This window comes from Kocuria dechangensis (assembly GCF_014636775.1).
GTDB lineage: Bacteria > Actinomycetota > Actinomycetes > Actinomycetales > Micrococcaceae > Kocuria > Kocuria dechangensis.
This window is the reverse complement of sequence record NZ_BMEQ01000005.1, coordinates 56,385-168,530: the sequence shown is the minus strand read 5'-3', so window position 1 is coordinate 168,530 and position 112,146 is coordinate 56,385. Positions and strand designations below refer to the sequence as shown.

At 73.8% G+C, this 112,146-nt stretch carries 104 protein-coding genes and 1 riboswitch (2 of these 105 running past the window's edge); of the genes, 62 read left to right on the top strand and 42 right to left on the bottom strand.

The window, feature by feature from the left end; all coding sequences use genetic code 11:
• Positions 1 to 1,399, top strand: partial view of a thiamine pyrophosphate-binding protein gene (locus IEW07_RS07115; RefSeq protein WP_229741626.1) — the 3' portion only. Its footprint begins 296 nt before the window's first position; 1,399 of the gene's 1,695 nt are visible here — the last part of the coding sequence; its start codon lies off the left edge, out of view; its stop codon occupies positions 1,397 to 1,399.
• Between the two features lie 19 nt (positions 1,400 to 1,418).
• On the opposite strand, the gene IEW07_RS07110 is transcribed toward IEW07_RS07115, so the two are convergent.
• The 3 genes from IEW07_RS07110 to IEW07_RS07100 all read right to left on the bottom strand — a co-directional run bounded on the left by IEW07_RS07110 (position 1,419) and on the right by IEW07_RS07100 (position 3,510).
• Positions 1,419 to 2,402 carry a cation diffusion facilitator family transporter gene (locus tag IEW07_RS07110; protein ID WP_188535669.1) on the bottom strand — a complete coding sequence of 328 codons (984 nt, stop codon included), beginning with the start codon at positions 2,400 to 2,402 and terminating at the stop codon, positions 1,419 to 1,421.
• Positions 2,399 to 2,881 (bottom strand): transporter substrate-binding domain-containing protein, encoded by a 483-nt coding sequence (locus tag IEW07_RS07105; protein ID WP_188535667.1) that lies wholly within the window; start codon positions 2,879 to 2,881, stop codon positions 2,399 to 2,401. The genes IEW07_RS07110 and IEW07_RS07105 overlap by 4 nt, the downstream gene beginning before the upstream one ends.
• A 74-nt stretch (positions 2,882 to 2,955) precedes the next feature.
• The gene (locus IEW07_RS07100) at positions 2,956 to 3,510 is read right to left on the bottom strand and encodes a hypothetical protein (RefSeq protein WP_188535665.1); all 555 of its coding nucleotides are present in this window, start codon (positions 3,508 to 3,510) and stop codon (positions 2,956 to 2,958) included.
• A 262-nt stretch (positions 3,511 to 3,772) separates the two neighbouring features.
• Between IEW07_RS07100 and IEW07_RS07095 the strand changes: the two genes are divergently transcribed.
• The 9 genes from IEW07_RS07095 to IEW07_RS07055 all read left to right on the top strand — a co-directional run bounded on the left by IEW07_RS07095 (position 3,773) and on the right by IEW07_RS07055 (position 10,658).
• A complete protein-coding gene (locus tag IEW07_RS07095) occupies positions 3,773 to 4,075 on the top strand; it encodes an urease subunit gamma (RefSeq protein WP_188535663.1) in 303 nt (100 codons plus the stop codon).
• 34 nt (positions 4,076 to 4,109) lie between these two features.
• The gene (locus IEW07_RS07090; protein WP_188535661.1) at positions 4,110 to 4,490 is read left to right on the top strand and encodes an urease subunit beta; all 381 of its coding nucleotides are present in this window, start codon (positions 4,110 to 4,112) and stop codon (positions 4,488 to 4,490) included.
• On the top strand, positions 4,487 to 6,199 hold the full coding sequence (gene ureC / locus IEW07_RS07085) for an urease subunit alpha (protein ID WP_188535659.1): 1,713 nt from the start codon (positions 4,487 to 4,489) through the stop codon (positions 6,197 to 6,199). Before IEW07_RS07090 ends, ureC begins: the two co-directional genes overlap by 4 nt.
• Positions 6,200 to 6,225: 26 nt before the next feature.
• Positions 6,226 to 6,714: an urease accessory protein UreE gene (gene ureE / locus IEW07_RS07080; RefSeq protein ID WP_188535657.1), complete on the top strand. Its 489-nt coding sequence runs from the start codon at positions 6,226 to 6,228 to the stop codon at positions 6,712 to 6,714.
• A complete protein-coding gene (locus tag IEW07_RS07075) occupies positions 6,695 to 7,405 on the top strand; it encodes an urease accessory protein UreF (RefSeq protein WP_188535656.1) in 711 nt (236 codons plus the stop codon). The genes ureE and IEW07_RS07075 overlap by 20 nt, the downstream gene beginning before the upstream one ends.
• Positions 7,406 to 7,439: 34 nt before the next feature.
• The gene (ureG, locus tag IEW07_RS07070; protein ID WP_188535653.1) at positions 7,440 to 8,093 is read left to right on the top strand and encodes an urease accessory protein UreG; all 654 of its coding nucleotides are present in this window, start codon (positions 7,440 to 7,442) and stop codon (positions 8,091 to 8,093) included.
• Positions 8,090 to 8,953 (top strand): urease accessory protein UreD, encoded by an 864-nt coding sequence (locus IEW07_RS07065; protein WP_188535652.1) that lies wholly within the window; start codon positions 8,090 to 8,092, stop codon positions 8,951 to 8,953. Before ureG ends, IEW07_RS07065 begins: the two co-directional genes overlap by 4 nt.
• A gap of 64 nt (positions 8,954 to 9,017) precedes the next feature.
• Complete coding sequence (locus IEW07_RS07060; RefSeq protein WP_188535650.1) at positions 9,018 to 9,389, top strand: DUF6841 family protein; 372 nt, start codon at positions 9,018 to 9,020, stop codon at positions 9,387 to 9,389.
• Positions 9,390 to 9,521: 132 nt separating this feature from the next.
• Positions 9,522 to 10,658 (top strand): FAD-dependent oxidoreductase, encoded by a 1,137-nt coding sequence (locus IEW07_RS07055; protein WP_188535798.1) that lies wholly within the window; start codon positions 9,522 to 9,524, stop codon positions 10,656 to 10,658.
• On the opposite strand, the gene IEW07_RS07050 is transcribed toward IEW07_RS07055, so the two are convergent.
• Positions 10,561 to 11,847, bottom strand: coding sequence for an acyltransferase family protein (locus IEW07_RS07050; protein ID WP_188535648.1), 1,287 nt, complete (start codon positions 11,845 to 11,847; stop codon positions 10,561 to 10,563). The genes IEW07_RS07055 and IEW07_RS07050 overlap by 98 nt on opposite strands.
• 260 nt (positions 11,848 to 12,107) lie before the next feature.
• Here IEW07_RS07050 and IEW07_RS07045 point away from each other — a divergent pair, with 260 nt between their 5' ends.
• From IEW07_RS07045 to IEW07_RS07020, 6 genes are all read left to right on the top strand, one after another.
• Positions 12,108 to 13,517 carry a sensor histidine kinase gene (locus IEW07_RS07045; protein WP_188535646.1) on the top strand — a complete coding sequence of 470 codons (1,410 nt, stop codon included), beginning with the start codon at positions 12,108 to 12,110 and terminating at the stop codon, positions 13,515 to 13,517.
• Complete coding sequence (locus tag IEW07_RS07040) at positions 13,517 to 14,248, top strand: response regulator transcription factor (protein ID WP_188535644.1); 732 nt, start codon at positions 13,517 to 13,519, stop codon at positions 14,246 to 14,248. Before IEW07_RS07045 ends, IEW07_RS07040 begins: the two co-directional genes overlap by 1 nt.
• Positions 14,245 to 15,147: a DUF4097 family beta strand repeat-containing protein gene (locus IEW07_RS07035; RefSeq protein ID WP_188535642.1), complete on the top strand. Its 903-nt coding sequence runs from the start codon at positions 14,245 to 14,247 to the stop codon at positions 15,145 to 15,147. The genes IEW07_RS07040 and IEW07_RS07035 overlap by 4 nt, the downstream gene beginning before the upstream one ends.
• A 68-nt stretch (positions 15,148 to 15,215) precedes the next feature.
• Positions 15,216 to 16,565, top strand: coding sequence for an MFS transporter (locus IEW07_RS07030; protein WP_188535640.1), 1,350 nt, complete (start codon positions 15,216 to 15,218; stop codon positions 16,563 to 16,565).
• A 189-nt stretch (positions 16,566 to 16,754) separates the two neighbouring features.
• Positions 16,755 to 18,512: a M20/M25/M40 family metallo-hydrolase gene (locus IEW07_RS07025; RefSeq protein WP_188535638.1), complete on the top strand. Its 1,758-nt coding sequence runs from the start codon at positions 16,755 to 16,757 to the stop codon at positions 18,510 to 18,512.
• The gene (locus IEW07_RS07020; protein ID WP_188535636.1) at positions 18,464 to 19,105 is read left to right on the top strand and encodes a hypothetical protein; all 642 of its coding nucleotides are present in this window, start codon (positions 18,464 to 18,466) and stop codon (positions 19,103 to 19,105) included. Before IEW07_RS07025 ends, IEW07_RS07020 begins: the two co-directional genes overlap by 49 nt.
• Before the next feature lie 26 nt (positions 19,106 to 19,131).
• Here IEW07_RS07020 and IEW07_RS07015 read toward each other — a convergent pair whose 3' ends face one another.
• The 3 genes from IEW07_RS07015 to IEW07_RS07005 are packed head-to-tail and all read right to left on the bottom strand — an operon-like array spanning position 19,132 to position 21,356.
• The gene (locus tag IEW07_RS07015; protein ID WP_188535634.1) at positions 19,132 to 20,163 is read right to left on the bottom strand and encodes an NAD-dependent epimerase/dehydratase family protein; all 1,032 of its coding nucleotides are present in this window, start codon (positions 20,161 to 20,163) and stop codon (positions 19,132 to 19,134) included.
• A 22-nt stretch (positions 20,164 to 20,185) separates the two neighbouring features.
• Positions 20,186 to 20,443, bottom strand: a complete 258-nt coding sequence (locus IEW07_RS07010) for a DUF3072 domain-containing protein (protein ID WP_188535632.1) — start codon at positions 20,441 to 20,443, stop codon at positions 20,186 to 20,188.
• Between the two features lie 46 nt (positions 20,444 to 20,489).
• Positions 20,490 to 21,356: an endo alpha-1,4 polygalactosaminidase gene (locus IEW07_RS07005; protein WP_308738218.1), complete on the bottom strand. Its 867-nt coding sequence runs from the start codon at positions 21,354 to 21,356 to the stop codon at positions 20,490 to 20,492.
• A gap of 162 nt (positions 21,357 to 21,518) precedes the next feature.
• Here IEW07_RS07005 and IEW07_RS07000 point away from each other — a divergent pair, with 162 nt between their 5' ends.
• From IEW07_RS07000 to IEW07_RS06985, 4 genes are all read left to right on the top strand, one after another.
• Positions 21,519 to 22,064, top strand: coding sequence for a hypothetical protein (locus IEW07_RS07000; protein ID WP_188535630.1), 546 nt, complete (start codon positions 21,519 to 21,521; stop codon positions 22,062 to 22,064).
• Positions 22,065 to 22,068: 4 nt separating this feature from the next.
• Positions 22,069 to 22,866 carry a RibD family protein gene (locus tag IEW07_RS06995; RefSeq protein WP_188535628.1) on the top strand — a complete coding sequence of 266 codons (798 nt, stop codon included), beginning with the start codon at positions 22,069 to 22,071 and terminating at the stop codon, positions 22,864 to 22,866.
• Positions 22,867 to 23,066: 200 nt separating this feature from the next.
• Positions 23,067 to 23,249, top strand: coding sequence for a hypothetical protein (locus IEW07_RS06990; RefSeq protein ID WP_188535626.1), 183 nt, complete (start codon positions 23,067 to 23,069; stop codon positions 23,247 to 23,249).
• Positions 23,250 to 23,303: 54 nt separating this feature from the next.
• Positions 23,304 to 23,771: a peroxiredoxin gene (locus IEW07_RS06985; RefSeq protein ID WP_188535624.1), complete on the top strand. Its 468-nt coding sequence runs from the start codon at positions 23,304 to 23,306 to the stop codon at positions 23,769 to 23,771.
• A 110-nt stretch (positions 23,772 to 23,881) separates the two neighbouring features.
• Here IEW07_RS06985 and IEW07_RS06980 read toward each other — a convergent pair whose 3' ends face one another.
• A complete protein-coding gene (locus tag IEW07_RS06980) occupies positions 23,882 to 24,676 on the bottom strand; it encodes an SDR family oxidoreductase (protein ID WP_188535622.1) in 795 nt (264 codons plus the stop codon).
• A 230-nt stretch (positions 24,677 to 24,906) separates the two neighbouring features.
• On the opposite strand from IEW07_RS06980, the gene uraD reads away from it, so the two are divergent.
• The 5 genes from uraD (at position 24,907) to aceE (ending at position 31,381) form a co-directional block, all read left to right on the top strand.
• A complete protein-coding gene (gene uraD, locus IEW07_RS06975) occupies positions 24,907 to 25,404 on the top strand; it encodes a 2-oxo-4-hydroxy-4-carboxy-5-ureidoimidazoline decarboxylase (RefSeq protein ID WP_188535620.1) in 498 nt (165 codons plus the stop codon).
• Complete coding sequence (gene uraH / locus IEW07_RS06970) at positions 25,401 to 25,727, top strand: hydroxyisourate hydrolase (protein ID WP_188535618.1); 327 nt, start codon at positions 25,401 to 25,403, stop codon at positions 25,725 to 25,727. The genes uraD and uraH overlap by 4 nt, the downstream gene beginning before the upstream one ends.
• Positions 25,728 to 25,800: 73 nt before the next feature.
• The gene (pucL, locus tag IEW07_RS06965) at positions 25,801 to 26,712 is read left to right on the top strand and encodes a factor-independent urate hydroxylase (protein WP_188535616.1); all 912 of its coding nucleotides are present in this window, start codon (positions 25,801 to 25,803) and stop codon (positions 26,710 to 26,712) included.
• 242 nt (positions 26,713 to 26,954) lie between these two features.
• A complete protein-coding gene (locus IEW07_RS06960; RefSeq protein ID WP_188535615.1) occupies positions 26,955 to 28,514 on the top strand; it encodes a nucleobase:cation symporter-2 family protein in 1,560 nt (519 codons plus the stop codon).
• 146 nt (positions 28,515 to 28,660) lie between these two features.
• Positions 28,661 to 31,381: a pyruvate dehydrogenase (acetyl-transferring), homodimeric type gene (aceE, locus tag IEW07_RS06955; RefSeq protein ID WP_188535613.1), complete on the top strand. Its 2,721-nt coding sequence runs from the start codon at positions 28,661 to 28,663 to the stop codon at positions 31,379 to 31,381.
• 68 nt (positions 31,382 to 31,449) lie between these two features.
• On the opposite strand, the gene IEW07_RS06950 is transcribed toward aceE, so the two are convergent.
• Positions 31,450 to 32,220, bottom strand: a complete 771-nt coding sequence (locus IEW07_RS06950; RefSeq protein WP_188535611.1) for an IclR family transcriptional regulator — start codon at positions 32,218 to 32,220, stop codon at positions 31,450 to 31,452.
• A 185-nt stretch (positions 32,221 to 32,405) separates the two neighbouring features.
• On the opposite strand from IEW07_RS06950, the gene IEW07_RS06945 reads away from it, so the two are divergent.
• From IEW07_RS06945 to allB, 9 genes are all read left to right on the top strand, one after another.
• Positions 32,406 to 33,827, top strand: a complete 1,422-nt coding sequence (locus IEW07_RS06945; protein ID WP_188535609.1) for an NAD-dependent malic enzyme — start codon at positions 32,406 to 32,408, stop codon at positions 33,825 to 33,827.
• A gap of 39 nt (positions 33,828 to 33,866) precedes the next feature.
• A complete protein-coding gene (aceB, locus tag IEW07_RS06940) occupies positions 33,867 to 35,483 on the top strand; it encodes a malate synthase A (protein ID WP_188535607.1) in 1,617 nt (538 codons plus the stop codon).
• Positions 35,480 to 36,811, top strand: a complete 1,332-nt coding sequence (locus IEW07_RS06935) for a DUF6986 family protein (RefSeq protein ID WP_188535605.1) — start codon at positions 35,480 to 35,482, stop codon at positions 36,809 to 36,811. The genes aceB and IEW07_RS06935 overlap by 4 nt, the downstream gene beginning before the upstream one ends.
• A 1-nt stretch (position 36,812) precedes the next feature.
• Positions 36,813 to 37,634 carry a bifunctional allantoicase/(S)-ureidoglycine aminohydrolase gene (locus tag IEW07_RS06930; RefSeq protein ID WP_188535603.1) on the top strand — a complete coding sequence of 274 codons (822 nt, stop codon included), beginning with the start codon at positions 36,813 to 36,815 and terminating at the stop codon, positions 37,632 to 37,634.
• 252 nt (positions 37,635 to 37,886) lie between these two features.
• Positions 37,887 to 38,681, top strand: coding sequence for a hydroxypyruvate isomerase family protein (locus IEW07_RS06925; RefSeq protein WP_188535601.1), 795 nt, complete (start codon positions 37,887 to 37,889; stop codon positions 38,679 to 38,681).
• Between the two features lie 91 nt (positions 38,682 to 38,772).
• Positions 38,773 to 39,681, top strand: a complete 909-nt coding sequence (locus IEW07_RS06920; protein ID WP_188535599.1) for a 2-hydroxy-3-oxopropionate reductase — start codon at positions 38,773 to 38,775, stop codon at positions 39,679 to 39,681.
• A 58-nt stretch (positions 39,682 to 39,739) separates the two neighbouring features.
• Complete coding sequence (gcl, locus tag IEW07_RS06915; RefSeq protein WP_188535597.1) at positions 39,740 to 41,515, top strand: glyoxylate carboligase; 1,776 nt, start codon at positions 39,740 to 39,742, stop codon at positions 41,513 to 41,515.
• Between the two features lie 80 nt (positions 41,516 to 41,595).
• Entirely contained in the window at positions 41,596 to 42,810 is a 1,215-nt protein-coding gene (locus tag IEW07_RS06910) for a glycerate kinase (RefSeq protein ID WP_188535595.1), read from the top strand.
• A 278-nt stretch (positions 42,811 to 43,088) separates the two neighbouring features.
• The gene (allB, locus tag IEW07_RS06905; protein WP_188535794.1) at positions 43,089 to 44,462 is read left to right on the top strand and encodes an allantoinase AllB; all 1,374 of its coding nucleotides are present in this window, start codon (positions 43,089 to 43,091) and stop codon (positions 44,460 to 44,462) included.
• Between the two features lie 106 nt (positions 44,463 to 44,568).
• Here the strand turns inward: allB and IEW07_RS06900 are convergent, their stop codons facing one another.
• From IEW07_RS06900 to IEW07_RS06885, 4 genes are all read right to left on the bottom strand, one after another.
• Positions 44,569 to 46,923, bottom strand: a complete 2,355-nt coding sequence (locus IEW07_RS06900) for a coiled-coil domain-containing protein (RefSeq protein ID WP_188535593.1) — start codon at positions 46,921 to 46,923, stop codon at positions 44,569 to 44,571.
• A 112-nt stretch (positions 46,924 to 47,035) separates the two neighbouring features.
• On the bottom strand, positions 47,036 to 47,707 hold the full coding sequence (locus tag IEW07_RS06895; protein WP_188535591.1) for a response regulator: 672 nt from the start codon (positions 47,705 to 47,707) through the stop codon (positions 47,036 to 47,038).
• A complete protein-coding gene (locus IEW07_RS06890; protein ID WP_188535589.1) occupies positions 47,701 to 49,137 on the bottom strand; it encodes a sensor histidine kinase in 1,437 nt (478 codons plus the stop codon). Before IEW07_RS06890 ends, IEW07_RS06895 begins: the two co-directional genes overlap by 7 nt.
• Complete coding sequence (locus IEW07_RS06885) at positions 49,035 to 50,063, bottom strand: lysylphosphatidylglycerol synthase domain-containing protein (protein WP_188535587.1); 1,029 nt, start codon at positions 50,061 to 50,063, stop codon at positions 49,035 to 49,037. Before IEW07_RS06885 ends, IEW07_RS06890 begins: the two co-directional genes overlap by 103 nt.
• 95 nt (positions 50,064 to 50,158) lie before the next feature.
• Here IEW07_RS06885 and IEW07_RS06880 point away from each other — a divergent pair, with 95 nt between their 5' ends.
• Complete coding sequence (locus IEW07_RS06880) at positions 50,159 to 50,926, top strand: CDP-alcohol phosphatidyltransferase family protein (RefSeq protein ID WP_188535585.1); 768 nt, start codon at positions 50,159 to 50,161, stop codon at positions 50,924 to 50,926.
• Here the strand turns inward: IEW07_RS06880 and IEW07_RS06875 are convergent.
• Genes IEW07_RS06875 through IEW07_RS06860 form a run of 4 tightly spaced genes read right to left on the bottom strand, consistent with a single transcriptional unit; the run spans position 50,919 to position 54,436 of the window.
• Entirely contained in the window at positions 50,919 to 51,845 is a 927-nt protein-coding gene (locus IEW07_RS06875) for a class I SAM-dependent methyltransferase (protein ID WP_188535583.1), read from the bottom strand. The two genes, IEW07_RS06880 and IEW07_RS06875, sit on opposite strands and share 8 nt — an antisense overlap.
• A gap of 2 nt (positions 51,846 to 51,847) precedes the next feature.
• Complete coding sequence (locus tag IEW07_RS06870; RefSeq protein WP_229741625.1) at positions 51,848 to 52,990, bottom strand: glycosyltransferase family 4 protein; 1,143 nt, start codon at positions 52,988 to 52,990, stop codon at positions 51,848 to 51,850.
• Positions 52,987 to 53,406 carry a 6-pyruvoyl trahydropterin synthase family protein gene (locus IEW07_RS06865; RefSeq protein ID WP_188535581.1) on the bottom strand — a complete coding sequence of 140 codons (420 nt, stop codon included), beginning with the start codon at positions 53,404 to 53,406 and terminating at the stop codon, positions 52,987 to 52,989. The genes IEW07_RS06870 and IEW07_RS06865 overlap by 4 nt, the downstream gene beginning before the upstream one ends.
• A 13-nt stretch (positions 53,407 to 53,419) precedes the next feature.
• Positions 53,420 to 54,436 (bottom strand): zinc-dependent alcohol dehydrogenase, encoded by a 1,017-nt coding sequence (locus IEW07_RS06860; protein WP_188535579.1) that lies wholly within the window; start codon positions 54,434 to 54,436, stop codon positions 53,420 to 53,422.
• A 137-nt stretch (positions 54,437 to 54,573) separates the two neighbouring features.
• Here IEW07_RS06860 and IEW07_RS06855 point away from each other — a divergent pair, with 137 nt between their 5' ends.
• Positions 54,574 to 55,107: an alpha/beta fold hydrolase gene (locus tag IEW07_RS06855; RefSeq protein ID WP_188535577.1), complete on the top strand. Its 534-nt coding sequence runs from the start codon at positions 54,574 to 54,576 to the stop codon at positions 55,105 to 55,107.
• On the opposite strand, the gene IEW07_RS06850 is transcribed toward IEW07_RS06855, so the two are convergent.
• The 4 genes from IEW07_RS06850 to IEW07_RS06835 all read right to left on the bottom strand — a co-directional run bounded on the left by IEW07_RS06850 (position 55,100) and on the right by IEW07_RS06835 (position 60,827).
• The gene (locus tag IEW07_RS06850) at positions 55,100 to 56,545 is read right to left on the bottom strand and encodes an FAD-binding oxidoreductase (protein WP_188535575.1); all 1,446 of its coding nucleotides are present in this window, start codon (positions 56,543 to 56,545) and stop codon (positions 55,100 to 55,102) included. The genes IEW07_RS06855 and IEW07_RS06850 overlap by 8 nt on opposite strands.
• Positions 56,546 to 56,627: 82 nt before the next feature.
• A complete protein-coding gene (locus IEW07_RS06845; RefSeq protein ID WP_188535573.1) occupies positions 56,628 to 58,382 on the bottom strand; it encodes a M23 family metallopeptidase in 1,755 nt (584 codons plus the stop codon).
• 316 nt (positions 58,383 to 58,698) lie between these two features.
• Positions 58,699 to 59,223 carry a mycothiol transferase gene (locus tag IEW07_RS06840; protein WP_188535571.1) on the bottom strand — a complete coding sequence of 175 codons (525 nt, stop codon included), beginning with the start codon at positions 59,221 to 59,223 and terminating at the stop codon, positions 58,699 to 58,701.
• A 47-nt stretch (positions 59,224 to 59,270) separates the two neighbouring features.
• Positions 59,271 to 60,827 carry an MFS transporter gene (locus IEW07_RS06835; RefSeq protein ID WP_188535569.1) on the bottom strand — a complete coding sequence of 519 codons (1,557 nt, stop codon included), beginning with the start codon at positions 60,825 to 60,827 and terminating at the stop codon, positions 59,271 to 59,273.
• A 123-nt stretch (positions 60,828 to 60,950) separates the two neighbouring features.
• On the opposite strand from IEW07_RS06835, the gene IEW07_RS06830 reads away from it, so the two are divergent.
• Entirely contained in the window at positions 60,951 to 61,496 is a 546-nt protein-coding gene (locus tag IEW07_RS06830; protein WP_188535567.1) for a TetR/AcrR family transcriptional regulator, read from the top strand.
• On the opposite strand, the gene IEW07_RS06825 is transcribed toward IEW07_RS06830, so the two are convergent.
• Positions 61,480 to 62,730: an FAD-dependent oxidoreductase gene (locus IEW07_RS06825; protein ID WP_188535565.1), complete on the bottom strand. Its 1,251-nt coding sequence runs from the start codon at positions 62,728 to 62,730 to the stop codon at positions 61,480 to 61,482. The genes IEW07_RS06830 and IEW07_RS06825 overlap by 17 nt on opposite strands.
• A 97-nt stretch (positions 62,731 to 62,827) precedes the next feature.
• A riboswitch (TPP riboswitch) is annotated at positions 62,828 to 62,933 on the top strand.
• Positions 62,934 to 62,982: 49 nt separating this feature from the next.
• Between IEW07_RS06825 and IEW07_RS06820 the strand changes: the two genes are divergently transcribed.
• Together IEW07_RS06820 and IEW07_RS06815 are read left to right on the top strand one after the other, a co-directional pair.
• Positions 62,983 to 63,747 carry a 3-oxoacyl-ACP reductase gene (locus IEW07_RS06820; protein WP_229741624.1) on the top strand — a complete coding sequence of 255 codons (765 nt, stop codon included), beginning with the start codon at positions 62,983 to 62,985 and terminating at the stop codon, positions 63,745 to 63,747.
• Between the two features lie 11 nt (positions 63,748 to 63,758).
• A complete protein-coding gene (locus IEW07_RS06815; RefSeq protein WP_188535561.1) occupies positions 63,759 to 65,075 on the top strand; it encodes an LLM class flavin-dependent oxidoreductase in 1,317 nt (438 codons plus the stop codon).
• A gap of 16 nt (positions 65,076 to 65,091) precedes the next feature.
• Here the strand turns inward: IEW07_RS06815 and IEW07_RS06810 are convergent, their stop codons facing one another.
• Positions 65,092 to 66,789, bottom strand: a complete 1,698-nt coding sequence (locus IEW07_RS06810; protein ID WP_188535560.1) for a RecQ family ATP-dependent DNA helicase — start codon at positions 66,787 to 66,789, stop codon at positions 65,092 to 65,094.
• An 83-nt stretch (positions 66,790 to 66,872) separates the two neighbouring features.
• Here IEW07_RS06810 and IEW07_RS06805 point away from each other — a divergent pair, with 83 nt between their 5' ends.
• Complete coding sequence (locus tag IEW07_RS06805; protein ID WP_188535558.1) at positions 66,873 to 67,616, top strand: TSUP family transporter; 744 nt, start codon at positions 66,873 to 66,875, stop codon at positions 67,614 to 67,616.
• A gap of 51 nt (positions 67,617 to 67,667) precedes the next feature.
• Here the strand turns inward: IEW07_RS06805 and IEW07_RS06800 are convergent, their stop codons facing one another.
• Together IEW07_RS06800 and IEW07_RS06795 are read right to left on the bottom strand one after the other, a co-directional pair.
• Positions 67,668 to 68,090, bottom strand: coding sequence for a ChaB family protein (locus tag IEW07_RS06800; protein ID WP_188535556.1), 423 nt, complete (start codon positions 68,088 to 68,090; stop codon positions 67,668 to 67,670).
• A gap of 27 nt (positions 68,091 to 68,117) precedes the next feature.
• Positions 68,118 to 69,020, bottom strand: a complete 903-nt coding sequence (locus tag IEW07_RS06795) for an SDR family oxidoreductase (protein ID WP_188535555.1) — start codon at positions 69,018 to 69,020, stop codon at positions 68,118 to 68,120.
• Positions 69,021 to 69,391: 371 nt separating this feature from the next.
• Between IEW07_RS06795 and IEW07_RS06790 the strand changes: the two genes are divergently transcribed.
• From IEW07_RS06790 to IEW07_RS06775, 4 genes are all read left to right on the top strand, one after another.
• Entirely contained in the window at positions 69,392 to 70,105 is a 714-nt protein-coding gene (locus IEW07_RS06790; protein ID WP_229741623.1) for a calcium-binding protein, read from the top strand.
• A gap of 90 nt (positions 70,106 to 70,195) precedes the next feature.
• The gene (gene ilvD, locus IEW07_RS06785; RefSeq protein WP_188535553.1) at positions 70,196 to 71,887 is read left to right on the top strand and encodes a dihydroxy-acid dehydratase; all 1,692 of its coding nucleotides are present in this window, start codon (positions 70,196 to 70,198) and stop codon (positions 71,885 to 71,887) included.
• Positions 71,888 to 71,914: 27 nt separating this feature from the next.
• The gene (locus IEW07_RS06780; RefSeq protein WP_188535551.1) at positions 71,915 to 72,391 is read left to right on the top strand and encodes a hypothetical protein; all 477 of its coding nucleotides are present in this window, start codon (positions 71,915 to 71,917) and stop codon (positions 72,389 to 72,391) included.
• Between the two features lie 21 nt (positions 72,392 to 72,412).
• Positions 72,413 to 74,254 (top strand): glycoside hydrolase family 15 protein, encoded by a 1,842-nt coding sequence (locus IEW07_RS06775; RefSeq protein ID WP_188535550.1) that lies wholly within the window; start codon positions 72,413 to 72,415, stop codon positions 74,252 to 74,254.
• Here IEW07_RS06775 and IEW07_RS06770 read toward each other — a convergent pair.
• Together IEW07_RS06770 and IEW07_RS06765 are read right to left on the bottom strand one after the other, a co-directional pair.
• The gene (locus tag IEW07_RS06770) at positions 74,251 to 74,679 is read right to left on the bottom strand and encodes a hypothetical protein (protein WP_188535548.1); all 429 of its coding nucleotides are present in this window, start codon (positions 74,677 to 74,679) and stop codon (positions 74,251 to 74,253) included. The genes IEW07_RS06775 and IEW07_RS06770 overlap by 4 nt on opposite strands.
• A 48-nt stretch (positions 74,680 to 74,727) precedes the next feature.
• Positions 74,728 to 75,183, bottom strand: coding sequence for an Lrp/AsnC family transcriptional regulator (locus IEW07_RS06765; RefSeq protein WP_188535546.1), 456 nt, complete (start codon positions 75,181 to 75,183; stop codon positions 74,728 to 74,730).
• A gap of 123 nt (positions 75,184 to 75,306) precedes the next feature.
• Here IEW07_RS06765 and IEW07_RS06760 point away from each other — a divergent pair, with 123 nt between their 5' ends.
• The 6 genes from IEW07_RS06760 to IEW07_RS06735 all read left to right on the top strand — a co-directional run bounded on the left by IEW07_RS06760 (position 75,307) and on the right by IEW07_RS06735 (position 83,050).
• Positions 75,307 to 76,737 (top strand): DUF6421 family protein, encoded by a 1,431-nt coding sequence (locus IEW07_RS06760; RefSeq protein ID WP_188535542.1) that lies wholly within the window; start codon positions 75,307 to 75,309, stop codon positions 76,735 to 76,737.
• Between the two features lie 3 nt (positions 76,738 to 76,740).
• On the top strand, positions 76,741 to 77,412 hold the full coding sequence (locus tag IEW07_RS06755) for an SDR family NAD(P)-dependent oxidoreductase (protein WP_188535540.1): 672 nt from the start codon (positions 76,741 to 76,743) through the stop codon (positions 77,410 to 77,412).
• Positions 77,413 to 77,420: 8 nt separating this feature from the next.
• Positions 77,421 to 78,536: a threonine aldolase family protein gene (locus IEW07_RS06750; protein WP_188535538.1), complete on the top strand. Its 1,116-nt coding sequence runs from the start codon at positions 77,421 to 77,423 to the stop codon at positions 78,534 to 78,536.
• 177 nt (positions 78,537 to 78,713) lie between these two features.
• Positions 78,714 to 80,132, top strand: coding sequence for an NAD-dependent succinate-semialdehyde dehydrogenase (locus IEW07_RS06745; protein ID WP_229741622.1), 1,419 nt, complete (start codon positions 78,714 to 78,716; stop codon positions 80,130 to 80,132).
• Between the two features lie 160 nt (positions 80,133 to 80,292).
• Entirely contained in the window at positions 80,293 to 81,789 is a 1,497-nt protein-coding gene (locus IEW07_RS06740) for an amino acid permease (protein ID WP_188535536.1), read from the top strand.
• A gap of 79 nt (positions 81,790 to 81,868) precedes the next feature.
• On the top strand, positions 81,869 to 83,050 hold the full coding sequence (locus IEW07_RS06735) for a PP2C family protein-serine/threonine phosphatase (RefSeq protein ID WP_188535534.1): 1,182 nt from the start codon (positions 81,869 to 81,871) through the stop codon (positions 83,048 to 83,050).
• Between the two features lie 81 nt (positions 83,051 to 83,131).
• Here IEW07_RS06735 and IEW07_RS06730 read toward each other — a convergent pair whose 3' ends face one another.
• The 4 genes from IEW07_RS06730 to IEW07_RS06715 all read right to left on the bottom strand — a co-directional run bounded on the left by IEW07_RS06730 (position 83,132) and on the right by IEW07_RS06715 (position 86,291).
• Positions 83,132 to 83,602 (bottom strand): Lrp/AsnC family transcriptional regulator, encoded by a 471-nt coding sequence (locus tag IEW07_RS06730; RefSeq protein WP_188535532.1) that lies wholly within the window; start codon positions 83,600 to 83,602, stop codon positions 83,132 to 83,134.
• A 266-nt stretch (positions 83,603 to 83,868) separates the two neighbouring features.
• Entirely contained in the window at positions 83,869 to 84,891 is a 1,023-nt protein-coding gene (locus IEW07_RS06725; protein ID WP_188535530.1) for a permease prefix domain 1-containing protein, read from the bottom strand.
• Between the two features lie 5 nt (positions 84,892 to 84,896).
• Positions 84,897 to 85,256 carry a PadR family transcriptional regulator gene (locus IEW07_RS06720; protein WP_188535528.1) on the bottom strand — a complete coding sequence of 120 codons (360 nt, stop codon included), beginning with the start codon at positions 85,254 to 85,256 and terminating at the stop codon, positions 84,897 to 84,899.
• A gap of 69 nt (positions 85,257 to 85,325) precedes the next feature.
• The gene (locus IEW07_RS06715) at positions 85,326 to 86,291 is read right to left on the bottom strand and encodes a GNAT family N-acetyltransferase (RefSeq protein WP_188535526.1); all 966 of its coding nucleotides are present in this window, start codon (positions 86,289 to 86,291) and stop codon (positions 85,326 to 85,328) included.
• 193 nt (positions 86,292 to 86,484) lie between these two features.
• Between IEW07_RS06715 and IEW07_RS06710 the strand changes: the two genes are divergently transcribed.
• Both IEW07_RS06710 and IEW07_RS06705 read left to right on the top strand, forming a co-directional pair.
• Positions 86,485 to 87,609, top strand: a complete 1,125-nt coding sequence (locus tag IEW07_RS06710; protein ID WP_188535524.1) for a glutamate--cysteine ligase — start codon at positions 86,485 to 86,487, stop codon at positions 87,607 to 87,609.
• A 154-nt stretch (positions 87,610 to 87,763) separates the two neighbouring features.
• Positions 87,764 to 88,615, top strand: a complete 852-nt coding sequence (locus tag IEW07_RS06705) for a S1 family peptidase (protein ID WP_188535522.1) — start codon at positions 87,764 to 87,766, stop codon at positions 88,613 to 88,615.
• Positions 88,616 to 88,684: 69 nt separating this feature from the next.
• On the opposite strand, the gene IEW07_RS06700 is transcribed toward IEW07_RS06705, so the two are convergent.
• Together IEW07_RS06700 and IEW07_RS06695 are read right to left on the bottom strand one after the other, a co-directional pair.
• Positions 88,685 to 89,476 (bottom strand): nitroreductase family protein, encoded by a 792-nt coding sequence (locus IEW07_RS06700; RefSeq protein WP_188535520.1) that lies wholly within the window; start codon positions 89,474 to 89,476, stop codon positions 88,685 to 88,687.
• A 32-nt stretch (positions 89,477 to 89,508) separates the two neighbouring features.
• Entirely contained in the window at positions 89,509 to 89,886 is a 378-nt protein-coding gene (locus IEW07_RS06695; protein ID WP_229741621.1) for a hypothetical protein, read from the bottom strand.
• A 130-nt stretch (positions 89,887 to 90,016) separates the two neighbouring features.
• Here IEW07_RS06695 and IEW07_RS06690 point away from each other — a divergent pair, with 130 nt between their 5' ends.
• The 6 genes from IEW07_RS06690 to IEW07_RS06665 all read left to right on the top strand — a co-directional run bounded on the left by IEW07_RS06690 (position 90,017) and on the right by IEW07_RS06665 (position 97,039).
• Positions 90,017 to 90,784, top strand: coding sequence for a methyltransferase domain-containing protein (locus tag IEW07_RS06690; RefSeq protein ID WP_188535518.1), 768 nt, complete (start codon positions 90,017 to 90,019; stop codon positions 90,782 to 90,784).
• 66 nt (positions 90,785 to 90,850) lie between these two features.
• Positions 90,851 to 92,065, top strand: coding sequence for an NAD-dependent epimerase/dehydratase family protein (locus IEW07_RS06685; protein ID WP_188535516.1), 1,215 nt, complete (start codon positions 90,851 to 90,853; stop codon positions 92,063 to 92,065).
• A 7-nt stretch (positions 92,066 to 92,072) separates the two neighbouring features.
• A complete protein-coding gene (locus IEW07_RS06680) occupies positions 92,073 to 93,221 on the top strand; it encodes a glycosyltransferase family 4 protein (RefSeq protein ID WP_188535514.1) in 1,149 nt (382 codons plus the stop codon).
• 119 nt (positions 93,222 to 93,340) lie between these two features.
• On the top strand, positions 93,341 to 94,750 hold the full coding sequence (locus tag IEW07_RS06675; protein WP_188535512.1) for an MBL fold metallo-hydrolase: 1,410 nt from the start codon (positions 93,341 to 93,343) through the stop codon (positions 94,748 to 94,750).
• A 433-nt stretch (positions 94,751 to 95,183) separates the two neighbouring features.
• Positions 95,184 to 96,194: a hypothetical protein gene (locus IEW07_RS20905; protein WP_229741620.1), complete on the top strand. Its 1,011-nt coding sequence runs from the start codon at positions 95,184 to 95,186 to the stop codon at positions 96,192 to 96,194.
• 116 nt (positions 96,195 to 96,310) lie between these two features.
• Positions 96,311 to 97,039: a class F sortase gene (locus tag IEW07_RS06665; protein WP_188535511.1), complete on the top strand. Its 729-nt coding sequence runs from the start codon at positions 96,311 to 96,313 to the stop codon at positions 97,037 to 97,039.
• Between the two features lie 148 nt (positions 97,040 to 97,187).
• Here IEW07_RS06665 and IEW07_RS06660 read toward each other — a convergent pair whose 3' ends face one another.
• Complete coding sequence (locus IEW07_RS06660) at positions 97,188 to 98,675, bottom strand: SLC13 family permease (RefSeq protein WP_188535509.1); 1,488 nt, start codon at positions 98,673 to 98,675, stop codon at positions 97,188 to 97,190.
• Entirely contained in the window at positions 98,668 to 99,807 is a 1,140-nt protein-coding gene (locus IEW07_RS06655) for a PrpF domain-containing protein (RefSeq protein ID WP_188535507.1), read from the bottom strand. Before IEW07_RS06655 ends, IEW07_RS06660 begins: the two co-directional genes overlap by 8 nt.
• A gap of 270 nt (positions 99,808 to 100,077) precedes the next feature.
• Here IEW07_RS06655 and IEW07_RS06650 point away from each other — a divergent pair, with 270 nt between their 5' ends.
• Positions 100,078 to 100,983, top strand: a complete 906-nt coding sequence (locus IEW07_RS06650; RefSeq protein ID WP_371870214.1) for a LysR family transcriptional regulator — start codon at positions 100,078 to 100,080, stop codon at positions 100,981 to 100,983.
• Here the strand turns inward: IEW07_RS06650 and rlmC are convergent.
• On the bottom strand, positions 100,980 to 102,104 hold the full coding sequence (gene rlmC / locus IEW07_RS06645) for a 23S rRNA (uracil(747)-C(5))-methyltransferase RlmC (RefSeq protein WP_188535503.1): 1,125 nt from the start codon (positions 102,102 to 102,104) through the stop codon (positions 100,980 to 100,982). The two genes, IEW07_RS06650 and rlmC, sit on opposite strands and share 4 nt — an antisense overlap.
• A 213-nt stretch (positions 102,105 to 102,317) precedes the next feature.
• Here rlmC and IEW07_RS06640 point away from each other — a divergent pair, with 213 nt between their 5' ends.
• Positions 102,318 to 102,608 carry a hypothetical protein gene (locus IEW07_RS06640; RefSeq protein WP_188535501.1) on the top strand — a complete coding sequence of 97 codons (291 nt, stop codon included), beginning with the start codon at positions 102,318 to 102,320 and terminating at the stop codon, positions 102,606 to 102,608.
• Between the two features lie 118 nt (positions 102,609 to 102,726).
• Positions 102,727 to 103,461 (top strand): GAF and ANTAR domain-containing protein, encoded by a 735-nt coding sequence (locus IEW07_RS06635; protein WP_188535499.1) that lies wholly within the window; start codon positions 102,727 to 102,729, stop codon positions 103,459 to 103,461.
• A 17-nt stretch (positions 103,462 to 103,478) separates the two neighbouring features.
• Here IEW07_RS06635 and IEW07_RS06630 read toward each other — a convergent pair whose 3' ends face one another.
• The 5 genes from IEW07_RS06630 to IEW07_RS06610 all read right to left on the bottom strand — a co-directional run bounded on the left by IEW07_RS06630 (position 103,479) and on the right by IEW07_RS06610 (position 110,219).
• Positions 103,479 to 104,633 (bottom strand): FUSC family protein, encoded by a 1,155-nt coding sequence (locus IEW07_RS06630; protein WP_188535497.1) that lies wholly within the window; start codon positions 104,631 to 104,633, stop codon positions 103,479 to 103,481.
• A gap of 59 nt (positions 104,634 to 104,692) precedes the next feature.
• A complete protein-coding gene (locus tag IEW07_RS06625; RefSeq protein ID WP_188535495.1) occupies positions 104,693 to 106,459 on the bottom strand; it encodes a dipeptide ABC transporter ATP-binding protein in 1,767 nt (588 codons plus the stop codon).
• Between the two features lie 13 nt (positions 106,460 to 106,472).
• The gene (locus IEW07_RS06620) at positions 106,473 to 107,435 is read right to left on the bottom strand and encodes an ABC transporter permease (RefSeq protein ID WP_188535494.1); all 963 of its coding nucleotides are present in this window, start codon (positions 107,433 to 107,435) and stop codon (positions 106,473 to 106,475) included.
• A complete protein-coding gene (locus IEW07_RS06615) occupies positions 107,432 to 108,436 on the bottom strand; it encodes an ABC transporter permease (protein WP_188535492.1) in 1,005 nt (334 codons plus the stop codon). Before IEW07_RS06615 ends, IEW07_RS06620 begins: the two co-directional genes overlap by 4 nt.
• Positions 108,437 to 108,527: 91 nt before the next feature.
• Positions 108,528 to 110,219, bottom strand: coding sequence for an ABC transporter substrate-binding protein (locus tag IEW07_RS06610; RefSeq protein WP_188535490.1), 1,692 nt, complete (start codon positions 110,217 to 110,219; stop codon positions 108,528 to 108,530).
• 274 nt (positions 110,220 to 110,493) lie between these two features.
• On the opposite strand from IEW07_RS06610, the gene IEW07_RS06605 reads away from it, so the two are divergent.
• Positions 110,494 to 110,796: a DUF6480 family protein gene (locus IEW07_RS06605; RefSeq protein ID WP_229741619.1), complete on the top strand. Its 303-nt coding sequence runs from the start codon at positions 110,494 to 110,496 to the stop codon at positions 110,794 to 110,796.
• Between the two features lie 34 nt (positions 110,797 to 110,830).
• Here the strand turns inward: IEW07_RS06605 and IEW07_RS06600 are convergent, their stop codons facing one another.
• Positions 110,831 to 112,146 carry the 3' portion of a phenylacetate--CoA ligase family protein gene (locus tag IEW07_RS06600; RefSeq protein WP_229741618.1) on the bottom strand. It continues 88 nt past the right edge of the window, so the window shows 1,316 of its 1,404 coding nt (coding positions 89–1,404); its start codon lies off the right edge, out of view; it ends in the stop codon at positions 110,831 to 110,833.

Below are 112,146 nucleotides of genomic sequence, written 5' to 3'. Positions count from 1 at the left end.
CCAGGTCTCCGGGCTGCCGGGGGTCGTGATCACCACCTCCGGCCCGGGCCTGCTGAACTCCCTCTCCGGGGCGGCCACCGCCTACGCCGAGTCCCGGCCCATGATCCTGCTCTCGCCGGGCCGGCCGCTGGGCCAGGACTTCCGGGACATCGGGTCGCTGCACGAGACGAAGAACCCGTCGGCGGCCGTCGACGCGATCGTGGGGCGCAGCCGCCGCGTCACCAGCGGCGCGGAGGCCGTCACGATGGTCCACGACGCCTTCCGGGACTTCACCCACTCGCGGCCCCGGCCGGTGCACATCGAGATCCCCCTGGACGTCCTCGAGGCGGAGCTGGAGTGCACCGACCGGCAGGTGGCCCCGCGGCCGCTGGGCGCCCCGCAGCCGGCGCCGGCCGACGACGTGCGCCGCGCCGCCGAGGTCCTGCGCGCCGCCCGCCGCCCCGTGATCCTGGCGGGCGGCGGCTCGCTGCCCGCCGGGGAGCGGCTGCTCGAGCTCGCCGAGCTGCTCGAGGCCCCGGTGATCACCACGACCAACGGCAAGGGGGCCATCCCGGAGCGGCACCGGCTCTCCCTCGGGGCGGACCTGCGGCTGTCCACCGCCCACGAGTTCCTGCGCTCGGCCGACGCCCTGCTGGTGGTCGGCTCCAAGGTGGGCGAGGCCGAGCTGTGGGGCGGGGACGTCACCCCCGCCGGGCCGATCGTGCGCATGGACATCATGCGGGACCAGATGCTGTGCAACCTCGACCCGGACATCGAGCTGCCGGGCAACTCCGCGGCCGTCGTGCCGCAGCTGATCGAGGCCCTCGGCCACCTGGAGCCGCGCGAGCCGCGGGACCTCGCCGAGGTCTTCGCCCGGATGGACGACGAGGCCCGCCGCTGGGCCCCCGACCTCGCCGCCCTCAACGAGGCGATCATGGCCGTGGTGCCCGAGGACACGATCATCGGCGGGGACTCCTCGCAGGTCACCTACATGGGCTCGACGACGTTCTTCCGCGCCCGGCTCCCCCACTCCCTGCTGTACATGGGGACCTACGCGACGCTGGGCTACGGGCTGCCCGCCTCGATCGGGGCGAAGCTCGCGGCCCCGGAGCGGCCCGTGCTGTGCCTGGTGGGCGACGGCGCGCTGATGTTCTCGATCCAGGAGCTCATGACGGCCGTGGAGCTCGGGCTGGACCTGCCGATCGTCTGCGTGGACAACGGCGGCTACGGCGAGATCCGGCAGAACATGGCGGACCGGGGCATCGACCCCCTCGCCGTGGACCTGCGGCAGCCGGACTGGCCGGCGCTCGCGGAGGCGTTCGGCGCCGTCGGGCTCGAGGCCACCCGGGAGACCCTCGCCGAGAAGGTGACCGAGGCGCTCGCCGTGAAGGGGCCCAGCCTGGTCCACCTGCGGATCTGAGCCCCGCCGAGGGGTCGCGTCAGCGCGGGACCTGGTCCTCCGGGAGCTCCGCCACGGGGGCGAGCACGACGTCCTCGATCTTCCAGTCCAGGTCCGCGCAGCGCTTCCGGGCGGCCGCGAGCTGCTCCAGCGTCGGGACGACGCCCTCGGCGGGGACCACGAAGCCCTCCACGTGGAAGACGTGGCCCTCGTCCCGGACCCGGACGCCGGCGTCGCGCACCCAGGGCAGCTGGCGCAGCACCGTCTCCAGCTGGCCGACGAGGGGGTGCGGGGCGGCGTCGTCGTAGGTGGTGGGACGGAAGTCCACGAGGTCGGCCACGGCCCCCTTGAGGTTCGTGGCCCCGTCCTTGAGGATCGACGCGGAGACCACGAGGGCCGCCACGGCGTCCGCCCACCACAGGCCCAGGCCGATGCCCAGTACGCCCGCGACCGTGGCGAGGCCGGTCATCCAGTCGGCCTTGTTCATGTCCGCGTCGGCGTAGAGCACCTTGTCGTGCAGCTCCTCGGCCAGCTTCAGCTTCATCCGGCCGAGGACCACCGGCGGGACGCTGGTGAGCGTCATCGCCACCACCATCAGCCAGCCGGACCACACCGGCACACCGAACAGGCTGGTGACACCGATCGGGGGCCGCTCCCCCGTGAGCAGCCCGGAGCCCGAGTCGACCACCAGGACAGCACCCATCGCCAGGAGCGCGACCGCCGCCACGAGGTGGCCCACGCCCACGGAGCGGTGGTAGCCGTAGGGGTGGCGCGGCGTCGGGCGCCGGCCGGCGATGCGGACCGCCACGAGGAAGGCGAGAGGCGGCAGGAACGAGAGCGAGTCCTCGATCCAGGCGACCTTCATCGCCTGGGACTGCCCGGCGACGAGCGCCACGACGGTCACGGTCACGGCGAGCACCCCGACGGTGATCCACTCCAGGCGCACCGCGCGGGCCAGGGTGCGCGCCTGGCCGTCGGTGAGCTCCGTCGACCCGAACCGTGCCTTCGTCCCGGTCGGCGTCATCGCCCCTCCTCCCGTTCCACCAGGAACGTCTCGAGCTCGGTGAGGAAGCCGTTCTCCCCCGGCCGGGTGGCCAGCACGATCTTCTCGGTGCGGCCGTCCCACGTCTCGATCTCCGTGTGCGGGCGGGTGAGGGCGGCGTGCTTCTCCCAGGGGGACGTGTCGGTGAGGCCCGCGACGACGACGTCGAGGTCGCCGCCCTCCAGCGAGCGGATCAGGTGGCTCTCGCTGCCGGGGTACCACACCACATCGGCGTCGACGCGCTCCGCGAAGTCCTCCACGAGCTCGACCTCGAGGCCGGCGGAGCGCCCGCTGTCGTCGACCTCCGCCCAGGGCGGGCTCTCGGAGATCCCCACGCGCAGCTCGCCGTCGCGGACCCGGTCGAGCGTGCCCTCCGGGTCCTTGGGGAACCCGGAGCTGCACCCCGTGAGCAGCAGCGCCGCCAGTACGCCCCCCACCAGGCGGCCGCCTCCGAATGCCATGGACACCATCCTCCTGACCTGCCCCGATGCCGGACGGCAGGGCGACGCTAAGGGTACTGCGGGTCAGCTCCACTCTACAGAGTCCCCGAGGGGGAGAGCTCGGCCTCGTACAGGCCCAGGTAGGCCCAGCCCCGGTGGGCGGGAGCGGTCAGCGGGGGCAGCACCGCCAGGGGCAGCACCGCGACGAGCCAGGGCGCGGCGCCGGGGAACAGGGCCGACAGCGCCCACACCACGACGACACAGGCGGGCACGATGAGCACGAGCGCCCCGAGCTGCTCCGCCGCCCCCACCGCGCACACCCGGCGCCAGGCGACGTCCCCGGGCAGGCGCCCCTCGCGCACGGCCTGCCCGACCCTCCTGGTGACGACCGGGCGGTCCCGGGGTGCGGCCAACGCCGGCCGGCGCCGCCGCAGCGGGAAGGAGATCACGAGGACGAGGACGAGGAACAGGCTCACGGTGCTCAGCGCGAACCCCTTCAGGCCGAGCGTCACCTCCGCGGTCCAGTAGACGGCCGTGAAGCCGATCGCCGTCGCCGCCCCCAGGCCCGCGGCCTCGCGGAGGAGACGGTGCCGCCGCGGGAGGGGACGCTCGCCGTGGACCAGGACAGGCGGCTCCGCCGAGACGGTCATGGCACCTCCTCGAGCACGCCGATGGCGGACTCCTACCACGATACGACCGTGGAGTGGAGGCATGACCATCAGTGCTGTCGCTCTTTTCACCGGGTGGATCGGTCCCGGGGTCGCCCACCCCGGGACGTGGACACCGCCCACGCCGTCCGGCAGCCGGCACGCGCGCGAAACACCGGGTGAACCTGCCTGTAACACGGGCTCCATACGGTGGCGGGAAGCGGCGAGCGCCCCGCCGCCGCAGCCGCAGTCCCCGAGGAGAGCCGTGCACCTGACACCCCGCGAGCAGGAGAAGCTGCTGGTCGTCGTGGCCGGCGACCTGGCCCGGCGCCGCCGGGAGCGGGGCCTGAGGCTCAACCACCCGGAGGCCGTCGCGCTCATCACCGCCGAGCTGCTCGAGGGCGCCCGGGACGGGCGCACCGTCGCCGAGCTCATGTCCTGGGGCTCCACGATCCTCACCCGCGAGGACGTCATGGAGGGCGTGCCCGAGATGATCCACTCGGTGCAGGTGGAGGCGACGTTCCCGGACGGCACCAAGCTCGTCACCGTCCACGACCCCGTCCGCTAGCCCGCCCCGCCGGCCCGCCCGCGAAGGAGCAGCCATGATCCCCGGAGAGTACGTCCTGCGGCCCGAGCCCGTGGTGATCAACACCGGCCGCCCCACCGTGGAGCTCGACGTGGTCAACCGCGGCGACCGCCCCGTGCAGGTGGGCTCCCACTTCCACTTCCCCGAGGCCAACGCGGGCCTCGAGTTCGACCGCGCCGCCGCCCGCGGGTTCCGCCTGGACATCCCCGCCGGCACCGCGGTGCGCTTCGAGCCCGGCGACCGCAAGCGGGTCCAGCTCGTGGCGCTGGCCGGGCGCCGCGAGGTGCACGGGCTCGGCAACCGGGTCGACGGCCCCCTCGACCCGGTCGCCCCCGGCGCCACCGGGAGCGCCCCAGAGCCGGCCGGGGAGCCGGCCACGGAAGATGGGCAGGCATGAGCCACGAGATGTCCCGCGCCCAGTACACGAGCCTGTACGGGCCCACGACCGGCGACCTGGTGCGCCTGGCCGACACCGAGCTGTTCCTCGAGGTCGAGGAGGACCTCACCGTGCCCGGCGAGGAGGTCGTCTTCGGCGGCGGCAAGGTGGTCCGGGACGGCATGGGCCACAACGGCCGGCTGACCCGGGACGACGGCGTGGTGGACACCGTGATCACGAACGTGATGGTCCTGGACCACTCCGGGATCTACAAGGCGGACGTCGGCATCCGCGACGGGCGGATCAGCGGGATCGGCAAGGCCGGCAACCCCGACATCATGGACGGCGTGACGATCCTCGTCGGGGCCTCGACCGAGGTGATCGCCGGCGAGCGCCGGATCCTCACCGCCGGCGGCGTCGACTCCCACATCCACTTCATCGGCGCCGACCAGATCGGCACCGCCCTGTCCTCCGGGATCACCACGATGATCGGCGGCGGGACGGGCCCGGCCGAGGGCTCCAACGCCACCACGATCACCCCCGGCGCGTGGCACCTCGCCCGGATGTTCCAGGCCCTGGACGACTACCCCATGAACTTCGGGCTGCTCGGCAAGGGCCACGCGTCCTCGCCCGAGCCCCTCGCGGAGCAGATCCGGGCCGGGGCCGTGGGCCTGAAGGTCCACGAGGACTGGGGCGCCACCACCTCCGCCATCGACACCGCCCTGCGCGTCGCCGACGAGCACGACGTCCAGGTCGCCATCCACACCGACACCCTCAACGAGTGCGGCTTCCTGGAGGACACCGTGGCCGCCATCGCGGGACGCGTGATCCACACGTTCCACACCGAGGGCGCCGGCGGCGGGCACGCCCCGGACATCATCCGCATCGCGGCGCTGCCCCACGTCCTGCCCTCCTCGACGAACCCCACGCTGCCGTTCACCCGGAACACGGCCGAGGAGCACCTGGACATGCTCATGGTCTGCCACCACCTCAACCCGGACATCCCGGAGGACGTGGCCTTCGCCGACTCCCGGATCCGGCCCGAGACGATCGCCGCCGAGGACGTCCTGCACGACCTCGGGGTGTTCTCCATGACCTCCTCGGACTCCCAGGCCATGGGCCGCGTGGGCGAGGTGGTGCTGCGCACCTGGCAGCTCGCCGACCAGATGAAGCGGCGCACCGGCCCCCTGCCCGGGGAGACCGGGCGCGGGGACAACGCCCGGCTGCGGCGCTACGTCGCGAAGTACACGATCAACCCCGCGATCGCCCACGGGGTGGCCGACGTCGTGGGCTCCGTGGAGACCGGCAAGCTCGCGGACCTCGTGCTGTGGGACCCCGTGTTCTTCGGGGTGAAGCCCCACGCCGTGCTCAAGGGCGGGCAGATCGTGCACTCGGTCATGGGCGACCCCAACGCCTCGATCCCCACCCCGCAGCCGCAGCTGATGCGGGACGCGTTCGGCGCCAAGGGCGCCGCCCCGCACGCCAACTCCGTCACCTTCATGTCCCGGGCCGCCGTCGAGGCCGGCGTGGGCGAGCGCCTGGGCCTGCGCAAGCGGGTGCTGCCCGTGGGCGGGATCCGCGGCCTGTCCAAGAAGGACATGCGGCACAACGACGCCACCCCGCGGATCGACGTGGACCCGCAGACCTACGAGGTCCGGGTGGACGGCGAGCTCGTCACGTGCGAGCCCGCCGAGGTGCTGGCCATGGCCCAGCGCTACTTCCTGTTCTGATCCCCGCCCCGAGAGGACCCTCCCCCGTGATCGTCGAATCCGTCCTCGGCAACCTGGCCGAGCTCACCGAGCAGGAGCGCTCCGGACTGCACCTGGAGCGGATCGCCCTCTCCGGGCCCGAGCTGCGCAGGCGCGTCCAGCGGGTCGTGACCGACCACGGCACCGAGGTGGGCATCCGCCTGGCCGAGCGGCGCGAGCTCCGGGACGGGGACATCCTGCACCGGGAGGGCCGCAACGCCGTGGTCGTCTCCACCCTGCCCACCGACGTCCTGGTCGTCGCGCCCGCCACGATCGAGCAGATGGGCTTCGTGGCCCACTCCCTGGGCAACCGCCACCTGCCCGCCCAGTTCCTCGGCCCCGGCGCCGAGTTCGAAGGACTCCCGGGCCACGACGGCGTCATGGTGCTGCAGTACGACCACACCGCCGAGGCCTACCTCCGGGAGGCGGGGGTGCGCTTCGCGCGCGTCGAGCGGCAGATGGAGGTCCCCTTCCGCCATGCCGAGCACACCCACTGAGCGCCCCGCCGCGGGCACCGCCGGGCTGCTCGCCGTCCTGCAGCTGTGCGACTCCGCGCTGCCCACCGGGGCCTTCGCCCACTCGCTGGGGCTCGAGACCTACGTCGACGACGGGACGGTGGCCGACGAGGCCGGCTTCCTCGCGTGGATCCGGCACTGCCTGCACCACCAGGTGGTCCCCGCCGAGGGCTGGGCGGTCCGCGCGGTCGCCACGGCGGCCTCCGACGACGACGTGTGGCGCGTCGACGACCTGCTGCACGCCCAGGCGCTGCCCGTCCAGGTGCGGGACGCCGCCGCCGCGATGGGCCGCCGGACGGCCGAGATCGGCGCAGAGAACTTCCCCTCCCCGCGCCTGCTCGCCTACGCCGAGCGCCTGCGCACGGGCAGCAGCCGCGGCAGCCCCGCGGTGGCCTTCGCCATCGTCGGCGCGGACCACGGCGTGGACTGGGAGCAGCTGGCCGGGGCGTACCTCTTCTCGACCGTCACCTCCCTGACCCAGAACGCCGTTCGGGGCATCCCGATCGGCCAGAGCGCCGGCCAGCGGGTCCTGCGCGCCCTGCACGCGGACGTCGCCCGCGGCGTCGAGCGGATCGGCCGGATGACGGCCGACGAGTTCGGGGCGACCAGCCCCGGGCTCGAGATCGCCCAGATGCGCCACGCCTGGCAGCGGGCACGCATGTTCATGTCCTGACCGCCCCACCACCCCACCGACCCAGGAGCACTCCATGACCACCGTCCCCCCCGTCCCCGCCGCACCGACCGGCCGCGGCCCCGTGCGCATCGGCGTCGGCGGCCCCGTGGGCGCCGGAAAGACCCAGCTCGTGGAGCGGGTGACGCGCGCGCTGATCGACGAGGTGTCGATGGCCGCGATCACCAACGACATCTACACGATCGAGGACGCCAGGATCCTGGCCCGCAACGGCGTGCTGCCCCTGGACCGGATCGTGGGCATCGAGACCGGCGGCTGCCCGCACACCGCGATCCGCGAGGACACCTCGATGAACGAGGCCGCGATCCAGAGGCTGTGCGCCGAGCACCCGGACCTGCAGATCGTGTTCGTCGAGTCCGGCGGGGACAACCTCTCCGCCACGTTCAGCCCGGAGCTGGTCGACTTCTCCATCTACGTCATCGACGTGGCCCAGGGCGAGAAGATCCCCCGCAAGGCCGGCCAGGGCATGATCAAGTCCGACCTCTTCGTGATCAACAAGATCGATCTCGCCCCGCACGTCGGCGCGGACCTCGGCGTCATGGCCGCCGACTCGGCGGTCTTCCGCAAGGACCTGCCGTTCTGCTTCACCAACCTCCGGACCGACCAGGGCCTGGGGACGATCCTCGACTGGATCCGGCACGACGTCCTGATGCTGGACATGGTGCCGTGACCGCCGCCGCGCCCGCCGCAGCGGGCGCCGCCGCGCCCACGGGCCGGCTCGAGCTGGCCCTGGCGCCCCGCGGCGGGCGCACCGTGGCCGTGCACCAGTTCCACTCCGGGGCCCTGCGCGTGCTGAGGCCGCACCACCTGGACGGGTCCGGGCAGCCGTGCTTCGTCGTCGTCAACCCCGGGGGCGGCTACCTGGGCGGTGACCGGTACGAGCTGGACGTCACGGTGGCCGCCGGGGGCACCGCTCTGGTCACCACCCAGTCCGCGACCAAGGTCTACCGCACCCCGGGCGCACCCGCCCGGCAGGACGTCCGGCTCGTGCTGGGCCCCGGCGCGGTCCTCGAGTACCTCCCGGACCAGCTCATCGCCTACCAGGACGCCGACTACGTCCAGCGGACCACCGTGGAGATGGACCCGACGGCGTGCCTGGTGGTGGGCGAGGTGGTCACCCCCGGGTGGGCGCCCGACGGGACCCCCTTCCGGTACCGCGGCGTGGTGCTGCGCACCGAGGTCCTGATGGACGGGCGCACCGTGGTGCTGGACAACCTGTGGCTGCGGCCCGGCGAGGACGACGTCGCCGCCCTCGGCTTCCTGGAGGGCCGCTCCCACCTCGGGTCCCTGCTGGTCGTGGACCCGCGCGTGGACCGGGCGCTGGTCGACCGCGTCCACGACCTGCTGGCCGCCGCCGAGGACCGGGTGCCGGGGCTGCGCTGCGGGGTCTCCGGGCTGCCGGCGCCCGGTCTCGCCGTGCGGGCCCTGGGGCCCGGCTCGGACGAGCTGACGGAGCTGCTGCTCGACGTCTCCGCGCTGCTGCGGGCGCAGTGGACGGGACAGCCCCGGGTCGCGCTGCGCAAGTACTAGCACCGCTCACGACATCCTCCGGCAGGGGCTGTGGACGGGCCCGCCCCGGACGTAGGGTGGCGCCATGACGGACACCGGCGGCGGGACCCGCGAGAAGGTGGAGCAGTTCTTCGACCGCTACGCGGACGCCCTGCTGGCCCGCGACGCGACGGCGATCGCACGGATGTACGCGGTCCCCTCGCTCGTGCTCTTCCCGGGGCAGCCGGTCCTCGTCACCGACGCGCGGCAGACCGAGGAGTTCTTCGCCTCGGCCTGGGACCAGTACGAGGGGGTCGACGCCGTGGCGAAGCAGCTCGAGCTCATGGGCGAGGCGCCGGGCAGCGTCTGGGCCGACGTCACCTGGTCCTGGGGCGGCCGGGCGCAGGAGCGCTTCTGCTACCAGCTCGTCGAGCAGGACGGGGAGTACCGGATCGCGGTGCTCACCCCCATGGTGTGACGGCTGGTGTGACGGCCCCGCAGCTGACCGCCCGCCGTGCGGCGCCTCCGCGTCCCGGCGCGGAATAGCCGGGGCCGCGGCACCGTTCCCTCCTTTGTTGATGCATCATTAAAAACAGCGGTGGAGGTCGTCGTGCTGGAGGTCGTCGTGATCGGTGCGGGTCAGGCGGGGCTGTCCGCGGCCTACCACCTGGGCCGCCGAGGGCTGGTGCCGGAGGAGGACTTCGTGGTCCTGGACGCCAACCCCGGCCCCGGCGGGGCATGGCGGCACCGCTGGCCCTCGCTGACCCTGGGCGCCGCGCACGGCATCCACGACCTGCCCGGCCTGCCCCTGGGGACCCCGGACCCCGCCGAGCCGGCGTCCGCCGTCGTCGCCCGCTACTACGGCGAGCACGAGCGCCGCTTCGGCCTGCCGGTGCACCGGCCCGTCGCCGTGCGCGAGGTGCGCTCCCTCTCCGCCGGCGGGCCGCTCGAGGTCGTCACGGACCGCGGCCGGTGGCGGACCCGGCTGGTGATCAGTGCCACGGGCACGTGGGACCGCCCGTACTGGCCGTACTACCCGGGCCGGGAGAGCTTCCGCGGCCGCCGGCTGCACACCCACGACTTCCGCTCCGCCGAGGAGTTCCGGGGCCGGCACGTGGTGGTCGTGGGCGGCGGGACCTCGGCCGTGCAGTTCCTGCTCCAGCTGCACGAGGCCGGGGCCACGACGACCTGGTCCACCCGGCGCCCGCCGTCCTTCACGGACCGGGAGTTCGACCCCGAGTGGGGACGGGACGTCGAGCGCCGCGTGGGCGAGCGGACCCGCGCGGGGCTGCCTCCGGCCAGCGTCGTGTCCGTCACCGGGCTGCCGCTGACGGCGCAGTACCGGGCGGGGATCGAGGCGGGGATCCTTGTCTCCGCGGGACCGCTGGAGGCGGTGCTGCCGGACGGCGTGCGGCTCGCCGACGGCCGCGAGGTCCGGGCCGACGCGATCCTGTGGGCCACCGGCTTCCGGGCGTCCCTGGACCACCTGGCCCCGCTGCGGCTGCGCGAGCCGGGCGGCGGCATCCGGACGGACGGGGTGCGGGTGCTCAAGGACCCGCGCGTGCTGCTCGTCGGCTACGGCGCCTCCGCCTCGACCGTCGGCGCCACCCGGGCGGGACGGGCGGCCGCGCTCGCCGCGGTGCGGACGCTCAGGGGCCGGCCGGACGACCGCGCCCCAGCAGCGTCACCGCCGCCGTGGTCAGCACCGCTCCCGAGAGGATCAGCTCCGGCGAGAGCCACCAGATGATCTGCAGGAACGGCGGGAGGAAGCCCAGCACCACGGCGAGCGCGACCGCCGGCGCCGAGGGCGCCCCGTGGCCCGGCGGCAGCGCCGTGGGCACCCGTTCGGCCCGGACCAGGGGCACGCTCAGCACCCCGAGCACGAGGACGACGACGCCGCCCAGCGGCACCCGCCAGCCCCACCACGCCGCCGAGCCGGGCTCGGGGTCGGGGCCGCCGAGCAGGAACCACGCGGCCGCCACCACGACGATCACGGGCAGGTGCCACAGGTAGATCGTCATGGCGCGGCTGCCCACGAGCCAGGCCACGACCTGCGCCGGGCGGGTGCTCATGAGCCGCGCGAGAGCGGGAGCGGCCACCTGCAGCAGGCACGCCTGGGCGATCCCCAGCAGCACCATGCAGACGGTGGCGGGATTGAGGTTGGTCAGCATGTCGGGGGCGTAGCCGCCCGTGGCGACGAGCACCCCCAGGAGGGCGTAGCACCCGGCCGCCGCGGCGAGCAGCGAGCGGACGGACCGGCGGGCGAACCACTGGTCGGCGCGGAGGAAGCCCAGCTGCTGCACCAACGGCCACACGAGGACGAGGTTGAGCAGCCCGATCCAGGCGGCCCCGGTGGTGATCCGGAGGACGTCCACCACCACGACCCCCGCGAGCAGCGCCCCCGCCGTGGCCCAGGGGGCGCGCGCGTGCCATCCCGCCGTCAACGGCAGCAGCGCCTGGCAGGCCAGGTAGGCGGCGAGGAACCACAGCGGCATGCCCACGCCCTGCACCACCACCAGCAGCAGGTCGGAGGGCGCGCCGACCGCGAGGGCGACCGCGCAGCCGAGCGCCAGGACGAGCCACAGCACCGCGGCGGGCTCCAGCAGCCGCAGGGCCCGCGCGCGCACCCACCCGGCGGCGCTCCCGCCCCGGGCGGCGTGCCGCCGCCAGGACAGCACGGACGCGTGCCCGCCCGCCACGAAGAACAGCGGCATCACCTGCAGGATCCAGCTGGCCCACCAGTACCAGGGCTGGAGGGTGGGGACCATGACGGTGGTGGGCCCCCCGGTGACCGGGTCGGCCGTCACGGTGACCATGAGCAGGTGGACCAGCACCACCGCGAGCAGGCAGCCGGTCCGGGCGGCGTCGACCGCAGGGTCCCGCCCGTCGTGCGCCGCCGCGGACCCGGGGCGGGCCTGGCGCAGCGCCTCAGCCACGCCCGGGCCGGCCGGTCGTGGCGGACCTCCGGGCCGCCGCGTGCCCCTCCACCGCTCCTGCTGTCATCGTGGGCTCCTCGCCGCGTCGCCGCTCCTGCCCACAGCATAGGCACCGGGACACGATTGCAGAAGTGAATTCCAGGCGTCGCGGCGGCAAGCCGGCCGGAGCGACCGACGCGACGGGCCTGCGGATATCCGCAGCCGTAACAGGTGGAGAACGTGGCAGTCCCGAGGACCGCCGCGACCGTAGCGTGAGAGCCATGAGCACACCGCACGACACCCGTCCCCTGCCGCCCGCCCCGTGGAGCGGCCCCCAGGGCCCCGGTCCCTCCGACGACGCGGCCCGCCGCGGCGGCGCGGGCTCCCGCCCGGCCGCGCCTCCGCCCGGGCCCGGCGGCTTCCGCGAGTGGGGACCGTGGTCCCCGAAGACCCTGTTCTTCGGCGCGACCGACCTCGTGGTCGACGCCGCCCTGGGCACCCTGTGGCTGACCGCCCTGGTCTCGCTGGTCACCGCCGGCTTCGCCTCGATCCCCGTCCTGATCGGGGTGCTGCTGCTCGTGGCCGCGGTCTACGCGGTCCGCGGCATCGAGTGGGTGGAGCGCCGCCGCACGCAGGCCGCTTTCGGGCTGCACCTGCCGGCCCCGCACCGGCGCCGCTCGCCCCGCCCGGACGGGTGGCGGTACCTGCACCAGCTGTGGCTGGACGTCTCCGACGCCGCCTTCTGGACGGGTCTGCTCCACCTGCTCCTGACCACCGCGCTGGGGTGGGTGGTCGTGAGCGCCCTGGCCGGCACCGGCGCCGCCGTCGCGCTGGCCTTCGCCCCGCTGTACGCGGCGGAGAACAACCCGGTGTGGCCGGTGGACCTGCTCGGCACCTGGCCGGACTGGGCCGTGGTCCTCGCGGGCATCACCCTGGCGCTGCTCGGCCTGCTGGTCGTGGTGCTGTGCACCGCCGCGCACCGGGGGCTGTCCCGGCTGCTGCTGCGGGTGGACGAGGCGGCGGAGCTGCGCCGTCGTGCCGCTGAGGCCGCCGCCGCCCGGGAGACCGCGGTCCGGGGAGCGCGCACGGAGCGCTCCCGGATCGAGCGGGACCTGCACGACGGGGTCCAGCCCCAGCTCGTGGCCGTGGCGATGAACCTGTCGATGGCCCAGCGCCGGATCGACGACGACCCCGCCGGCGCCAAGGAGCTCATCGGGGAGGCCCACGCCACCACGAAGGCCGCCATCGCCGAGCTGCGCCGCCTTGCCCGCGGCTTCCACCCCGCCGTGCTGGAGGACCGGGGCCTCGACGCCGCCCTGTCCGCCGTCGCAGCCCAGTCGCCCGTCCCGGTGGCCGTGGACGTGCGCGTGCCGCGGCTGGCCCCGGAGACCGAAGCGGCCGTGTACTTCGCGGTGGCCGAGGGCCTGGGCAACGCCGTCAAGCACGCGGGGGCCTCCGCGATCTCCCTCCGGGTGGCCCTCGAGCACGACGCCGTGACGGGCGCCTCCCGGGTGGTCGCCCGGATCGCCGACGACGGCCGCGGCGGCGCCGTGGTCGTCCCCGGCGGCGGGCTGTCCGGGATCGCGGACCGGGTCCGCTCCGCGGGGGGCCGGTTCTTCCTCGACTCGCCCGCCGGCGGGCCCACCGAGCTGACGGTCGAGCTGCCCGTCGCCGCGGGAGGTGCCTCCTGATGCGCATCGTCATCGCCGAGGACGCCGTCCTGCTGCGCGCCGGGCTGGTGCGCCTGCTCACCGAGGCCGGGCACGACGTGGTCGCGGACGTCGACACCGCGGAGGCCCTGCTGCGGGCGGTCGAGGAGCACGAGCCGGACTTCGCGCTCGTGGACGTGCGGCTCCCGCCGACGTTCACGGACGAGGGCATCCGCGCGGCCGTCCTGATCCGCTCGCAGCACCCGGACGTCGCGGTGCTGGTGCTCTCGCAGTACGTCGAGGAGCGCTACGCCTCCGAGCTGATCGAGACCCGCCGGGACGGGCTGGGCTACCTGCTCAAGGACCGCGTGGCGGACGTCGACCAGTTCCTCGAGTCCGTCGAGACCGTGGGCGCCGGCGGCACCGTCCTGGACCCGGAGGTCGTCTCGCAGCTGCTCGTGCGCTCCCGGCACCGCCGCGAGCTGGACCAGCTCTCGCCCCGGGAGCACGAGGTGCTCGGCCTCATGGCCCAGGGCCTGTCCAACGCCTCGATCGCCGCCAACCTCTTCCTCACGGAGTCCTCGGTGGAGAAGCACATCCGCTCCGTGTTCACCAAGCTCGGCCTCGCCTCCGAGGACGGCGGCAACCGCCGCGTCCGCGCGGTCCTGCGCTACCTCGGCTACCCCGACCCGGGGCCCGGCCACCGACCGTCCACGCCCGGGGGCCGCCGCACGACCCCGACGACCCCCACGAACCAGGAGTTCCGGCCATGACCACCTCTCCGACCCCAGACCCCCGCCCCGCCGCCCCGGACACCCCGGGCGAGGCCGAGCGCACCGCCTGGCTCGTCCCCACCGCCGTGCTCGGCAGCCTGGGCGCCCTCCTGCTCCTGGGCGGGGGCGGGGCCGCGATGGCCGCCTCCCTGTCCGTCCAGCAGCACCGGGTGGAGACGACCGTGACCGACCCCGTGGACACCGTGGTGGTCGACGGCCACTCGGCCGTGGTCGAGGTCGTCACCGCCGACGTCCCGGACCTCCGGGTCGAGGCCGTGTACGCCGGGATCGGCCTGGACCGCGCCCCGCAGCCCCGAGTGCAGGACGGCCGCCTGACGATCGACGCCGTCCCCTCCGGCGACTGGCCCGGGACGGGCGGGGGCATGCACGTCACCGTCACCGTCCCCGCCGGCGACGACCCCGCGGACCTGCAGCTCACCAGCGACGCCGGGACGCTGAGCGCGGAGGGCGACTTCGGGGACGTCGTCCTGCGGACCGACGCCGGCGTCGTGGAGATGAGCGGCACCGCCCGCAGCCTCTCGGCGACCTCGGAGGTCGGCACCGTCGTGCTCTCAGGGGCACGGGTCGTCGAGGACCTGGACGTGCACACCGAGGTCGGCTCCACCGAGCTGCGCCTCCTCGGGGACGCGCCGCGGCGGACGTCCGTGACCACCCGCACGGGCTCGATCGAGGCCGTGCTGCCGGACGCCCGGTACTGGACGCCGGCGGTGGCCGACGAGGCCGACCGGGACCCCGAGGAGCTCACGGCCGCCACGGTGTGCGCCGGGGTGCCGGAGGACCGCCCGTGCCTGTACGTCTCCGCCGCCACAGGCTCCGAGGACGTCACCTACTCCCGGACCGCGCAGGAGGGGCCGGGCGGCAGCGGCCGGGACGGCTAGACTGGGAGCGCTGTCCGGGTCGGGCGCACCGGGAGGGGGGACGGTGCGCACTTCCCTCGAGGACGCCCATGAACTCCCGCACCACCGCTTCCCACGCCGCAGTCCGCCCCGCCGCGGGGCACGCCGCCACGGGGCGCGCCGCCGCTGAGCACACCACGGCCGCGCGGCCCGCGGCCGGCCGCCGGACGACGCCGTCGTCCGGCGGTCGCTACGCCCGGCTCCCCCAGCTCGCCGGCCGCGGCTTCCTGCCGATCGCGTTCCTCGCCCGCCTCCCCCTGGCCATGGTCACCGTCGGTGCGCTGACCCTCGCCACGTCCGTCACCGGCTCCTACGCCGCGGGCGGGCTGGCCGCCGGGGCGGTCGGGGTCGGCTCGGCCCTCGGCGGGCCGCTGATGGGCCACCTCGCCGACCGCGCGGGCCAGCGGCCCGTGCTGCTGGTCTCCGCCCTCCTCCACGTCGTCGCCGTCGTCGCGCTGCTGCTCGCGGCCCTCGTCGGCGGCGGTGCAGAGGGTCCCTCCGTGCCGCCGGTCGTCGCGGCGGCCCTGCTCGTGGGCACCACCTGCCCGCAGGTCGGCCCGCTCGCGCGGGTGCGCTGGCGCGGCCTGACCGGCGGGGACCGCCGGGAGCTGGACACGGCCCTGTCCTACGAGTCCACGGCGGACGAGCTGACCTTCGTGCTCGGCCCCGCCCTCGTGGGACTGCTGGCCTCGTTCGTCGCCCCGTGGGCGCCCTTCGCCCTCGCGGCGGCGCTGACGCTGAGCACGGTGTGGGCGTTCGCCGTCCACCCCACCCACCGCGCGGCGCCGGCCACCACCCGGCAGGCCCGGCGGACGGCGGCCCGCTCCACCGGCCGGGAGCGGATGCTGGTCCTCGTGCCCGTGCTCGGCATGGTCGCGATGGGCACCTTCTTCGGCGCCGTGCAGAACGGGCTCAGCGCGTTCGGCGGCAGCTTCGGGGCGCAGAGCGCCGCGGGGCTGCTCTACGCCGTGCTGGGCATCAGCTCCGCGGCGGCGGCCCTGTCGGTGGCCTGGTGGCCGCAGCGCTTCCGGCCCGCCGCCCGGTGGGTCGCGGGCGCCGCCGCCATGACCGCGCTGAGCCTGCTGCTCCTCCTCCCGGACGGGATCGCGCCGATGCTGCTCGTCCTGCTGCTGGCCGGGATCCCCGTGGGGCCCGTCATGGTCACGATCTACACGATCGGCGGGGACGCGGCCCGGCCCGAGCGGCTGGGCACCGTGATGACCCTGCTGGCCAGCGGCGTGGTCCTCGGCACCGCGCTGGGCGCCACGCTGGCCGGCGCTCTGGCGGAGACGGCCGGGCACCGGGGCGCGTTCGCCGCGGCCGTGGCCGCGGGCCTCGCCATGGTCCTGGTCAGCGCGGCGGGGGCGCTCCTGGGGCGCAAGGAGCCCACCGCCGGCTGAGCGTCCCGGACGTCCTGTGACGGACGGACCGGTGCCCGGGACAACGATGCGGTCACCGTCCCGCAGTGCCCGTCCGCTCCCGGCGGACGCCGCCTAACATGGGCCGCAGACCGGTCCCCCGACCGGGGCGGGGGACGATGCCCTGGCCCACCGGACCGTCGACCCAGCGGGAACGGGGGTGCAACGCCCATGACGACGCACGGTCCGGCGGAGGACTCGGGCACCGCGGGGAGCGCGCCGCGCTTCCCGCGGCACGGCGATGCCGTGACGGTGCTCCTCCTGACCCTCGTGTCGGTGCTCTCCGTGCTGGCGCTGGGGCCGGTCCGGGCCCGGGGACCGGACTCCCCGCCCCAGGAGTTCAGCGCGGCCCGCGCCCTCTCCCACGTGGAGGCGCTGGCCGAGGCGCCACGGCCGGTGGGCTCGGCCGGGCACGCCCGGGCGCGCGAGCACCTCGTCGGCCTGCTCCAGGACCGGGGCTGGCAGGTGGAGGTCCAGGAGAGCGTGGGGGTCACCGACTTCTGGGAGCCCGGCACGCAACCGGTCGCCGCGGTGCGCAACGTCGTGGCCACGAGACCGGGTGCCGATCCCACCGGGACGGTGCTGCTCGCCGCCCACTACGACACGGTGGCGGCGTCCCCCGGTGCCGCGGACGACGGGCTGGGACTCGCTGTGGTGCTCGAGACTGCGCGTGCGCTGACCGCCACCGGAACCGGGCCCCCGCGCAACGACGTCGTCCTCCTGTTCACCGACGCGGAGGAGCCGGGGATGCTCGGGGCGGAGGCGTTCGTGCGGGAGCGCGCCGCTCGGCTGGGGCCGACCGTGGTGCTCAACCACGAGGCGGGCGGGGTCACCGGAGTGCCCTTCACCTTCCGGACGACGTCCCCGAACCGGGTTCTGCTGGAGGCGCTGGCCGACGCGCCCGGGGCGCTCGCGGACTCCTCCAGCGAGGCCGCCTTCGACGCCATGTCGCTCGGCAGCGACTTCACCCATTTCTCGGCGGCCGGCCTGCACGCCTACGACACCGCGATCGCGGCGGGAGGCGCCTACTACCACAGCCCGCTGGACCGCCCCGAGCACCTCGGTGCCGACGCTCTGCAGCACATGGGTGCCGTCAGCACGGCTCTGGCCCGCCGGTTCGCCGGAGCCGACCTCTCGGGGACGGGGCGAGCCGGAGAGGATCTGGTGACCACGCTGCCAGGAGGCCTGCTCCGCTATCCCGCGGCGGCGGAGCTGCCCCTCGCCGTCGCGGTGCTCACCATCGCGACGACGCTCGTCGGGCTCCGACGGCGTCGTCGCGAACTGGCCGTGGGCCGCGCTGCCGGCTGGGCGGGCGCAGCGGTGCTGGCCGTGGCCACGGCGGGGGCCGCCGGTGCGGGGGTGTGGCGGGCGGTCCTCCTCGTGGACCCGGGCCAGGCCTCGTCCGTGCTGGGGGAGCCCTACCGCCCGCTGGCCTACCAGGCGTCCGTCCTGCTGGCAGGTCTGACCGCAGCAGTGCTGCCGTACGCTCTCCGGCGGCCCGGCGGCGGCTCCGTCTCCGGCGCTCCGGCCGCCGGGGCGCTGCTGGTGGTGGCCGGCGGCGGAGTCCTGCTCGCCGCGCTGCTGCCCGGGACCTCCGGTGCCGTGGTGCTCCCGGCACTGCCGGTCGTGGTCTGCGCGGTGGCCGCCGAGCTGCTGCCCGGGCGGTGGCGGACGGCCCGCCGCCTGCTGGTGAGGACCGGGGTGCTGGCCGCCGCTGCGGTGCTCGCTCCGGGACTGTGGTGGGGCTTCGACCTCGGAGTGGGGACCGGCGGACCGGCCGCCGCCGCATTCCTGGCGCTGCTCGTGCTGCTGACGCTGCCGGCGCTGGGACCCCGACCGCCCTCCCGCCGGTCCCTGCGGGAGCGCACCGCCTCCCTGCCGTGCTCCTGCTCCTCGCCACCGGTGCCGCGGCCGGAGGACTCGCCCTGAACCGGGAGGGGGTCACTCCGCCGCGTCAGGAACAGCTGCTCTGGTCGCTCGACGCCGACACCGGCGAGGCCCGGTGGGCGTCCTGGGACGAGCCCCGCTCGAGGTGGGCCGCCGAGCTCCTGTCCGCGCCGCCGGCCCCGCTGGAGAGCCACTTCCCCGCTGCGGGCCGTCCGCTCCCTCACGGCGCCGCGCCCTCGGCGGAGCTGGCCTCCCCCGAGGTCGAGGTGGTGACGGACGGCCGGCGGAACGGCGACCGCGAACTCGTCCTGCGCCTGCGCTCCGCACGGGGGGCCCCTGCGGTGGGCCTGTGGGTGGGCGGGGACGGGACGACGGTGCGGGCGGCGACGGTCGAGGGCCGGGAACTTCCCCGCAACGGGAGGCACGGGGTGTGGGAGTTCGGATTCCTGTTCGAGAGCGCACCGGAGGAGGGGGTCGAGGTCCGGCTGCTGCTGGAGCAGGGCCCGGAGCCCCTGGTGCTGCGGGTCGCGGACCGCACCGACGACCTCACGGCGGTTCCGGGCTTCGTCCCGCCGCCCCACGGACGGGTGGTGGTGACCCCGGAGGTCTGGGTGACCCGCTCCGTCACGCCGTGACCGGTCGCGTCTGCTCGGGCGGGGTGTCAGAGGAGCGGCGACCTGTTCCGGTGCGCCGCGTTGCCCAGGCCCTCGGGCCGGTCGAAGCTGTCCACGAGCTGCCGGAGGGTCTCGAGCGAGTCGACCGTCTCGGACCACCCCGTGACCTCGCGGATCCGGGTGGTGTCCATGATCGGGCAGGCGTCCGCCAGGTCGATCCACCCGGGGTCGGTGGGCTGCAGCCGCAGCCGGTAGGTGATCGCCACCAGCGCCCGGAGCAGGGCCGGGGGCACGGGCAGGACTCGCCGGGCGCCGAGCACCTGGGCGACACCGTCCGGGCCGAGCACGGGCTCGGCCGCGACGTTGAACACGCCCCCGGCCCGCTGGGCGATCACCCGCCAGTAGGCGTCGGCGACGTCGTCGGTGTGCAGGGTCTGGAACAGGAACTTCTCGGGGAACGGCAGCACGGGCAGCCGCAGGCGGGCGATCAGGCGCCGGGGCACGAGGGCGCCGAAGAAGTAGTCCGCGATCTCCGGCGCGGCCTCCGCCTGGAACAGGAACCCCGGTCGCAGCCGCGTCACGAGGACGTCGGGGTGGGCCGCCTCGAACCGGTCGAGGACCGTCTCCGCCTCGGCCTTCTGCACGTTGTAGTGGGAGGAGTCCACGCCGCCGATCGGCCAGGACTCGTCGACGGCGCGGTCCTTCGGCCCGCGGCCGTAGGCGCCCAGGGACGAGGCGTAGACGAAGTGCGGCACACCGGCCAGCACGGCGGCGTCCAGCGCGTGGACCAGGCCGTCGACGTTCGTCGCGTGCATCGTGGCGAAGTCACGGTTGGGCCGGATCAGCCACACGAGGTCGACGACGGCGTCCGCCCCGCGGAGGATCTCCGCGAGCTGCGGGACGGAGTCCTTGTCCGCGACGTCGACGGTGTGCCACTCCACGCCGTCGTACGGCTCGCCCTCGCGGTCGGGGCCCACGCGGGAGACACCGACGATCTGCTCGGCCTCCGGCGCCCGGTGGAGGCGCCGGAGGAGGGCGGTGCCCACGTTGCCCGTGGCTCCCAGGACGACGATCTTCACGATGGCTCCCTCCCGGCCGGACCTACTGGTCCTGGACCCGGTCGCTCTTTCCCTGCAGGCGGTCGATGTGCTTGGAGGCCTCGGCCTTGGTGAGGTCGGCGGGCAGCTCCTCCCCCGCCTCGCGGGCCAGGGTGTCGAGATAGCTGCGCTGCGCCGCGGTCATCGGCTCGTCGCCGGTGGCCCACTCGTCGGGGTCGCGGTCGAGTCCGCCGCCGGGCTCGGGGGTCGGTGCCCCGAGGGTCTCGCCGGAGCCGGAGTCGCTGTTCGTGTGCTCGCTCATGCGCCCATGATAGTCATATCGCTTATGATCGTCCCCCGCCGGATCCTCAGCAGCTCCGGTAGACGTGCTCCGGCTCGTCCTCGGGCACGAGGTCGCGGTCCCGCACGATCGTGCTCTCGGGGGTCGAGCCGCGGGCGCAGACGTCCTCGGGGCTGCCCCGCAGGTCGTCGGTGTACTCGATGTTGAGCACGTGCTCGCCGTAGACCTCGGCGAAGTCCTCGCACTCGTCCCAGCGGTCGCACTCCTCGGTCACGGCGAAGTCGTAGCCGATCTCGTCCCGGCCGCGCTCCGCGAGCTCGGCGGTGTTCTTCTGCGCGGCCGCCAGGCCCTCCTCGTGGGCCTCGGCCACGAGGAGGGTGGCGAACTCGACGGCGTCGTCGAGATCCAGCCGGCCCTCGGAGCGGCTGTAGGAGTCGAGGTTGTCGAACTCCACCGCCTGGTAGCCCGCCTCGGCGCAGCGGGCGACCGCCTCGGCCTGGCGGCCTGTGACGGCCTCCCGCTTGGCGGCCGTGGAGATGTCGAGGATGTGCTCGTCGGGCCAGTTCGGGTCCACGAGCGGGGCGCCCGACTCGTCGCGCAGCACCAGGTCCGCGGGCCAGTCGGCCCCGGGCTGGGTCTGGAAGCCGTTGACGTAGCAGACCGAGTAGGCGCCCGGGACCGGGTCGGCCGTGCTGTCGCGCACGACCACGCCCACGCCCGGCGGCGGGTCGTAGGCGCCGCCGAGCTGGTAGTCGAAGGCGGCGCCCGCCGGGGGCAGGGCCACGCCCTCCGGCGCGGACGGGGCACGCGTGGGAGTCCCCGTCGTGGCCGACGGCGGCTCGTCCGGGGACTCGTCCGAGCACGCGGAGGCCCCCAGCCCGATCAGCACGGCGAGGGCCACCGCGGAACCGCCCCGCCGGCGGCGAATCATCATGGTCTTCACTTCAGCACAACCCGGTCGCGTCCGGGGAATACGACGGACTGTGTCCCGCGGGTGCGCCGCCTCCGAACGGTCCCGTGCCTGCCGCGGACCGGACCGAGTGCGTAGGCTGAGGGACCAACGAGCCGCGCGAGGACCGCACCGGAGGAGAAGCAGATGAGCGACCAGCCACAGCACAGCACCGACGACGCCGGGGTCCCGGCGGGCGCCGCGGTCCAGGCCGACAAGCTCCAGGCGTACATGCTGGGCCACTACATGGGTGCCCTGTCCGGGATCCGGCTGTTCGACGAGGCCCGCCGCACCTGGTCGGGGACCCCGTACGAGGGCCAGTTCGCCGCGTTCGTGGAGGACATCCAGAACGACATCGAGCACCTCGAGGCGATGCTCGACCGCCTCGGCGCCACCCGCCGCCAGGTCGTCAGGACGCTGGGCACGGTCACGGGCGTCGCCTCCCGGCTCAACCCGCTGAGCCGGATCCGGGAGCGCGCCGGGATCGCCGCCCACGGCGAGCTCGAGATGCTGCAGTCCCTCGTGGTGGCCAAGCGCAGCATGTGGGTCACCCTCCTGGAGCTGGCGCCCGCCGAGCCCCGGCTGGACGCCGAAGAGCTGCGGAAGCTGGAGGCCGACGCCGCCGACCAGTACGACCGGCTGCGCACCATCGCCCGCCGGACGGCGCGGGACCGCTTCCTCGCCCGGGCCTGACCGCATGGAGGAGTCCGCTCCCGAGCCCGCGCCCGGAGCCACCTCCGGAACCCCCTCCGACGACGCCGCGGCGGCGGCGGCGTGGGAGGACCTCCTGGCCGGCCGTGTCCCGCGGGACCCGGCCGCGGGGCTGGCCGAGCGCTACGCCCCGCTCGTGGCCCACCGGGGGCCCCTGGTGATCGCGCAGCTGGGGCAGAGCCTGGACGGGTTCATCGCCTCGCGCACCGGCCACGCCCAGTTCGTCACCGGCGACGAGGACCGGGAGCACCTGCACCGGCTGCGCGCGCTGGTCGACGCCGTGGTCGTGGGGGCGGGCACCGTCGCGGCCGACGACTGCCGGCTGACCGTCCGCGCCGTGCCCGGGCCCCACCCCGCACGGGTGCTGCTGGACCCCTCCGCCCGCATCCCACCCGGCTCGGCCGTTCTCACGGACGGCGCCGCGCAGACCCTGTGGGTCGTGGGCGAGGGCGCGGCCGTGCCCGCGGACCTGGCCCCGCACGTCGCCGTCGTGCGCCTGCCCGCCGCCGGGCGGGACCTCGCGCCCGAGGACGTGCTGGCCGCGCTCGCCGCGCGGGGGCTGGAGCGGGTGCTCGTGGAGGGCGGCGGGCGCACCGTCTCCCGCTTCCTCGCCGCCGGCACGCTCCACCGGCTCTACCTGACCACCGCGCCCATGCTCATCGGCGACGGGATCCCGGGGATCCGCTTCCGCGGCGCCGACCACCTCTCCGGGGCCCTGCGGGCGCCGGTGCGCCGCTTCGTGCTGGGCGAGGACCTCTGCACCGAGCTCACGTTCCGCGCCTGATCCCTCCGGATCCCTCCTGAGGCCCCGCCCCGCGCGGAGCCCTGTGCCGGACGCCTCCTTCCTCCGGCCCCTGCGGGACCATGCCCCCGCGGCACAGCCGCGCCCGCCCGGGCGAGATCACCCTTGACCGCGCCCAGACCTCCGATTATGTTTCGTATGACGGAATCAATATTCCGCATTACGAATTCGAAGGAGTCCCCATGAACGCCAGCCCGGCCTCCGCCGCCCACGCGTCCTTCTTCAGCTACACCGGCGCGGACTGCGACCCTGAGCTCAGCCTCCGCCCGCACGCCGAGCACCGCGCCGGCCCCCTGTGGATGCTCGCGGTGTCCTCCGCCGTCCTCGGGGCAGCGGTGGGACGCCTCTCGGCCCGGCGCCCGTAGCCCCCGATCCCGTTCCCGCGGGCCCGCGCGCCCGCCGACCCCTCCAGGAGTGCCATGACCCACCAGATCCAGCCCGGCCGTCCCGCCCCCGACTTCACGCTCACCGATCACGAGGGCCGCCCGGTGCGCCTCTCCGACCTCCGCGGGCGGAAGGTGATCGTCTACTTCTACCCGAAGGCGTTCACGCCGGGATGCACGTCCGAGGCGTGCGACTTCCGGGACAACCTCGGATCCCTCGAGCGCCTGGGCTGCACGGTGCTCGGGATCTCGGGGGACGACCCCGAGACGCTGCACCGCTTCGCGGCGGAGCACCACCTCCCCTACCGCCTGCTCTCCGACCCGGGGTCGGAGACCGCCCGCGCGTGGGGCGCCTGGGGCGAGAAGACCGTCGGCGGCGAGCTCCGGACCGGCCCGCTGCGCTCGACCTTCGTCGTCGACGAGGCCGGCACCATGGTCTCGGCCGAGCTGGACGTGCAGGCCGAGGGCCACGTCGCCGGCCTCCGGGAGCGCCTCGCGGCCTGACGCCGGCACCGGCCCGCCCTCCGGGCACCCGCAGGGCACCCGCGGAGCAGGGGCTCCCGGCGCCCTCGGCGCCGGGAGCCCCTGCGCACCTCTTCGTGCCGGCGGGCCCGTCAGCCCCGGCCGGCGAAGGGCATCCCGGCCGCAGTGAGCACGAGCGAGTTGACCGTGGCGGACGCCGGCAGCTCGGCCATCATGAGCACCGCCCGGCCGACCTCCTCGACCGGGAAGCTCGGCTCGGAGCGCATCGTGCCGTCGGCCTGCAGCGCCCCCGCGTCCGTGCCCAGTCCCGCCAGCAGCTCCGTGGCCGCGTTGCCGATGTCGATCTGCCCGCAGGTGATGCCGTACGGCCTCCCGTCCAGGTCCAGGGACTTGGTGAGCCCGGTGACCGCGTGCTTGCTCGCGGTGTACGCGGCCGACAGCGGCCGCGGCGAGTGCGCCGAGATCGAGCCGTTGTTGATGATCCGCCCGCCCCGCGGCGACTGCCGCTTCATGAGGCGGAAGGCCTCCGCCGAGCACAGGAAGGCGCCGGTCAGGTTGACCTGGAGGGTGGCCTCCCAGTCCGCGGGGTCGATCTCGTCCACCTCGCCCCGGGGCCCGAAGGTGCCCGCGTTGTTGAACAGCAGGTCCACCCGCCCCGCGAGCCGTTCGACGTCCCGGAACGCCGCGGCGACGCTCCGCGCGTCGGCCACGTCCATGGGCACCACGTGGGCTCGCGGCGCTCCGGCCGCGGTCTCCTCCAGCGCCTCCCGCCGGCGCCCGGCCAGCACCACCTCCCACCCCGCGGCCAGGAGCGCGCGGGACACGGCCCGGCCGATCCCGGATCCGGCGCCGGTCACGACCGCCACCTTCCCCCGCCCGGCGTCCTCCCCGGCGCCGCCCTGCTCCTGCTCCTGCTCTCCGGTCATCCGCACCCGCTCCTCGCTCCGGCAGCCCCTCCTGCCCGCCCCCGCACCGCCGGCGCCTGCCGAGAAGTGCTCCTCGCGAAGGAAGTGCTCCTTGTAAAGGAAGTGCTCCTTGTAAAGAGGGGGAAACAGTCGGGTGAAACCATTGACTTGACATCTGTGATGCACTTCACTGTACCTAGTGAAATTACTTTTTCACATAGTGGAATGATGAAAGGATGAGGTCGCCGCCCATGCATCTCACCGAGTTCAACGCCCTCCCCCGGACCCGCGCGACCGACGCCGTCCGCCCGGCCCTCGACATCCCCCGCTGGCTCGAGGCGGTCGTCGACGCCCGCCCCTACTGGCACCACGAGGCCCTGCTCGGGGCCGCCCGCAGCGCGGCGAAGCCCTTCACCCAGGAGGAGATCGACCGGGCCCTGGCCCACCACCCCCGGATCGGGGAGCGCGCGGCCGGTGACGGCAGGGAGGCGGCGCTGTCCCGGGCGGAGCAGGCCGCGGTGGACCCCACGGACACCGACGTGCAGCAGCGCCTGCGCGAGGGCAACCTCGCCTACGAGGAGAAGTTCGGCCAGGTGTTCCTGATCCGCGCCGCCGGCCGCACCCCCGAGGAGATCCTCGAGCACCTCACCGCGCGCCTGGCCCACGACCCCGGGACGGAGCGCCGGATCGTCGCCGAGCAGCTCCGCGAGATCGCGCTCCTCCGACTCGAAGGACTTGTCACCCCATGAGCTACGTCACCGCCCACGTCCTCGACTCCGTCACCGGCACGCCCGCCCGGGGCGTCGCCGTGGTCCTCGAGACCACCGACGGCACCCGCCTCGCGACCGCCGAGACCGACGACGACGGCCGCGTGCCCGAACTGGGCCCACAGACCCTGGAATCCGGCGACTACCGGATCACCTTCCGAACGGGCGAGTACTTCGCCGGCAGGAACCTGCCGACGTTCTACCCGTTCGTGACGGTGAACTTCACGGTGCAGGCGACGGAGAAGCACTACCACGTGCCCCTCCTGCTGAGCCCGTTCGCCTTTTCCACCTACCGGGGCAGTTGACCCAGGAGTTGACGGCACCGCCCGTCTTCGACCGCCCCACCAGTAGAAACCTTCTTCGCCAAGGAGCAGCGTCATGACCGACGTCATCACCCAGACCGCCGCGGACACCGTCGTGCTGGGGGCCAACCAGTACGGCAAGGCCGAGAACCACGTCGTGCGCGTCAACCGCGACACGGACCGCCACGAGATCCGCGACCTCGTCGTCACCTCGCAGCTGCGCGGCGACCTCGAGGCCGTGCACACCCAGGGCGACAACGCCCACTGCGTGCCCACCGACACGCAGAAGAACACCGTGTTCGCCTTCGCCCAGCAGTACGGCATCGAGTCCCCCGAGGTGCTGCTGCTCAAGCTCTCCGACCACTTCACGGGCGAGTTCGAGTGGATCACCGGCGGGCGCTGGGCCGCGCAGGAGTACGCCTGGAACCGCATCGACGACCACGACCACTGCTTCGTGCAGAAGAAGGACGAGGTCCGCACCGCGGTGGTGGTCGCCGACGGCGACTCGCGGACGGTCATCTCCGGGTTCAAGGACCTGACGGTCCTGAAGACCACCCGGTCCGGGTTCACGGGCTACCCGAAGGACAAGTACACGACCCTCCCCGAGACGGAGGACCGGATCATGTCCACCGACGTCGCGACGCGCTGGCGCTACAACACCACCGACGTCGACTACGACGCCGTCTACGAGGACGTCAAGAGGATCATCCTCACCAAGTTCACCGACCACTACTCCCGGGCCCTGCAGGAGACGCTCTACCTCATGGGCAAGGCCGTGATCGAGGCGCACCCGGAGATCGACGAGATCAAGTTCTCCTGCCCCAACAAGCACCACTTCGTCTACGACCTCGGCTTCTGCGACCTGCCGAACCACAACGAGACCCACTGGGCGGCCGACCGCCCGTACGGCCTCATCGAGGCGACGATCCAGCGCAAGGGCGCCACGGCGAACGACCAGGCCTGGATGGGCATCGCCGGCTTCTGCTGAGCCGCGCCACCCGGCACCGCCGACGGCGGCGCCACCGGGGTCCGTCGTCGCCGTCCGCGCACGACGACGACGGGCCCCTCGCCACACCCTCCTGCGGGCGGGGCACACGCTCCCGCCCGCCCGGCGCCCCTGCCGCGCCCACCGCGCACCGCGCGCGTCTCTCCCCCTCCTCGCTCCGCCCCGGTCCCGCGCCGACGCCGGCACCGGGCCTCTCCCGTCACCAGGATCCCTAGGAGAACACCATGGCCAGGTCACGCACCGCCGAGCCGCCCACCACCACCCGCGCCCGTCCGGAGGACGAGTACCTCGGAGTGGGCAGCAGCTTCGGCTACGGGCTGCAGCACGTGCTCACCATGTACGGCGGCATCATCGCGCCACCGCTCATCATCGGGGGCGTCGCCGGAGTCACCCCGCAGGAGCAGGGGCTGCTCATCGCGGCCTGTCTCTTCGTGGGCGGCCTCGCGACGATCCTGCAGTCCTTCGGCATCAAGTTCTTCGGCTCGCAGCTGCCCCTCGTCCAGGGCACCTCCTTCGCGTCCGTGGCCACGATGACCGCCATCGCCCAGGGCGACGGCGGGATCCAGGCCGTCTTCGGCGCCGTGATCGCCTCGGCGGTCCTCGGTTTCCTCATCACGCCCTTCTTCGCCGGCATCGTGCGCTTCTTCCCGCCGGTCGTCACCGGCGTGGTGATCACCGCGATCGGCCTGACCCTGTTCCCGGTGGCCGCCCGCTGGGCCATGGGCGGCAGCGCCCAGTCCCCCGAGTACGGCTCGGTGGGCAACCTGGGGCTGGCCGGGGCGACCCTGCTGATCATCCTGCTGCTGTCCAAGGTGGGCAGCGCCACCATCTCCCGGCTGTCCATCCTCATCGGGCTCGTGCTGGGCACGGTGCTCGCGGCGGTCCTCGGCAAGGCCGACTTCAGCCAGGTGCTCAACGGCAGCATCTTCGCGTTCCCGGAGCCGCTGGCCTTCGGCCCCCCGGTCTTCGAGGTCGCCGCGATCCTCTCCATGTTCATCGTGGTGCTGGTGATCCTCACCGAGACCACGGCGGACATCATCGCCGTCGGCGAGATCGTGGACACCGAGGTCGACAAGAAGCGCATCGGCGACGGCCTGCGCGCCGACATGGCGGCCTCCGCGATCGCCCCCATCTTCAACGGCTTCACCCAGAGCGCCTTCGCCCAGAACGTGGGGCTCGTGGCGATCACCGGCGTCAAGAGCCGCTTCGTGGTCACCGCCGGCGGCGTCATCCTGGTCGTCCTCGGGCTGCTGCCCGTCCTGGGCCGGGTCGTCGCCGCGGTCCCCCCGCCCGTGCTGGGTGGTGCGGGCATCGTGCTCTTCGGCAGCGTGGCCGCCTCCGGCATCCGGACCCTGGCGAAGGTGGACTACCAGAACGGCGCCAACCTGATCATCGTGGCCACCTCCATCGGCTTCGGCATGCTGCCGATCGCGGTCCCCGAGATCTACGCGAACTTCCCCGGCTGGTTCGAGACCATCTTCCACTCGGGCATCAGCTCCGCGGCCGTGATGGCCGTCCTGCTGAACCTGCTCTACAACGAGTTCCGCGCCGGCAACCCGCCGCGGGGCACGGGCTCGGTCTTCGCCAACGCCCCCGTGCGCGCCGTGCGCTACGAGAGCCTGGAGCACCTGCAGGACCACCTGCAGGAGGGCGACACCGTCAAGAACGGCCAGCTCGTGGACTGCGACGGCAACCCGGTCCCCGTGATCACCGCCGCCGGCGAGATCGTCGACACCCGGATCTGCAGGTCCCCGGACGGCGCCGGCGGCTCGTCCTCGCACTGACGCACCGGCACCGAGCCACCGCCGGCCTCCTGCGGCGCCGGGGATCCCGGCGCCGCAGGAGCGCCCACCGGACATGCTCCTGCTCCACCCACGGCTGCCCATGCCCACCTGCCCACTGAGAAAGAGTTGACGTGAACCCTGATCCAATGGTTGAAACCCGCCACCGGCCGGCCCCCGGTCTCCCGCTCAGCACACCGGGGCAGACCGCGGAGTGGCCGGGTTCGTTCGAGGACCTCATCGAGAAGCAGGTGAGGGAGCGGACGCAGTACCTCCTGCAGTCGTCGGCGCCGCGGCCCGGAGCCGGCGGCGCGGGCGTCCCGACGGTCACCACGGACTACGTGAACACGATCCCCGCCGACCGGGAGCCGGAGCTCCCCGGTGACGAGGAGATCGAGCGCACCTACCGCCGCTGGCTGCGCTGGAACGCCGCCGTGCTGGTGCACCGGGCCCAGCGCCCCGGGATCGGGGTGGGCGGGCACATCTCCACCTACGCCGGCGCCGCGACGCTGTACGAGGTCGGCTTCAACCACTTCTTCCGCGGCCCGGATCACCCCGGCGGCGGGGACCAGGTCTTCTTCCAGGGCCACGCCTCCCCGGGGATGTACGCCCGCGCCTACCTGGAGGGACGGCTCACCGAGGAGCAGCTGGACGGCTTCCGGCAGGAGAAGTCCAGGGGCGGCAACGGCCTCCCGTCCTACCCGCACCCCCGCTCCATGCCCGGGTTCTGGCAGTTCCCCACGGTGTCGATGGGACTGGGACCCATGAACGCGATCCACCAGGCCCAGTTCAACCGCTACCTGCACCACCGCGGGATCAAGGACACCTCCGACCAGCAGGTCTGGGCGTTCCTGGGCGACGGCGAGATGGACGAGCCGGAGTCGAGGGGCCTCCTGCAGCTGGCCGCCAACGAGAAGCTCGACAACCTGAACTTCGTCATCAACTGCAACCTCCAGCGCCTGGACGGGCCGGTGCGCGGCAACGGCAAGATCGTCCAGGAGCTCGAGGCCTTCTTCCGCGGCGCCGGCTGGAACGTCGTCAAGGTCCTCTGGGGCCGCGAGTGGGACCCCCTGCTGGCCGCCGACACGGACGGCGAGCTCGTGCGGATCATGAACGAGACCCTCGACGGGGACTACCAGACCTTCAAGGCGGAGTCCGGCGGGTTCGTCCGCGACCACTTCTTCGGCCGCTCCACCGCGACCAAGGAGCTCGTCGCGGGCATGACCGACGACGAGATCTGGGCCCTCAAGCGCGGCGGCCACGACTACCGGAAGGTCTACGCCGCCTACAGGGCGGCCACCGAGTTCCGGGGCAGGCCCACGGTGGTGCTCGCGATGACGGTGAAGGGCTACGGGCTGGGAGCCTCCTTCGAGGCGCGCAACGCGACCCACCAGATGAAGAAGCTCACGCTGGAGGACCTCAAGACCTTCCGGGACCACCTGCGCATCCCCATCCCCGACGAGCGGATCGAGGCCGATCCCTACAACGCCCCCTACTACCACCCGGGCGACGACGCCCCGGAGATCCAGTACCTGCGCCGGCGGCGCGCGGCCCTGGGCGGAGGCCTGCCCACGCGCCGGTCCCGGCACGCTCCCGTGGCCCTGCCCGACGACGCCGTCTGGCGGTCGGCGAAGAAGGGCTCGGGCAAGCAGATGGCGGCCACCACCATGGCCTTCGTGCGCGTCCTGAGGGATCTCATGCGGAGCAAGGACTTCGGCCACCGGATCGTGCCGATCGTCCCGGACGAGGCCCGGACCTTCGGCATGGACTCGTTCTTCCCCACGGCGAAGATCTACAACCCCAACGGGCAGAACTACCTCTCCGTGGACCGCGAGCTGATGCTGGCCTACAAGGAGTCCCCGCAGGGCGTCCTGCTCCACCCGGGCATCAACGAGGCCGGTGCCACCGCCGCGTTCACGGCCGCGGGCACCTCCTACGCCACCCACGGCGAGCCGATGGTCCCGGTCTACATCTTCTACTCGATGTTCGGCTTCCAGCGCACCGGCGACTCCTTCTGGGCCGCCGCCGACCAGATGGCCCGCGGCTTCGTCATCGGCGCCACCGCCGGGCGCACCACCCTGACCGGCGAGGGCCTCCAGCACGCCGACGGCCACTCCCCGGTGCTGGCGGGCACGAACCCGGCCGTGCGCAGCTACGACCCGGCCTACGGCTACGAGATCGCCCACATCGTCCGGCACGGGCTCGAGCAGATGTACGGCCCGGACTCACCGGACCCGGACGTCATGTACTACCTGACGGTCTACAACGAGCCCTACCACCAGCCGGCCGAGCCGGAGGACGTCGACGTCGAGGGGATCGTGCGCGGCATCCACCGCATCAGCCGCTCCGGATTCCCGGGCCCCAAGGTCCAGCTGCTGGGCTCGGGGGTGTCCGTGCCGTGGGCCCTGCAGGCCCAGCAGCTGCTGGCCGAGGACTGGGGGGTCTCCGCCGACGTGTGGTCGGTGACCTCCTGGAACGAGCTGCGCCGCGACGGCCTGGCCGCCGAGCGGGAGGCGTTCCGCAACCCGGCAGCACCGCGCCGCATCCCCTTCGTGGCCCGGCAGCTCGCCGGCGCGGAGGGGCCCGTGATCGCCTCCACCGACTTCGTCTCGGACCTGCCGGACAAGATCCGCCAGTACCTGCCGAACGACTTCGCCACCCTGGGCGCCGACGGCTTCGGCTTCTCCGACACCCGCGCGGCGGCACGGCGATGGTTCACGATCGACGTGCACTCCATCGTGGTGCGGGCCCTGCAGATGCTGGCCGAGCGCGGGGAGGTGGACGCCGACGCGCCGGGCCGGGCCATCGAGCGGTACCGGCTCCACGACGTCAACGCCGGCACCACCGGCAACGCCGGCGGCGACGCCTGAGCCGGGGCCGGACCGGACGACCGCGCCCGCCGGCCCTCCGGGGCGGGGCGGGCGCGCTCGCCCCGCGCTCAGCTCCTGGCCGGCCTCAGCTCGGCGGCGATCGCCTCGGCGGCCTTCCGCAGCAGGGGCACGGCACGACGGCCGAAGTCCTCGTCCACGCGGGAGACCGGGCCGGAGACGGAGATGGCCGTGGGGGTCGGGGCCCCCGGGACCGCCATCGAGAAGCAGCGCACGCCGATCTCCTGCTCCTCGTCGTCGATCGCGTAGCCGCGCTCCCGGATCCGCTCGAGGTCCGCGAACAGCTCCTCCGGGGTGCCGAGGCTCTTCTCCGTGGGAGTGGGCATGCCGGCCGCGGCGACGATCGACCGCACCTGCTCGTCCGGCAGCGTCGCGAGGATGGCCTTGCCCACCCCGGTGTTGTGCGTGGGAGCGCGGCGGCCGACCTCGGTGAACATCCGCATGGACCGGCTGGACTGGGACTGGGCGATGTAGACGACCTGCTGGCCGTCGAGGACGGCCATGTTCGCCGACTCCCCGAGCTGCGCCACGAGCCCGTCGAGCATCGGCCGGGCCGAGGAGCCGAACTGGCGGCCGGCGGCCTCGCCCAGGAGGATCAGGCGCGGCCCGAGCGCGTAGTTGCGGTTGGGGAGCTGGCGGACGTATCCCGACGGGACCAGGGTGCGCAGCAGCCGGTGGATCGTGGGCAGCGGCAGGTTCGCCGCCGCGGAGAGCTCGCTCAGCGACATCTCCCCGCCGGACGCCGTGATCACCTCGAGGAGCTCGAACACCCGCTCCACCGATTGCACCCCGCCGGACGCCGTTCGTGCGGTCGTGGTCATGCGTTCTCCCCTCGGTACGGCCCGTCCACCGGGCGCGGCGGGTCCGGCGGGCCGGCGGGAGAGTTCGTGACGAGCGTCACGGGGAACCCTTGCCAACCCCAGCAGGCTCCCATAATATCCATAATACGAAATTTTCATTCCACGATACGACTGAAACAGTCGATTCACCGACCCTTGGAGGCACCATGGCCACGCCCAGTCCCGGATACTCGATGATCCTCCGCGTGGAGGCGCCCGCGGGCGCCACCGTCACCAGCGAGCTGACCGCCGCCGCCGCGACGGCCGGCGCCGCCGTGACGGCCCTCGACATCGTCGAGTCGCACCCCCGCCACGTCGTCGTCGACGTCAGCTGCAACGTCTCGGACGCCTCCCACCGCGACGAGGTGCGGGACGCCCTCGACGCGCTCGAGGGCGTGACGGTGCGCAAGATCAGCGACCGCACCTTCCTCATCCACCTCGGGGGCAAGATCGAGGTCACCCCGCGCGTGTCCCTGCGCAACCGCGACGACCTCTCCCGCGCCTACACCCCCGGCGTCGCCCGCGTGTGCACCGCCATCGCAGAGAACCCCGCCGACGCCCGGCGGCTCACCATCAAGCGCAACACCGTCGCGGTGGTCACCGACGGGACCGCGGTGCTCGGCCTCGGCGACATCGGCCCCGCGGCGGCCCTTCCCGTCATGGAGGGCAAGGCGGCGCTCTTCAAGGCCTTCGGGGGCGTCGACGCCTGGCCCGTGTGCCTCGACACCAAGGACACCGACGAGATCGTGCGCATCGTCAAGGCCATGGCCCCCGTCTACGGCGGGATCAACCTCGAGGACATCGCCGCACCCCGCTGCTTCGAGATCGAGGCCCGGCTGCGCGAGGAGCTCGACATCCCGGTCTTCCACGACGACCAGCACGGCACGGCCATCGTGGCCCTCGCCGCCCTGCTCAACGCCCTGCGCGTGGTGGACAAGCGCCTCGAGGACGTCCGGATCGTCGTCTCCGGGGTGGGCGCCGCGGGCCACGCCATCATCCAGCTGCTCAAGGCCCACGGCGCCGGGGACATCGTGGCGTGCTCGCGCACCGGCGCGATCCACCGGGGCGAGTCCTACGCGGACGCCCACCGGCAGTGGATCGCCGAGAACACGAACGAGCGCGCCTTCTCCGGCAGCCTCAAGGAGGCCATGGCGGGCGCCGACGTCTTCATCGGCGTCTCCGCCCCGGACCTGCTCGACGAGGCGGACGTGGCCGCCATGAACGACCGCGCGGTGGTCTTCGCCATGGCCAACCCCGATCCGGAGATCGAGCCGGGCATCGCCGCGGAGCACGCCGAGGTGGTCGCCACCGGCCGCTCGGACTTCCCGAACCAGATCAACAACGTCCTCGCGTTCCCGGGGCTGTTCCGCGGCCTCCTCGACGCCGGCGCCACGGACATCACCACCGGGATGCTCGTGGCCGCGGCCCGCGCCATCGCCGGCTGCGTGGCCGAGGACCAGCTCAACGCCAGCTACATCGTGCCGAGCGTCTTCGACCCGGCCGTGGCCCCCGCCGTCGCGGAGGCCGTGCGGCAGACCGCCGAGGCGGCCGGTGCCACGGCGGAGACCGGCGCCCCGGCGACCGCCTGAGCACCCACCCCACCCGCTACCCGCCACCAGGAGGAACCCATGACCACCACCAGCACCGTCGAGCACACCCTCCCGCAGGGCCTCGAGCGCGCCGGCGAGATCCTCACCGACGAGGCCCTCGCGTTCGTCGCCGAGCTGCACCGCCGCTTCGCGCCGCGCCGAGCCGAGCTCCTCGGGGCCCGCGAGGAGAGCCGCCGGAGGGCCGCGTCCACCGGCACCCTCGACTTCCTGCCCGAGACCCGGGAGATCCGCGAGAGCGAGTGGAAGGTCGCCCCGGCGCCCCCCGCCCTGCAGGACCGCCGCGTGGAGATGACCGGCCCCGCCTCGCCCGCGAAGATGGCGATCAACGCCCTCAACTCCGGGGCGAAGGTGTGGCTCGCCGACCTCGAGGACGCCTCGAGCCCCACCTGGTACAACCAGGTGGACGGCATCCTCAACCTGCGCGACGCCGCCCGGGGAACCCTCAGCCACACCTCCCCCGACGGCAGGAGCTACACCCTGCGCCAGGACGCGCCGCTGGCCGTGGTGGTCACCCGCCCCCGCGGCTGGCACCTGCCCGAGCACAACGTGACCGTGGACGGGCAGCCCGCCTCGGGCTCGCTCGTGGACTTCGGCCTGCACTTCTTCCACACCGCGAAGCTGCTGCTGGCCAACGGCCACGGCCCGTACTACTACCTGCCGAAGCTGGAGTCCCACCTCGAGGCACGGCTGTGGAACGACGTGTTCAGCTTCGCCGAGGAGCACCTCGGGATCGAGCACGGCACGATCCGGGCGACCGTGCTCATCGAGACCATCCCCGCGGCGTTCCAGATGGAGGAGATCCTCTGGGAGCTGCGCGAGCACGCCTCCGGCCTCAACGCCGGGCGCTGGGACTACCTGTTCAGCATCATCAAGTACTTCCGGGACGCGGGCGAGAAGTTCGTCCTGGCGGACCGCTCCACCATCACCATGACGGCGCCGCTGATGCGCGCCTACACCGAGCTGCTGGTGCGGACCTGCCACCGCCGCGGGGCCTTCGCGATGGGCGGCATGGCCGCCGTCATCCCCAACCGCCGCCAGCCCGAGATCACCGAGGCCGCCTTCGAGAAGGTGCGCGCCGACAAGACGCGCGAGGCCACCGACGGCTTCGACGGCTCCTGGGTGGCCCACCCGGACCTCGTGGCCACCTGCCGGGAGGTCTTCGACGGGGTGCTGGGCGAGAAGCCCAACCAGGTGGACCGCCTGCGCGAGGAGGTGCAGGTGAGCGCCGAGCAGCTGCTCGACGTCCCCAGCGCCGGGACCGTGCGCACCCAGAAGGAGCTCGCGCTCAACCTCTACGTGGCCGTCCGCTACACCGCCGTGTGGCTGTCCGGCAACGGGGCCGTGGCCATCCACAACCTCATGGAGGACGCCGCCACCGCCGAGATCTCCCGCTCCCAGGTGTGGCAGCAGATCAGGAACGGCGTGGTCTACGACGACACCGGCGCCACGGCGACCCGTGAGCTCGTCGCACAGGAGCTGGAGCGGCAGAAGGAGGTGCTGCGCGAGGAGCTGGACGCGGAGTTCTACGAGCGGCACGTCGAGCCCGCCGCGGCCCTGATCGCCGACCTCGTGCTCGGCGAGGAGTACGTCGACTTCCTGACCCTGCCCGCCTACGACGTCGTCCAGGGCCGGTGAGCGCCGTGGAGGGCGTCCTCGGCCGCGAGTTCGAGGCCGTCGCCGCACAGCGGCTGGCGGCGACCGACGCGCACCTCGAGCGCTCCTACACGGGGGACCCGGGAACCCGCCAGCCCGTCCACACGGTCTACGTCCCCGGTGACGCCTTCCACCCGGAGCTGCCCCGGGAGTGGGGCCGGCGCGCCCTCGAGGCCCTCGCGCCCCAGGGCGTGCGGGGTCTCGCGTCCGCGGTGGCCCCCGCGGGCCTGGACGAGTCGCTGCTCGGCGCCGTGGCCGGAGCGGTCGAGCGCAAGCTCGCCGAGGAGCCGATCGAGGACCTGCGCGTCGACTTCGAGGACGGCTTCGGGGACCGGGGGGACGACGTCGAGGACGAGTTCGTCCTCCGCGCCGCCCACGGCGTCGCCCGGGCCGTCCGGGAGGGCACCGCGCCCCCCTTCGTCGGCATCCGCTTCAAGTGCTTCGAGGCCCCCACGAGGGCCCGCGGGCTGCGGACCCTCGACCTGTTCCTGAGCACCCTGGTGCGCGAGGGCGGGCTGCGGGAGGCGGGGCACAGCGAGGACGGCCTGCCCCGCGGCCTCGTCCTGACCCTGCCCAAGGTCAGCGCCGTCGAGCAGGTCCAGGTGATGGCCGAGGCCTGCGAGCGCCTCGAGGACGGCCTCGGCCTGCCGGCCGGACGGCTCCGGTTCGAGGTGCAGATGGAGACCGCGCCCCTCATCCTCGGTGCCGACGGGCGCTCGCCGATCCCCCGGATCATCCACGAGACCGGCGGGCGGGTCGAGGCCCTGCACTACGGGACCTACGACTACTCGGACTCCCTGCAGATCGCCGCGCACCACCAGTCCATGGAGCACCCGGCGGCCGACCACGCCAAGGCCGTCATGCAGGTGGCCGCGGCGGGCACCGGGGTGCGGCTGTCCGACGGGTCCACGAACATCCTGCCCACCGGGGACGCGGAGCAGCGGCGCACGGCGTGGGCGCTGCACGCCCGCCTGGTCCGGCGCTCGCTCGAGCGCGGCTTCTACCAGGGCTGGGACCTGCACCCCGCGCAGCTGCCCACACGGTTCCTCGCCACGTACTTCTTCTACCGCGAGGGCTTCGCCGCGGCGGCGCTGCGGCTGCGGAACTATGTGCACGGCATCGAGTCGGAGATCATGGACGAGCCGGCCACGGCCCGCGCCCTGGCCCGCTTCGTCCACCGCGGCGTGCTCTGCGGCGCGGTCTCCCCGGCCGAGCTGGAGGAGGCGGCGGGCATCGGCGAGCACGACCTGTTCGCCCTCGCCCACCCCAAGGCCGCCGTCCCTGCCCCCTCGACCCCCGGAGACGCCTGAGATGACCGATCGCACCTACTACGCCCCGCACGGCGGCCATCCGCCGCAGACGGACCTGCTGACGGACCGGGCGATGTTCACGGAGGCCTACGCGGTGATCCCGCGCGGGACCATGCGGGACATCGTGACCAGCCGGCTGCCGTTCTGGGACGGCACCCGGGTCTGGGTGCTCGCCCGGCCCCTGTCGGGCTTCGCGGAGACGTTCTCGCAGTACGTCATGGAGGTCGGCCCCGGCGGCGGCAGCGACCGCCCCGAGACCGAGTCGGGCGTCGAGGGCGTCCTGTTCCTCATGGAGGGCGCCCTCACCCTGGTGGTCGACGACGAGGAGCACGAGCTCGGGCCCGGCGGCTACGCGTTCCTCCCGCCGGAGTGCCGGTGGACGGTGCGCAACCACGGCGACGAGCCCGCGCGCTTCCACTGGATCCGCAAGGCCTACGAGTACGTGCAGGGCGTCGAGGTGCCCGAGCCGTTCGTGACGAACGAGCGGCAGGTGGAGCCCACCGCCATGCCCGGCACCGACGGCAAGTGGGCGACCACGCGGTTCGTGGACCCCGACGACGTGCGGCACGACATGCACGTGACGATCGTGACCTTCGAGCCGGGCGCGGTGATCCCCTTCGCCGAGACCCACGTCATGGAGCACGGGCTCTACGTGCTGGAGGGCAAGGCCGTCTACCGGCTGAACCAGGACTGGGTCGAGGTGGAGGCCGGCGACTTCATGTGGCTGCGGGCCTTCTGCCCCCAGGCCTGCTACGCCGGCGGCCCCGGCCGCTTCCGCTACCTCCTCTACAAGGACGTCAACCGGCAGATGAAGCTGCGCTGACGCGGCGGCTCCCCCGCCGCGCCCACAGGACCCCGCACCGCCTCCCACCGCCTCGGTGGGAGGCGGTGCGGGGTCCTTCTCCGTCCCGGGACGGCAGGGCGGAGAGCCGGGCCGTCACCCCCCTCCATGAAACACAGATTTCAACCAGACGTTGACGTGAATCACATCCGCCCGTAGCATTTTCGTAGAACAGAAGATCACTTCCACCATACGAAACCCAATGAGCTCGCCGCTCCCGTCCCGGAGGACCCGATGTCGTACACCGTGAACTGCTCCATCCTCTTCACCGACCTCCCGCTGCTCGAGCGTCCCGCCGCCGCGAAGGCCGCCGGCTTCGACGCCGTCGAGTTCTGGTGGCCGTTCGCCGGGTCCGTGCCCGCGGACCGCGACGTCGACGCCTTCGTGGCGGCGCTCCAGGACGCGGGGGTGCAGCTGAGCGGGCTGAACTTCGACGCCGGGGACATGCCCGCCGGCGACCGCGGCCTCGTGTCGTGGCCGGCGCGTTCGCAGGAGTTCGCCGACAACCTCGACGTGGTCGCCGGCATCGGCGAGCGCACCGGGTGCCGCGCCTTCAACGCCCTGTACGGCAACCGCCAGGAGGGCGTGAGCCCGTCGGCCCAGGACGAGCTGGGGGTCGAGAACCTGGCCCGGGCCGGCCGTGCCGTGGCGCGCATCGGCGGGACCGTGCTGCTGGAGCCCGTCTCGGGCGCCCCCGCCTACCCGCTGAGGACGGCCCAGGACGCCCTGGACGTCATCGCGAGGGTCACCGCGGCCGGTGCGGACAACGTCAGGATGCTCGCCGACCTCTACCACCTGGCGGTCAACGGCGACGACGTCGACGCCGTGATCGAGGCGCACGCCGCCGAGTTCGGGCACATCCAGATCGCCGACGCCCCGGGGCGCCACGAGCCGGGCACCGGCGAGCTGCCCCTGCAGCGCTGGATCGCCCGCAGCCGGGAGCTCGGCTACACCGGGTACGTGGGCCTGGAGTACAAGGCCTCCCAGGAGGATCCCTTCGCCTGGCTCTCCCCGGTGGCCACCGCGTGACCACCGCGGGGCCACCGCGGGGACCGTCTCCCCCACCACGACCGCACCACGACCGCAGCACGCCCGCCCGCAGCACAGTGAGGACAGCACCATGACCACCACCCCGAGCACCGCCACCCGCAACGTCACCGTCATCGGCCTCGGCATCATGGGCCTGCCCATGGCGAGGAACCTCGTCACGGCCGGGCACCACGTGGTCGGCTTCAACCGCTCGCAGGACAGGATCGACCAGCTCCGGCAGGCCGGCGGCGCCGGCGCCCCCGACGTCGCGCAGGCCGTGCGGGACGCCGACGTCGTCATCACGATGGTGCCGGACTCCCCCGACGTGGAGGGCGTGGTGACCGGCCCGGACGGCGTGTTCGAGAACGCCCGGCAGGGCACCCTCTGGATCGACGCGAGCTCCATCCGGCCCGACGTCGCCGCCCGCCTGGCCGAGCAGGCCCGCGCGAAGGGGCTGCGACCGCTGGACGCCCCCGTCTCCGGCGGCGAGCAGGGCGCGATCGACGCCGCCCTGTCCATCATGGTCGGCGGCGAGGCCGAGGACTTCGAGGCCGCCCGCCCGGTGCTCGAGGCCGTCGGGAGGACCGTCGTGCACGTGGGCCCGTCCGGATCCGGGCAGACCGTCAAGGCCGCCAACCAGCTGATCGTGGCCGGCAACATCCAGCTGCTCGCCGAGGCCGTCGTCTTCCTCGAGGCCTACGGCGTGGACACCGACGCGGCGCTGAAGGTCCTCGGCGGAGGCCTTGCCGGGTCCAAGGTCCTCGACCAGAAGGGCCGGAAGATGCTGGACCGCGACTTCGACCCCGGCTTCCGGCTCCAGCTGCACCACAAGGACATGGGCATCGTCACCTCCGCGGCCCGCGAGGCCGGCGTGGCGGTGCCGCTCGGGGCCCTCGTCGCCCAGCTCGTCGGCATCACCGTCAACCGCGGCGACGGCGGCCTGGACCACTCCGGGCTGTTCAAGCTCGTCGAGGAGCTCTCCGGCCGCGCCGGCCGCTAGCCCTCTCCCCGCTCTGCACCTCCCGACCCGCACGGGTCCCGCTTCCAAGGAGTTCATCATGGCCAGAATGCGCACGGTCGACGCCATCGTCGCCATCCTCGAGAAGGAGGGCGCCACCGAGGCCTTCGGCCTGCCCGGCGCCGCCATCAACCCCCTCTACTCCGCGATGCGCGCCCACGGCGGCGTCCGCCACACCCTCGCCCGCCACGTCGAGGGCGCCTCGCACATGGCCGACGGCTTCACCCGTTCCGCCCCCGGCAACATCGGCGTGTGCATCGGCACCTCCGGGCCCGCCGGCACGGACATGATCACCGGCCTGTACGCCGCCGCCGCGGACTCCGTCCCCATCCTGTGCATCACCGGCCAGGCCCCGGTGGCCAAGCTGCACAAGGAGGACTTCCAGGCCGTGGACATCTCCGCGATCGCCGCGCCGGTCACCAAGCTGGCGATGACCGTCCTGGAGCCCGGCCAGGTTCCCGGGGCCTTCCAGAAGGCCTTCCACGAGATGCGCTCCGGCCGCCCCGGCCCGGTGCTGCTGGACCTGCCCCTGGACGTGCAGCTGGCCGAGATCGAGTTCGACATCGACGTGTACGAGCCCCTGCGGCCGGCCCGCCCCGCAGCGACGCGCGCCCAGGCGGAGAAGGCCCTCGACATGATGTTCGCCGCCCGGCGGCCCCTCCTCGTGGCCGGCGGGGGCATCATCAACGCCGACGCCTCGGAGAAGCTCGTGGAGCTCGCCGAGCTGCTGGACGTCCCGGTGGTCCCCACGCTGATGGGCTGGGGCGCCATCCCCGACGACCACCCCCTGATGGCGGGCATGGTGGGTCTGCAGACCTCCCACCGCTACGGCAATGCGACGTTCCTGGAGTCCGACTTCGTGATGGGCATCGGCAACCGGTGGGCCAACCGGCACACCGGCGGGCTCGACACCTACACCGCCGGGCGCAAGTTCGTGCACATCGACATCGAGCCCACCCAGATCGGGCGCGTGTTCTCCCCGGACCTGGGCATCGTCTCCGACGCGGGCGCCGCGCTGGAGGTCCTGCTGGAGGCGGCCCGCGAGCGCAAGGCGCAGGGGACGGTGCCCGGCTGGGGCCAGTGGGCCGACGACTGCGCCCGCCGCAAGGGCACCATGCAGCGCAAGACCCACTTCACCGAGGTGCCGATCAAGCCCCAGCGCGTGTACGAGGAGATGAACTCCGCCTTCGGCAAGGACGTCACCTACGTCTCCACCATCGGGCTCTCCCAGATCGCCGGCGGCCAGTTCCTGCACGTCTACGGCCCCCGGCAGTGGATCAACGCCGGCCAGGCCGGTCCGCTGGGCTGGACCGGGCCGGCCGCGCTCGGCGTGGTGCGCGGCAAGCCCGGGCAGACCGTCGTGGCCCTCTCCGGGGACTACGACTTCCAGTTCATGGTCGAGGAGCTGGCCGTGGGCGCCCAGTTCAACCTGCCCTACATCCACGTGGTGGTGAACAACTCCTACCTGGGCCTCATCCGCCAGTCCCAGCGCGGCTTCGGGATGGAGCAGAACGTCTCCCTGGCGTTCGAGAACATCAACTCCCCCGAGACCAACGGGTACGGCGTGGACCACCTCAAGGTGGTCGAGGGCCTCGGCTGCAAGGCGGTGCGGGTGACCGATCCGGAGAAGCTGCAGGAGTCGTTCGCCGAGGCGCACGAGCTGCTGGAGCGGTTCCGGGTGCCCGTGGTCGTGGAGGTCGTCCTCGAGAAGGTCACCAACATCTCCATGGGCACGGAGCTCGACAACGTGGTCGAGTTCGAGGAACTGGCCGAGCGCGGGGAGGACGCCCCCACCGCGATCGCCCTGCTCGACTAGGCCGCCGGCCGCGGCACCACAGGACCCCGCGCCGCAGGACACCGCACCGCAGGACACCGCACCAGGACAGGAGGACGGACGTGCGCATCGTCGTCGCCCCGGACAAGTTCAAGGGCTCTCTCGAGGCCCCCGACGTGGCCGCCCGCCTCGGGGCGGGCATCCGCTCGGTGGACCCGACGGCCGAGGTCGTCGCCGTCCCGGTGGCCGACGGCGGGGAGGGCACCCTCGAGGCCGCCGTGGGCGCTGGGTTCACCCCCTGCCCCGCCACCGTGACCGGTCCCGACGGCGCGCCGGTGGAGGCGGAGTTCGCCCTCCGGGGCCGGACGGCGGTGGTCGAGATGGCCCTCGCCTCCGGGCTCGCGGCGCTCCCGGCGGGCGAGGACGGCGATCCCGTCCTCGACGCCACGGGCGCCACGAGCCGCGGCACCGGGGAGCTCGTCCGGGCCGCCCTCGACGCCGGGGCCGACCGCGTGGTCATCGGCGTGGGCGGCAGCGCCTGCACCGACGGCGGGGCCGGCCTGCTGCAGGGCCTCGGCGCCCGGCTGCTCGACGCCGAGGACCGGGAGCTCGGCCACGGCGGCGGCGCGCTGGCCCGCCTCGCCCGCGTGGACCTCTCCGGGCTGGACCCCCGCCTGGCGGCCACCGAGGTCGTGCTCGCCGCCGACGTGGACCACCCCCTGCTGGGCGAGCGCGGCGCCGCCGCGGTGTTCGGCCCCCAGAAGGGGGCCACGCCCGCGCAGGTCGCCGAGCTCGACGCCGCGCTGACCGTCCTGCGGGACCGGCTCGCCGACGCCCTCGGCCCCGGGGCCCGCCGCGCGGCGGAGGCCCCCGGCGCCGGCGCGGCGGGCGGCGTGGGCTACGCGGCGCTCGCCGTCCTCGGCGCGCGCCGCCGGCCCGGCGTCGACGTGGTGCTGGAGTTCGTGCGGCTGCGCGAGCGGCTCGCCGGGGCCGACCTCGTGGTGACCGGCGAGGGAAGCCTCGACGAGCAGTCCCTCGGCGGGAAGACCCCGGTGGGCGTGCTCGTCGCGGCGCGCGCCGCGGGCGTCCCCGCGGTGGCCGTGTGCGGGCGGACTACGCTGGAGCCGCGGGTCCTGCACGACGCCGGCTTCGTCAGCACCTACGCCCTGACCGACCTCGAGCCCGACGCCCGCACGTGCATGCTCGAGGCCGGGCGACTGCTCGAGCAGGTGGGCGCGCAGCTCGCCCGCGACCTCCCCGCGCTGCTCGGCGGCGCGGGCACCCCCGACCACGCGGCGGCCGGCCACGGCGCCCAGCACCGAGAGGACTCCCCGTGACGGAGCAGAAGACCCCTGCCGGCCAGGACGGCCCGGACCGCGAGCGGACCGAGCGGGACTCCGCCCCCTGCGGGGCGCCGGCCCCGGCCGAGATCGCCCAGGAGGACCCGGCCCGCTCGGCGACGAAGCCGGAGACGGCGCATCAGGCCTTCGAGGCCGAGCAGGCCCACCAGCGCGGGGTCAGCGAGAACGTCAACGACCCCGAGCGCGTCCGCCGGCTCATCGCCGAGTACAAGCAGGAGCACGGGCTCCCGGACGACGCCGTCGAGGCTCCGCACATGGGGGCGGACGAGCACGGCGCCTTCGCCGGCGACCACCGGGAGTTCGACCTGGTGGTCCGCGGGAAGAACGTCTCCTGCGGCGATCATTTCGCCCCCCGGGAGATCGGGGTGCGCGACGGGCGGATCGTGGCCGTCGAGCCCCTCGGCGCCGGCCTGACCGGCCGCGAGGTCGTGGAGCTCGCCGACGACGAGACCGTGCTGCCCGGCCTGGTCGACACCCACGTGCACGTCAACGAGCCCGGCCGCACCGAGTGGGAGGGCTTCGCCTCCGCGACCCGCGCCGCCGCGGCCGGCGGGGTCACCACGGTCCTGGACATGCCGCTGAACTCGGTGCCGGCCACGGTGAACGTGCCGGCCCTCGAGTACAAACGGCTCTTCGCCCAGCACAACGTCTTCGTGGACGTCGGCTTCTGGGGCGGCGCGATCCCCGGCAACAAGCCCGACCTGCGGGAGCTGCACGACGACGGCGTCTTCGGCTTCAAGTGCTTCCTGCTGCACTCCGGCGTGGACGAGTTCCCCCACCTGGAGGCGGACGAGATGGAGGAGGACCTCGCCGAGATCAAGACGTTCGACTCCCTGCTGATCGTGCACGCCGAGGACTCCCGGGCCATCGACCGCGCGCCGCACCCCGAGGGCGACGTGTACGCGAACTTCCTGGCCTCCCGCCCGCGCGGGGCGGAGAACCTCGCCGTCGCCGAGGTCATCGAGCGCACCCGCTGGACCGGCGCCCGCTCCCACATCCTGCACCTGTCCTCCTCGGACGCCCTGCCCATGCTCGCCACCGCCAAGCGCGACGGCCTGGACATCACGGTCGAGACCTGCCCGCACTACCTCACCCTCCTCGCCGAGGAGGTGCCCAACGGCGCCACCGCCTTCAAGTGCTGCCCGCCCGTGCGGGAGGTCGGCAACCGGGAGCTGCTGTGGGAGGGCCTGCTCGACGGGACGATCGACTTCATCGTCTCGGACCACTCCCCCTCGACGCTGGACCTCAAGGACCTCGAGAACGGGGACTTCGGGGTGGCTTGGGGCGGGGTGTCCTCCCTGCAGCTGGGGCTGTCCCTGATCTGGACGGAGGCGCGCCGCCGCGGGATCGGCCTGGAGCGGGTCGTCGAGTGGATGTCCACCCGGCCCGCCCAGCGGGCCGGCCTGCGCTCCAAGGGCAAGCTGGCCCTGGGCTACGACGCGGACCTGGTGGTCTTCGCGGCCGACGACGCCTTCGTGGTCGACGCCGGGAAGCTGCACCACAAGAACCCGATCACCCCCTACCAGGGCAAGGCGCTGTCCGGGACGGTCCGCCGCACGTTCCTGCGCGGGGTGCCGGTGGACTTCACCACCCCGCGGGGCCGGCTGCTCCGCCGCGGGGAGTGCTAGAACCGGCGGTCCCCGGCGGGACCGGGACGGGCCCCGGATCGTCCGATCCGGAGCCCGTCCCCGGTCGGCGGCACGGCACCCGCTCACCGGTGCCGCCGACGACGGCTCAGGCGACGCAGCCGCCGAGGGCGATCGTGCTGTCGATGGCCTTGATCTGCTGCTGCAGGGCGCCGAGCTGGTCCTCGAGCTTGTTCACGACCGCCGCCTGGGCGCTGATCGCGTCCTTGTTCTGCTTCTTGACCGCCTGCAGCTCGGCGAGCTTCTTCTGCGCCGCGGTGACCTCGCCGTCCAGCGTCGTCACCTGGGTCTGCAGTGTCTTCAGCTGGGACTCCGCGGCGGAGATCTCGCCGTTGACCTTGTTCAGCTGATCCAGCAGCGGAGCGACACGGCCCTGCAGGGTCAGGACCTCGGCCTCCTTCGCGGCGATCCGGGTGTTCAGGGCGGTCACCTCCGCCACAAGGGCGTCCATCTCGGTGTTGAGCGCGGTGATCTCGTCCTGCTTGACGGCCACCGACCTGGCGGCGTCGTCCGCGGCGGCCTGCAGCGCCGGCAGGTCCCCCTGCAGCGTCGCGAGCTCGGCCTTCTGGGCCGCGACGGCCGCGTCCGCGGCCTCGAGGTCCTTCGTGGCCTCCGCCAGTTCGCCCTGCAGCCCGGTCAGCACCGTCTTCTGCTCGGCGATCCTCTGCTGGGCGGCCTCGGCCCCGTCGGTGAGCCCGGGCAGGGCGGCCTCGAGATCGGCGAGGAGCTTCTCCTGTTCGGCGACCTCGGCATCGGCGGCGGTGACGGCCTCCTGCAGCGCCGGGAGCGAGCCCTCCAAAGCGCTCAGCCGCGCCTGCCCGGCCGTTACCGCCGTGTTCGCCTCGGCCACGGCGGTCCGGAGCGCGGGCAGCTTTCCTTGCAGGGCAGTGACCTCGGTCTGCTTCGTGGCCACCGCGGTGTTGGCCGCGGTCAGCGAGGCCTGCAGCGGGGCGACCTGCTGCTGCAGGGCCGCGCTCTCCTGCTGCTTGGCCGTGAGCTGCTGGGACAGGGTGCTCACCTGGCTCTGCAGGGTGGTCAGGTCCCCCTGCAGCCCGGAGATCTGCGTGCTCTTGTCGCTGATCTGGGTGTTGACCGTCTGCAGCTCGGCCTTGTAGGCGTCGATCTGCCTCTGTCGCTCCGCCTTCACGGTCGGGCTGCCGCCCCTGATGGCCTCCAGGTCGGCAATCTGCTTCTCCAGCTCTGCCTTCCGGGTCTGCAGCGTCTTCAGCTCCTCCTGGGCCTTGGTGAGCTCGGCCTGCTTGGCCGTGATTTGCGCGGTCGCTGCCTCGAGGTCGTTCTGGATCTCGAGGATCTCCGCGCCGACCGCGGCGATCTTCGCCTGGTTCGCAGCGGCGGCGTCCGCAGCAGCCTTCGCTGTGGCCCCCAGCGCGGCCAGCTCACGCTCGGCCGCGGCGACCTGCTCCTGCTGGGCGGCCAGCGCGTCGGCGGCGGTCTTCGCGGCGTCCTGCAGCGCGGTCAGCTCGCCCTGGGTCCGGGTGATTTCCGTCTGCTGCGCGGCCAGAGCGTCTGCGGCAGTCCTCGCGTCGTTCTGCGCCACGGCCAGGGCCGCCTTCGCCTCGGTGATCCTCGACTGCTGGGCCTCGAGGTCGGCCTGGGCCGCGGTGCCGGCGCCCTCCAGTCGCTTCAGCTCCTCCTCGGCCGCGGCGACACGGTCCGTGGCGGTGCTGACAGCAGCACCGGCCTTCGCCGCGGTGTCCTCCAGCGTGGTCAGCCGGCCCTGGGTGGCGTCGATCTGCTCGTTCTTCGCGGCGACGGCGGCAGCGGCCGTCGTGGCGGCGTCCTGCAGGGTCGCCAGTTCCGTCCCGGCGGCGTCGATCTGCTGCTGCTTGGCGGCGGCGTCCGTCGTCGCCCCGGCGGTCTGCTCCTTGAGGCCGTCGATCACCTGCTGTGCGGCCTTCAGGTCCGCCTCCACAGGGGCCAGCTTCTCCTGCAGATTGCTCTGCTGCGTCTGCAGTTCTGCGAGGGCCTTCTCGGCGGCGGCCACGGCGTCAGCGGTCTCGGTGCGCTCGGTGGTCAGCGCGGCCATCTCGTCCTCGGCGGCCTGGATGTCGGTGGCCAGCTGCGCGTCCTTGGCATCGACGTCGGCGATGGCCTTCTGTTCCGCGGTGATCTTCGCCGTGAGCTCCTCGGCCTTCTTCGCCAGCGCCGCCTTCTCGGCCTGGAGCGTGGCGATCTGGTCCGCGTTCTTCTTGGCGGCCGCCTTCAGCAGGTTCTGCTGCACCGTGCCGCGATGGGCGGTCTGGTTGACCACGCCGGTGCAGATCCCGCTGCTCGAGGTGGCCGACACCGGTGCCGCCTGCGCCGGGCCGGCCAGGACGGCCCCGCCGAGCACGGCGGAGACCGCCAGGACCGCGACCGCACGGCCGGACGCCCACCCGAACGAGCGGTCTGACGGCGCGACAAAATGATGTGACACAGACATGGTTCTCCCCCAAATTTCTCGACCGTCCCCCCACGGGCCGGCCCCACCACGAGTCTGCATGTTTCTGAACGCAAACGGAGATTGCGAAGCGTTCAAATATGTAAACGCACCGTCACCCGGCGTCGCCGGGAAGGGGTTCGTCCTCCCTCAGCACGCGGAACGCGCTCTCGCGGTCCTTGACCCGGAGCTTGCGCAGGACGGCCGAGACGTGGACCCGGACCGTCGTCGGGGAGACGAACAGCTTGTTGGCCGCCTCCTCGGTGGAACGCCCCTGTGCGAGGAGCTCCATGACCTCCCACTCGCGCGGGCTCAGCCTGGCCGCGGCCTCGGACTTCCGCCGGAGGACCCGCCGGCCGGGCGCCCGGAACTCCTGCAGCACGCGCGTGACGAGCGCCGGGGACATGGCCGCCTCCCCGGCGAGCACCCCGCGCAGGGCGTCCGGCAGGACCGCCGGGTCGGTGCTCTTGAGCAGATAGCCCGCCGCGCCCGCCCGCAGGGAGTCGAAGAGGTCCTCGTCGTCGCCGGACTGCGTGAGCATCACGACCGCGGTCTGCGGCAGGGTCCGGCTGATCCGCTCGGCGGCCCGGATCCCGTTGCCCGGCATGTGGATGTCGAGCAGCGCCACGTCGGGCCGGTGCTCGGCGGTGAGACGCACGGCGTCGTCGGCTCCGGCGGCCTCGGCGCAGACCTCGCATCCGCCCTCCTCCAGCGCCTCCCGGATCCTCGCGCGGATCCGGGCGTGGTCGTCCGCCATCACGACCCTGAGCCGGTCCTGCGCTACCACGTCACCGTCACCACGCTCCCGCCGCCCTGTTCGGAGTGCACCTCGAAGGAGCCGGGCAGGGCACGGGCCCGGTCCCGCATGCTGATCAGACCATAGCCCGCCCCGGGCCCCGTGGCGCGGGCGACGTCGAAGCCGTCGCCGTCGTCCTGGACGACCAGGCGGCGGAGACCGCCGTCCGTGGTGAGCCGCAGGCACAGCCTCGCGGCGCGGCCGTGGCGCACCGCGTTGGACACCGCCTCCCGGGTGATGCGCAGCAGGGCGTGCCGCTGGTCCGGATCCGCGCCGACGGAGTCGTCCACGTCCACCTCGAGGTGGACCCGGTACCGCTGGGCCAGCTCCCGCGCCGCGCGGTGCAGCACGAAGCCCAGCGGCTCGTCGTCGCCGTGCCCGAGGGCCTGCACCGCGGCCCGGGCCTCGTCCAGGCCGCGGTCGCAGGCGGCGAGGATGCGTGCCCTGGGCGGGGCGTCCGTCGGCAGGGCATGGCCCTCCATCCGGATCAGCGAGAGCTCCTGGACCACGCCGTCGTGCAGCTCGCGCGCCAGCCGGCGCCGGTCCTCCAGCACCGCCGCCCGGAAGTGCGCGTCCCAGTACTGCTCGATCTCCCGGAGCGCCCCGACCAGCAGCAGCAGGTAAAAGCCGGTCCGCAGCACGTCACCGGTGTAGAGCCAGTCGGTGTACAGCGAGGGGAACAGGACGTAGTTGACGCGGGCGCAGGCGGCCAGGGCGCAGGCCGGTCCCAGCCAGCGGAGGAGGGGATCGGCGTGCCGCGCCGCGCGCGCCGCGAAGGCGGCGGAGGCCACGAGGAAGCACAGCGCCGACAGGGCCTGCCCCGCCAGGAGCAGGGGGTGGCCGGTGAGGACCGGCTGCTGGGCGGCCAGGGCGGGACCGGCCCCCTCGAAGGCCACGGGCAGCCGGGCCCGGCCGGCCCACAGGGTCAGGGACGCCACCACGACGAGCACCAGGGGCACGCCCACCGACCACGGCCACGAGGTGGAGCGGGTGCGCCGCGCCGGGTCCACCACCGCGGCGGCCACGATGAGGGCCGCCCCCGCGACGCGGACGGTCAGGGGAAGCCAGACGTCCAGCGTCCCCTCGCGGTCCCCGTCGAGGGCCTCCGCGGCACGGCCCAGCCCCAGACCCGCCACCGCCAGGAGCACCAGTCCCTGCGCCAGCAGCAGGTCCTGGAGCCGTCCCCGGCGGAGGAGCCGGCCGTGGAGCAGGTACGCCGCGAGGAGGGCCACGCACGCGTCGACCGAGTCCAGCACCAGGTGCACGGAGGGGTTCCGGTAGCCGAACAGCACGTAGGGGCTCCACACGACCAGTCCGGTCACGGCGAGGCCGACGACCCATCCGGCGATCGTGGGCCTGACGGCTCGCCGGAGGACCGCCCCTCCGGGGCGGGTGTCCACGGACGCCGTCGAGAGCCGCATGGATCGGATTCTAGGTCCGGCGACGCGGCGCGCCCGGCTGCCCCGGCCGGGACGCGCGCCGCCGGCCGGAGCCACCGCAGCAGCACGACCGCCCCGGGCGCGGCGGAGACCAGGGCCAGCAGGCCGTAGGCCAGGGAGATCGCGAACCCCGTCTCCCCCGGCAGGCCGTGGGCCGCCGCGGCCAGCGTGGTGATCCCCTCCCGCGGCCCCCAGCCGCCCACGCCGAGCGGGACGGACATCCCGGCCAGGCCCAGCACGGAGATCCCCCACAGGTCGGCGCGCGCCGCGCCGGGAGCGGTCCGCACCGCCGCCACGAGGAACAGCCCCTGGTAGCAGGCCCAGACCAGCACGGACAGCCCCCACACGGCGGCCCGGTCCCGGGCCCGCGCCCCGCGCGTCGCGCGCCAGGCGAGGGCGCCCACCACCAGGGCCCCGGCGCCCAGCCCGACGGCCGGCCACACGCCCAGGGTGAGCGCGGGGACCACCCCGGCCGCCAGCATCACCGACGTCCCGGCCAGCCGTTCCCCCGCCACGGAGATCCCGGCCTCGGGGATGCTGTCCCCCAGGCGCCGGCGGCGCAGCACCCGCACGGCGTCCCCGGCCACGCCCCCGGGCATCAGCAGGTTGACGAGCCCCGCGGCCCAGCACTCGGCGAGAGCCTCCCCGGGGCGGATCCGCACGCCCCGGGAACGCGCGACCAGGCGCCAGCGCTGCGCCTGCGCGGCCGTGGCCGCGGACCCTGCCGCGAGCGCGAGGGCGACGGTGCCGGGCCCGAGCACCCCGAGGGCCGCGCCGATCGAGCCGGGGCCGAACGCCCGGAACAGACCGACGAGCACGCCGAGCCCGACGACCGCCTGCACCCCGGCCAGGACGATCCGGCGCCCCGGGACGGGGGCGGAGCGCGGGTCCGGCGCGGCGGGCGGCATGGCCGCAGTGTAATGGGCGGTCCTGCGCGCCCCGCCCGATTGACGCCCGCGCGCGGCCCGTCCAGGATGGGTCATCCGATCCGGAGGAGGACCCGATGGCGCTGGCCCGTCCCGCCGACCCGCGCGCGTCGGCCCGCCGGGACGGCGCCGCCGCGCTCGTCGTCACCGCGGCGGCCGTCGCCCTGGTGGGGGTCGTTGCGGGCGCGGGCGCCGTCCCGGCGCTCGTCGCCGGCGTCCTGGGCCTGGCCGTGGTCGGGGCCGTGGTCCGCAGCACCACGCACCGCCGCGCGGAGCCCTACGGCCCGGCGGACCGGGTCACGGTGGCGCGCTCCGTGCTCGTGGCCGTCGCGGCGGCGCTGCTGCCCCTGGGCCTCGCGCCCGTGCTCGGCGAGGCCGCGGCCCGTCCCTCCGCCGCCTGGTGCTGGGCGCTGTTCGCCGTGGCGCTGCCCGCGTGGCTGCTCGACGGCCTCGACGGCTGGGTCGCCCGCCGGACCGGCACCGCCACGAGCGCCGGGGCCCGGTTCGACCAGGAGGTGGACGCCGTCCTGATCCTGGTCCTCGCCGTCGCCGTGGCCGCACGGCTGGGCCTGCCCGGGGCCTGGTGGGTGCTGGTGATCGGGGCGCTGCGCTACCTCTTCCTCCTCGGCCTGCGCCTGCGGCCGGGGTGGCGCCGGCCGCTGCCGTACAGCTCCTACCGGCGGACGACCGCCGGGATCCAGGGCGGGACGCTGCTGGGCGCACTGGTCCCGCTGATCCCGCTGCCACTGGCGACCGCCGCCGTGGCGGTGGCCCTGGCCCTGCTGGTCGTCTCGTTCGGGCGGGACACCGTGTGGCTCGAACGGCGGGCGCGCGGCCTCAGCTGAGCCCGTCCCCGGCCTCGTCCCCGGTCCCGGTGCCGTCCCGGCCGCAGGGCAGGGCCAGCAGGTCCGCGTGCCCCACGGTGGCGCGCAGCCTCCCGCGGGCGCAGTCCACCAGCCGGGTCCGCAGCCAGGCGTGCGCCTCGGCGGTGAGGTCGGGGCGGTGCTCCGCGGCGGCGTCCGCCCGGTCGGCGAGGAAGCGCTCCAGCAGGGGCCGGGCCCACGGCTGCTCGGCGATCCACCACGGGGTGGGCTGCACGTCCACGGCCATCCCCTGCTCCTGCAGCGCGGCGGCGGCCAGCGCGACCGCCTCCGGGCCGGCGAGCTCGCCGCGCAGCTGGTGGTCGTCGAAGGCGCCCAGCACCGGGGCGTCGAGGTGGTGGGGCGGGTCGAGGTGCACCTCGCCGTCGACGGTGAGGGCGAACAGGGCCGGGACCCCCGCGGCGGAGAGCACGCGGGCCAGCTCCCGGATCTGGTCCCGGCTCAGCAGGTCGAGCAGCGCGGAGCACGTCACGAGCCGGCGGGGCGCCGGGTGCTCGGCCAGCACGCGCTCGAGCGACTCCACCCCGGCGTGGACGGGGACGACGTCGGCCCCCTCCTCCCGCGCGGCGGCCACGGCGTGCTCGAGCAGGCCCCGGTCGTGGTCGAGCAGCACCCACCGCTGCGGGCCGGGCAGGTGCCCGGCGAGCCAGGCCCGGTTGGCGCCGGTCCCGGCCCCGATGTCGACGACGAGGACGGGCGCGTCCTGTCCGGCCTCCTCCGGCCCCTGCCCGGCCCAGTGCCGGACGAGCCGGTCGGCCAGGGAGCGGGAGTGCTCGCGCGCGGCGGCGTCGGCGGGCTCGCGCAGGGCCAGCCAGTCCCCCGCGATGGGACGCTCGGGGACGGGGTGCTCCGCGGCGGGATGCTCGGCGACGGGACGTTCCATGGTCACAACCTCCTGGTGTCGGACGGTGGGTCGGTGTGCGGGGCGTGCGGGCCGGCGGCGGGGACGGGCGGGCGCAGCGCCGCCAGGACGTCGCGGGCGGTGTCCTCCCACGTGCGCAGCCCGGCGCGGCGGACCAGGGCGCGGCGCCGCCAGCGCTCGCGCAGGGCGGGGTCCGTGAGCCACTCGTGCAGGACGGCGGTCCAGGCCGCCGGGTCGGCGCTGTCGAGGGCGGCGCCGGCCCGGTCCCGGGCCGCGCCGGTCCCGTCCGGGGCGCCGTCGAGGGCCTCGACCGCGCCCGTGCCCGCGGGGACCACGGCGGGGATGCCGTGGGCGAGCGCCTCGGCGACGACCATCCCGTAGGTCTCGGCCGTCGAGGAGAGCACGAGCAGGTCCGTGGCCTCCCACTGCGCCTCCAGGGCCGCGCCCGTGAGGGGGCCGGTGCGGCGCACCCGGGCGGGGTCGGGGAACGCCTCGACCGCCTCCTGCAGCGTGCGGACGTACCCGGCGGGGCCGGGCGCGCCCACGAGGTCGAGCGTCCAGTCCAGGCGCACCAGCGGGGCGAGGGCCTCCAGCAGCAGCACCTGGTTCTTGAGGGGGGTCAGCGAGCCCACGCAGGACAGCCGCGGCGGGGCCGAGCCGCCCGCCACCGGGACGGGCCGTGTGCCGGGCACCGCGACGGCCGCGCCCTCGGTCCCGTAGCGCCGCCGCAGGTCCCGGGCGGCCCACGAGCTGGTGACGACCACCCCGGTCGCGGCCGCGAGCGCGGCGGCCTCCCGCCGCCCCAGCTCCTGCGCCTCGGCGGGGCCCAGCCCGGTCTCGGCCGGCAGCGGCAGGTGCAACAGGACGTGGACGGGCACCCCGCAGCGCACGGCGTCGTCGACCACCTCGGGGGCCGCGCAGCCGACCAGGCCGTCGAGCAGGACCGTCCGCCCCGGCGCGGGCTCGCCGAGCGCGGCGCGCAGGCGGGCCCTGGCGGCCGCGTCCGGGTGGGGCCAGCTCCCGGCGACGGGCACCGTGCGGGCCGCGCGGCCCAGACCGCGCAGCGCCGCCACGAGGCGGAGGTCGTAGAGGGACCCGCCGGTCGGGCGCCCGTCGTCGGGCATGACGACCTCCAGGACCCCGGCGCCGTCCCCGCACGTGCTCATCGGGCGGGGGCCGGCCCGCCGCGCTCGCTGAGCACGGGCAGCTCCAGGGTGTAGGACGCCCAGGCGTCGGGGTTCTCCCGCAGGGTCACGGTGAGCCGCTCCAGGCCGGGGACCTCCGCCGCGCCCGCGGCCAGCCGCTCGGCGATGTGCTGGGCGAGGACCTCGGTGGTGGTCAGCCGGCCCTCGAAGTCCGGGTGCTCGTCGAGGTTGCGGTAGCGCAGCCCGTCGAGCACGCCCGAGAGCAGCCGGGAGGCCACGCCGATGTCCATGACCACGCCGTGCTCGTCGAGGACGGGCCGCGCCCACGTGGTCTCGACCGCGTAGGTGGCCCCGTGCAGGTGCTGGGCGGGGCCAAAGAAGGGGTCGGGGAGGCTGTGGGCGATCATGATGTGGTCGCGGACGGTCAGGGTGAACACGGGGCTCCTCGGGTCAGGGGGTCGGTCGGTCGTAGGTCACCACGTGGCACAGGACGTCCGAGCGCGGCTCGGCGAGCCGGACCATCGTCCCGGGCAGCTCCTCGAAGGGCGAGGAGCCGGAGAGCAGGGCGTCGAAGCGGGGGTCGCGCAGGGCGTCGAGGGCCGTGGCGAGCCGGTCGGCGGTGGTGCGGCGGGCGCGGCGGGCGGCGGCGACGGCGCCCACCTGGCTCGCGCGGATCTGCAGCCGCCGGGCGTGGAAGTCGGCCCCGAGCGGGACGGAGGGGTCCTCGTCCCCGTACCAGGACAGCTCGATGAGCTCGCCCTCGTCGCCGAGCAGCTCGAGGCCCCGGGCGAGCCCGGCCGCGGTGGACGAGGCGTGGACGACGACGTCGCAGTCCCCCGCGGCGTCCTCCGGGACCACGTGCTCGACGCCGAGCCGCCGCGCCAGCTCCCGCCGGGACGGCTGCGGGTCCACGAGCTGGAGGCGCGCGAGGGGGAACCGGGCCAGCAGCGCGGCCGCGCACGCCCCGATCATCCCGGCGCCGACCACGGCCACCCGGTCCCCCAGGCGGGGCGCGGCCTCCCACAGGGCGTTGACGGCGGTCTCCACGGCGCCGGTCAGCACCGCGCGGTCGGAGGGGACGTCGTCGGGCACGGGGGTCACGGCGGAGGCCGGGAGGACGTAGCGGTCCTGGTGCGGGTGCAGGCTGAACACGCGCCGGCCCAGCAGCTCCTCGGGGCCCTCCTCCACCACGCCGACGGCGAGGTACCCGTACTTCACCGGGCCCGGGAACCCGCCCTCCTGGAAGGGCGCGCGCATCCGCTCGCGCACCCGCTCCGGGACCATCCCGCGGTGGACCAGCGACTCCGTGCCGCGGCTGATCCCCGAGCGCAGCGCCCGGACCACCACGTCGCCGGGCCCGGCCGGAGGCAGCGGGGCCGTCCGCAGCTCGCCCCGGCCGGGCTCCACGGTCCAGTAGGAGCGGGCCGTGCGGTCCTGGGCGGCAGGCGGCTGAGCGGCGTCGGTCATGGTCCCATTGTGTCCATCCCGCCCCGCCGGGGACAGCCGCGCCGCGCGGCGCACGGACCTTGACAGCCCGCGGGACCGGCGAGGACAGTTCTGTACCAATGGCGCACGCCGTCCCCGCCCCCGTCCCGAGGTGCCCCATGGTCCACCGGATCCTCTTCCTGCACGGCGCCGGGCCTCAGCCGGACCCCGGCGCGAACCCGGTCCTGGAGGCCGTGCGCCGGCAGTGGCCGGACGCGGACCTCATCGCCCCCGAGCTGCCCCGCCCCGAGGACCCCGACCCGCAGCTGTGGCAGGACGCCATCGGGAAAGTCATCCGGGCGATCCCGGACGAGCCCTGGGTGATCGTGGGCCACTCCCTGGGCGGGTCCGAGGCCCTGCGCTTCCTCTGCCACCGCATCCCCACCCTCCTGCAGCGGGTGATCACGGTGGCCGCGCCCGTCTGGGACGCGGCGGACCCGGAGTGGGGCCACGCCGGCTTCGCCCTGCCGCCCACCGCGGGCCGCACGCTCGCGGACCTGGAGATCTTCGTGGTCCACGCCGAGGACGACGAGGTCGTCCCACCCGCCCACGCGCACCGGCTCGGCGAGCGCCTGCCGTCGGCGCACGTGGTGATGCTGCCGCAGGGCGGGCACCTGCCCACGGAGTGGACCGGCCAGGGCCTGATCAGCTGACCGGCCCGCTCCCGGTCTCGGGCGGCGCGGGGAGCACGTTGTGGTTGAGCCGGAAGAGGTTCTCCGGGTCGTAGCGGGACTTCAGGTCCACCAGCCGCTGGTGCTTGGCCCGCCCGTAGGACCGGCGGGCGGTCTCCGCCGGGTCGAGACCGTGCTCGGCGCCGAGGAAGTTCACGTACTCGCCGTGCTCGGCGAACGGCTGCATCCGGGCGTGCACCGTCCGGGCGAACGCCGTCAGCCGCTCGTCCTCGGCGGGATCCTGCCAGAAGCCGTAGACGTTGAGCCAGAACCGCGAGGACCGGTTCGGGAACGCGGTGGCCTCCTCCGGCACCCGGCCGAAGGCGCCCTCCAGGTGGTGGATGTCGATGCCCGTGCCCGGCCACGTGATCTCCGCGGCGACGTCCACGAGGGCGTCGACGACCTCCTCGTCCAGGCGGGAGAACGACACGTTCTTCCAGTAGCCGCGCGCGCCCTTCGGGAAGACGGTGTCCATGGCGCTCTGCCACGCGGTCCACGGCGTGGCCCCGATCTCCTCCGCGTCCGGCGGGGCCTCCGCCCGCAGCCGGTCGACGAGGTCCATCCCCGCCGAGTGGTCCTGGGACGCCCACGCGAAGCCCACCATCAGCCACGGCTCGTCGCCCATCCCGAAGTCGGGCGGCAGGACCATGACCGTCACGATGGGGTTCATCTCGTCCGGCAGCCCGCGCGTCCACCGGTCGAAGGCGGTCAGCGCCTGCTTCCAGTGGGGACGGCGGTAGAACAGGTTCCCCGTGAGCACGGGGCTCGGCAGCCGGCGGGCGCGGAACGTGAAGGACGAGACCACGCCGAAGTTCCCCCCGCCGCCGCGCAGGCCCCAGAACAGGTCCTCGTTCTCCTCCTCGCTGGCGTGCAGGTGCTCCCCCGCGGCGGTGACGACGTCGGCGGAGTCCAGGTTGTCGATCGTCAGGCCGTTGCTCCGGGTCAGCCAGCCCACCCCGCCGCCGAGGGTCAGCCCGGCCACGCCCGTCATGCTGATCACGCCCACGGGCACCGCGAGCTCGTGGCGGGCGGTGGCGCGGTCGAGGTCCGCCAGGAGGGCGCCGGGCGCCACGCTCACCAGCTGGTTCGCGGGGTCGACGACGACGTCGCGCAGCCCGCCGAGGTCCAGCACCAGGCCGCCCTCGACGGTGCCGTGGCCGGCGATGTTGTGCCCGCCGCCCCGCACCGCCAGCGGCAGGCCGGTCCGCCGGGCCGTCTCCAGGACGGGCGCGATGTCCGCGACGGAGCCGGCGCGGACCACGGCACGGGGGTGCCGGTCGATCATGCCGTTCCACACCCGTCGGGCCTCGTCGTAGCCGGAGTCTCCCGGTTCGAGGAGCGTGCCGGCCAGGCGCTCCCGCAGCTCGTGCAGGACGTGGTCGACCGTGGTCCCCGGGTGCTGCTGGTCCGTGGTGTTCATCGCTCTCGCCCCCGCGCGTGAACGGACTGGTCAGGGGACCAATGCTAGTTCGCCCGGCCTCCGGGGAGGGTTCGTTGCGCGGTCACTTCTCCGTAACGCCGCTCTCTGTGACGCCGGGCCCCGGCGTCACGGCCGCGGAGGCCGCTGCCGGAGCGGCGGTGATCAGGGCCGGCACGTCCGGCTGCTCGTCCTCGGCGTTGGGCTTGCCGTCCCCGTCGCGGTCCGGGTCGACCTCGTTCAGCAGGCCGTCCCCGTCGATGTCGTCGTCCACGGCGTTGAGCTTGCCGTCGCCGTCGATGTCGTCGTCCACGTCGTTGGTCTTGCCGTCGCCGTCGATGTCGTCGTCGTCCACGTCCAGCTTGCCGTCGCCGTCGGTGTCACGGATCTCGTCCGGGATCGGCACGGGGGCCGGGGTCGGCTCCGGAGCGGTCGGCTCCGGAGTGGCCGGCTCCGGAGCGGTCGGCTCCGGAGTGGTCGGCTCCGCCGGGGCCTCGGGCGCCGGGGGCTGCACCACGGGCTCGGGCACAGCGGGGGCCGCCGGCACCGGGGCCGGGGCAGGAGTGATCGGCTCCACCGGCGCCTCGGGCGCCGGGGGCTGCACCACGGGCTCGGGCGCAGCGGGGGCCGCCGGCACCGGGGCCGGCGCAGGTGCCGCCGGCGCCTCGGGCTCCACGACGGGCTCGGGCACAGCCGGGGCCGCCGGCACCGGGGCCGGCGCAGGTGCCGCCGGCGCCTCGGGCTCCACGACGGGCTCGGGCACAGCCGGGGCCTCCGGCACCGGGGCCGGCTCGGCCTTCTCGGCCGGAGCGGCCTCCTTCTGCTCAGCCGCCTTCTGCTCCGCCTCCTTCTTCTCCGCCTCGGTTTTCTTCTTCTGCTCAGCGGCCTTCTTCTCTGCCTCGGTTTTCTTCTTCTGCTCGGCGGCCTTCTTCTCCGCCGCCTTCTTCTCCGCCGCCTTCTTCTCGGCGGCCGTCTCCTCCTGAGCCTTCTTCTCCGCGTCGGCCTTCGCGACGTCGGTCACCGCGGCGTCGTCCGCGGGGTCGGCGGTGGGCTCCTCGAGGGTGTACTTGTCGCGGGAGGCGGGGATGACCCGCGACCCGTCGATCCAGTCGAAGGACTGGGGGTCCACGGCCGCGCCGTCGACCCACGTCTCGAAGTGCAGGTGCGGGCCGGTCACGCGGATGCCGGTCTGGCCGATGGTGCCGAGCCGCTCGGACGCGACCAGCTCGTCGCCGATCTCCACCCGCACGTCCTTGAGGTGGTTGTAGGTGGTCTTGAGGCCGTCGGCGTGGGTGACCTCCACGCGGTTGCCGCCCCACACGTCCCAGAACACGTCCGTCACCACGCCGTCGAGGGCCGCGACCACGGGCAGGCCCTCGGCCGCGGAGACGTCCGTGCCGTTGTGGAACTCCCGGCCGCCGCGGTCCGGGGCGATCCGCCAGCCGAAGCGTCCGCCCTCGAGGACGGGGCCGCTGGCGGGCGCGATGATCGTGTTGACCGGCAGCTCGCCCTCGTAGAGCTGGGGCGCGCGGGGGCTGGGCCGGACCGAGGAGTTCTCGGCGCCGCGGCCGGAGCCCTCCCGCCACGCCTGGTGGCCCTCCGCGCCGTCCCGGACCGGGGAGTCGGAGCGCCGGTCGCCCTCCGGTGCGGCCGGCGGCCGCGCTCCCGTCGGCCCGGCCGCGAGGAGGCTCCATCCGTCCCGGCTGCCGGCGGTGTCCCGCTGGCCGCCGAACGCCGAGCCCTGCCCGGCCTCGAGCACCGAGGCGGGGCCCATGCCGGAGCTCACGGCCACGCTGACGGCCACGAGGGCCGAGAAGGCCGAGAAGGCGGCCACGGGCATGGACGGGCGGCGAAGGGCGTGTCGGGGAAGGCGGCGAGCGCGGTCGCGAGGCATGACGTCATACACTCCGGAAAGACGCGACGGGGGTCCCCGATCGGTGGATCGAGGTGCTGGGGACCAGCGTGATCAGCTTAAGTGAACGCCCGGTGCCCGCCCCAGGAAACGGACGTCCCCATTTCGGCGCGATGTCACATGCGGACTCAATGCATTACGAACTTTCATCGCCATCGGCCGGCGGTCCCGGCGCGGTCTCCTCGACGTCCCCGGACCGCCCCTGGACCGCCCCCGGGGCGGATCCGCCGGCCCGGCGGGGTCCTCAGTACGGCCCGGCCCAGCCGTCCTCGAGCAGCCCGCGGACGTAGGCCGCCTGGCCGAGGTGCTGCGCGGCGTCGTCGACCGTGCTGACCAGCCGCACGCCCCGCGTCACGGGCGGGTCCCAGGACCGGTCCACGATCTCGTCGAGCTGCGCGTCCGTGAGCCCGTGCACGTAGGCCACGACGCGCTCGACCACCGCGTCGAGATAGCCCCGCAGCAGCCCGGGCGAGCTGACGCGGACCCGTGCCACCTCCTCGGGGCCGTCGCCGAAGCCCATGGAGCCGCCGGGGACGTCGAGGCCGAACCGCTCGTGCCAGCCCTCCGCGGTCCACACCTCCTCGGTCCCGGCGAGGGCCGCGACCTGCGCGTCCTGCTGCCGGGCCGCGTGCCAGACCAGCCACGCGATCGAGTTGGCCCGCCCGCCCGGCATGGTGTTGAGGACCTCCGGCGGGATGCCCTCGAGGACGTGCTCGGCCACCTCGGAGGGGCGCCGGGCGGCGTCCTCGAACAGTTCCTGCGGCGTCATCCCGCGCTCCTTCCCGACCGGGCCCGGCGGGCCCTCCTCCCCCGAGACTACGTCCGCACCGGCCGGCCGCGTCCAGGACGGACGACGGCGGAGCCGGCCCGCGGCGACCGCAGCACCCGGGCGACCGCGAGCGCCGCGAGGGCCACCAGCGCGGTCATCACCAGCGCCGTCCAGTGCATGCCGGCGGTGAACGCGGCCACCGCCGCCTCCTGCACGGCGGGCCCCAGACTGCCCGCGCCCTCGGCGGCCTGCACCGCGCCGCCGAGGGTCTCGTGCGCCGTCGCGGCCGCCCCGGCGTCGAGGGCCGCGGGCAGCTCGAGGTGCCGCTGGTAGAAGGCGGTGAGCAGCCCGCCGAGGACGGCCGTGCCCAGCACCGCCCCGACCTCGTAGCCGGTCTCCGAGATCGCCGACGCCGCTCCGGCCTTCTGCGGCGGCGCGGCCGCGAGGACCAGGTCGTTGGAGAGGGTCTCCGCCAGCCCGATCCCGGCGCCCACCAGGCAGAAGGCGGCCAGGACCACCACGGGCCCGGCTGCGAGGTCCGCGAGGGCCACCACCAGGAAGCCGCCGGCCGAGAGCAGCATCCCCCCGACGATCACGGTCCGGGGCACGAGCCGCCGCACGGCCCGCACGGCCACGAACCCGGCGAGCACGGTCAGCACCAGGCCCGGGACCATGGTGAGCCCGGCGGTCATCGGGTCCAGGCCCACCACGAGCTGCAGGTACTGGGTGAGCATGAACAGGAAGCCCATCAGCCCCACGTTGCCGAGGACGTTGACGGTCACCCCGCCGGTGAAGCCGGGGTGGCGGAAGAGGTCGAGGTCCAGCATCGGGTGCTCCAGCACGGCCTGCCGCCGCACGAAGAGCAGCCCGAAGAGCACGCCGAAGGCCGCGCTGAGCAGGCCGTCGAAGAGCTCGCCGGAGGCCGTGGCCGCCTTGATGCCGTAGACCACCGGGGTCATGGTGAGCATCGCGAGCACCACCGAGGCCAGGTCCAGGGGCCCGGGCCGGGGGTCGCGGGACTCCGGGACCAGCAGCGGACCGAGGACCAGCAGGGGGACGAGCACGGGCACCGCCATGAGGAACACGGACCCCCACCAGAAGTGGTTGAGCAGGAACCCGCCCACGACCGGGCCCAGCGCCGCGCCGCCGCTGAAGCCGCCCGCCCACACCGCGATGGCGACGCGGCGCTGGCCGGGGTCCAGGAAGATGTTGCGGAGCAGGGACAGGGTGGCGGGCATGAGCATGGCCCCGAAGAGGCCCATGGCCGCCCGTCCCGCCACGAGCAGCTCCGCGGTCGGGGCGAAGGCGGACGCCGCGGAGACGGCCGCGAACCCGGTGCCCCCGACCAGGAGCAGCCTCCGGCGCCCGATCCGGTCCCCGAGACCGCCCATGGGGATCAGCAGGCCGGCCAGGACGAGGGGGTAGACGTCCACGATCCACAGCAGCTGCTCGCCGGAGGGGTGCAGCGCGCGGGAGATCGAGGGCAGGGCGAAGCTCAGCGCCGTGTTGTCCACCGACACGAGCAGGACGGGCAGCATGAGGACCGCGAGGGCGGCCCACTCGCGCGCGCCCGCCGTGGGGCGGGGAGTCAGGACTGTGGTCATGGTTCACCTCCGGGGAAGCGGATCGGGAGCGGACAGTCTGAATAACTGTACCGTCCAGACGGTACAGTTATCCGGTGCCTGACACAATGGGCGGGACGCCGACCCCAGGGAGGTCTTCCTCACATGCCGCGCCGACCCGTGGCCCGGGACAAGCTCCTGGCCGCCTTCGAGCAGATCGTCCTCGACGAGGGCGAGCGCGCCGCGACGCTCGACGCCGTGGCCGCGGCCGCCGGGGTGTCCAAGGGCGGGCTGCTCTACCACTTCCCCCACCGCCAGGGCCTCGTGGACGCCACCCTGCAGCGGCTGGACGAGCTGGTGCGCCTGGACCTCGAGGCGATGGCCGCCGCGGAGCACGGGGCGGCACGGTACTTCCTCACCACGTCCCTGTTCGAGGACAGCGAGCTGGACCGGGCGCTGATCGTGGCCTCCCGCCTGGTGCAGTCAGGGGACGAGAACGCCCGGGCCGCCCTGAAGCGCCTGGAGGAGGCCTGGTACGCGCTGATCCTCGCGGACGTGGGCGACCCGGTCGTGGCCACGGCGGTGCAGCAGATGGGCGACGGGCTCTACCACAACGCGTCGATCGGCCTCCTGCCCGGCGGCGCCGCGGACCGCCACGCGATCCTGGACTCGCTGCTCGCGGTGGTGGACCGGCTCAGCCCCCGCCCCTGACCGGCGACACCCCGGGGCCGCCGGGAGGCCGGGTCCGGACGTGCTCGGGCCGGGCGCCCAGGCCGATGAACCTTCCGGTCAGGTGCGGCAGGAAGGGCAGCGCCCGCACCAGGCCCAGCGGCAGCGGGGCCCTGGCGGCGGCCCCGCTGCGGGACGGCACGAGCCGGCGGGCGAGCACGAGCTGGAACAGCTGGGTCAGCCGCGCCGGCCACGCCCGTCGTCGTTGCACGCGGGCGAGGTCGCGGTCCCGGAGCTCCCCGCGGAGCAGGCGCGGGCCCAGGAGGTTCGCCGCGGCCACCGCGTCCTGGATCGCCAGGTTCACCCCGACCCCGCCCGCCGGGGACATGGCGTGGGCGGCGTCCCCGAGGAAGAGGACGCCCGGCCGCCACCAGCGGCGCAGCCGGTCGACCCGCACCCGCAGCAGCTTGATCTGGTCCCAGTCCTCGATCGTCGCAACCCCCTCCGCCAGGTCCGGGGCGATCCCGCGCACCTGGTCGCGGAAGGCGTCGAGCCCGCGGGCGCGCAGCTCGTCGTAGCCCCCCGCCCTGATGATCAGGGCCGCCTGCCAGTAGCCGGTGCGCGGCAGGACGACCACCGCGCCGTCCCCGGCGTTGAACAGCGGCATCCCCCGGGCCTCCCCGCGGGGCACCCGGAACCACAGGACGTCGATCCGCGAGCGGGAGGCCCGGGGCACCAGGCCCGCCGCGGCCCGGAGGGCGGAGTCCCGGCCGTCCGCGGCCAGGACGAGGTCCGCCAGCACGTGCACGGGCGCCCCGGACCCGTCGTGCGCGACGACGCCCGCGCACCGCCCGTCGTGCATAAGGAGCCCGGTGGCCTCCGTCGAGCGCAGCAGCCGGAAGGACGGCAGCTCCGCGCCCCGCGCGGCGAGGAAGTCCAGGAAGTCCCACTGGGGCATGAACGCGATGAAGGGGCACCGGACGGGCAGCCGGTCGAAGCGGCCGACGACGACCTCCTCGTCGCCGAAGGAGACGGTGGCCCGCTCCACCCGCGTGTGGGGCAGCGCCAGGAAGTCCTCGAGCCAGCCGAGCTCGGCCATCAGCTCGAGCGTGGAGGGGTGGATGGTGTCCCCGCGGAAGTCCCGCAGGAAGTCGGCGTGCTTCTCGAGCACCACGACCTCCACGCCCTGCCGGGCCAGGAGCACCCCGGCCATGAGCCCCGCCGGTCCCCCGCCCGCCACGCAGCAGGTGGTCGTCACGACCGTCGCGTCCGCCATGGGAGCCTCCTCGAGCGCACCGGTGGATCCGGCGCCTGCGCCGACGATCCCACCGCGTCGCCGGCAGTTCAAGAGCCCCGCACTGGTTAGACTCGGCGGCAGTGACACGGGGTGCCCCCGCCGGAGAGCGGCGGTGGGCTGAGAGAAGACCCGTCGAACCTGATCCAGTCAGCACTGGCGTAGGGATGTCATGCCGCAGCGGCACGCGTGCCGCCACGCCGGCCTCCCTGCGCCCCGTTCTAGGGAATGCCCGTGCAGATCGCAGAGCAGATCGTCCTGGTCACCGGCGGCGGCCGGGGCCTCGGCCGCCGCATCGTCCACGCCTTCGCCGACCAGGGCGCGCGGGTGGTCGTCGACTACCGTGCGAGCAGGGAGGCGGCGCAGGAGCTCGCGGACCGGCTCGGCCCCGAGCGGGCCGTGGCCCTGCCGGCCGACGTCACCGACCGCGACCAGGTGGACGCCCTGCTGACCGCCGCCCGGCGGCACTTCGGCGCCCCGGTCACGACCGTGGTGAACAACGCGCTGGCGGACTTCTCCTTCAACGGCGACGCGCGCCCGGGGATGGCGGAGATCGGCTGGGCGGAGTTCACCGCCCAGTTCGCCGGCAGCGTCCGCGGCGCGCTGAACACGATCCAGGCGGCCCTGCCGCAGATGCGGGAGCAGGGCTTCGGCAGGGTGGTCAACATCGGCACCAACCTGTTCCAGAACCCCGTGGTGCCCTACCACGACTACACCGCGGCGAAGGCGGCGCTGCTGTCGCTGACCCGCACGGCGGCCAAGGACCTGGGAGCGCACGGCGTCACGGTGAACATGGTCTCCGGCGGCCTGCTGCGCACCACCGACGCCAGCGCGGCGACCCCCGAGGCGGTCTTCGACCTCATCGCCGCGTCCACGCCGCTGAACCGCGTCACGACGCCGGAGGAGTTCGCCGACGCCGTCCTGTTCTTCGCCTCCCCCTGGGCCCGCGCCGTCACCGGCCAGAACCTGGTGGTCGACGGCGGACTGGTCATGGACTGAGAGGAGTCCCCATGCCTGCCGCACGACAGCTGCACCTCAACGCCTTCCTCTTCGGCGCCGGACACCACGGCGCCGCGTGGCGCCGTCCCGGCTCGCCGGCCGGGCGGCTCGGGGACATCGCCTACTACGAGGACCTGGCCCGCACCGCCGAGCGCGGCCTGTTCGACGCCGTGTTCTTCGCCGACGGGCACTCCGTGGGCGACGTCGGGAGCGGGCCGCGCTGGTTCCTCGAACCGCTGACCGCCCTGGCGGCCATGGCCCGGGCCACGACGCGGATCGGCCTGGTCAGCACCGTCTCGACCACGTTCGGCACGCCCTTCCACGCCGCCAGGATGCTCGCGTCCCTCGACCACATCAGCGGCGGGCGGGTGGGCTGGAACGTCGTCACGTCCATGTTCGACGCCGAGGCCCGCAACCACGGGCTCGACGCGATGCCCCCGCACGCGGAGCGCTATGAGCGGGCGGAGGAGTTCGTCGAGGTGGCGCTGCGGCTGTGGGACTCCTGGGCCGACGACGCCCTGGCCCCGGACCGGGACGGCCTCTGGGCCGATCCGGACCGGGTGCGGCCGGTCGGGCACTCCGGCGCCCACTTCCGGGTGGACGGCCCGCTGACGGTGCCCCGCCCGCCACAGGGCAGGCCGGTGCTCTTCCAGGCGGGGGCCTCCGGGCCGGGCCGCGACCTGGCCGCCCGCCACGCGGAGGCCGTCTACGCGGTGGCCTCCGACCTGGCCGGCGCCCAGGAGTACTACGCGGACCTCGAGCGGCGCATCGCCGCGGCGGGACGGGACCCGGGCGCCGTGGCGATCATGCCGGGGCTGGTCGCCTACGTGGGGGCGACCGCGGCGGAGGCCCGGGCCAAGCAGGCCGCGGTGGACGCGCTGCTGCCCCCGGAGCAGTCGCTGTCCCAGCTGAGCACCTACGTCCAGCAGGACTGCAGCGGCTGGGACCTGGACGCCCCGGTGCCGGAGCTGCCGCCGCTCGAACGGTTCGGCGGGCCCCAGGGGCGCTACGCCACGATCCTGCGCATCGTGGCGACCGAACGCCCCACCGTGCGGGAGCTGCTCGGCCGGCTCGCCGCCGGCGGAGGGCACTGCACCATGGTCGGCACGCCCGAGAGCATCGCGGACCGGATCGAGCAGTGGTTCCGCTCCGGCGCCGCGGACGGGTTCAACCTCATGCCGCCGCTGCTGCCGGACTCGCTCGACGACTTCGTCGACCTGGTGGTCCCGGTGCTCCAGCGCCGCGGCCTCTTCCGCACCCGGTACACCGCCCGCACCCTCCGCGGGCACCTGGGGCTGGCCCGGCCCGCCGTCGGCGCCCCCGGCTGATCCGCCCGGGGGCGCCTCACCCGCCCGCGGGTCCCTCGTGCACGAGCAGCCCCGCGTTCTCCTCGATGAGCCTCAGGGACAGCTCCTTGTAGCCCACGGAGTCGAACAGCACGGTGATCCGGTCCGGCTCCGCGCCCATGACGATCCCGTGGCCCCACTCGCGGTGGGCGACGGGGGTCTGGATCTCCCAGCCGTGGGGCGTCGCGGCCAGGCGCTCCTCCGCCTCCGCGGCGGAGCCCTCCTCCTCGCAGTTGTCGCAGTTGCCGCACCAGCCGCTGGTCTCCTCGCCGAAGTAGTTGAGCAGCCAGTCCCTGCGGCACCCGTCGGTCTCGGCGTAGCCGCGCATCATCTCGATCCGCGACCGGTCGATCCGGTGCTGGGCCGCCGCCTCCGCGAGGGCCCTCGCCACGACCCTCCCCGGAGCGGCGCCGGTCACGGCGCGGTAGCCCTGGGGGGTGGCGAGGACGCCGCCGCTGTGCTCGAGCAGGTGCAGGGCCCTGGCCTGCGCGCGGGGCCCCAAACCGGTGCGCTCCCGCAGCTCGCGGGCCCGCACGGGGCCCTCCGCGCGCACGCCCCGGAAGACCGTCTCGAGGTCGGCCTCGTCCGGGGCCGCGCCGGCGAAGTACTGCTGCAGCCCCAGGTCCTCGGAGCGGTAGTGGAGCACGGCCAGGGCGGGCCGCCCGTCCCGGCCGGCGCGCCCGATCTCCTGGTAGTAGCTGTCCAGGGAGTCGGGGATGTCCGCGTGGACCACGTACCGCACGTCGGGCTTGTCGATGCCCATCCCGAACGCGGTGGTGGCCACGACGACGTCGAGCTCGTCGGCCAGGAACCGCTCGTGGACCTCCTGCCGCTCGGCCTGGCGCCGCCCGGCGTGGTAGGCCTCGGCGCGCAGCCCGCGCCCGGCCAGCTGCGCGGCGTACTCCTCGGTCTCCCGGCGGGTGGCCACGTAGACCAGGCCGGGCCCGGCGAGGCCGGCGACCTCGGCGAGCACCGCCCGCCGCTTGTCGGAGGCCTTGTGGTGGCGCACGACCCTCAGCTCGATGTTGGGCCGGTCGAAGCTGTGCACCAGCACCAGCGGGTCGCGCATCCCCAGCCGGTCCACGATCTCGGCCCGGGTGTGCGGGGAGGCCGTGGCCGTGAGGGCGACGACGGGCGGGTGCCCCAGCCGCTCGACCGCCTCGCCGAGCACCAGGTAGTCCGGGCGGAAGTCGTGGCCCCACGAGGCGATGCAGTGCGCCTCGTCCACCACGAACAGGGAGGGCGGGTGCGCGGCGAGCCGCTCCGCCGTCTCCTCGCGGGCCAGCTGCTCGGGGGCCAGGAAGAGGAACTTCGCCCGCCCGCTCTCCACCGCGTCCCACGCGGCGCGCTCGCGGCGGGGCCCGACCTTCGAGTTCACGGCGAAGGCACGCTCGGCGCCGAGGTCCGCGTTGATCGCCTCCACCTGGTCGTGCTGCAGGGCGATCAGCGGGGACACGACCACCGCGGTCCCGGGCAGGGCCGTGCCGGGGACCTGGTAGATCGCGGACTTGCCGTGGCCGGTGGGCATCACCGCCAGGACGTCCCGGCCGGAGGCGGCCGCCTCCATGGCCTCGAACTGCCCCTCCCGGAACTCGTCGATGCCGAAGCAGGCGGCGGCGATCCGCCGCAGCTCCTCCGGCGTCCCCCCGCGCTCCGGCACGGGCCCGGGAGGAGCGCCGGGCGTGGCGGTCGTCATGACAGCGAGCCTACTGCCGCCCCCGGGACGGCCCAACGACCGCCCGTGCCGGCGTGCGGCGCCCCGTGGCGCACAATGGGGCCGTGGAACTCCTCGCCGTCGCCGCCCTCGCGATCCTCGTGGGCTCGGTCCTGCAGCGCGTCTCGGGCACCGGGGTGGGCCTCGTCGTCGCCCCCACCCTGGCACTGCTCCTGGGCCCGGCCACCGGGGTGCTCGTCACCAACGCGACGACGACGGTCTCCGGCTTCCTCATCATGCTCTCGGTGTGGCGCCACGTGGACTGGCGCCGCTTCGCGATCATCGCCCCCGCCGCGGCCGTGGGCGCGGTGCCCGCCGCGCTCGTGGTCCGGGAGCTGCCGGCCGCGTGGCTGCAGGTGGTGGTCGGCGGCGTGGTGCTCCTGGCGCTGGGCACGATGTTCGGCCTCCCCCGCCTGCCGGAGTGGAAGGGCCGGCTGCCCACCGCGCTCGCCGGCGCGATCGGCGGGTTCTTCAACACCACGGCCGGCGTGGCGGGGCCGGTGATGGTGATCCACTCCCGCCTGGCCCGCTGGGAGCAGCGGTCCTTCGCCGCCACGCTCCAGCCGGTGTTCATGACGATGGGCGCGCTGTCCGTGCTGACCAAGACCCTCCTGGGCGCCGTCGGCGCCGACGGGCTGCCCCCGTGGTGGACGGCGCCCGGCGTCGTCGTCCTCGTGCTGCTCGGCGTGGCCGTCGGAGGGGCGCTGTCCCGCCGGGTGCCGGTGTCCGCGGCGCGCACGCTGGCGATGGTCCTGGCGGGCGCGGGCGGGGCGCTCACCCTGGTGCGCGGCCTGCTCGGCGTCCTCTGACCCTCCCCGCACCCTGACCCTCCCTGTCCCGGCCCCTCCCGGAGGCCGGGGTCAGCCCTCCCGCGCCTTCCGGGTGGCGGCGTCGTTGGCCTTGCGGATCGCGTCGACGAGCTCCTTCTTGGTCATGTAGGACCGGCCCTCGATGTCGAGCCGCTGCGCCACCTCGTAGAGGTGCTGCTTCGAGGCGTTGGCGTCCACGCCGCCGGCCGTCGGGGCCCTCGAGTCCCGGCCGCCCTCGGCGTGCGCGTCGGAGGGGCCGTACTCGTCCTTCTCCTCCCAGCGGTCGCCGACCTTCTCGTGGGTGTGCTTGAGCGAGGCGTAGGCGGTGCGGGAGGCGCGCTCCTCGTCGTCGTACTGCTCCATGGCCGCGTCGTAGGTCTTGGCGAAGGTGTCCTGTGCCTTCTCCCCGGAGCGCTGCAGGGTCGAGGGCAGCTCCTCGTCGCGGGCGTGGCCGTCCTTGCCGGTCTTGGGCATGGCGTGCTCCTTCTCGTGGTCGGTCGTTCAGAAGACCGGCAGGCCGCCGGTGACGCCCACGACGGTGCCGCTGACGTAGCTGGCCTCGGCCGGGGAGGCGAGGAAGACGTAGGCGCCGGCGAGCTCCGCGGGCTGCGCGATCCGCCCCAGGGGCGTGTTCTTGCCCATGGCGGCGACCGCCTCCGGCTCCTTGGTGGCCGGCTGCAGCGGCGTCCAGACCGGTCCGGGCGCCACGGCGTTGACCCGGATGCCCTCCGGCCCCAGTTCCGCGGCGAGGTTCGCGGTGACGTTGTTGAGCGCGGCCTTGGTGGCGGCGTAGTCGATCATCGACACCGACGGGTCGTAGGCCTGCACGGAGGTCGTGTTGATGATGCAGTCGCCGCGGCCCAGGTGCTTCAGCGCCGCCCGGCTGATCCACAGCGTGCCGTAGAGGTTGGTGCGCACGGCCCGCTCCAGGTCCTCCGCGGCCAGGCCCTTGAGGCCCTCCTCCCCCCGCGCCCAGTGGAAGCCTGCGTTGTTCACCACGATGTTGAGCCCGCCGAGGCCCTCGACGGCGCGGGCCACGATGTCCTCGCAGGCCTGCTCCTCGCGGAGGTCGCCGGGGACCAGGACGGCCGTGCGCCCGGCCTTCTCGATCCAGCCCGCGACGTCATGGGCGTCCTCGTCCTCCTCGGGCAGGTAGTTGATGGCCACGTCGGCGCCCTCCCGGGCGAACGCGATGGCCACGGCGCGCCCGATCCCGGAGTCGCCCCCGGTGATCAGGGCCTTGAGCCCCTCCAGGCGGCCGTGCCCCTCCCAGGAGGCCTCGCCGTGGTCCGGCACCGGATCCATCGCCGCGGTCAGGCCCGGGGGCGCCTGCTGCTGCTCGGGCATCCCTCCCTCGTCGTCGGTCATCTGCCGGGCGTGGTGGGACACGGGCGACTCTGGCATGTCGATCTCCTTCGATCAGGTTGCTTACCTTCTTCCTCCAGCCTAGGAGCACCGGGCCGGATTGTCTCCCCCTCGGCGCGGCGGGCTCGGCACCAGGCCGGGGGACGACTGGACAAAGGTCTGTCGACACTTTGTGCGACAGTCGCGCCCCCCACCACGTCCCGAGCGGCAGGAGGGCGTGGGCCGACCGTGTGTTGACAAGTGCAAATCCATGCCTCCGCACCCCTGTGGGCCGTTCCGTTCGCAACGGGAAGGTGCGAGACTCGGCGTGGGAATCCTGCGACCCTGGAGGCCATGGGTTCTCCCCTCGCGGGAGAACCCGCCGGACCGTCAGGGGGACGGACCGGGGCGCGGTACAGAGGAGCTCCACGATGCAACGTCCTGCCCTGCACACCGAGGCCCGTCACGTCCGCCGGGACCGCCCGGGCCCCGGCGGCCGCGGGACGACGCGGCGGAGGCTGCTCGGCGCCGTGGTCGTGCTCATCGTCTGCCTCCTGGTCGCCGGGGTGCTCGTCGCCCGGGGCGGCACGTGGGCCGACGGGGAGGTCCACGGCCGCTGGACCGTGCTGTCCACCGGGGGCGGGGAGGTCTCCGGCGACGACGGCGAGGTCCTGCTCGAGCCGCAGGTCCCCGCCGCCCCGGAGGACACCCACACGGGCATGGTCGTGACGACCGCGGAGCACCAGGACCCGGACCTGGGGATCACGCTGCGCACGGAGGAGCAGCTGCGGGAGAACGCGCCCGATCCCTGGGAGGTGGGCTGGGTGCTGTGGAACGTGCAGGACCGGGACCGCTTCTACGCCGTGGTGCTCAAGCCCAACGGGTGGGAGATCCTGAAGCAGGACCCGGACTACCCCGGGCAGCAGCGCTTCCTCGACGCCGGCACCGACCGGCAGTTCCCCACCGGCCGGGACTACCGGGTGCACGTCGAGCACGACTGGCCCCGGATGACGGTCAGCGTCGACGGGCAGGAGCTCGCCACGGTCGTCGACGAGGAGGCGCCCTACCGGGGCGGGTCCATCGGTCTGTACAGCCAGGACGCCAGGGTCCGCTTCAGCGGTCTCGAGGTGAGCGCCTCCTCCTGAGCCCTCGACGGCCGGGACTCCCGTTGATAGGTTCGGCGGCACGCCCTGCCCACGCACCGCACCGCACACCGCCGACCCGGGAGAGACCGCATGAGCCCCGACATGAAGCCCCGCAGCCGCCAGGTCACCGACGGCGTCGACGCGACCGCCAGCCGCGGCATGCTCCGCGCCGTGGGCATGGGCGACGACGACTGGGACAAGCCGCAGATCGGCATCGCCAGCTCCTGGAACGAGATCACCCCCTGCAACCTCTCCCTGGACCGGCTGGCCCGGGGCTGCAAGGAGGGCGTGCACGCCGGCGGCGGCTATCCCCTGCAGTTCGGCACGATCTCCGTCTCGGACGGGATCTCGATGGGGCACGAGGGCATGCACTTCTCGCTCGTCTCCCGCGAGGTGATCGCCGACTCCGTGGAGACCGTGGTGCAGGCCGAGCGCCTCGACGGCAGCGTGCTGCTGGCCGGGTGCGACAAGTCCCTGCCCGGCATGCTCATGGCCGCCGCCCGCCTGGACCTCGCGGCGGTGTTCCTCTACGCCGGGACGATCGCCCCGGGCTGGGTGAAGCTCACCGACGGCACCGAGAAGGACGTCACCCTCATCGACGCCTTCGAGGCCGTGGGCGCGTGCAAGGCCGGGCTGATGGGCAAGCAGGACCTCGACCGGATCGAGCGGGCCATCTGTCCCGGCGAGGGCGCCTGCGGCGGGATGTACACCGCGAACACCATGGCCTCCGTGGCCGAGGCCCTCGGCATGAGCCTGCCCGGCTCTGCGGCCCCGCCCTCGGCGGACCGGCGCCGCGACCAGTTCGCCCACCGCTCCGGCGAGGCCGTCGTCGAGATGCTCCGGCAGGGCATCACGGCGCGCGACGTCCTGAGCAAGGAGGCCTTCGAGAACGCGATCACCGTGCTCATGGCCCTCGGGGGGTCCACGAACGCGGTCCTGCACCTGCTCGCCATCGCGCACGAGGCCGAGGTGGAGCTGAGCCTCGAGGACTTCAACCGGATCGGCGACCGCGTGCCCCACCTCGCGGACCTCAAGCCGTTCGGCCGCTTCGTGATGAACGACGTCGACCGCCACGGCGGCATCCCGGTGGTCATGAAGGCCCTGCTGGACGCCGGCCTGCTGCACGGGGACGCCCTGACCGTCACGGGCAGCACCGTCGCGGAGAACCTCGCCGCCCTCGACCCCGACCCGCTGGACGGCGAGGTGATCCGCACCCTCGACAACCCGATCCACCGCACGGGCGGCATCACGGTCCTCCACGGCTCGCTGGCCCCCGAGGGCGCGGTGGTGAAGTCCGCGGGCTTCGACGCCGAGGTGTTCGAGGGCCCGGCCCGGGTCTTCGAGCGGGAGCAGGCCGCGATGGACGCCCTCGAGGAGGGCGCCATCGCCGCCGGCGACGTCCTCGTCATCCGCTACGAGGGCCCGAAGGGCGGCCCCGGCATGCGGGAGATGCTCGCCATCACCGGCGCCATCAAGGGCGCCGGCCTGGGCAAGGACGTGCTCCTGCTGACCGACGGCCGGTTCTCCGGCGGCACCACTGGGCTGTGCATCGGCCACCTCGCCCCGGAGGCGGTCGACGCCGGGCCGGTCGCGTTCGTGCGCGACGGCGACCGGATCCGGGTGGACCTGCAGCGCCGCACCCTCGACCTGCTGGTGGATCCGGAGGAGCTCGCGCGGCGCCGCGACGGCTGGGCCCCGCTGCGCCCCCAGTACGAGGGCGGGGTGCTCGGCAAGTACGTGAAGCTGGTGCGCTCGGCGTCCCTGGGGGCGGTCACCGGCTGAGCCCGCGGACCGGGACGGGGTGCCGAGATGGACTGGGCGGGCTGGGCCCTCTTCGGGCTGCTGGCCACCAGCGCCCTGACGCTGGTGATGATCGCGGCGCAGATGGCCGGTCTCACCCGGCTGGATCTGCCCCTGGTACTGGGCACCCTCGTCACCCCGGATCCCGACCGGGCCAGGGCGATCGGCGGCTTCCTGCACCTGGGGGCGGGCCAGGGCTTCGCGCTCGGCTACGCGGGGACGTTCGCGCTGCTCGGGCAGAGCACGTGGTGGCTCGGCGCCCTGCTGGGCCTGCTCCACGGCGCGGTCGCCCTCACCCTGATCCTGCCCCTGCTGCCGGGGGTGCACCCCCGGATGGCCTCGCACCGGGCGGGGCCGGCCAGCAGGGCGGTCCTGGAGCCGCCGGGACTGCTCGGCCTGAACTACGGCTTCCAGACCCCGGCCGTCGCGGGGCTCGCCCATGTGCTCTACGGCGCCCTCCTGGGGCTGCTCCTCGAGCCGCGCTGAGGACCGCGGGACGGGGACGGCATGGCCGATCGGGACGGGAGCAGGGCCCCGCGGGAACCGGCGCCCATCGCCGACCACGGGCTGATCGGCGGCACCCGCACGGCCGTGCTCGTCACCGGCGACGGCACGATCGACTGGTGCTGCCTGCCCGGCTTCGACGGCACCCCGGTGTTCGGCGCCCTGCTGGGCGGGCCCGGCGCCGGGCGCTTCCGGATGGGCCCGCTCGACCCCGCCGCGCCGGTGGCGCGGCGCTACCGGGAGAACACCGCCACCCTGGAGACGACCTGGGCCACCGGGGGCGGTCGTCTGGTGCTCGCCGAGGCCATGGTCGCCGAGGTCGCCGGCCGCCTGCTGCCGGCCACGGTGCTGGTGCGGCGGCTCTCGGCCGAGGACGCCCCGGTCACCGCGGTGGTCGATTTCGACCCCCGCTGGGGCGAGCACCACCGCCGGCCGCGCACCCGGCGGGGGCCGGGGCTGGTGTGCGACTTCGGCCGGCTGGCCCTGTCCCTGGGCAGTGACCCGCCGCTGGAGATCACCCCTGCACGCCCGGCCACGATCACCGTGGAGCCCGGCCGGCCGGTCACCGTCGTGCTCGCCGCCGCCTACGGCGAGCCCCTGATCCACGTCGTGCCCTCCACCGCCTGGGACCTCGTCTCCGCCGACGAGGCCCGGTGGCAGGAGTGGGCCGGGGCCGTCCACCGGGACCTGCCCTTCCGGCCGGCGGTGGTGCGCAGCCTGCTCACCCTGCGCCTGCTCACCTACTCCCCCTCGGGGGCCCCTGTGGCCGCCCCCACCACCTCCCTGCCCGAGGACCCCGGGGGCGTGCGCAACTGGGACTACCGCTACACCTGGCCCCGCGACGCCAGCATCGGGGTGGCCACGTTCCTGGGCACCGGCAGGCCCGCCGAGGCCGAACGGTTCCTGGGCTGGCTGCTCCACGCCAGCCGCCTGGACCGGCCCCGGCTGCCCGCCCTGCTCACCCTGATGGGATGCCGGGTCCCCACCGAGCGGACGCTGGACGGCTGGCCCGGCTACGCCGCCAGCCACCCGGTGCGGGTGGGCAATGCCGCCGCCGGCCAGCACCAGCTCGACGGCTACGGCTGGGTCCTGGACGCCGCCTGGGCCTACGTGCGCGCCGGGCACCGGCTGAACTCCGAGACCTGGCGGGCGATGCGCGGCTTCACCGACCAGGTCGCCAGGCAGTGGCAGGACCCGGACGCGGGGATCTGGGAGATCCGGGGCGACGCCGCCCACCACGTGCACTCCAAGCTGATGGGCTGGCTGGCCCTGGACCGGGCGCTGCGCATCGGGGAGGGCCACCGCCTGGGCGAGGCGCAGCGACGCCGGTGGCTGACCGCCCGGGAGGAGCTGGCCGCCGAGGTCCGGGACCGCGGCTTCGACCCGGTCCGCCACAGCTACACCCGCACCTACGGCTCCGACGACCTGGACGCGGCCCTGCTCCTGCTCCCGGGCCTGGGCTTCGAGGCCGACGGCTCCTCCCGCGCGCGCGGCACCGTGGACGCCGTCCGGGCCGAGCTCTCGGCCGGCGGCCCGCTCCTGTACCGCTATCCCCCGGGCCGCGACGGCCTGCCCGGCGGCGAGGGCGCCTTCCTGCCCTGCTCCTTCTGGCTCGTCGAGGCCCTGGCCCGCACCGGGCGCCGCGGCGAGGCTCTCGAGCTGTTCGAGGAGCTGCTCGGCCTGGCCACCCCGCTCGGCCTCTACGGGGAGGAGCTGGACCCCGCCACCGGCGCCCACCTCGGCAACTTCCCCCAGGCCCTGACCCACTCCGCCCTGGTCCAGGCGGCCCTCGCCCTGCGGGACACCGCGCCGGGGACCCCCGGGCGGCCGCAGCGGACCGGCTAGCGGATCCGGTCGAAGCGCATCTCCATCCACGGGACCCAGCGCACGCCGTCGTCGCGCTCCCACAGCGCCTCCATGGCGTCGCGGTCGACGCGCAGGGTCGACCGCACCCCCTCGCCCGCCAGGTGGAGCACTCCTCCGTCCGCCACGGAGAGGCGCATCTCGTCGTAGGCCCCGCTCCCGTCGAAGGCGCGCATGGCGAACGTCCCGTCCTCGCCCGGGTCGCCGATGAGCTCGAGCGCCACGGTGCGGGCCCCGCCCACCAGGACGTCGACCCGGTGGATCAGCCACTGCCCGCCGGTCATGAGCTCGTACTCGTCGGTGCCCGTGATCTCCGCCGTCCGGCGGCCGGAGCCGTCCAGCACGTGCCCGCTCGTCCGCCAGAGTCCGCGCAGCGGAGTCAGCGCGGCCATGGTCTCGGCGCTCACACGCCCTCCTCGCGGTCGGGAACGGACTGCATCACGCGCGTATGCGCATCAGGCCTCAGCAGCGGGAAGCATCGGCCGATGCTCGTAGAAGGTCTGCAGCACCACTGTCGTGCGGGTGTTGACGGAGGCCGTATGGCGGACGTTGTTGACGAGAGCCTCGAGCTCCTTCGGTGAGCCGACCCTGACGAACAGCATGTAGGCGGCGTCCCCCGCCACCGAGTGGCAGGCCTCGATCGCCGTGAGCGGCTGCAGGAGTTCGGGGGCGTTGTCGGGCTGGCGGGGATCGAGCGGTGTGATCTCGATGAATGCCGCAAGCGGCTTGCCGATGGCCTCGGGGTCGAGGATCGCCTGGTATCCGACGATCACCCCGCTGCTCTCGAGCTTTCGCAGGCGTGCCTGCACGGCCGAGGTCGAGAGGCCGATCCGTTCGGACAGCTGGGCGAGGGTGGCGCGCGGGTCCTGAGAGACCTCGGTGGCCAGTCGCACGTCGACAGGGTCGTCCATGGGCGGAAGGCTACCAGCTGATCGCACCGAGGGGGTTGACAGCCCCCTGGAAGCATGTGAATGTTCCTGTGTGTGAGCGGTATCACCGTAAAATTTCCATCGACTCCTCGACAGGAGGGTTTAATGTCCACGTCACTGCAGACGGCACAGGCCATCATCGGCGAACCTGAGGTCTTCGAGGACGCCCGCGCCGTGGAGACGAGCCCGGCCTGGCTCCGGCTGAAGTCGGCGGCCACCGAGCTGCAGGCTCTGCAGGTCAAGGACGGTTCGGTTCCCGAGCTCTCCGACCACCCGGCTGCGCGCCGGTGCGTGGAGGTGATCGTGGAGGCGATCGCCGAGCTCGCCCCGCTGTTCCCCCACGACTCGGCGTACTTGGCGGCTGTGCCGGCCGACTTCGCGCGCTGGGCGGACGGCGGCTTCGGGGAGCCGGACTTTCTTGACTCCCTCGTCGAGTTCCAGCCTCAACGGCACCGCGTCGACGGCATCCGGCACCTCGTCGTGCTCCCGATGTACACCCAGAACGGCTCGGCGAACCGGCACGTCGAGGCTTTGATCGTCGAAACGATCTGGCCCGAGTTCATCGCCGCGCTCGAGGCCGGCGACTACGGCAACGAACTGTTCCTGTCCCTGCGGCTGATCGACTTCACCCCGGGATACGACTCGAACTCGGCGGTGCTGTTCCCCGAGACCGTTGCAGTGCGGGAGATCCCGCCGTTCACCTGGGGTGCCATCTTCCAGGACCGCGAGGCGGCACGCTACCGCCGTGTGGTCACCGCCGCCGCCGACATCACGAAGCTGCAGCTGCCCGATGACGCCGCGGCACTTCTCGCCGACCAGGACCTCGCCGAGAAGACCTTCGTGATGTGGGACATCATTCATGACCGCACGCACATGCGCGGCGATCTGCCGTTCGATCCGTTCATGATCAAGCAGCGCATGCCCTTCTTCCTCTACTCCCTGGAGGAACTGCGCTGCGACCTGACGGCATTCCGTGAATCGGTCACGATCGAGCGTGCGCTCGCTGCGCGCACGGCGGCCGGCGAAGAGCTCACCGAGCTCGAGGAGCAGACCCGTCTGCACGGGAAGCTCGTGCAGTACGCGGTGATCTTCGACCGGATCTTCCGTTTCGCCATCACCGGTTCGCGGGTCCGCAACTACGACGGGCTGGGCGGGCAGCTGCTGTTCGCCTGGCTCCACCAGAAGCATGTGCTGGAGTGGCGCGATGTCCGGCTCAGCTTCGACTGGGACAGGGTCGCAGATGCGGTCGTCGAGCTCGGCGATGCGATCGACCAGCTGTACTGGGAGTCGATCGACCGGCCGAAGACGGCGCATTGGTTGAAGGCGTACGAGCTCATCGCCTCCGTCGTCACCCCGAACCCCGCATCGGTGTGGGCGCGGGGGCTCCCTCCTGAGGTCCTGGCAGGGCCGCCCAGGGGGTACACGGACCGTGTGATGGACGACGAGTTCCCGCTGTCGATGTTCTTCGAAGCGCTCGACAAGAAGATGAAGAGCGTCATCGAGTCCACTGCCGGCATCCGTGCCCAGGACGACTGAGCGATGACCGATCTGACCGGCCGCACCGTGCTGATCGCAGGCGCAACCAGCGCGTCCGGTCTGGCAGCGACGCGTGCCCTGACCTCGGCCGGGGCACGCGTCGTCGCCACGGGTCGCAGCCCCGAGAAGCTCGCCCCCCTCGCAGCGCTGGGGGCTCACGTGGAAACCGTGGACCACTCCGACGAGCGCGCGGTGGTCGAGCTCTCCCGCAGGCTGCACAGCCGTGGTGTGTCGATCGACGGTCTCCTCCATCTCGTCGGCGGCTGGCGCGGCGGCGGCGGGCTCGCCGGGCAGACGGAGGACGACTACCGTGCGCTGGAGGCCTCTTTCTCCGCGCTGCGGCACCTGAGTCGAGCCTTCGACGACGACGTGCGGACCTCGCCCGCGGGCCGGCTGGCCGTCGTCTCCTCGACCGCAGTCGCCCGCCCGCTGGCGGGCGGCGCCAACTACGCCGCGGTCAAGGCCGCGACCGAGGCCTGGACCCGGGCGGTGGCACAGGGATACGCGAAGGCCGCCCGCGAAGCCGGCGAACCGCTGCGCGCCGCGGCCGTGATCTTCCGGGTGAGCTCCCTGGCCGGCCTGGAGGACCGTCTCGCGACCGCCTACGCGGAGCTGTGGGGCTCTGATGCCTCGGAACTGAACGACTCGATCCTCGAACTCCAGCAGAAAGGGTGAGGCACCGCATGAAGAGACTCCATGACGTGGAGCTGCGGGGGTTCGCCTCCGACAACTACTCCGGGGTGCACCCGGAAGTGCTGGAAGCACTGGCGGAAGCGAATGGCGGTCATCAGATCGCCTACGGTGAGGACGAGTACACGGCCCGTCTTCGAGAAGTGATCGTGCAGCACTTCGGCCACGGTGCGTCTGTGTGGCCGATGTTCAACGGCACGGGTGCCAACGTCGTCGCGCTGCAGTCGATGCTCCCGCGCTGGGGCGCAGTGATCTGTGCGGACACGGCTCACATCCATGTCGATGAGGGCGGCGCGCCCGAGAAGTCCGCAGGCATCAAGCTCCTCCCCGTACCCACGGGGGACGGCAAGCTCACGCCCGAACTGATTGCCGCAGAAGCATGGGGCTGGGGGGACGAGCACCGCGCCCAACCACTCGTCGTCGCCATCACCCAGTCCACCGAGCTCGGCACCCTCTACACGCCGGACGAGATCCGCGCCATCACGGACCATGCCCACGCGAACGGCATGTCCGTCTACATGGACGGGGCCCGGCTCTCGAATGCGGCGGCCGCCCTGGGGCTCCCCCTGCGCGCCTTCACCACCGACGCCGGCATCGACGCGCTCGCCCTGGGCGGCACCAAGAACGGGGCCCTCGGCGCCGAGGCCGTGGTGGTCCTCAACGACGCCGCGTCCCAGGGCCTGGTCTATCTGCGCAAGAACCAGATGCAGCTCGCGTCGAAGATGAGATTCGTCTCGGCCCAGCTGCTGGCGCTCCTGGACGGAGATCTGTACCTGCGCAATGCGGGCCATGCGAATGCCATGGCCCGGCGTCTTCGCGACGGCATCGAAGCAGGCCTTGCCGACGGTTCGATGCGAGGCGTCACCCTGACGCAGGAGACGCACGTGAATGCCGTCTTCGCCGCACTGCCCGGTGGTGTCGCGGACCGGCTTCGTCAGCGGTTCCGGTTCTACGACTGGGACGCCTCGAAGGGCGAAGTCCGCTGGGTGTGCAGTTTCGACACGACCGCGGAGGACGTCGACGCATTCCTGGCAGCCCTTCGTTCTGAGCTCTCCCCGACGGCCTGGAACTCGCGTGCCACAGTGGGGTCATCCGGTGCACGCCGATGAGCCGGATCGGGGCAGAGCCCTGGGACTCATCGGCTGATCGCGCTCACTCACGCCTTCTGCACACCAGCCCGCAGCGGCTCATGAACACCCGTGCTCCCCGCAGGAGCCCGTCCCCGTCCCCGTCCACATCCACATCCACCTCCACCTCCACCTCCACCTCCACCGAGGAGAATCACCGTGACTGCTGTGCCTTCCCTGCCCACCCGGCCGGTCACCGGCCGTCCCGCCTACCGTTCGGTCAATCCCGCCACCGGTGAGCTGCTCGACGAGTTCCCCACCGCCACCGGCGCCGAGGTCGAGGAGGCCCTGGCCACCGCCGATGCCGCCTACCGTGCATGGCGGACCGTGCCGCTCGAGGAGCGGGCGGCCGTGGCCGCCCGGATCGGGGAGCTGTTCACCGAGCGGGCCGAGGAGCTGGCGGCGATCATCACCGAGGAGATGGGCAAGCCCCTGGCCGAGGCCGTCGGAGAGGTGGAGTTCTGTGCTGAGATCTTCGCCTACTTCGCCGCCCAGGGCCCGGCCCTGGCCGCCGACCAGCCCATCCCCGCCCCGGCCGGGGGCCGGGCTGTGATCCAGAAGCGCCCCGTCGGGGTGCTGCTGGGCATCATGCCCTGGAACTACCCCTACTACCAGGTCGCCCGCTTCGCCGCCCCCAACCTCGTGCTCGGCAACACGATCGTGCTCAAGCACGCCGAGAGCTGTCCCCGGGCGGCCCTGGCCCTGCAGCAGCTGATGGACGACGCCGGGGTGCCGGCCGGGGCCTACACCAACCTCTTCGTCTCCCACGACCAGGTCGAGCAGATCATCGCCGACCCGCGCGTGGAAGGCGTCTCCCTGACCGGTTCCGAGCGGGCCGGGGCGGCCGTCGCCGAGATCGCCGGGCGGAACCTGAAGAAGGTCGTCCTGGAGCTGGGCGGGTCGGACCCCTACGTCGTGCTCGACGCCGCCGACGTCAAGGAGGCCGCCCGTGCGGCCTTCGCCACCCGGATGGGCAACACCGGCCAGGCCTGCAACTCCAACAAGCGCATGATCGTCATGGAGGACATCTACGACGAGTTCGTCGCCGAGCTCACCCGCCAGGCCCGCGGCCTCGAGCCCGGGGATCCCGCCGTCGACGCCCCGGGCACCTACGCCCCGCTGTCCTCCCGCGCCGCCGCCGAGGGCCTGGCGGCCCAGATCCGCGAGGCCGTGGCGGCCGGGGCCACCCTGCACGCCGGCGGGACCCTGCTCGAGGGGCCCGGGGCCTACCTGGCCCCGGCGGTGCTCACCGGGATCACCCCCGAGATGGCGGCCTTCCGGGAGGAGCTGTTCGGGCCCGTGGCGGTGGTCTACCGCGTGAGCAGCGATGAGCAGGCCCTCGCCCTGGCCAACGACACCCCCTACGGGCTGGGCGGGGCCGTCTTCAGCACCGACCCGGAGCGGGCCCGCCGGATCGCCGAGCAGCTCGAGTGCGGCATGGCCAACGTCAACGCCGCCGAGGCCGAGGGAGCGGGAATGCCCTTCGGCGGGGTCAAGCGCTCCGGCTACGGCCGCGAGCTCGGCCCGCTGGGCATGGACGAGTTCGTCAACAAGCGCCTGCTCTACGTCAACGACTGAGCCGGGCGTCCCGCCCCTCCGTCCGACACGCCCGGGCCGAGGAAGAACGCCCCGACGGCGTGACGTGAGACACATGCTCCACACCCAGGAGGAGGCCGGGGGACGGCACCCCCGGCCTCCTCCTGGCGTGCAGACCCGCCACATCCGAGGAAAGGTTCACATGGATACCGTCGCACCGACCAGGACCGCACTGTCCGCTCCTGAGATCGAACTGTCCGCCCCTGAGACCCACGACGCACTCCGGCGCACCCTCAAGCCCCGGCACCTGACCATGATCGCGATGGGCGGTGCCATCGGCACCGGCCTGTTCGTGGCCTCCGGCAACACGATCGCCACCGCCGGACCGGGCGGAGCGTTGCTGGCCTACGTGGCCATCGGCTTCATGGTGTTCCTGCTGATGCAGAGCCTGGGCGAGATGGCCACCTACCTGCCGGTCTCCGGCGCGTTCGAGGAGTACTCGACCCGCTTCGTCAGCCCGTCCTTCGGCTTCGCCATCGGCTGGAACTACTGGTACAACTGGGCGATCACCGTGGCCGCCGAGCTCGTGGCCGCCGCCCTGATCATGCGCTACTGGTTCCCCGACACCCCCTCCTGGATCTGGTCCGGGCTGTTCCTGGCGATCCTGTTCGGGCTCAACGCCCTGAGCACCCGCGCCTACGGCGAGAGCGAGTTCTGGTTCTCCCTCGTGAAGGTCGTCACCATCGTGCTCTTCCTGGTGCTGGGCATCCTGATGATCGTGGGGATCCTCGGCGGGGAGTCCCCCGGTTTCCGGAACTGGACCGACGGGGAGGCGCCCTTCGTGGGCGGCGGGGCCGGGATCCTGGCGATCTTCATGGTGGCCGGCTTCTCCTTCCAGGGCACCGAGCTGGTCGGCGTGGCCGCCGGCGAGGCGGAGAACCCCGAGAAGAACGTGCCCAAGGCCATCCGCACCGTGTTCGTGCGCATCCTGCTGTTCTACGTGGGCGCGATCGCCGTGATCGGCTTCCTGATCCCCCACACCAGCCCGAACCTCCTGGGCAGCGGTGTCGAGGACATCTCGATCTCCCCGTTCACCCTGGTCTTCGAGAACGCCGGAGTGCTGGCGGCGGCCTCGGTGATGAACGCGGTGATCCTCACTGCGATCCTCTCCGCCGGCAACTCCGGGCTCTACGCCTCCACCCGCATGCTCTGGGCCCTGGCCGAGAGCGGCAAGGCCCCGCGCTTCCTGGCGAAGGTCAACCGCCGGGGCGTGCCCATGAACGCGCTGCTGGCCACCACCACGGTCGGGGCCGCCTGCTTCCTCACCACGTTCATCGGCGACGGCGCCGCCTACGTCTGGCTGGTCAGCACGTCCGGGCTCGCCGGGTTCATCGTGTGGATGGGCATCGCCTGGAGCCACTACCGGTTCCGCAAGGCGTACACGGCCCAGGGCCACGACCTCGCCGACCTGCCCTACCGGGCCCGGTTCTTCCCGCTCGGGCCCGTGATCGCGCTCGTGCTGTGCGCCGTGGTGATCCTCGGGCAGAACTACCAGGCGTTCGCCGGGGACGTGGACCTGCGGGCCGCCCTGTCCGCCTACATCGGCCTGCCCCTCTTCCTGGCCCTGTGGTTCGGCCACAAGCTGGTCACCGGCTCGAAGATGGTCCGCTACGAGGACGCGGATCTCTCCCGCGTCTGACCCGGGCCCGCAGGGTTCCGCAGCCGGCCCCTCTCCCCCACCGGCGAGGACGTGCCGCCGGGTTGACTAGGGTGTGGGCATGCCCGCCGACGTACGAGAAGCCGCCGAGACCGAGCGCGTGGAGGCCCTCCACTCCCTGCACGTGCTGGACACCCCCCGCGAGGAGCGCTACGACCGGATCGTCCGCCTGGCCCGGCACGTCTTCGACGTGCCGATGGCCGCGATCAACCTCATCGACTCCGACCGGCAGTGGACGAAGGCCGAGTCGGGCCTCGACGGCCTGGAGAACACCACGGCGGAGGACTCCATGTGCCGCCGCACGGTCGAGCGGGCGGACACCGTGGTCGTGCCGGACACCACCGCCGACGAGCGGTTCCGCGACAACAGGTTCGTGGTGGGGGACGCCCGGATCCGCTTCTACGCCGGCGAGCCGCTGCGGGCCCCGGGCGGGGAGCCCGTCGGCACGCTGTGCCTGTTCCACACCCGTCCCCGGGACCTGAGCCCCAAGGAGCGTGAGGTGCTGCAGGAGATGGCCGGGTGGGTGGAGCGGGAGCTGGCGGCCCAGGAGGAGCTGGACCGCGCGGCCCAGGTCCAGCAGGTGCTGATGCCCCGCTCCGCCCCCGTGCTGGAGGGCTACGAGCTGGCCGGGCGGAGCGTCCCCACCCAGGCGATCGGCGGGGACTTCTTCGCCTGGCAGCTCCTGGGGGACGGACGGCTGCAGCTGCACGTGGCCGACGTGATGGGCAAGGGCATCCCGGCGGCGCTGATCGCCGCGTCGGTGCGCGCCACGCTGGTGGGCGCCGCCCAGTTCAACGACCAGGGCAGGACGGTCCACCGGGCCGCCGCCGCCTCCTACGACCTGCTGTCCGAGACCGGCGCCTTCGTCACGGCGTTCTCCGCCCGCCTGGACCCCGCCACCGGGCGGGTCGACTACGTCGACGCCGGGCACGGCCTGGCCTTCGTCTTCGACGCCGACGGGTACCGCCGGCTGGAGCGGTGCGGGCCCCCGCTGGGGATCTTCCCGGACACGACGTGGGACCTGCGCACCACGGTCCTCGAGCCGGGCGAGACCCTCGTGATCGTGTCCGACGGCCTCCTGGACTTCTTCCCCACCGTCGAGGAGACCCTCGCGGCGGTCCTCGCGGCCGGGCTGCCCTGCCTGCCCGTCGAGGAGATGGTCGAGCGGACCGTCGCCTACGCGTCGGCGCAGGGCCACCCCGACGACGTCACCGTGGTCGCCCTGCGCCGCGCCACCGTCTGAGCCGCCGGCTGAGCCCTCAGCCGAGCCGCCGTCCGAGCCATCGACTGAGCCCCGGCCCGAGCCACCGGCCGGGCCGGGTGCTCAGCCCTCCTCCGCCAGCAGCGGCGCCACCCGGTACGGGATGACCGTGCGCAGGAACATGCTCGTGGAGGTCCGCAGGATGCCGGGGCACAGCCGGATCTCCTCGGAGACCCGGTAGAGGTCCTCGGGGTCCCTGGCCACCACCCGGCACAGCAGGTCCGTCTGCCCGGCCGGGGCGAACACCTCGATCACCTGCGGGATGGCCTCGAGCCCCGCGATCGCGGCCTCGAGCTGGTGCTGGTCCAGTTCCACGGCCACGCTCGCGGCCATGCCGTAGCCCAGCGCCGCGGGGGACACCCGGGTGCTGTGCAGCCGCAGGGCCCGGCTCGTGCGGTAGCGCTCGAGCCGGGCGTGGATGGTCCCGCGCGCCAGCCCCGTGCGCTTCGCCAGGGCCAGGACCGTCATCCGCGGGTCCTCGTCGAGCGCGGCGAGGATGCGCCGGTCGGTGGTGTCGAGCGCGGGATTCGTCATGCTGACCACTTCTGCACTCCTCCGGCAGCCGATCTTGGTCGATCTGACCGGTTCCACAGTAGACGTTTGCGCATCCTGCCGGCCAGGGTGTCTCCTGGTGGACAGACGGCACGCCACCTGACCCGGGTGGGCGCGCCGAGGCCGGCGCCGGACGCCCACGAGGCTCCCGGCGTCCGCGCTCGCCCACCACCCCGAGGCGGCAGGCCCTCTCGCGGCCCGCGGGAGTTCCCAGGAGCTCCCGCGGGCCGAGCGCTTCCCCGGGACCGTCAGCCGCGCCGGGCGATCGAGCGCCGGCAGGCGAGGAAGGTCGCGACCAGGTCCCAGACGGTGATGACGACGACCACCGCGACGCCGATCCGCGAGAACTCCTCCCCCACCCAGCCGCGGTCCCGCAGCACCGGGTTCACCACGGACTCGGTGCGCAGGACGGTGATCAGCAGCGCCGCCATGGCGAGGTCCACCACGGCGTTGACGGAGAACAGGCCCCAGGACCAGCGGCGGCGGAAGAAGCGCAGCAGCTCCCACCCCCAGGAGACGGCGACGAGCAGCAGGTAGAGCGGCACCCACGGCATCCACAGCGCGGGGTCCAGCAGCGGCTCCCCGGCGAGCGCCCCCTCGCGCGCCAGCGGGCGGGAGAGCAGGAACGGCGCGGCGAACGCGAAGCTCAGCCCGATCGTGGCCCACACCAGCTCCCCGACCGTGACGTCCCGCTCGGGCCGCGGCGGCGGCAGCTGCGCGGTGCTCCAGCGCGGCGGCTCCTCGGCCGGGGGCTCGGGCGCGCCGGTCTCGGCGCGCTCGGCCGCCTCGGCGGCCTCCACCCGCTCCACGACCGCGTAGACGACGACGGCGATGCCCGCCCCCATGAGCGCCCCCTGGATCGCCGCGCCGAGCGCCGGCACGAGCGAGAGCGCGAGGTAGCCGGCGAGGCTCTCCCGGCCGGCCTCCTCGAAGAGCCGCCCGATCAGGGTGAGCCCGCCGAACAGCCCGGCCAGGACGGGCACCAGGACCCGCAGCAGCTCCAGGAAGTCGTGGTAGTGGGCGGGACCGATGAGGTGGTGGGGCCCGGGCGAGTAGTCCTCGGCGAGCCGGGCCGGGTCGCCGAGCTCCTCGAGCGCGCGGCGCTCGGCCTCCTCCGGCGGCAGGCCGCGCGCGACGCCGTCGTCGGTCATGTCGGCGAGGGTGCCGCGCAGCTCCTGGGCGACGTCGGCGCGGCTCCTGGCGGGCAGCCGCCGGACGACCTCGTGCAGGTAGGCGTCGGTGAGGGAGAGTGTCGTGACGGTGGACGGCATGGCGATCAGTCCTCGGTGTGGCGGGGCGGGCGGGGCAGGGCCGAGAGGGTGGCGTGGAGCCGGAGTCGTTCGGCCTCCAGCACGTCCCGCACCCGGACCCCGCGGGGGGTGATCCGGTAGAACTTGCGGGGCCGGGACTCCTCGGTGTTCCAGTCGCTCTCGAGCAGGCCCTGGGTCTCGAGGCGGCGCAGGAGCGGGTAGAGGGTGTTGGCCTCCACGTCGAGCCCGGCGTCGCCGAGCGTCCTCAGCAGGGCGTAGCCGTAGCGCGGCTCGTCCAGCACCAGGAGGCAGGCCAGGACCACGGTGCCGCGGCGCAGCTGCTGCAGGTGCGGGGCGGCGTCCCGGTCCTCGAGATCAGCTTCCATGGCCACACAATACTGTGTGACACACACTATCGGAAGAAGGGGGAACAGCCGGCGTTCCCGCGGTGCGTGTCAGTCCCGGGCGCCGAGGATCCGCGCGCAGGTCGCCCGGGTCCGCACGGGTGCGAAGCCGACGGAGGTGTAGAGCGCGTCGGCCCGGGTGGGGCTGGCGGAGTCCACCGTGAGCTCGATCGTCGCCCACTCCCCTGCGGACGCCGCGGCGGCGACGGTCCCGGCCAGGACGGCCCGGGCGAGGCCCCGCCCGCGGGCCTCCGGCCGGGTGCCCACGAGGCTGACGTACAGGCTCCCCTCGGCCCACTGGCCCGCCAGGCAGTAGGCGAGGACACGGCCGTCCGCGTCCCGGGCCACGCGCCACAGCTCCTTGCGGTTGCCGCGGGCCCCGACCAGGTCGGCCCAGGCCTCGGGCGTCCGGGCGGTGGACCCCCAGTGGTCGGCGAAGGCGGCGTTGTGGGCCCGGCGCAGCTCCTCGCCCATGGCGTCGTCGTACGGCTCCACGCGCCCGCCCCCGCTCCCGCCCCCGACGGGGGTGCCGGGCAGGGGCCGCGCCATGTCGGTGAACCACCGCACCGGCTCGTAGCCGCGCCCCGCCAGGAAGGCCCGGGCGTCGGCTCCCTCCACCCCTCCGGAGGCGCGCAGCTGCACGGGCGCCCCCGGGTGGCGGCGCGCCGCGAGCTCGGCGGCACGGGGCTCCATCCGCTCGAAGAGCCCGGTGGCGATGCCGTGGCCGCGCCACGCGGGATGCACCCCACCGTCCAGGTCCGCCCGGACGAGACCGCCGGCGGTCAGCGCCGGGCTCACCCGGAGCTGCCCGTAGGCGACCATCTCGGTCCCGTCCCACACGCCCCACGTGTCGGCGGCGGCCTCCACCCCGGCCTCGGTCAGCTCCTCGGCCAGGTCCTCGGGGCTGTACGTCTCGTCCGTGCCGTCCGCCTCGGCCAGCACGTGGACGAGCCGGGACCACGCCGGGGCGTCCTGCTCGGCCAGTGCGCTCCAGCGCAGCGTCGGGTCGCGGGTCATGGCACCCGACGGTACCGATCCCGGCGGGCCGCCACCAGGGCCCGGGAGCTGCGGTGCCCCCGCTGTGGATCCGCAGTGGACCCGCAGGGAGAGCAGCCGGGCCGGCCGTGGCAGCGGTGGTGGACCGGCGCCCGCCGCTGGGGGACGATGGTGGGTCGGACAGCGTGGACGAGATCCTCGGGAGGGCGGCCTGGTGCGCACGTTCGGGGTGGAGGAGGAGCTGCTGCTGGTGGACGCCGCGACCCTGGAGCCGCTGCCGGCCGGGGAGTGGGCGGTGAGCCTGCGGGACCGGACCACCGGCACCGGCCACCGCCTGACCACGGAGCTGCAGCGGGAGCAGATCGAGGTCGACTGCCCGCCCCGGACCACGCTGGCGGGGCAGCTGGCGGCGATCCGCGCCGGACGCGCCCTGGCGGCCGAGGTGGCGGCCGGCGTGGGCGCACAGGTGGCGGCCCTCCCGACCGCCCCGGGCCCGGTGACCCCGCACCTGGCCTCGGCGCCGCGCGCCCAGTGGGTGCGGGACCACTTCGGCCTGACCGCCCGCGAGCAGCTGACCTGCGGGTTCCACGTCCACGTGGCGGTGGGGTCCCGCGAGGAGGGCGTGGCGGTGCTGGACCGGATCCGGGTGTGGCTGCCGGTGCTGCTGGGCCTGAGCGCCAACTCGCCGTTCTGGCAGGGAACGGACACCGGGTTCGCCTCCTACCGGTACCAGGCCTGGGGCCGGTGGCCCACCGCCGGGCCCATCGACGTCCTCGGGTCCGCGGACGCCTACGACCGGCACCGCAGGGACCTGCTGGCCTCCGGCGTGCCGCTGGACGACGGGATGCTCTACTTCGACGCCCGCCTGTGCGAGCACCACCCCACCGTGGAGGTGCGGGTGGCCGACGTCTGCCTGGACGCCGGCCACGCCGCGGTGATCGCGGCCCTGACGCGCGCCCTGGTCGAGACGGCCGCCCGGGCCTGGCGGGCCGGCGACGCCGCCCCGGCCCGCAGGGCGTCCGTGCTGCGGGCGTGGATGTGGCAGGCCAGCCACACCGGCGTCGGAGGAGACCTGGTGTCGCCGGCGACCGGGACCCTCGTGCCCGCGGCGGACGTGGTGGCCGAGTTCCTGGGCGTGGTCGGGCCGGTGCTCTCCGAGTACGGGGAGGAGCCCGGGGTGTCCGCCGTCGTCGAGGACATCCTGCGCCACGGGTCCGGGGCCCGGGCCCAGCGGGAGGCCTTCCGGCGCCACGGTGACGTGGCCGACGTGGTGGCGATGGCGATCGAGGCCACCCACCGGGCCCCGGGCACTCCGCCGGGGACACCGGAGGGCTTCTGAACCGGTCCCCGGCCGCCGCCGGCGGACTCGGAGCCGTGGGCCGCGCAGGTCACGACTTTTTCACGACTTTTGTCCATTACCCTCCGGGTCCGCCGCCCGTAGTGTTCGAGGCCCGGTCCGCGAGGACCGGGAACGGCTCCGGAGAGGGATGGGCATGCGGAAACCGGTCGTGGCGGTCGTCTCGCTCGTGCTCCTGCTGCTGGGCGCCGGAAGCGCCCACGCGATCACCTGGGGACAGCCGGACGGCGAGGAGCACCCCCACGTGGTGACCCTGCTGTTCGCCCAGGACGGCGTCGGCTTCTACTCCTGCTCCGGCACGCTCCTCTCGCCCGACCTGGTGCTGACCGCCGGGCACTGCGTCGAGGGGGACTCCGGGGCGCCGAACGACCTCACCTACGTGAGCAACTCCCCCGACCCCCTGGCCGACTACGCCGGGGGCGGCGTGACCGGCTATCTGGCGGCCAGCGACCACTGGGTGCCGGGCGAGGCGGTCCCGCACCCCGAGTACGACGGCTTCTCGGCGTTCCCCGACACCTTCGACATCGGCCTGGTCCGGCTGGAGCGCGCGATCGACACGGGCGGCGTGTACGGCCGGCTGCCCGAGGAGGGGATGCTGGACGCCCTCCTCACCCGCAAGGGCGCCACCACGCAGCGCCAGGTCGGCATCGTCGGCTACGGCCTGCAGGGCACCGTCCCGGCCTTCGAGCAGGAGGACTACGTGCGCTACCGGGGGACCTCCACCATCACGGGGCTGTCCCGGTCGAGCACCCAGGGCGGGCACAGCCTCCAGCTCACCAACAGCCCCGGCGAGGGCACCGGCGGCAGCGGCACGTGCTTCGGCGACTCCGGTGGACCCGCCTTCTGGATCGACCCGGCCACGGGCAGGGAGACCACCACCGTGGTGGCCGTCACCTCGTTCGGCATCACCGGCCGGTGCGCCGGCACGGACTTCTCCTTCCGCACCGACATCCCCGCCGCCCAGGACTTCGTGGACGCCCACCTCTGACCCCGGCCGCTTCTGACCCCGGCCGCCACTGACCTCAGTCGCCGATCCGGGCCGGCGCCCGACCGCGGCTCAGTCGTCCCAGTCCTCCTGCGGGACCCGGCACGTCTCCCGGAACACGTACTGGGAGATCCGCCGCCGCTCCCGACTGGACCAGTCGATCGCCGGGCGGCGGTGCTCCTCGGGCACGTAGCCCAGCCGGTAGACGGCCATGAGCTCCAGCTCCTCGGGCACCTCGAGGAGGTCGACGATCTCGGCCCAGCGGGCGGGGTGCTCCATGGGGAAGGAGATGAACTGGATGCCCATGCCCAGCTCCACGGTGGTCAGCCACAGGTTCTCCATCGCCGCGCCCATCGAGAACAGGGAGTAGAAGCCGGACAGCTCCCCGGGCCGGTACTCGCGGCGGTCGAGCATGACGCCGAGCAGCAGGGGTGAGCCCGCCACCAGCTTGTGGTTCTCGGAGCCCAGGGTCTGGGGCACCCGCAGCCGGTTCATCAGGGCCTGGCCGCCGGGGGTGAACGCCTTCTTGGTGAAGGGCCGCAGCACCGCGGGGAGCTTGTCGAAGAGCATCCCGAACCGCTGCTCCTCCATCTCCTGCCTGCTGAAGCGGAAGTAGCGCTTGTACCGGTCGAAGAACGTGCCCTCGGCCATCACCTGCGTCATGGACTCGCCGCTGATCCGCGCGATCCGGTCGATGGTCCCCCGGTCCTCGATGACCACGAAGCGCCACGGCTGGCTGTTGAACTGGGACGGGGCCGCGGCGGCCGTCCGCAGCAGCAGCTTCTGGTGCTCGGGGGACACGGGGTCCGGCAGGAACGGCCCGTTGGTGGTGCGGCGGTTGAAGACGACGTCGAGGAACTCCATGGGCACTCCGGTTTCGGCGGGGACGAGGACGGTCAGGTCGGGCGGGCCGCGCGGGCGAGCGCGGCGGCGTAGAACGGGGCGGCGGACAGGGCGACGGCCGCGTGCCGGCGCGGGTGGCCCTGGGCGGGCGTGCCCGCGTGCGGCAGGACGGCGAGCGGCAGCAGGGCCGGGGCGAGCGCGCGGGCGGCCGCCCGCCGGGAGCGGGAGGACGAGCAGGCGGAGAGGACCGCTGCGAGGGCGGTCGTCGTCGTCGTGCCGATGTAGAGGGCGTGGTGGATCCACCGGAACCGGCCGGTGCGCACCAGGCCGGCGCCCACGGAGGCGCCCAGGGCGGCGTTGGCGGCCCAACAGGCCCCGGCGAGCCCGATCCACGGCCAGCGCCCGGGGGCGTCGCGTGCGGTGCGGTCCACCCGGCCTCCCTCCGTCCGCCCGGCCAGGCCGGCCCTGCCCGGGGAGGCCCAGTCTAGTGACGGGTCCCGGCGACTCCGCGGGGCGGGCGGGCCGGTGGCGAAACGTGTCGGGGCGCAGAACAATGGGCGGATGCGCCCCCTCCTGTCCCGCGCCCTGCCCGACCTCTCCCGGCGCGACCACGAGCTGCGGGAGCTGATGGACGACCCCGGCTGCGACCTGGCCGCGCTGCACCGCACCTACGCCCGCTTCGACGCGGTGAACTTTCTGGTCGCCGGGTGGGCGGCCACCTACCGGCGGCGGATCAGGCCGCTGGTGGAGCCGGGCCGCCCGCTGACCCTGCTGGACGTCGGCTCCGGCGGCGGGGACGTCGCCCGGGCCCTGGCCCGGTGGGCGCACCGGGACGGCGTGGACCTGCGGATCACGGGCATCGACCCGGACGACCGCGCCCTCGGCTGGACGGCGCGGCGGACGGAGCGCTGGTCCGCCCGGCACCCGGCGCACCGGGCCCCGGTCTTCCGCCGCGCCACCAGCGGGCAGCTGGTGGCGGCCGAGGAGCGGTTCGACGTCGTGCTCTCCAACCACCTGCTCCACCACCTCGACCCCGACCAGGTCCGGGCGCTCGTGCAGGACTCGGAGCGGCTGGCCGGCCGCCTGGTGGTGCACAACGACCTGGTGCGGAACCCTGCGGCCTACGCCCTCTACTCGATGGGGATCCTGCCGCTGGCGCCCGGCTCCTTCCTGCGCACCGACGGGCTGCGCTCGCTGCGCCGCGCGTACGTCCCCGGGGAGCTGCGGGAGCTGGCCGGGCCGGGCTGGGAGGTGGCTCCCGGGTCGTTCTCCTACCAACAACTGGTCCTGTCCCGTTCACTTCCGCTTCACGCACGTGCCCCACGCTGAGGAGCAGACGGCTGAGGAGCTGACGGACGACAGGACCGGGGGACCCGGTCCGGGAACGGAGACGGAATGAAGATCGCGGTGCTCGGCGGCGACGGCTTCTGCGGCTGGCCCACCACCCTCCACCTCTCGGCGCGGGGGCACGACGTGGTCGTGGTGGACAACTTCTCCCGGCGGGCCATCGACGAGGAGCTCGGCGCGGAGTCCCTCACCCCGATCCGTCCCCTCGCCGAGCGCCGCGCGGCGTGGGAGGAGCGCACGGGCCGGAGCATCGGCTTCGCCCAGCTCGACCTCGCCCGGGACCACGAGGGCTTCCTCGACTTCCTCGTGACCGAGCGGCCGGACGCCGTCGTCCACTTCGCGGAGCAGCGCGCCGCCCCTTACTCCATGAAGTCCTCCCGCCACAAGCGCTACACCGTGGACAACAACGTCAGCGCGACCCACAACGTGCTGAGCGCGGTCGTGGAGTCGGAGCTGGACGTGCACGTGGTCCATCTCGGGACCATGGGCGTCTACGGGTACGGCACCGCGGGCATGAAGATCCCCGAGGGCTACCTCGACGTGGAGGTCCCCGGGCCGGAGGGCGGCACCGCCCAGCAGATCCTCTACCCCTCCAACCCCGGCTCGATCTACCACATGACGAAGGTCCTCGACCAGACGCTCTTCGCGTTCTACGCCAAGAACGACGCCGTGCGGATCACGGACCTGCACCAGGGCATCATCTGGGGCACCAGCACCCGGGAGACCCGCCTCGACGAGCGCCTGGTCAACCGGTTCGACTACGACGGCGACTACGGCACGGTCCTGAACCGCTTCCTCGTGCAGGCCGCGGTCGGCCACCCGCTCACGGTGCACGGCACGGGCGGGCAGACCCGCGCGTTCATCCACATCCAGGACATGGTCCGGTGCGTGGAGCTCGCCCTGCTCCACCCGCCGGCCGCCGGCGAGCGCGTGAAGATCTTCAACCAGATGACGGAGACCCACCGGGTGCGGGACCTCGCGCGCCTCGTCGCGCGGCTGACCGGCGCCGAGGTGGAGCTGGTGCCGAACCCGCGGCAGGAGTCCGCGGAGAACGAGCTGCACGTGGTCAACGACGCGTTCCTGGACCTGGGCCTGGAGCCCACCACGCTGTCCGCGGGGCTGCTGCTGGAGGTCGAGCAGACCGCCGCCCGCTGGGCGCACCGCGCGGACCTGTCGAGGATCCCCGCCCGGTCGGTGTGGAACCGGAGCCGGCGGCCCGGCGTCCCGGCGTCGCGGTCGCGGCCCGCGGCCGTGGGGGTCTGACCGCCGGATGCGGATCGCCCTGTTCACGGAGACGTTCCTGCCCCGGGTCGACGGGATCGTCACCCGGCTGGTGCACACGCTGGAGGAGCTGGGCCGCATGGGCCACGAGGTGCTCGTCCTGGCTCCCGGCGAGGCGCCGGAGCGCTGCGGCCCGCACCCCGTGGTCCGGGTCCGGTCCCTCTCCTTCCGGCCGTGGTACCCGGAGTTCCGGGTGGGGCTGCCCACCCCCGGGATCGCGCACGCCATGGAGGCGTTCCGCCCGGACGTGGTCCACGCCGTGAACCCGGTGTGGGTGGCGGCGTACGGCACCCTCTCGGCCCGCCGCCGGGGGCTGCCGCTGCTCGCCTCCTTCCACACGAACGTCCCGGAGTACACGACGGCGCTGGGTCTCGGCGCCCTGCGCGGTCCCACGGAGCGGTGGATCCGGTTCCTGCACAACCGCTCCGACGTCAACCTCTGCACCTCCGGGCCGATGGTCGCGATGGCCCGGGAGATGGGCATGCACGACGTCGCGCTGTGGCCCAAGGGCGTGGACACCCGGGCCTTCACCCCGGACCGGGCCTCGGCCGGGATGCGCGCCCGGCTCACCGGCGGGCACCCCGAGGACCGGCTGGTGCTGTCCGTGGGCCGCGTGTCGAAGGAGAAGAGCCTCGAGTCGCTGCTCGAGCCGATCCGCCGGCTCCCGCGCACGCGCCTGGCGGTCGTGGGCGACGGGCCGCACCGGGCCGAGCTGGAACGGCGGTTCGCCGGCACGCCCACGGTCTTCGCCGGGGCGCTCGAGGGGGAGGAGCTCGCCGCGGCGTACGCGTCCGCGGACGTCTTCGCGTTCCCCTCCACCACGGAGACCCTCGGCCTCGTGGCGCTGGAGTCGATGGCTTCCGGGGTCCCGGTGGTCGGCGCCCGGGCGGGCGGCATCCCCTTCGCGGTCGACGACGGGCGCACCGGGCTGCTGGTCGAGCCCGGCGACGCGGACGAGCTCACGGACCGCCTGGCCCGGCTGCTCGACGACCCGGCCCTGCGCGCCCGGATGGGCGCGGCCGGCCGCGCGGAGGCCGAGAAGCTCGGCTGGCGGGTGGCCACGGAGGCGCTGGTGGGCCACTACGAGCGCGCGATCGAGCGGCACGGCGCGCGCACGGGAGGACATGCAAGCCGCTGACCGAAATACCCCTGGGGGTACTTGCGGGATACCCCAGGGGGTATTACTGTTGTGGACAGGACGCACGGGGATCCACTCCCGGAACACCCGTCACCACCTGAACCACGAAGGAGAGATCCATGCTGATCGAGCGCATCTACGACGAGGACCTCGCCCAGGCCAGCTACTTCATCGGCTGCCAGCGCAAGGGTGAGGCGGTCGTCGTCGACCCCCGCCGGGACATCGACGTCTACCGCACCATGGCCGCCGCCAACGGCATGGAGATCGTGGCCGTCACCGAGACCCACATCCACGCCGACTACCTCTCCGGCACCCGTGAGCTGGCGGCCGCGACCGGCGCCACCATCTACGTCTCCGCCGAGGGCGGGCCGGACTGGCAGTACGAGTTCGCGGGCGAGCGCCTGCACGACGGCGACGCGATCACCATCGGCAACATCACCGTCCAGGCGGTGCACACCCCGGGCCACACCCCGGAGCACCTGTCCTTCCTGGTCACCGACGGCGCCTTCAGCGACCAGCCCGGCTACATGCTCACCGGCGACTTCGTGTTCTCCGGCGACCTGGGCCGCCCGGACCTGCTGGACGAGGCCGCCGGCGGCGTGGACACCCGCTTCGTCGGCGCGAAGCAGATGTTCGCGAGCCTGCGGGACAAGTTCCTCACCCTCCCCGACTACATCCAGGTCCACCCCGGCCACGGCGCCGGCAGCGCGTGCGGCAAGGCCCTCGGCGCCATCCCCTCCACCACGGTCGGCTACGAGCGCCTCTACGCCTGGTGGGGCCCCTACCTGGCCGCCAACGACGAGGAGGGCTTCGTCAACGAGCTCCTCGACGGCCAGCCGGACGCCCCGATGTACTTCGGGCGGATGAAGCGCCAGAACCGCCAGGGCCCGGCGATCATGGGCGAGCGCGCCCCGCTGGAGGAGCTGGACGTGCAGGCCGTGGCCGCGGACCTCGCCGCGGACGCCGTGACCTTCGTGGACACCCGTCCGGCCGCCCAGGTGCACGAGGGCACCGTGGCCGGCGCCCTCAACATCCCGGCCGGCAGGAGCACCGCCACCTACGCCGCCTGGGCCGTGGACCCCGGGCGGGACTCCCGCCCGCTGGTGCTGCTGGCCGACGGCCAGGAGCAGGCGCAGGAGATGTGGGACCACCTGGTGCGGGTCGGCATCGACGCCGTGCGCGGCTTCGTGACCGGCATCGAGGGCCTGCCGCAGGCCACCCCGAAGCTGGTGCAGCCGGAGGGGGTCGAGGCCTTCGACAAGGCGCTGCTGCTCGACGTCCGCGCCAAGAGCGAGCACGCCGCGGGCCACGTCCCCGGCTCCACCCAGCTGCACGGCGGCCGGATCCTGTGGAACCTGGACATGCTGCCCGCCGAGGGCACGATCGTGACCTACTGCCAGAGCGGTCTGCGCAGCTCGGTCGCGGCCAGCGCCCTGCGCCACGCGGGCTACGACGTGGTGGAGCTCGACGGCAGCTACGCCGCCTGGGCCGCCCACCAGGAGAACCTGGCGGCCACCCCCGCGGGCTGATCCCGCCGCGCCACCACTCCCGCACGACGACGCGTCCCCGGCTGCACCCGCAGCCGGGGGCGCGTTCCCGTACCCTCCCCCGTCGTCCCCGCTCTCCCCGCTTTCCTCCCTCTCCCCTCCCTCTCCCCTCCGGCCCCGCCGGCTCCGCGGGCGCTCGACGACGCCGTGTGACCCCGCCGTGACCTGCACCGACAATTCACCATTGCCAAGTCGTCAGCACCCTGCATAGGTTGACCGCACAGCAGTCCTCCGGCCGTGATCCAGGCCCCACAGGGTCCGTCGTCACGCACCATCCACCGGGCGACCAGCAGCATGACCGGCACTGCCCGGCCGCGCCCCGGTGCGCCGCCGGGCAGTGCTCCGGGGAGGCCGTGCCGCGCGCTGGGTCCCCGGGGAGGGCCCGGGGAGCTTCGTGACGAAGGAGACGCACGACATGACTGCTGCAAAGACATGGGTCGCCGCCGGTTCCACGGCCGCGGTCCTGGCCGGAAGCCTGGTCCTGGGCGCACCCGCGGCCGTCGCCGCACCGGACGACGCCGCGTGCCTGCAGGCCTCGGGCCAGTTCAACGGGGCGCTGGCCGCCGTGGGCATCACGGCGGTGTCGCTGACGGAGTTCGAGCGCCTGGCCGGGGCGGCCGCCACCGCCCAGGCGAACTACGAGGCGCTCGTGCAGACCGCCGCCGGGGACGTCCTGGTGCAGCTGGAGACCGCCCTGGCGGAGCTGGAGGCCGCGGAGGCCGCCGGCGACACCACCGGCGCCGCCGCGGCCCAGGCCCGGATCGCCGGGCTCGAGACGCAATTGGCCGCCGCCATCGCCACCCCGGAGATCGCCGCCGCCGAGCAGGCCGTCCTCGAGGCGGCCACGGCGCTCGAGGCCCTGCTGATGGGCCTGTCGCTCGACGAGAACTCGGCAACGCAGCTCCTCGGGCTGTTCAAGCAGTTCCTCGTGGCCTGCGAGGGGGTCGGCGGTGAGGCCCCCGTCGTCGCCCCGGGCACGCCGTCGACCCCGGTCGCGCAGCCCGTCGTGGCGCCGGTGGACACCACTCCTCCGCCTCCGGTGGAGGCGGCTCCCGTCACGGTCGCACCCGCCCCGCTCGAGGCGGCACCCGTGGCCGCTCCGGCACCGGCCGTCGTGGAGGCCGCCCCCGTGGCGGCGCCCGCCGCGGCCCCGGCACCGGTCGTCGTGGAGGCCGCGCCGGTGGCGGCACCCGCAGCGGCCCCGTCCGTCGTGGAGGCCGCGCCCGTGGCGGCACCCGCACCGGCTCCGGTCGTCGTCGAGGCCGCCCCCGTGGCCGTCAACCCCGGCATGAACGTGCAGACGGCGGCCGGGGACCGGGAGGAGCACCCCGGAACGGCGCTGCTGACCGCCCTGCTCGCCGCGGGGATCGCCGTTCCCGCCGCGGCGGCGGTGCGCCTGCGGCGGCTCGCGCGCAGCCGCCCGTGATCGGCTGCCCGTGACCGTCAGCCTGTGACCGACCGCCCGTGACCAGCCGTCGTCCCGGTGGCCCGCACCGGGTCACCGGGACGACGGACCGGCGCCTTCCCGAGGACCCGCACCGCATGGAACCCCGCAGCCGCACGGCCCCGCCCCGCCGGATCCCGCGCGCCCGCCGGGCCGCCGTCACCGCCGCCGGCGCCCTGGCGGTGCTCGCTGGCGTGCTCGTGGGCATCCCCGACGATCCCGGCCCGGCGCGACCCGCCGCACCCGTCACCCCGGCCGCCGCGGCCCCGGCGTCTGCCACGGCGTCTGCCACTGCGCCGAGCAGCCCTCCGACGGCCGCCCCGGCGGCTCCTCCGGCAGGCACCCCGGCAGCCTCCGCCGCCGGCCCGGACCTCCCTCCGGCGGCGCCGCCCGTCCGTCTGGCGGTGGAGGCCGCCGGGATCGACGTGGCCGTCCTCCCGCTCGCGCCCACCCCGGAGGAGCTCGCCGCGCAGTCGCTGGTGCCGCCGAACACCCTCGACGGCTACTGGCTCACGCCGTACGGCGTGCCGGGCGCGGGGTCGCAGAACACGACCTACGTCGCGGGCCACAGCTGGGAGGACCGGGACGCGCCCTTCAACCGGCTGAGCGACGCCTCGCTGGTGGGTCAGGAGATCGAGCTGACCACCGGCACCGGCACGCTGGAGTACGTGGTGGACTCGGTGGTCACCCACGACAAGGACACCCTGAAGGACAGCGACATCTGGCACGTGGTCCCCGACCGCCTGGTCCTCATCAGCTGCTACACCGAGGACCCGTGGGGCAAGAACGTCGTCGTCACGGCCTCCCCCGCGGGAGGCCGGGCGTAAGAGGGCATGACGTTGTTGACACGGGTCGGGAGCACAACGGCTGCGAGGGCGTCCCGATCAGTTGACGGACACCGACAACGGCCCGTCGGTCGCGGCTGACGGGCCGTTGTCCGTGTCGGCGCGGATCAGGGCGCCGGGGCGGAACGTGTCACATGATGCCGGTGGGGACCAGCAGGGCCCAGGCCAGGGCCGGGGCGACCAGCACGACGCCCCCGGCGTAGATCATCAGCTGGCGGTAGACGCGCTGGCGGTCGTCCTCGCGGGCGTTGGCCACCACCAGGGCGCCGTCGGTGGAGAACGGGGAGACGTCCACGACGGTGGCAGCAACGGCCAGGGCCGCCACCGTGCCGGAGACGCTGAGGGTGCTGGTGGCCAGCAGCGGGCCGGCCATGGGGATGAACGCGGTCAGCAGCGCGGTGGAGGAGGCGAAGGCCGACCCCACGCCGATCACGTAGCACAGGACCACCGCCACCAGCAGCGGGGCGCCCAGGGCCAGGGCCATGTGGGCGAGGCTGTCGATGACGCCCACGTGCTGGAGCAGGGAGACGTAGGTGATCATGCCCGCGACCAGCAGGACCGTGGACCAGGAGATCCCGCCGATGAAGGTCTGGTGCTCCTTGATGTTGACCAGGGCCAGCAGCAGGCCCGCGGAGAGGGCGACGAAGCCGATCGGCATGTGGAAGCCCAGGGTGCACACCAGCATCGCGGCGATCAGCCCCAGGGTGAGGATCTGCTGACCGTGGGGGCGATGGGACCCGGTGGTGTCGACATCGGCGTGCCGGCCGGCCTGGCCGTCGCGGAGCCGGCCCAGGACGGCGAACAGGACGATGGTGAGCACGGAGAGGACGAGGTTGAGCGCGAAACTGGCGGCGAAGAGCGCCCCGCGGGAGATGGGGAAGCCGTTCTCCGCGGCGATGTCGTGCACCAGCACCCCGGCCACCGACAGCGGGGAGAACCCGCCGGCGTGGGCGCCGTTGATGATGAACGCGCCCATCAGCACCGGGTGGAGGCGGGATTCGTAGGCGAAGCCGATGGCCGCCGGGGCCAGCAGCGCGACCGCGGCCGGAGAGAAGGTCCCCAGGCCTGTGAGCACCGCGGCGATCAGGAAGAACACCCAGGGCAGCAGCAGCGTCCTGCCCCGGACCAGGCGCACACAGTTCTGGACGATGACGTCGATGGTGCCGTTGCGCTGGGCCATGCTGAAGAAATAGGTCACCCCGATGATCGTCAGCACGATGTGGGCGGGGAACTCCGCCAGGATCTCCTTGTCGTCCATCCCGAGCATGAAGTACCCGACGCCGAAGGAGGCGACCAGGCCCATCACGCCGATGTTCAGCGGCCACTTCGTGGCCACGACGAACATCACGACGAGGATCACGAGCGGGATGATCTGGGTGGCGGTCATGGTGGGCTCCGTGGTGGGGCCCGCCGGGTCCAGGATCGTGCTGCCCAGCACGATGGCCAGCAGACCCAGGATCGCGAGACCGACCACCGCCCTCACCAGGGTACGGCGGCGACGGGCGGGCGGGCCGCCCCTGGCCCCCGCCTCGGGCACGGCGGTGCGGCCGCCGGGAGGGGTCGGGCCGGCAGCAGTGGTGCGGCCGGGCGCAGCGGTGTCGCGCAGGGTCTCAGTCATGGTGGGCTCCTCGGAGAGTGGCTCCAGCGGAGGAAGCGGCAACGGCGGTGCCGGAGGCCTCCGGGAGGTGGATGGTGGCGGTGGCGATGGTGCGGGCGGTGCGGTCGACACCTACGAGCAGGGTCCCGTCGTTCTCCTCGCTCCAGGTCTCGACGACCCCGGCCGGGGTGCGCAGCCACAGGGTCTCGCCCACAGCACCCCCGGTGAGCCCGTGCAGCACGGTGCCCGGCGTGCGGGCGGCCAGGGTCAGGGCGATGCTGCCGGTGATGGCCAGGGCGGGGTGCGGCTTGCCCATCGACAGCATCATGACGTTGACGTCGCAGGCGGGATCGGCCGTGGTGGGTGCAGCGACGACGGCCAGCTTGGGAATCGCCCTCGCGGCCTCTGCGACGGTGCGGGCCAGGCCCATCCGCACCGCCGCCTGCCGCCGGATGTGCTCGAGGGTGCCCAGCTGCAGCTCCACCCCGGTGCGCCAGCTGTCGTACCGGGCGGGGTCCAGGCCCAGCTCCTGGGCCCGGACGATCACCACCGGGGCACCGGCATCGATCATCGACACCCTCAGCGGGATGCCCGCAGCGGTGATCGTGTCGGTGGCAGAGCCGGTGGGCAGCAGCTTTCCGGTGGTCCTGCCGGCCGGGTCCTGGAACCCCAGTCCCACCCGGTAGCCGGGGAAGGGCACCCCGGGCATCGCCGCGTGGGGGGCCGGCGGCAACGCACCGTGCGGGGTAGGCACCCGCTGGACGATGATCTGTCCGGTGTTCGTGTTGCGCGTGACGATCCGGGTGAGGTCTCCGGTGGGTGTGATCCAGCCCTTCTCCAGGGCGTACAGGCCCACGACTGCTGAGCAGTTCCCACAGTTGCTGCCCCAGTCCACGGTGGATTCCTCGATGCCCACCTGGGCGAAGGTGAACTCCACATCGGCCTCGTCGCCGGCAGGAGCCCGGTGGAGGATCACGGCCTTGCTGGTGGTCGAGGTCGCCCCGCCCACCCCGTCGATCTGGCGGGAGTCGGGGCTGCCGAACAGCCGGGGCAGCAGCGCGTCCAGGCTCCACGCACTCTCCTGAAGATGGCCGGTGTCGAACACCCAGCACTTGCTGGTGCCTCCGCGCATCCACTCTGCTTCGATCTTCATGGCTCTGACATCTCCTCGTCCTGTCATCCCGCTGGGGGCTTGAGAAGAGGTTGATCCAGATCACATCTTAAGACAATGTCGGGTTTGTGGATGAGGATGTAGATATCCTTAAGTCATTGCATCCGCAGGCCGCAATGCCCCTCCCCACCGTGGCATCCAGTACGGTTCAGGACCCTGATGCCGTGGCGGAGGGGGGCTTTTGTAGAGAATGAACCACCACCAGAGGAGGGTGAACAGTTGCTTCACGACGATGCGCGGCCCCTGTTCGACATGCGGCGCCTGGCCCTGCTGGTGGAAGTGGTCGAACAGGGCTCCATCACGGCGGCGGCCGAGCTGATGATGTACACGCCCTCGGCCGTGTCCCAGCAGCTGCGCAAGCTCGAACAAGAAGTGGGCCAGCCGCTGCTGAACCGCCGCTCCCGCGGAGTGGTCCCGACCGAGGCCGGGCAGATCCTCGTCGGCCACGCCCGCAAGATCGTGCGGCAGATGCACGCCGCCCAGTCCGATCTGGACCAGATCGCCGGGCTCAAGCGCGGCTCCTTGACCGTCGGCACCTTCCCCACCCTGGCCGGATCCTTCCTGCCCCTGGTCATCCGGGTGTTCAAGAAGCGCTACCCGGCCATCGGCCTGTCGGTGCGCAGCGCCCGTTTCGACGAACTGGTCGCCGACCTCGAATCCGGGGTCACGGGGCTGTGCCTGCTCTGGGACTATCCCTGGAACCCTTTCCACGACGAAGCCATCCGCGTCACCGAGGTCTTCCGCGAGTCCACCGTGATCCTGGTGGCCCGCGGCCACCCCCTGGCCGATCGGGAGCAGATCACCATGGAGGAGCTGCGCAACGAGTCGTGGATCGTGCGCGCCGAGGCCCACCCCGTCGTGGAGGTCCTCCAGCGCTCCGCCCACGACGCCGGGTTCGAGCCGACCATCGGGTTCCTGGCCAACGACTACCAGGAAGCCCAGGCCATGGTCAGTGTGGGCATGGGCGTGGCCATGGTCCCCAGGACCGCTGTCGCCCTGCAGCACCCCGACGTGCGGGTGCTCAGCCTCGGCCCCGAGGCCCCGCTGCGCCGAGTGCTGCTGGCCCAGCGCCAGGACAAGGTCTACGCCCCGGCGGAGGTCGCTTTCCACACCACCCTGCTGGAGGTGGCACGGGAACGCGCCGGCGACTACCTCTAGGCCCGCTCGAGGAGGACCATCACCTCGTAGTGGCGGGTCTGGGGGAACATGTCGAGCACCCTCCCGCGCCGGGGCCTCAGCGACGGCATGGCGGCGAGGTCGCGGGCCAGCGAGACGGCGTTGCAGCTGGAGTAGACCACGTGCTCCACGCCCGAGGACTCGAGCCAGCCCGCCAGGCCGGGCCCGATCCCGCGCCGCGGCGGGTTGACGACCACGAGCTCGGGAGCCCGGTCCGCCCCGAGGGCGAAGGCCGTGGCGTCCCCGGCGGCGAAGCGCACCCGGGACAGCCCCGCCTGCTGCGCGCTCAGCGCGGCGCTCGCGACCGCCTCCTCGCTGGTCTCGATGCCCACGAGCTCGCGGGACGGGCCGGCGCAGTGCAGCGCGAAGCCGCCCACGCCGCAGTAGAGGTCCCAGGCCGAGGCCGGGGACAGCTCGGCGACCCACTCCCGCGCCTGCTCGTAGAGCGCCGCGGCGACCGCCGTGTTGGTCTGGAAGAAGCTGCGGGGGCGCAGGTGGAGGTCGACGTCGTTCACGCGCATCCGGAGGGTCTCCTGCTCGGTGAGCAGGACCTCCCGGTCGCCCTCGAGGACGGCCTTGTGCTCGGGCTGGATGTTGGCGGAGACCACCGCGAGCCGCGGCAGCTCCTCGCGCAGGGCCGGCAGGTGCTTGCGGATCCGCACCACGGACTCCGTGGAGCGCAGCACGAACCGCAGCATCAGCTCACCGTCCGGGGACTCGGTGAGGATCAGGTGCTTGAGCTCGCCGCGGCGGGCCGGGACGTCGTAGGGCACGAGACCGGCGAGCGTGACGAACGCGGCGAGCGCCGGGAAGCAGGCGGTGAGCCCGGGGGCGCTGACCCCGCACTCCCGCAGGTCCACGCCGCGGCCCTGCTCGTCCAGGATGCCCAGCGCGGGCCGGTCCACGGTGCCGCCGACCACCATCTTCGCCTTGTTGCGGAACCCGGACTCGGGGCTCGTCACCGGCGGCAGCCACTCCAGGCCGCGCCACTCCGCCAGCAGGGCACGGCAGTGCTCCTGCTTGCCCGCGACCTGCTCGGCGTAGGACTGTCCCATGAGGGTGCAGGAGCGGCAGGAACCGGCGTCGAAATAGGAGCACTGCATGGCCCACCAGTCTACGCGGCGCGGCCCCGACGACCGCGGGAAAGGCCGGGCGACGGGCGGCGCCGCCCGGAGCACTGGTCACCGGCGGAGTCGCCGACTACGCTCTGAGGAGGTCAAGCAACGGCCTGCCGCTCCCCGCGCCCGAAAGGTCGTTGCCATGCCCTCCCCCCTCCCCGTCCCCGCCCGACGGCTCCCGTGCCGGAGGAGCGCCGCGTGAGCGAGTGCTCCCCCGCCCGGCCCCGGCCCACGGGGTCTCCCCGTGCGCGCGGACCGGAGTCGTCCGTGGTCCGGCTCGGCCCCGACGACGCGTTCCCCGCAGACCTCACGGAGCTGGGCCTCGTGGCCCTACAGGTGCTGCACAGCCGGATCTGCCGCCAGCTCGACCACGACCACCTCACCGACCCCGACGGCCCCCACCCCATCACCCTGGACCGGCACCACCAGCTCGTCGTCGAGCTGAGGGCCCGTGAGATCTCGCCGGCCCGCACGCACGCCGAGGACTGAGCCCGCTCCTCCGGCCGGCGTGGCGGTCCGCCTTGCTACAGTTCTCCCGACGGCACGGGGACCGCCCGCCCCCGCACCCGCGAGGGCGCGGTGCCGCGGACGACGGACGGGACGGACCATGACGGAGCACGGATCAGGCGCCTCGCCCGTGGAGCGCCTCCAGGACCTGCTGCTGGAGAGCACGGACATCACGGACTTCCTGGACGAGTTCACCCGGATGCTGGCCGGCTCCCTGTCCACCGGCGGCGACGAGGTCTGGTGCGCCGTGACGCTGCTGCGGGAGCGGAAGGCCGCGACCGTCGCCTCCAGCAGCGAGCGGGCCGAGCAGCTCGACGAGATCCAGTACGGGTTCGGGGACGGCCCGTGCCTCACCGCCGCCCGGGAGCACCGCCTCGTCCACGTCCGCGACATGAAGCTCGAGGACCGGTGGCCGGGCTACAAGGAGGCCGCCGCCCGCAACGGCATCCGCTCGGTGCTGGGCGTCCCCATGGAGCTCGGCGAGGAGGCGAGCGCGGGCATCAACCTCTACTCCGACCAGCCGGACAAGTACGACGACGCCGCGATCGAGGCCATTCAGCACGAGGTGCTGCTGGCCTCCAAGGCGCTGCGGCTGGCGGTCCGGCTGGCCCGGCACCGGGAGGCGGAGGCCGACCTGGCCGCGGCGATGCGCTCGCGCACGGCCATCGACCTGGCCGTGGGCATCGTCATGGGCCAGAACCGGTGCAGCCAGGAGCAGGCCGTCGAGATCCTCAAGGCGGCCTCCAGCCACCGCAACGTGAAGCTCCGGGACCTGGCAGCCGAGCTCGTGGCGAGCGTGAGCAAGGGCCGGGTCGAGACCCACTTCGACGTGTAGCCCCCGCAGGGCCGCGCTCAGTCCCTCTTCGCGGCGCGGGAGCTCCCCCGGGGCTGCTGCTGGGGGTCGAGGACGTCGACGACCCGCCCCAGCTCGGCGGCGGCCGCGATCACCAGCCGGTGCTCGGCGTCTGCGGGGTCCACCGGCCGGGCGTACAGCTTCCCCAGCGCCTCGCGGACCCGCGCGGCCGGCTCCGCGACGTCCTCGTCGTCGGACCACGCCTGCACGCACGCCCGGGCGTCCTCGACGGTCGCGGCGAGCCGGCGGGTCAACGGCTCGGCGGCCGTCCACCGGTGGGTCTCGTGGTCGTAGATCTGCCGGAGCGCGTCCGCGAGGGCGCGGACGTGGAAGACCACCTGCTCGAGCTTCTTCAGCGGCTCGTAGCCGGGGTCGGTGCGCCGGGCGGCAGGCCGGAGCACCACGCGGGGATTGCCGCGGGCGCTCTGCGCGGACTCCTCCACGGCCTCCCGCACCTCGGCCGTGAGGCGGGACAGCTCCTGGCTGCGCAGGTCCCAGTCCCGCCCCGCCGTGGTCCCCGGGGACTCGAGCTCGCGCGCGACGTCCCGGAGGTAGTCGGCGACGACGCCCTGCAGCCGGTCCAGCTGCAGGCGCGCGGTGCGGAAGTCCAGCGGCGGGATGACGAGCACGTTGACCAGCAGGCCGATCGCCACGCCCACCGCCATCTGCACGAGGTAGCCGATCGAGTAGTCCTCCGCGTCGGGGCCGCCCACGATGAGGACGAACAGCGCGGCCATGGGCACGTACTCCGCGCCGGCGCCGAGCCGCCGCAGCCCGGCCAGCAGCGTGCCGATCCCCACGGCGAGGCCCACCGTCACGAGGTTGGGCGAGCCGACCAGCAGCACACCGGTCGCGAGCAGGATCCCGAGGGCCAGTCCGGCCACGGTCTGCAGCCCCGTGCGCACCGAGCCCATCACGGTGGGGTACATGGCGGAGATCGCCCCCAGCGGCGCGTAGTAGGGGTACTCCGCGGCCACCCCGGGCATGCGCTGGGCGACGACCCAGGCCAGGGACACGGCCAGCGCGGTCTTCAGCGCCAGCAGCACGCGGGCCCCGGGGATCGCGTACGCGGCGGCCCGCACGCCGCGCCGCCCCCACCGCACCACGCGGGGGGTCGTCGACTGGTCGGGGTCCGTTCCGGGGGAGGTGTGCACGCCGCCATCCTACGGACCGGCGCCCCGGCGCTCGGAGCGCGGGTGGGGCCGGGCCGGGCTCAGGCCCCCACGCGCAGCTCGTTGCCGGGGATCGAGGCCAGCAGCTGGCGGGTGTAGGGGTGGCGGGGGTTCGTGAAGACCTCCTCGCTCTCGGCGGCCTCCACCACCTCGCCGTCCTTCATCACGCACACCTCGTCCGAGATCAGCCGCACCACCGCGAGGTCGTGGGAGATGAAGAGGTAGGACAGCCCGAACTCGTCCTGCAGCCGCCCCAGGAGGTCCAGGATCTGCTTCTGCACCAGGACGTCCAGGGCGGAGACGGGCTCGTCGCACACGATGAGCTCGGGCTGCAGGGCCAGGGCCCGGGCGATGGCCACGCGCTGGCGCTGGCCGCCGGAGAGCTCGTTGGGGTAGCGGTTGAGCATGGAAGGCGGCAGCGCCACCTCCTCCAGCAGCCACTTCACCCGCTCCTGGCGCTCCTTGCGGGTGCCGCGCCGGTACGTGCTCAGCGGCTCCTCCAGGATCCGCCCGATCGTGAACATGGGGTTCAGGGACGAGTACGGGTCCTGGAAGATCGGCTGGACCCGCTGCCGGAACGCGGCCAGCTCCCGGCCCCTGAGCCCCACCACGTCCTGGCCGTCGAAGCGGATCGACCCTTCCGTGGGCTCGTAGAGCTTCAGCAGCATCCGCGCCGTCGTGGTCTTGCCCGACCCCGACTCCCCCACGATCGCGACCGTCCTCCCCCGCGGCACGGTGAGGGAGACGTCCTTGACCGCGGTGAAGTCCGCCTGGCCCAGCCGGCCCTTGAAGACCTTGGTGAGGCCCTCGATCACCACGAGCGGCGGCGCCTCGGGTGCGGCGGGCTTCTCCGCCGCGGCAGGGACCGGGCCGGCGGGGCCCGGGGCGCCCCGGCCGGCGACGGCGGTGGCCCCCGGCGAGGCCGCCTGCCGGGCCACGCGCGCCGCCGCCACGGAGGGCGCCGCCTGCACGAGCCGCCGGGTGTAGTCGTGCTGCGGGTCCTCGAGCACCTGCGCCGAGGGCCCGGCCTCCACGATCCGCCCCCGGTGCATCACCACGATGTCCTGGGCGCGCTCGGCGGCCAGGCCCAGGTCGTGGGTGATCAGCAGGACGGACGTGCCGATCTCCTCGGTCATCCGCTCGATCTGGTCGAGGATGGTCCGCTGGACGGTGACGTCCAGCGCGGAGGTCGGCTCGTCGGCGATGAGCAGCCGGGGCCGGCAGGCCAGGCCGATGGCGATGAGCGCCCGCTGGCGCATGCCGCCGGAGAACTCGTGCGGGTACTGCTTGGCCCGCCGCGCCGGCTCGGGCAGACCGGCGGCCGCCAGGGCGGCCACGACCTTCTCGTGCACGTCCTGGCGCGTGGCCATCCCGTGCACGAGCAGGGTCTCGGCGACCTGCTGGCCCACGGTGGTCACCGGGTTGAGGTTGGACATGGGGTCCTGCGGGACCAGGCCGATCTGCCGGCCGCGGATCCGCCGCATCCGCTGCTCGTCCAGGCCCACCAGCTCCTGGCCCGCGAAGCGGACGGAGCCGCCGGTGACCCGGCCGTTGCCGGGCAGCAGACCGATCACGGACATGGCGGTGGTGGACTTACCCGAGCCGGACTCGCCCACGATGGCCAGGGCGCGGCCGGCGCGCAGCGTCAGGGACGCCTCGTGCACGGCCTGGACCGGACCGGACATGGTGCTGAAGGCGACGGCGAGGTCCCGGACCTCCAGCAGCGGGGCGGGCTCCGCAGTGGGGTCCGCGACAGGATCCCGGGCGGGGTCCCGAGCGGGATTCTGGGCGGGGTTCTGAGCGGTCATCGGCCGGTGCACCTCACGCGGTTCGGGACTTGGGGTCGAGGGACTCGCGCAGGGACTCGCCCAGCAGGGTGAAGCCCAGCGCGGTGACGGCGATGCACAGGCCGGGCAGGAACGCCAGCTGCGGGGCGATCGCGAGCTCCGCCTGGGCGTAGGTCAGCATGCGGCCCCACTCGGCGGTCTGCGGGACCCCGCCGCCCAGGCCCAGGAAGGACAGGGCCGCGGCGTCGATGACGGCGGTGGCCAGGGTCAGGGTGCCCTGGACGATGAGCGGCCCGGTGCTGTTGGGCAGCAGGTGGCTCATAGTGATGGTGCGCCGGGACAGGCCCAGCGTCTGGGCCGCCAGGACGTAGTCCGCGCCCTTCTGGGACAGCATCGAGGAGCGCAGCAGCCGGGCGAAGATGGGCACCTGGGAGGCGCCGATGGCGATCATCACCGCCCACTGGCTCTGGCCCATGATCGCCGCGATGGACACCGCGAGCAGCAGGTTGGGCACGGAGAGCAGGATGTCGACGAAGCGCATGATGACGCTGTCCACCCAGCCGCCGAAGCCCCCGGCCAGCAGCCCCAGGACCATGCCGCCCACCAGCCCCAGCGCGGTGGAGACCACCCCGATCACCAGCGACGCGCGGGCGCCCCAGATCAGCTTGGACAGCAGGTCCCCGCCGAAGCGGTCGAGGCCCAGCGGGTAGCCCTCCACGTCCCCGGGGCCGGGGATGGTGGTGGGCCTGATCTCGGTGCGCCCGGGCAGCTCCTCGCCGCCGAAGGGCGCGAGCCACGGGGCGAGGAGGGCCACGAGCAGGAAGACGCCGACGATCACCGCGCCGGAGATGGCCGCCGGGTTGCGGCGCAGCCGCCGGAAGGCGTCCTTCCACAGGCTGGTGCCGACCGCCGCGGTGGTGCCCGGGGTGGTCGTGACGGCCTCGGGGCCCTCGGTGTGCGAGGGGCCGGAGGGGGCGGGAGGAAGTGTGGCGCTCACTGGACACGCACCCGGGGGTCGATGAGGCTGTAGGAGAGGTCCACCAGCAGGTTGATCAGGGAGTAGGCCAGGGCGATGAAGATGATGAAGCCCTGGAGGACCGGGTAGTCGAGGTTGAAGATCGCGTCCCGCAGGAACCGGCCGATGCCGTTGAACGCGAACACCGTCTCGGTGAGGACCGCCCCGGAGATCAGCAGGCCGGTCTGCAGGCCGATGGTCGTGACCACCGGCAGCATGGCGTTGCGCATGATGTACCGGCCGCGGATCAGCCGGCGGGTCAGGCCCTTCGCCCGGGCGGTGCGCACGTAGTCGGCGCTCTGCACCTCCAGCACCGAGGCACGGGTGATCCTGACGATGATCGCCAGCGGGATCGTGCCCAGGGCGAGGCCCGGGAGGATCAGGTGCAGGAACGCGTCCCACGCGGCGTCCCACTCCCCGGTGAGCAGGCCGTCGAGGACGAAGAAGTTCGTGTAGTGCGTCGCGTCGATCCGGGGGTCCTGCCGCCCGTCCGCGGGGAAGAGCGGGACCCGGATCGCGAACAGCCACTTCAGGATGAACGCGAGGAAGAACACCGGGACGGTGATGCCCAGCAGGGACAGCACCACGGAGGAGTGGTCCAGGGTCCTCCCGCGGTGCCGGGCGGCCACGTAGCCGAGGGGCACGCCGACGCCCACCGCGAAGACCAGCGCCACGAGGGCGAGCTCGAGGGTGGCCGGGAAGCGGGTGAGGAACTCCTCGACCACGGGCCGGCCCGTGACGATCGAGGCGCCGAAGTCGCCCCGGAGCAGCCGGCCCATGTAGACGAAGTACTGCTCGAGCAGGGGCCGGTCGAAGCCGTAGACCTCGTTGATGCGGGCGACGGCGTCGGGGGTGGCCTTGTCCCCCAGCAGCGCGGTGGCGGGGCCGCCGGGGAGGGCCCGGACCCACGCGAAGAGCAGGACGGACAGGCCGAACAGGGTGGGGATGAGCAGGGCAAGCCGCTTGCCGGTGACTCGGAGCATTCCGGTCCTTTCGGACGGAGAAGAACAGGGAAGAAGGGTGGGGACGAGATGGGCCCGGGGCGGCGCCGGTCGCGCCGCCCCGGGCGGGGGCTCACTCGCTGAGCTGGATCTTGTTGAACACCTCGTCGTTGACCGGGCTCACGGGGTAGGACGTCACGCGCGCGTCGAAGGCCAGCGACGGCGCCGGGTGGGCCAGCGGGACCGCCGGCAGCTTCTGCATGATCTGGTCGTTGATGTCCTCGTAGACCGGGGTCTGCTCCTCGACGCTGGTCAGCTCGCGGGCGTCGGCCAGGGCCTGGAACAGCTCGGGGTCCTCGAAGCCGAACTCGGGCTTCTCCTTGCCGAAGAACACGCCCACGAAGTTGTCGGTGTCGTTGTAGTCGCCGGTCCAGCCGAGCAGGTGGATGCCGTGGTCGGAGGAGCCGTTGACGCGGTCCAGGTAGTCCGGGGACCACTTGTTCGGCTGCGGGTTCACGGTGATGCCCACCTCCTCCAGCTGCGCGGAGATGGTGGTGAACGTCTGCTCGGGGTTCGGCATGTAGGGCCGGGAGACGCCCGTCGGGTAGTTGAAGTCCAGCTCCAGGCCGTCGGCGTAGCCGGCCTCCGCGAGCAGCTGCTTCGCCCGCTCGGGGTCGTACTCGTACCGGGTGACGTCCTCGTTGTAGCCGTTGACGGAGTCCGGGATGAACTGCGTGGCGACCTCGGTGCCCTCGGGCAGGGTCTGGGAGACCAGGGCCTCCTTGTCGATGGCGTGGGCGATCGCCTGGCGGACCTTGAGGTCCGCGAGCTCCTCCTGCGCCTGGTTGAAGCCGAGGTAGAGGACCGTGAACGGGTCGCGGGAGACCACGTTGTACCCGGCGTCCTTGAGGGCCTGGGTGTCGGCCGGGGCCACGAGGTCGTAGCCGTCCACGCTGCCGGACTCGAGGGCCTGGCGGCGTGCCTGGGGGTCGTCGATGATCCGGAAGATCACGTCCGTGACCTGGCCCTGCTCGCCCCAGTAGTCCTCGTTGGCGGAGAGGACGACCTGGTTGCCGACCTCCCACGAGTCGAACCTGAACGGGCCGGTGCCCACCGGGTGGGCCTTGGCGTACTCGGACAGCTCCGGGGACTCCGCGGTGCCGCCGGCGGTGTCGGCGCCGTACTCCTCGAGCGCCGTCGGGGACTGCATGGAGAACGCGGGCAGGGACAGGGCCGCGATGAAGCCGGCGAACGGCTTGGTCAGCGTGACCTCGGCCTCCTGCGCGCCCGCGGCCTCGCACCCGGCGTAGATGGCCTGCTCGGGGGTGTCGGCGAAGCCCTTGAACAGCGAGCCGTAGTAGTAGGCCATGTTCTCGGACTGCAGCAGGCCCTCGAAGTTGTACCAGCGGTCGAAGTTCGCGCACACGGCCTCGGCGTCGAACGCCGTGCCGTCGTGGAAGGTCACGCCCTCCTTGAGCTGGAACGTGTAGGTCTTCCCGTCCTCGGACTGCTCCCACGACTCGGCGAGCAGCGGCTCGGGGTCCGCCGAGCCCTCCTGCACGCCCACGAGGCCCTCGAAGATCTGCCGGGAGACCCGGAAGGACTCGCCGTCCTGGGCGAAGGCCGGGTCGAGGGTCTTGGGGTCGGACGACGCCGCGAAGACGAACGTGCCGTCGACCTCCCCGCCCGCGGTCTGGTCGCCGCCGGCGGCCCCCTCCTCGCGGTCGGAGGCGAGGCAGCCGGTGAGCACGAGCGCGGCGGCGGCGGCGAGGGACGTGACGGCGAGGGGGCGGCGTGCGCGCCCGGAGGGGGATGGCGTGGACATGAACGGACTCCTCGGAAGGGCGAGCGGCAGTGCCGGTTCCAGGTGGCGGAACTGGGGGTGGTGGCTCCCGGACCGCCGACAGGGGTGTGACGGGCACCACACACCACAAGTGATACCACGAGTTGCACTCAATTCCTTTCACAGCGGGACGACGGGCATGTTTCCGATCGCTCACACCGGCGCCGGGCGCTGGGCCCTGGGCGACCACCAGCAGGCTTGCTAGTCTTCTCGCACGTCCGATCCGCGCGCGACCTCCCGACGAAAGCAGGACCCCGTGGCAGACATCGATCCCGACGAGAGCCAGAACGACGCGTCCCGGAAGCACGACCCCCGGGACCGCGACGCCCGGACCGACGAGCAGAGGGCGGCCGACGCCACCCGTGAGAGCTCCGGGTACAGCATCGAGGGCGACACCCCGCCGGCGGAGGGCCTGGGGGTCGGTCCCACCCGTCACGAGCTCGACGTCGACCACCGGGGGGACTCCGTGAAGGGCAAGATCGCGCTGGCGGTGATCCTCGGCGTCGTCGTGCTGTTCGCGGTGCTGTGGTTCGTCGGCGCCGTGGTCGGCCTCTTCTGAGATCGGGCTGAGGTTCCCCTGAGGGCCGGCCCGGCTAGCCGGGCGGCGGCCCCAGCACGTGGCGCAGCTTGCCGCTGCGGGGGTCGGGCCGCGGCGGCTCCCCGGCCCGCTCGACGGCGACCCCGCCGGCGCCCTGCTCGCGCAGGAACAGCCCCAGCCGCGCCCGGACCCTGGACCACACCTCGTCCCGGTCCGCCCCCGGCGTCTCCTCCAGCCGGACGGCGAGCGCGGCCGGTCCGGTCTGCAGCACCTGGTGCCGGAGCACGCCCGGGGTCTCCTCGACCACGGTCGACACGGCCATCGGCAGCAGCACCACCTCTCCCCCGCCGTCCCCGGCCACCCGCAGGATCTCGTCGGTGCGCCCCTCCACCCGGATCGTCGGCAGCGGGCTGCCGCACGCGCAGGGGTCCGCGCCCAGCACGACGCTGTCGCCGAGCTCGTAGCGGATCACGGGCTGGACCCGGTTGGCCAGGTTCGTCACCAGCACGCTGTCCGAGCGCCGCCCGGGCGGGACGGGGCGGCCCGCCGCGTCGACGGGCTCCAGGAGGAACCAGTCGCTGTTGACGTGCAGCACCCCCCGCCGGCAGGGCAGCGCGAGCGGGGTCGCCTCGGAGGCGCTGTAGGACTCCACCACGACCGCCCCGAAGGCCGCCTCCGCCCGCCGCCGCACGGCGGCCGAGAGCAGCTCCCCGCCGCTGGCGACCACGAGCGGGCGGATCCGCAGCCGGCCCGCCTCCTGCTCCTCGGCCAGCACCGCGAGCGCGCTGGCGTAGGTGCCCAGCAGCACCGGCTGGAACGCGTTGAGCTCGGCCACGAGCCGGGGCAGCGGCTCCAGGACGGAGAACCACCGGGCGATGCGCCGGCGCAGGGGGCGGGCCCGCAGCCGCCGCTCGAACATCGTGGCCGCGAGGAAGTGGCCCCCTCCGGCGAAGACCGCGGCCTGCCGGGCGCCCCGGGCCAGGACCTGCCCGAGCAGGCGGGGCGGCAGCACCCCGGCCGAGCGGGCGTAGGCCAGCCCGGTCATCACCGCGACCGCGTCCCGGTCCTGGACCAGCACGGCCGGGGTGCCGGTGGAGCCGGAGGTCGTGAAGACCACGTAGCGGCCGAGGAAGTCGGTGCCCACGGCCTCCGGGTCGGCGACGAAGCCGGCGACGGCGTCGCGGGACGCCTCCGGGTCCGTGACCCAGTCGTCGAAGCGGGCCATGAGCTGCGGCTTGCGGACCGGGGGCAGGGACGCCAGGCCCGCCGGCCCGGGCGGGCCCTCCGGCACGTCCCGGTAGTGCTCGGCGTAGAAGCGCGAGGCGGAGCGGGCGTGGGCGACCAGCGCGTCGAGGCGCGCCTCCTGCCGGG

Coding starts and splice junctions, on each gene's coding strand:
- IEW07_RS07110 (WP_188535669.1), bottom strand. CDS start 2,402: ATGACGCCGACCGGGACGAAGGCACGGTTCGGGTCGACGGAGCTCACC.
- IEW07_RS07105 (WP_188535667.1), bottom strand. CDS start 2,881: ATGGCATTCGGAGGCGGCCGCCTGGTGGGGGGCGTACTGGCGGCGCTG.
- IEW07_RS07100 (WP_188535665.1), bottom strand. CDS start 3,510: ATGACCGTCTCGGCGGAGCCGCCTGTCCTGGTCCACGGCGAGCGTCCC.
- IEW07_RS07090 (WP_188535661.1), top strand. CDS start 4,110: ATGATCCCCGGAGAGTACGTCCTGCGGCCCGAGCCCGTGGTGATCAAC.
- ureC (WP_188535659.1), top strand. CDS start 4,487: ATGAGCCACGAGATGTCCCGCGCCCAGTACACGAGCCTGTACGGGCCC.
- IEW07_RS07075 (WP_188535656.1), top strand. CDS start 6,695: ATGCCGAGCACACCCACTGAGCGCCCCGCCGCGGGCACCGCCGGGCTG.
- ureG (WP_188535653.1), top strand. CDS start 7,440: ATGACCACCGTCCCCCCCGTCCCCGCCGCACCGACCGGCCGCGGCCCC.
- IEW07_RS07060 (WP_188535650.1), top strand. CDS start 9,018: ATGACGGACACCGGCGGCGGGACCCGCGAGAAGGTGGAGCAGTTCTTC.
- IEW07_RS07045 (WP_188535646.1), top strand. CDS start 12,108: ATGAGCACACCGCACGACACCCGTCCCCTGCCGCCCGCCCCGTGGAGC.
- IEW07_RS07040 (WP_188535644.1), top strand. CDS start 13,517: ATGCGCATCGTCATCGCCGAGGACGCCGTCCTGCTGCGCGCCGGGCTG.
- IEW07_RS07035 (WP_188535642.1), top strand. CDS start 14,245: ATGACCACCTCTCCGACCCCAGACCCCCGCCCCGCCGCCCCGGACACC.
- IEW07_RS07030 (WP_188535640.1), top strand. CDS start 15,216: ATGAACTCCCGCACCACCGCTTCCCACGCCGCAGTCCGCCCCGCCGCG.
- IEW07_RS07025 (WP_188535638.1), top strand. CDS start 16,755: ATGACGACGCACGGTCCGGCGGAGGACTCGGGCACCGCGGGGAGCGCG.
- IEW07_RS07010 (WP_188535632.1), bottom strand. CDS start 20,443: ATGAGCGAGCACACGAACAGCGACTCCGGCTCCGGCGAGACCCTCGGG.
- IEW07_RS07005 (WP_308738218.1), bottom strand. CDS start 21,356: ATGATGATTCGCCGCCGGCGGGGCGGTTCCGCGGTGGCCCTCGCCGTG.
- IEW07_RS07000 (WP_188535630.1), top strand. CDS start 21,519: ATGAGCGACCAGCCACAGCACAGCACCGACGACGCCGGGGTCCCGGCG.
- IEW07_RS06995 (WP_188535628.1), top strand. CDS start 22,069: ATGGAGGAGTCCGCTCCCGAGCCCGCGCCCGGAGCCACCTCCGGAACC.
- IEW07_RS06990 (WP_188535626.1), top strand. CDS start 23,067: ATGAACGCCAGCCCGGCCTCCGCCGCCCACGCGTCCTTCTTCAGCTAC.
- IEW07_RS06985 (WP_188535624.1), top strand. CDS start 23,304: ATGACCCACCAGATCCAGCCCGGCCGTCCCGCCCCCGACTTCACGCTC.
- IEW07_RS06980 (WP_188535622.1), bottom strand. CDS start 24,676: ATGACCGGAGAGCAGGAGCAGGAGCAGGGCGGCGCCGGGGAGGACGCC.
- uraD (WP_188535620.1), top strand. CDS start 24,907: ATGCATCTCACCGAGTTCAACGCCCTCCCCCGGACCCGCGCGACCGAC.
- uraH (WP_188535618.1), top strand. CDS start 25,401: ATGAGCTACGTCACCGCCCACGTCCTCGACTCCGTCACCGGCACGCCC.
- pucL (WP_188535616.1), top strand. CDS start 25,801: ATGACCGACGTCATCACCCAGACCGCCGCGGACACCGTCGTGCTGGGG.
- IEW07_RS06960 (WP_188535615.1), top strand. CDS start 26,955: ATGGCCAGGTCACGCACCGCCGAGCCGCCCACCACCACCCGCGCCCGT.
- aceE (WP_188535613.1), top strand. CDS start 28,661: ATGGTTGAAACCCGCCACCGGCCGGCCCCCGGTCTCCCGCTCAGCACA.
- IEW07_RS06950 (WP_188535611.1), bottom strand. CDS start 32,220: ATGACCACGACCGCACGAACGGCGTCCGGCGGGGTGCAATCGGTGGAG.
- IEW07_RS06945 (WP_188535609.1), top strand. CDS start 32,406: ATGGCCACGCCCAGTCCCGGATACTCGATGATCCTCCGCGTGGAGGCG.
- aceB (WP_188535607.1), top strand. CDS start 33,867: ATGACCACCACCAGCACCGTCGAGCACACCCTCCCGCAGGGCCTCGAG.
- IEW07_RS06930 (WP_188535603.1), top strand. CDS start 36,813: ATGACCGATCGCACCTACTACGCCCCGCACGGCGGCCATCCGCCGCAG.
- IEW07_RS06925 (WP_188535601.1), top strand. CDS start 37,887: ATGTCGTACACCGTGAACTGCTCCATCCTCTTCACCGACCTCCCGCTG.
- IEW07_RS06920 (WP_188535599.1), top strand. CDS start 38,773: ATGACCACCACCCCGAGCACCGCCACCCGCAACGTCACCGTCATCGGC.
- gcl (WP_188535597.1), top strand. CDS start 39,740: ATGGCCAGAATGCGCACGGTCGACGCCATCGTCGCCATCCTCGAGAAG.
- allB (WP_188535794.1), top strand. CDS start 43,089: ATGGGGGCGGACGAGCACGGCGCCTTCGCCGGCGACCACCGGGAGTTC.
- IEW07_RS06900 (WP_188535593.1), bottom strand. CDS start 46,923: ATGTCTGTGTCACATCATTTTGTCGCGCCGTCAGACCGCTCGTTCGGG.
- IEW07_RS06890 (WP_188535589.1), bottom strand. CDS start 49,137: ATGCGGCTCTCGACGGCGTCCGTGGACACCCGCCCCGGAGGGGCGGTC.
- IEW07_RS06885 (WP_188535587.1), bottom strand. CDS start 50,063: ATGCCGCCCGCCGCGCCGGACCCGCGCTCCGCCCCCGTCCCGGGGCGC.
- IEW07_RS06880 (WP_188535585.1), top strand. CDS start 50,159: ATGGCGCTGGCCCGTCCCGCCGACCCGCGCGCGTCGGCCCGCCGGGAC.
- IEW07_RS06875 (WP_188535583.1), bottom strand. CDS start 51,845: ATGGAACGTCCCGTCGCCGAGCATCCCGCCGCGGAGCACCCCGTCCCC.
- IEW07_RS06870 (WP_229741625.1), bottom strand. CDS start 52,990: ATGAGCACGTGCGGGGACGGCGCCGGGGTCCTGGAGGTCGTCATGCCC.
- IEW07_RS06860 (WP_188535579.1), bottom strand. CDS start 54,436: ATGACCGACGCCGCTCAGCCGCCTGCCGCCCAGGACCGCACGGCCCGC.
- IEW07_RS06855 (WP_188535577.1), top strand. CDS start 54,574: ATGGTCCACCGGATCCTCTTCCTGCACGGCGCCGGGCCTCAGCCGGAC.
- IEW07_RS06850 (WP_188535575.1), bottom strand. CDS start 56,545: ATGAACACCACGGACCAGCAGCACCCGGGGACCACGGTCGACCACGTC.
- IEW07_RS06845 (WP_188535573.1), bottom strand. CDS start 58,382: ATGCCCGTGGCCGCCTTCTCGGCCTTCTCGGCCCTCGTGGCCGTCAGC.
- IEW07_RS06840 (WP_188535571.1), bottom strand. CDS start 59,223: ATGACGCCGCAGGAACTGTTCGAGGACGCCGCCCGGCGCCCCTCCGAG.
- IEW07_RS06835 (WP_188535569.1), bottom strand. CDS start 60,827: ATGACCACAGTCCTGACTCCCCGCCCCACGGCGGGCGCGCGCGAGTGG.
- IEW07_RS06830 (WP_188535567.1), top strand. CDS start 60,951: ATGCCGCGCCGACCCGTGGCCCGGGACAAGCTCCTGGCCGCCTTCGAG.
- IEW07_RS06825 (WP_188535565.1), bottom strand. CDS start 62,730: ATGGCGGACGCGACGGTCGTGACGACCACCTGCTGCGTGGCGGGCGGG.
- IEW07_RS06815 (WP_188535561.1), top strand. CDS start 63,759: ATGCCTGCCGCACGACAGCTGCACCTCAACGCCTTCCTCTTCGGCGCC.
- IEW07_RS06810 (WP_188535560.1), bottom strand. CDS start 66,789: ATGACGACCGCCACGCCCGGCGCTCCTCCCGGGCCCGTGCCGGAGCGC.
- IEW07_RS06800 (WP_188535556.1), bottom strand. CDS start 68,090: ATGCCCAAGACCGGCAAGGACGGCCACGCCCGCGACGAGGAGCTGCCC.
- IEW07_RS06795 (WP_188535555.1), bottom strand. CDS start 69,020: ATGCCAGAGTCGCCCGTGTCCCACCACGCCCGGCAGATGACCGACGAC.
- IEW07_RS06790 (WP_229741623.1), top strand. CDS start 69,392: ATGCAACGTCCTGCCCTGCACACCGAGGCCCGTCACGTCCGCCGGGAC.
- ilvD (WP_188535553.1), top strand. CDS start 70,196: ATGAGCCCCGACATGAAGCCCCGCAGCCGCCAGGTCACCGACGGCGTC.
- IEW07_RS06780 (WP_188535551.1), top strand. CDS start 71,915: ATGGACTGGGCGGGCTGGGCCCTCTTCGGGCTGCTGGCCACCAGCGCC.
- IEW07_RS06775 (WP_188535550.1), top strand. CDS start 72,413: ATGGCCGATCGGGACGGGAGCAGGGCCCCGCGGGAACCGGCGCCCATC.
- IEW07_RS06765 (WP_188535546.1), bottom strand. CDS start 75,183: ATGGACGACCCTGTCGACGTGCGACTGGCCACCGAGGTCTCTCAGGAC.
- IEW07_RS06760 (WP_188535542.1), top strand. CDS start 75,307: ATGTCCACGTCACTGCAGACGGCACAGGCCATCATCGGCGAACCTGAG.
- IEW07_RS06755 (WP_188535540.1), top strand. CDS start 76,741: ATGACCGATCTGACCGGCCGCACCGTGCTGATCGCAGGCGCAACCAGC.
- IEW07_RS06750 (WP_188535538.1), top strand. CDS start 77,421: ATGAAGAGACTCCATGACGTGGAGCTGCGGGGGTTCGCCTCCGACAAC.
- IEW07_RS06740 (WP_188535536.1), top strand. CDS start 80,293: ATGGATACCGTCGCACCGACCAGGACCGCACTGTCCGCTCCTGAGATC.
- IEW07_RS06735 (WP_188535534.1), top strand. CDS start 81,869: ATGCCCGCCGACGTACGAGAAGCCGCCGAGACCGAGCGCGTGGAGGCC.
- IEW07_RS06730 (WP_188535532.1), bottom strand. CDS start 83,602: ATGACGAATCCCGCGCTCGACACCACCGACCGGCGCATCCTCGCCGCG.
- IEW07_RS06725 (WP_188535530.1), bottom strand. CDS start 84,891: ATGCCGTCCACCGTCACGACACTCTCCCTCACCGACGCCTACCTGCAC.
- IEW07_RS06720 (WP_188535528.1), bottom strand. CDS start 85,256: ATGGAAGCTGATCTCGAGGACCGGGACGCCGCCCCGCACCTGCAGCAG.
- IEW07_RS06715 (WP_188535526.1), bottom strand. CDS start 86,291: ATGACCCGCGACCCGACGCTGCGCTGGAGCGCACTGGCCGAGCAGGAC.
- IEW07_RS06705 (WP_188535522.1), top strand. CDS start 87,764: ATGCGGAAACCGGTCGTGGCGGTCGTCTCGCTCGTGCTCCTGCTGCTG.
- IEW07_RS06700 (WP_188535520.1), bottom strand. CDS start 89,476: ATGGAGTTCCTCGACGTCGTCTTCAACCGCCGCACCACCAACGGGCCG.
- IEW07_RS06690 (WP_188535518.1), top strand. CDS start 90,017: ATGCGCCCCCTCCTGTCCCGCGCCCTGCCCGACCTCTCCCGGCGCGAC.
- IEW07_RS06685 (WP_188535516.1), top strand. CDS start 90,851: ATGAAGATCGCGGTGCTCGGCGGCGACGGCTTCTGCGGCTGGCCCACC.
- IEW07_RS06680 (WP_188535514.1), top strand. CDS start 92,073: ATGCGGATCGCCCTGTTCACGGAGACGTTCCTGCCCCGGGTCGACGGG.
- IEW07_RS06675 (WP_188535512.1), top strand. CDS start 93,341: ATGCTGATCGAGCGCATCTACGACGAGGACCTCGCCCAGGCCAGCTAC.
- IEW07_RS20905 (WP_229741620.1), top strand. CDS start 95,184: ATGACTGCTGCAAAGACATGGGTCGCCGCCGGTTCCACGGCCGCGGTC.
- IEW07_RS06665 (WP_188535511.1), top strand. CDS start 96,311: ATGGAACCCCGCAGCCGCACGGCCCCGCCCCGCCGGATCCCGCGCGCC.
- IEW07_RS06660 (WP_188535509.1), bottom strand. CDS start 98,675: ATGACTGAGACCCTGCGCGACACCGCTGCGCCCGGCCGCACCACTGCT.
- IEW07_RS06655 (WP_188535507.1), bottom strand. CDS start 99,807: ATGAAGATCGAAGCAGAGTGGATGCGCGGAGGCACCAGCAAGTGCTGG.
- IEW07_RS06650 (WP_371870214.1), top strand. CDS start 100,078: ATGCGGCGCCTGGCCCTGCTGGTGGAAGTGGTCGAACAGGGCTCCATC.
- rlmC (WP_188535503.1), bottom strand. CDS start 102,104: ATGCAGTGCTCCTATTTCGACGCCGGTTCCTGCCGCTCCTGCACCCTC.
- IEW07_RS06635 (WP_188535499.1), top strand. CDS start 102,727: ATGACGGAGCACGGATCAGGCGCCTCGCCCGTGGAGCGCCTCCAGGAC.
- IEW07_RS06625 (WP_188535495.1), bottom strand. CDS start 106,459: ATGACCGCTCAGAACCCCGCCCAGAATCCCGCTCGGGACCCCGCCCGG.
- IEW07_RS06615 (WP_188535492.1), bottom strand. CDS start 108,436: ATGCTCCGAGTCACCGGCAAGCGGCTTGCCCTGCTCATCCCCACCCTG.
- IEW07_RS06610 (WP_188535490.1), bottom strand. CDS start 110,219: ATGTCCACGCCATCCCCCTCCGGGCGCGCACGCCGCCCCCTCGCCGTC.